The organism is Anaerostipes sp. AF04-45 (assembly GCF_003461725.1).
Classification (GTDB): domain Bacteria; phylum Bacillota; class Clostridia; order Lachnospirales; family Lachnospiraceae; genus Anaerostipes; species Anaerostipes caccae.
In genome coordinates, this window is sequence record NZ_QTXQ01000007.1 from 58036 (window position 1) to 173378 (window position 115343).

At 42.6% G+C, this 115343-nt stretch carries 115 protein-coding genes, 1 tRNA gene and 1 riboswitch (2 of these 117 only partly in view); of the genes, 93 read left to right on the top strand and 23 right to left on the bottom strand.

Features of this window, described 5'->3' with window-relative positions:
- The 5 genes from nifJ to DWV34_RS11615 all read left to right on the top strand — a co-directional run.
- Nucleotides 1-3270, top strand: partial view of a pyruvate:ferredoxin (flavodoxin) oxidoreductase gene (gene nifJ / locus DWV34_RS11595; protein WP_009290946.1) — the 3' portion only. 255 nt of this gene lie to the left of the window's left edge; only the last 3270 of its 3525 coding nucleotides appear in the window; its start codon lies off the left edge, out of view; it ends in the stop codon at nucleotides 3268-3270.
- Between the two features lie 221 nt (nucleotides 3271-3491).
- Nucleotides 3492-5132, top strand: coding sequence for a Na/Pi cotransporter family protein (locus DWV34_RS11600; RefSeq protein ID WP_118476262.1), 1641 nt, complete (start codon nucleotides 3492-3494; stop codon nucleotides 5130-5132).
- A gap of 92 nt (nucleotides 5133-5224) precedes the next feature.
- Nucleotides 5225-5881 (top strand): ribulose-phosphate 3-epimerase, encoded by a 657-nt coding sequence (gene rpe / locus DWV34_RS11605; protein ID WP_006566328.1) that lies wholly within the window; start codon nucleotides 5225-5227, stop codon nucleotides 5879-5881.
- 2 nt (nucleotides 5882-5883) lie between these two features.
- The gene (locus DWV34_RS11610) at nucleotides 5884-6705 is read left to right on the top strand and encodes an Mrp/NBP35 family ATP-binding protein (protein WP_009290949.1); all 822 of its coding nucleotides are present in this window, start codon (nucleotides 5884-5886) and stop codon (nucleotides 6703-6705) included.
- A gap of 318 nt (nucleotides 6706-7023) precedes the next feature.
- Complete coding sequence (locus DWV34_RS11615) at nucleotides 7024-7437, top strand: 3D domain-containing protein (protein WP_009290950.1); 414 nt, start codon at nucleotides 7024-7026, stop codon at nucleotides 7435-7437.
- Between the two features lie 78 nt (nucleotides 7438-7515).
- Here DWV34_RS11615 and DWV34_RS11620 read toward each other — a convergent pair whose 3' ends face one another.
- Nucleotides 7516-8430 carry a nucleotidyltransferase family protein gene (locus DWV34_RS11620; protein WP_009290951.1) on the bottom strand — a complete coding sequence of 305 codons (915 nt, stop codon included), beginning with the start codon at nucleotides 8428-8430 and terminating at the stop codon, nucleotides 7516-7518.
- 1044 nt (nucleotides 8431-9474) lie between these two features.
- Here DWV34_RS11620 and DWV34_RS11630 point away from each other — a divergent pair.
- From DWV34_RS11630 to DWV34_RS18120, 11 genes are all read left to right on the top strand, one after another.
- A complete protein-coding gene (locus DWV34_RS11630) occupies nucleotides 9475-11403 on the top strand; it encodes a BglG family transcription antiterminator (protein ID WP_009290952.1) in 1929 nt (642 codons plus the stop codon).
- 182 nt (nucleotides 11404-11585) lie between these two features.
- The gene (locus DWV34_RS11635; protein WP_006566199.1) at nucleotides 11586-13652 is read left to right on the top strand and encodes a BglG family transcription antiterminator; all 2067 of its coding nucleotides are present in this window, start codon (nucleotides 11586-11588) and stop codon (nucleotides 13650-13652) included.
- A complete protein-coding gene (locus DWV34_RS11640) occupies nucleotides 13633-14097 on the top strand; it encodes a PTS sugar transporter subunit IIA (RefSeq protein WP_022260723.1) in 465 nt (154 codons plus the stop codon). Before DWV34_RS11635 ends, DWV34_RS11640 begins: the two co-directional genes overlap by 20 nt.
- A 49-nt stretch (nucleotides 14098-14146) precedes the next feature.
- Nucleotides 14147-14431, top strand: a complete 285-nt coding sequence (locus tag DWV34_RS11645) for a PTS sugar transporter subunit IIB (RefSeq protein ID WP_009290955.1) — start codon at nucleotides 14147-14149, stop codon at nucleotides 14429-14431.
- Between the two features lie 27 nt (nucleotides 14432-14458).
- Complete coding sequence (locus DWV34_RS11650) at nucleotides 14459-15820, top strand: PTS galactitol transporter subunit IIC (RefSeq protein ID WP_009290956.1); 1362 nt, start codon at nucleotides 14459-14461, stop codon at nucleotides 15818-15820.
- Between the two features lie 12 nt (nucleotides 15821-15832).
- Nucleotides 15833-16339 (top strand): hypothetical protein, encoded by a 507-nt coding sequence (locus DWV34_RS11655; RefSeq protein WP_009290957.1) that lies wholly within the window; start codon nucleotides 15833-15835, stop codon nucleotides 16337-16339.
- Complete coding sequence (locus tag DWV34_RS11660) at nucleotides 16333-17205, top strand: class II fructose-bisphosphate aldolase (protein ID WP_009290958.1); 873 nt, start codon at nucleotides 16333-16335, stop codon at nucleotides 17203-17205. The genes DWV34_RS11655 and DWV34_RS11660 overlap by 7 nt, the downstream gene beginning before the upstream one ends.
- An 18-nt stretch (nucleotides 17206-17223) precedes the next feature.
- Nucleotides 17224-17745, top strand: a complete 522-nt coding sequence (locus tag DWV34_RS11665; protein ID WP_009290959.1) for a YjbQ family protein — start codon at nucleotides 17224-17226, stop codon at nucleotides 17743-17745.
- Between the two features lie 10 nt (nucleotides 17746-17755).
- The gene (locus DWV34_RS11670) at nucleotides 17756-18445 is read left to right on the top strand and encodes a triose-phosphate isomerase (protein ID WP_009290960.1); all 690 of its coding nucleotides are present in this window, start codon (nucleotides 17756-17758) and stop codon (nucleotides 18443-18445) included.
- Between the two features lie 284 nt (nucleotides 18446-18729).
- Nucleotides 18730-19020 carry an ATP-binding protein gene (locus DWV34_RS11680; RefSeq protein WP_118476264.1) on the top strand — a complete coding sequence of 97 codons (291 nt, stop codon included), beginning with the start codon at nucleotides 18730-18732 and terminating at the stop codon, nucleotides 19018-19020.
- A complete protein-coding gene (locus tag DWV34_RS18120) occupies nucleotides 18996-19070 on the top strand; it encodes a hypothetical protein (protein ID WP_225103786.1) in 75 nt (24 codons plus the stop codon). The genes DWV34_RS11680 and DWV34_RS18120 overlap by 25 nt, the downstream gene beginning before the upstream one ends.
- Before the next feature lie 69 nt (nucleotides 19071-19139).
- On the opposite strand, the gene DWV34_RS11685 is transcribed toward DWV34_RS18120, so the two are convergent.
- A complete protein-coding gene (locus tag DWV34_RS11685; protein WP_022260721.1) occupies nucleotides 19140-19979 on the bottom strand; it encodes a class II aldolase in 840 nt (279 codons plus the stop codon).
- 312 nt (nucleotides 19980-20291) lie between these two features.
- On the opposite strand from DWV34_RS11685, the gene DWV34_RS11690 reads away from it, so the two are divergent.
- The 19 genes from DWV34_RS11690 (at nucleotide 20292) to DWV34_RS11780 (ending at nucleotide 38687) form a co-directional block, all read left to right on the top strand.
- Entirely contained in the window at nucleotides 20292-20702 is a 411-nt protein-coding gene (locus DWV34_RS11690; RefSeq protein WP_006566189.1) for a PTS sugar transporter subunit IIA, read from the top strand.
- Nucleotides 20699-21184: a PTS sugar transporter subunit IIB gene (locus DWV34_RS11695; RefSeq protein ID WP_006566188.1), complete on the top strand. Its 486-nt coding sequence runs from the start codon at nucleotides 20699-20701 to the stop codon at nucleotides 21182-21184. Before DWV34_RS11690 ends, DWV34_RS11695 begins: the two co-directional genes overlap by 4 nt.
- A gap of 15 nt (nucleotides 21185-21199) precedes the next feature.
- Nucleotides 21200-21994, top strand: a complete 795-nt coding sequence (locus DWV34_RS11700) for a PTS mannose/fructose/sorbose/N-acetylgalactosamine transporter subunit IIC (RefSeq protein ID WP_006566187.1) — start codon at nucleotides 21200-21202, stop codon at nucleotides 21992-21994.
- Nucleotide 21995: 1 nt separating this feature from the next.
- Nucleotides 21996-22835 (top strand): PTS system mannose/fructose/sorbose family transporter subunit IID, encoded by an 840-nt coding sequence (locus tag DWV34_RS11705; protein WP_039946325.1) that lies wholly within the window; start codon nucleotides 21996-21998, stop codon nucleotides 22833-22835.
- 20 nt (nucleotides 22836-22855) lie between these two features.
- Nucleotides 22856-23902 (top strand): zinc-dependent alcohol dehydrogenase, encoded by a 1047-nt coding sequence (locus DWV34_RS11710; RefSeq protein ID WP_009290963.1) that lies wholly within the window; start codon nucleotides 22856-22858, stop codon nucleotides 23900-23902.
- Nucleotides 23903-23905: 3 nt separating this feature from the next.
- Nucleotides 23906-25393: a xylulokinase gene (gene xylB / locus DWV34_RS11715; protein WP_118476266.1), complete on the top strand. Its 1488-nt coding sequence runs from the start codon at nucleotides 23906-23908 to the stop codon at nucleotides 25391-25393.
- Between the two features lie 7 nt (nucleotides 25394-25400).
- Nucleotides 25401-25964, top strand: a complete 564-nt coding sequence (locus DWV34_RS11720) for a DUF4428 domain-containing protein (protein WP_009290965.1) — start codon at nucleotides 25401-25403, stop codon at nucleotides 25962-25964.
- Between the two features lie 15 nt (nucleotides 25965-25979).
- Nucleotides 25980-26237: an HPr family phosphocarrier protein gene (locus DWV34_RS11725; RefSeq protein ID WP_009290966.1), complete on the top strand. Its 258-nt coding sequence runs from the start codon at nucleotides 25980-25982 to the stop codon at nucleotides 26235-26237.
- A gap of 287 nt (nucleotides 26238-26524) precedes the next feature.
- A complete protein-coding gene (gene nadA, locus DWV34_RS11730; RefSeq protein WP_006566179.1) occupies nucleotides 26525-27433 on the top strand; it encodes a quinolinate synthase NadA in 909 nt (302 codons plus the stop codon).
- 43 nt (nucleotides 27434-27476) lie between these two features.
- On the top strand, nucleotides 27477-28784 hold the full coding sequence (locus DWV34_RS11735) for an L-aspartate oxidase (protein WP_009290967.1): 1308 nt from the start codon (nucleotides 27477-27479) through the stop codon (nucleotides 28782-28784).
- On the top strand, nucleotides 28753-29607 hold the full coding sequence (gene nadC, locus DWV34_RS11740) for a carboxylating nicotinate-nucleotide diphosphorylase (protein ID WP_278566199.1): 855 nt from the start codon (nucleotides 28753-28755) through the stop codon (nucleotides 29605-29607). The genes DWV34_RS11735 and nadC overlap by 32 nt, the downstream gene beginning before the upstream one ends.
- Before the next feature lie 172 nt (nucleotides 29608-29779).
- Nucleotides 29780-31753 carry a BglG family transcription antiterminator gene (locus DWV34_RS11745; protein WP_118476268.1) on the top strand — a complete coding sequence of 658 codons (1974 nt, stop codon included), beginning with the start codon at nucleotides 29780-29782 and terminating at the stop codon, nucleotides 31751-31753.
- A 292-nt stretch (nucleotides 31754-32045) separates the two neighbouring features.
- Nucleotides 32046-32765, top strand: a complete 720-nt coding sequence (locus tag DWV34_RS11750; RefSeq protein ID WP_009290972.1) for a ribulose-phosphate 3-epimerase — start codon at nucleotides 32046-32048, stop codon at nucleotides 32763-32765.
- Nucleotides 32749-33177, top strand: a complete 429-nt coding sequence (locus tag DWV34_RS11755; protein WP_006566174.1) for a PTS sugar transporter subunit IIA — start codon at nucleotides 32749-32751, stop codon at nucleotides 33175-33177. The genes DWV34_RS11750 and DWV34_RS11755 overlap by 17 nt, the downstream gene beginning before the upstream one ends.
- A 14-nt stretch (nucleotides 33178-33191) precedes the next feature.
- Nucleotides 33192-34259: a PTS fructose transporter subunit IIC gene (locus tag DWV34_RS11760; RefSeq protein ID WP_118476270.1), complete on the top strand. Its 1068-nt coding sequence runs from the start codon at nucleotides 33192-33194 to the stop codon at nucleotides 34257-34259.
- Between the two features lie 34 nt (nucleotides 34260-34293).
- Nucleotides 34294-34608, top strand: coding sequence for a PTS fructose-like transporter subunit IIB (locus DWV34_RS11765; protein ID WP_006566172.1), 315 nt, complete (start codon nucleotides 34294-34296; stop codon nucleotides 34606-34608).
- A gap of 115 nt (nucleotides 34609-34723) precedes the next feature.
- Nucleotides 34724-37078: a glycyl radical protein gene (locus DWV34_RS11770; RefSeq protein ID WP_118476272.1), complete on the top strand. Its 2355-nt coding sequence runs from the start codon at nucleotides 34724-34726 to the stop codon at nucleotides 37076-37078.
- Entirely contained in the window at nucleotides 37065-37991 is a 927-nt protein-coding gene (locus DWV34_RS11775) for a glycyl-radical enzyme activating protein (RefSeq protein ID WP_118476275.1), read from the top strand. The genes DWV34_RS11770 and DWV34_RS11775 overlap by 14 nt, the downstream gene beginning before the upstream one ends.
- A gap of 15 nt (nucleotides 37992-38006) precedes the next feature.
- Entirely contained in the window at nucleotides 38007-38687 is a 681-nt protein-coding gene (locus DWV34_RS11780; RefSeq protein WP_009290975.1) for a transaldolase family protein, read from the top strand.
- Between the two features lie 164 nt (nucleotides 38688-38851).
- Here the strand turns inward: DWV34_RS11780 and DWV34_RS11785 are convergent, their stop codons facing one another.
- Nucleotides 38852-41410, bottom strand: a complete 2559-nt coding sequence (locus DWV34_RS11785; RefSeq protein WP_118476277.1) for a hybrid sensor histidine kinase/response regulator — start codon at nucleotides 41408-41410, stop codon at nucleotides 38852-38854.
- Complete coding sequence (locus DWV34_RS11790) at nucleotides 41407-43089, bottom strand: GGDEF/HDGYP domain-containing response regulator (protein ID WP_022260717.1); 1683 nt, start codon at nucleotides 43087-43089, stop codon at nucleotides 41407-41409. The genes DWV34_RS11785 and DWV34_RS11790 overlap by 4 nt, the downstream gene beginning before the upstream one ends.
- A gap of 166 nt (nucleotides 43090-43255) precedes the next feature.
- On the opposite strand from DWV34_RS11790, the gene DWV34_RS11795 reads away from it, so the two are divergent.
- Nucleotides 43256-44743: a GntR family transcriptional regulator gene (locus DWV34_RS11795; RefSeq protein WP_009290978.1), complete on the top strand. Its 1488-nt coding sequence runs from the start codon at nucleotides 43256-43258 to the stop codon at nucleotides 44741-44743.
- Nucleotides 44744-44789: 46 nt separating this feature from the next.
- On the opposite strand, the gene DWV34_RS11800 is transcribed toward DWV34_RS11795, so the two are convergent.
- Nucleotides 44790-46145: a sodium-dependent transporter gene (locus tag DWV34_RS11800; RefSeq protein ID WP_006566164.1), complete on the bottom strand. Its 1356-nt coding sequence runs from the start codon at nucleotides 46143-46145 to the stop codon at nucleotides 44790-44792.
- Nucleotides 46146-46169: 24 nt separating this feature from the next.
- Entirely contained in the window at nucleotides 46170-47471 is a 1302-nt protein-coding gene (gene thiC, locus DWV34_RS11805; RefSeq protein WP_009290979.1) for a phosphomethylpyrimidine synthase ThiC, read from the bottom strand.
- Between the two features lie 92 nt (nucleotides 47472-47563).
- A riboswitch (TPP riboswitch) is annotated at nucleotides 47564-47667 on the bottom strand.
- A gap of 202 nt (nucleotides 47668-47869) precedes the next feature.
- On the opposite strand from thiC, the gene DWV34_RS11810 reads away from it, so the two are divergent.
- The 5 genes from DWV34_RS11810 to DWV34_RS11830 are packed head-to-tail and all read left to right on the top strand — an operon-like array spanning nucleotide 47870 to nucleotide 53236.
- The gene (locus DWV34_RS11810) at nucleotides 47870-48700 is read left to right on the top strand and encodes a patatin-like phospholipase family protein (protein ID WP_006566162.1); all 831 of its coding nucleotides are present in this window, start codon (nucleotides 47870-47872) and stop codon (nucleotides 48698-48700) included.
- 30 nt (nucleotides 48701-48730) lie between these two features.
- A complete protein-coding gene (locus DWV34_RS11815; protein ID WP_006566161.1) occupies nucleotides 48731-49759 on the top strand; it encodes a hypothetical protein in 1029 nt (342 codons plus the stop codon).
- Between the two features lie 9 nt (nucleotides 49760-49768).
- Nucleotides 49769-50470: a VanR-ABDEGLN family response regulator transcription factor gene (vanR, locus tag DWV34_RS11820; RefSeq protein ID WP_006566160.1), complete on the top strand. Its 702-nt coding sequence runs from the start codon at nucleotides 49769-49771 to the stop codon at nucleotides 50468-50470.
- Entirely contained in the window at nucleotides 50460-51605 is a 1146-nt protein-coding gene (locus tag DWV34_RS11825; RefSeq protein ID WP_009290981.1) for a sensor histidine kinase, read from the top strand. Before vanR ends, DWV34_RS11825 begins: the two co-directional genes overlap by 11 nt.
- Nucleotides 51602-53236: a putative manganese-dependent inorganic diphosphatase gene (locus tag DWV34_RS11830; RefSeq protein ID WP_009290982.1), complete on the top strand. Its 1635-nt coding sequence runs from the start codon at nucleotides 51602-51604 to the stop codon at nucleotides 53234-53236. Before DWV34_RS11825 ends, DWV34_RS11830 begins: the two co-directional genes overlap by 4 nt.
- Here the strand turns inward: DWV34_RS11830 and DWV34_RS11835 are convergent.
- Genes DWV34_RS11835 through DWV34_RS11845 form a run of 3 tightly spaced genes read right to left on the bottom strand, consistent with a single transcriptional unit; the run spans nucleotide 53201 to nucleotide 55489 of the window.
- Nucleotides 53201-53797, bottom strand: coding sequence for an NUDIX hydrolase (locus DWV34_RS11835; RefSeq protein ID WP_009290983.1), 597 nt, complete (start codon nucleotides 53795-53797; stop codon nucleotides 53201-53203). The genes DWV34_RS11830 and DWV34_RS11835 overlap by 36 nt on opposite strands.
- A gap of 9 nt (nucleotides 53798-53806) precedes the next feature.
- On the bottom strand, nucleotides 53807-55225 hold the full coding sequence (gene hydG / locus DWV34_RS11840; RefSeq protein ID WP_009290984.1) for a [FeFe] hydrogenase H-cluster radical SAM maturase HydG: 1419 nt from the start codon (nucleotides 55223-55225) through the stop codon (nucleotides 53807-53809).
- A gap of 12 nt (nucleotides 55226-55237) precedes the next feature.
- On the bottom strand, nucleotides 55238-55489 hold the full coding sequence (locus DWV34_RS11845) for a TM1266 family iron-only hydrogenase system putative regulator (protein WP_009290985.1): 252 nt from the start codon (nucleotides 55487-55489) through the stop codon (nucleotides 55238-55240).
- A 331-nt stretch (nucleotides 55490-55820) separates the two neighbouring features.
- Between DWV34_RS11845 and DWV34_RS11850 the strand changes: the two genes are divergently transcribed.
- Together DWV34_RS11850 and DWV34_RS11855 are read left to right on the top strand one after the other, a co-directional pair.
- A complete protein-coding gene (locus tag DWV34_RS11850) occupies nucleotides 55821-56033 on the top strand; it encodes a hypothetical protein (protein ID WP_118476279.1) in 213 nt (70 codons plus the stop codon).
- On the top strand, nucleotides 56023-56982 hold the full coding sequence (locus DWV34_RS11855; RefSeq protein ID WP_118476281.1) for a hypothetical protein: 960 nt from the start codon (nucleotides 56023-56025) through the stop codon (nucleotides 56980-56982). The genes DWV34_RS11850 and DWV34_RS11855 overlap by 11 nt, the downstream gene beginning before the upstream one ends.
- Nucleotides 56983-57029: 47 nt before the next feature.
- Here the strand turns inward: DWV34_RS11855 and DWV34_RS11860 are convergent, their stop codons facing one another.
- Nucleotides 57030-59009: a sensor histidine kinase gene (locus tag DWV34_RS11860; RefSeq protein WP_118476283.1), complete on the bottom strand. Its 1980-nt coding sequence runs from the start codon at nucleotides 59007-59009 to the stop codon at nucleotides 57030-57032.
- A 23-nt stretch (nucleotides 59010-59032) separates the two neighbouring features.
- A complete protein-coding gene (locus DWV34_RS11865) occupies nucleotides 59033-59698 on the bottom strand; it encodes a response regulator transcription factor (RefSeq protein WP_187115100.1) in 666 nt (221 codons plus the stop codon).
- A 258-nt stretch (nucleotides 59699-59956) separates the two neighbouring features.
- Here DWV34_RS11865 and DWV34_RS11870 point away from each other — a divergent pair, with 258 nt between their 5' ends.
- The 13 genes from DWV34_RS11870 to DWV34_RS11925 all read left to right on the top strand — a co-directional run bounded on the left by DWV34_RS11870 (nucleotide 59957) and on the right by DWV34_RS11925 (nucleotide 71702).
- Entirely contained in the window at nucleotides 59957-61789 is a 1833-nt protein-coding gene (locus DWV34_RS11870) for a hypothetical protein (RefSeq protein WP_118476287.1), read from the top strand.
- Between the two features lie 106 nt (nucleotides 61790-61895).
- Complete coding sequence (gene queF / locus DWV34_RS11875; protein ID WP_009290991.1) at nucleotides 61896-62393, top strand: preQ(1) synthase; 498 nt, start codon at nucleotides 61896-61898, stop codon at nucleotides 62391-62393.
- 108 nt (nucleotides 62394-62501) lie between these two features.
- Nucleotides 62502-63236, top strand: a complete 735-nt coding sequence (locus tag DWV34_RS17720; RefSeq protein WP_243000857.1) for a hypothetical protein — start codon at nucleotides 62502-62504, stop codon at nucleotides 63234-63236.
- Nucleotides 63200-63754 carry a pre-peptidase C-terminal domain-containing protein gene (locus DWV34_RS17725; protein WP_243000859.1) on the top strand — a complete coding sequence of 185 codons (555 nt, stop codon included), beginning with the start codon at nucleotides 63200-63202 and terminating at the stop codon, nucleotides 63752-63754. The genes DWV34_RS17720 and DWV34_RS17725 overlap by 37 nt, the downstream gene beginning before the upstream one ends.
- Before the next feature lie 91 nt (nucleotides 63755-63845).
- Complete coding sequence (locus DWV34_RS11885; RefSeq protein WP_118476289.1) at nucleotides 63846-64520, top strand: DUF5105 domain-containing protein; 675 nt, start codon at nucleotides 63846-63848, stop codon at nucleotides 64518-64520.
- A gap of 341 nt (nucleotides 64521-64861) precedes the next feature.
- Nucleotides 64862-66745, top strand: coding sequence for an excinuclease ABC subunit UvrC (gene uvrC / locus DWV34_RS11890; protein ID WP_009290993.1), 1884 nt, complete (start codon nucleotides 64862-64864; stop codon nucleotides 66743-66745).
- A gap of 29 nt (nucleotides 66746-66774) precedes the next feature.
- Entirely contained in the window at nucleotides 66775-67710 is a 936-nt protein-coding gene (hprK, locus tag DWV34_RS11895; RefSeq protein ID WP_006566144.1) for an HPr(Ser) kinase/phosphatase, read from the top strand.
- Between the two features lie 5 nt (nucleotides 67711-67715).
- Complete coding sequence (locus DWV34_RS11900; RefSeq protein WP_118476291.1) at nucleotides 67716-68654, top strand: ROK family glucokinase; 939 nt, start codon at nucleotides 67716-67718, stop codon at nucleotides 68652-68654.
- Nucleotide 68655: 1 nt separating this feature from the next.
- The gene (gene murB / locus DWV34_RS11905) at nucleotides 68656-69564 is read left to right on the top strand and encodes a UDP-N-acetylmuramate dehydrogenase (RefSeq protein ID WP_118476293.1); all 909 of its coding nucleotides are present in this window, start codon (nucleotides 68656-68658) and stop codon (nucleotides 69562-69564) included.
- Nucleotides 69565-69576: 12 nt separating this feature from the next.
- Complete coding sequence (gene rapZ / locus DWV34_RS11910; RefSeq protein WP_006566141.1) at nucleotides 69577-70431, top strand: RNase adapter RapZ; 855 nt, start codon at nucleotides 69577-69579, stop codon at nucleotides 70429-70431.
- Between the two features lie 3 nt (nucleotides 70432-70434).
- The gene (gene whiA / locus DWV34_RS11915) at nucleotides 70435-71361 is read left to right on the top strand and encodes a DNA-binding protein WhiA (protein WP_009290997.1); all 927 of its coding nucleotides are present in this window, start codon (nucleotides 70435-70437) and stop codon (nucleotides 71359-71361) included.
- Nucleotides 71358-71615, top strand: a complete 258-nt coding sequence (locus DWV34_RS11920) for an HPr family phosphocarrier protein (protein ID WP_006566139.1) — start codon at nucleotides 71358-71360, stop codon at nucleotides 71613-71615. Before whiA ends, DWV34_RS11920 begins: the two co-directional genes overlap by 4 nt.
- A 14-nt stretch (nucleotides 71616-71629) precedes the next feature.
- Nucleotides 71630-71702, top strand: a tRNA-Thr gene (locus DWV34_RS11925).
- A gap of 207 nt (nucleotides 71703-71909) precedes the next feature.
- On the opposite strand, the gene DWV34_RS11930 is transcribed toward DWV34_RS11925, so the two are convergent.
- The 3 genes from DWV34_RS11930 to DWV34_RS11940 form a co-directional block, all read right to left on the bottom strand.
- Nucleotides 71910-72485, bottom strand: a complete 576-nt coding sequence (locus DWV34_RS11930; RefSeq protein WP_118476295.1) for a hypothetical protein — start codon at nucleotides 72483-72485, stop codon at nucleotides 71910-71912.
- Nucleotides 72486-72611: 126 nt separating this feature from the next.
- Nucleotides 72612-72932: a pirin family protein gene (locus tag DWV34_RS11935; protein ID WP_118476297.1), complete on the bottom strand. Its 321-nt coding sequence runs from the start codon at nucleotides 72930-72932 to the stop codon at nucleotides 72612-72614.
- Complete coding sequence (locus tag DWV34_RS11940) at nucleotides 72910-73275, bottom strand: MarR family winged helix-turn-helix transcriptional regulator (protein ID WP_227051742.1); 366 nt, start codon at nucleotides 73273-73275, stop codon at nucleotides 72910-72912. The genes DWV34_RS11935 and DWV34_RS11940 overlap by 23 nt, the downstream gene beginning before the upstream one ends.
- A gap of 1312 nt (nucleotides 73276-74587) precedes the next feature.
- Here DWV34_RS11940 and DWV34_RS11945 point away from each other — a divergent pair.
- The 3 genes from DWV34_RS11945 to DWV34_RS11955 all read left to right on the top strand — a co-directional run bounded on the left by DWV34_RS11945 (nucleotide 74588) and on the right by DWV34_RS11955 (nucleotide 79544).
- Nucleotides 74588-75784: a YSIRK-targeted surface antigen transcriptional regulator gene (locus tag DWV34_RS11945; protein WP_118476299.1), complete on the top strand. Its 1197-nt coding sequence runs from the start codon at nucleotides 74588-74590 to the stop codon at nucleotides 75782-75784.
- A gap of 107 nt (nucleotides 75785-75891) precedes the next feature.
- Nucleotides 75892-78384 (top strand): SHIRT domain-containing protein, encoded by a 2493-nt coding sequence (locus DWV34_RS11950; RefSeq protein ID WP_118476301.1) that lies wholly within the window; start codon nucleotides 75892-75894, stop codon nucleotides 78382-78384.
- A 119-nt stretch (nucleotides 78385-78503) separates the two neighbouring features.
- The gene (locus DWV34_RS11955) at nucleotides 78504-79544 is read left to right on the top strand and encodes an Ig-like domain-containing protein (protein ID WP_118476303.1); all 1041 of its coding nucleotides are present in this window, start codon (nucleotides 78504-78506) and stop codon (nucleotides 79542-79544) included.
- A gap of 97 nt (nucleotides 79545-79641) precedes the next feature.
- Here DWV34_RS11955 and DWV34_RS11960 read toward each other — a convergent pair whose 3' ends face one another.
- The gene (locus DWV34_RS11960; RefSeq protein ID WP_118476305.1) at nucleotides 79642-80361 is read right to left on the bottom strand and encodes an ImmA/IrrE family metallo-endopeptidase; all 720 of its coding nucleotides are present in this window, start codon (nucleotides 80359-80361) and stop codon (nucleotides 79642-79644) included.
- A gap of 7 nt (nucleotides 80362-80368) precedes the next feature.
- On the bottom strand, nucleotides 80369-80692 hold the full coding sequence (locus DWV34_RS11965; protein ID WP_006566126.1) for a helix-turn-helix transcriptional regulator: 324 nt from the start codon (nucleotides 80690-80692) through the stop codon (nucleotides 80369-80371).
- A 157-nt stretch (nucleotides 80693-80849) separates the two neighbouring features.
- On the opposite strand from DWV34_RS11965, the gene DWV34_RS11970 reads away from it, so the two are divergent.
- The 21 genes from DWV34_RS11970 (at nucleotide 80850) to DWV34_RS12065 (ending at nucleotide 97023) form a co-directional block, all read left to right on the top strand.
- Nucleotides 80850-81062, top strand: coding sequence for a hypothetical protein (locus DWV34_RS11970; protein ID WP_039946309.1), 213 nt, complete (start codon nucleotides 80850-80852; stop codon nucleotides 81060-81062).
- Between the two features lie 86 nt (nucleotides 81063-81148).
- Complete coding sequence (locus tag DWV34_RS11975) at nucleotides 81149-81421, top strand: hypothetical protein (protein ID WP_022260713.1); 273 nt, start codon at nucleotides 81149-81151, stop codon at nucleotides 81419-81421.
- Nucleotides 81403-81849 carry a sigma-70 family RNA polymerase sigma factor gene (locus tag DWV34_RS11980; RefSeq protein WP_118476309.1) on the top strand — a complete coding sequence of 149 codons (447 nt, stop codon included), beginning with the start codon at nucleotides 81403-81405 and terminating at the stop codon, nucleotides 81847-81849. Before DWV34_RS11975 ends, DWV34_RS11980 begins: the two co-directional genes overlap by 19 nt.
- A 453-nt stretch (nucleotides 81850-82302) precedes the next feature.
- A complete protein-coding gene (locus DWV34_RS11985) occupies nucleotides 82303-82989 on the top strand; it encodes a hypothetical protein (protein ID WP_147342257.1) in 687 nt (228 codons plus the stop codon).
- A gap of 2 nt (nucleotides 82990-82991) precedes the next feature.
- Entirely contained in the window at nucleotides 82992-83162 is a 171-nt protein-coding gene (locus DWV34_RS17200) for a hypothetical protein (RefSeq protein ID WP_158565688.1), read from the top strand.
- Nucleotides 83163-83165: 3 nt separating this feature from the next.
- Nucleotides 83166-84575 (top strand): phage tail sheath subtilisin-like domain-containing protein, encoded by a 1410-nt coding sequence (locus tag DWV34_RS11990; protein ID WP_118476314.1) that lies wholly within the window; start codon nucleotides 83166-83168, stop codon nucleotides 84573-84575.
- A 12-nt stretch (nucleotides 84576-84587) separates the two neighbouring features.
- On the top strand, nucleotides 84588-85058 hold the full coding sequence (locus DWV34_RS11995; protein WP_118476317.1) for a hypothetical protein: 471 nt from the start codon (nucleotides 84588-84590) through the stop codon (nucleotides 85056-85058).
- Nucleotides 85059-85074: 16 nt separating this feature from the next.
- Complete coding sequence (locus DWV34_RS12000; protein ID WP_227051713.1) at nucleotides 85075-85587, top strand: phage tail assembly chaperone; 513 nt, start codon at nucleotides 85075-85077, stop codon at nucleotides 85585-85587.
- Between the two features lie 161 nt (nucleotides 85588-85748).
- Nucleotides 85749-87461 (top strand): hypothetical protein, encoded by a 1713-nt coding sequence (locus tag DWV34_RS12005; protein ID WP_118476320.1) that lies wholly within the window; start codon nucleotides 85749-85751, stop codon nucleotides 87459-87461.
- Between the two features lie 33 nt (nucleotides 87462-87494).
- Nucleotides 87495-89162, top strand: a complete 1668-nt coding sequence (locus DWV34_RS17730; RefSeq protein WP_233444300.1) for a hypothetical protein — start codon at nucleotides 87495-87497, stop codon at nucleotides 89160-89162.
- Nucleotides 89163-89177: 15 nt separating this feature from the next.
- Nucleotides 89178-90146 (top strand): PGRP and LysM peptidoglycan-binding domain-containing protein, encoded by a 969-nt coding sequence (locus DWV34_RS12015; RefSeq protein WP_118476322.1) that lies wholly within the window; start codon nucleotides 89178-89180, stop codon nucleotides 90144-90146.
- 12 nt (nucleotides 90147-90158) lie between these two features.
- Complete coding sequence (locus DWV34_RS12020) at nucleotides 90159-91166, top strand: XkdQ/YqbQ family protein (protein WP_118476324.1); 1008 nt, start codon at nucleotides 90159-90161, stop codon at nucleotides 91164-91166.
- A complete protein-coding gene (locus DWV34_RS12025; RefSeq protein ID WP_147342258.1) occupies nucleotides 91127-91456 on the top strand; it encodes a hypothetical protein in 330 nt (109 codons plus the stop codon). The genes DWV34_RS12020 and DWV34_RS12025 overlap by 40 nt, the downstream gene beginning before the upstream one ends.
- 17 nt (nucleotides 91457-91473) lie before the next feature.
- Nucleotides 91474-91944: a DUF2634 domain-containing protein gene (locus DWV34_RS12030; protein ID WP_118476328.1), complete on the top strand. Its 471-nt coding sequence runs from the start codon at nucleotides 91474-91476 to the stop codon at nucleotides 91942-91944.
- 14 nt (nucleotides 91945-91958) lie between these two features.
- Nucleotides 91959-93152 carry a baseplate J/gp47 family protein gene (locus DWV34_RS12035; protein WP_118476330.1) on the top strand — a complete coding sequence of 398 codons (1194 nt, stop codon included), beginning with the start codon at nucleotides 91959-91961 and terminating at the stop codon, nucleotides 93150-93152.
- Between the two features lie 13 nt (nucleotides 93153-93165).
- Entirely contained in the window at nucleotides 93166-93735 is a 570-nt protein-coding gene (locus DWV34_RS12040; RefSeq protein ID WP_118476332.1) for a putative phage tail protein, read from the top strand.
- A gap of 76 nt (nucleotides 93736-93811) precedes the next feature.
- The gene (locus DWV34_RS17415; protein ID WP_187115099.1) at nucleotides 93812-95023 is read left to right on the top strand and encodes a hypothetical protein; all 1212 of its coding nucleotides are present in this window, start codon (nucleotides 93812-93814) and stop codon (nucleotides 95021-95023) included.
- Nucleotides 95024-95111: 88 nt separating this feature from the next.
- Nucleotides 95112-95396 (top strand): CTP synthase, encoded by a 285-nt coding sequence (locus DWV34_RS12050; RefSeq protein WP_118476334.1) that lies wholly within the window; start codon nucleotides 95112-95114, stop codon nucleotides 95394-95396.
- A gap of 16 nt (nucleotides 95397-95412) precedes the next feature.
- Nucleotides 95413-95730 (top strand): phage holin family protein, encoded by a 318-nt coding sequence (locus DWV34_RS12055; RefSeq protein WP_118476336.1) that lies wholly within the window; start codon nucleotides 95413-95415, stop codon nucleotides 95728-95730.
- Nucleotides 95717-96508, top strand: a complete 792-nt coding sequence (locus DWV34_RS12060) for an N-acetylmuramoyl-L-alanine amidase (protein WP_147510136.1) — start codon at nucleotides 95717-95719, stop codon at nucleotides 96506-96508. The genes DWV34_RS12055 and DWV34_RS12060 overlap by 14 nt, the downstream gene beginning before the upstream one ends.
- 80 nt (nucleotides 96509-96588) lie before the next feature.
- Nucleotides 96589-97023, top strand: a complete 435-nt coding sequence (locus DWV34_RS12065) for a zinc ribbon domain-containing protein (RefSeq protein ID WP_009290573.1) — start codon at nucleotides 96589-96591, stop codon at nucleotides 97021-97023.
- Between the two features lie 54 nt (nucleotides 97024-97077).
- On the opposite strand, the gene DWV34_RS12070 is transcribed toward DWV34_RS12065, so the two are convergent.
- From DWV34_RS12070 to DWV34_RS12085, 4 genes are all read right to left on the bottom strand, one after another.
- Nucleotides 97078-97251: a YdeI/OmpD-associated family protein gene (locus tag DWV34_RS12070; protein WP_022261054.1), complete on the bottom strand. Its 174-nt coding sequence runs from the start codon at nucleotides 97249-97251 to the stop codon at nucleotides 97078-97080.
- A gap of 71 nt (nucleotides 97252-97322) precedes the next feature.
- A complete protein-coding gene (locus tag DWV34_RS12075) occupies nucleotides 97323-97997 on the bottom strand; it encodes an Ig-like domain-containing protein (RefSeq protein ID WP_009290575.1) in 675 nt (224 codons plus the stop codon).
- A gap of 19 nt (nucleotides 97998-98016) precedes the next feature.
- Nucleotides 98017-98667 carry an Ig-like domain-containing protein gene (locus DWV34_RS12080; protein WP_009290576.1) on the bottom strand — a complete coding sequence of 217 codons (651 nt, stop codon included), beginning with the start codon at nucleotides 98665-98667 and terminating at the stop codon, nucleotides 98017-98019.
- A gap of 107 nt (nucleotides 98668-98774) precedes the next feature.
- Complete coding sequence (locus DWV34_RS12085; RefSeq protein ID WP_009290577.1) at nucleotides 98775-99251, bottom strand: entericidin EcnA/B family protein; 477 nt, start codon at nucleotides 99249-99251, stop codon at nucleotides 98775-98777.
- A 121-nt stretch (nucleotides 99252-99372) separates the two neighbouring features.
- Here DWV34_RS12085 and DWV34_RS12090 point away from each other — a divergent pair, with 121 nt between their 5' ends.
- From DWV34_RS12090 to rhaD, 12 genes are all read left to right on the top strand, one after another.
- Nucleotides 99373-100047 (top strand): response regulator transcription factor, encoded by a 675-nt coding sequence (locus tag DWV34_RS12090; RefSeq protein WP_009290578.1) that lies wholly within the window; start codon nucleotides 99373-99375, stop codon nucleotides 100045-100047.
- Nucleotides 100044-101405, top strand: coding sequence for a HAMP domain-containing sensor histidine kinase (locus DWV34_RS12095; RefSeq protein WP_009290579.1), 1362 nt, complete (start codon nucleotides 100044-100046; stop codon nucleotides 101403-101405). Before DWV34_RS12090 ends, DWV34_RS12095 begins: the two co-directional genes overlap by 4 nt.
- A gap of 2 nt (nucleotides 101406-101407) precedes the next feature.
- Nucleotides 101408-102778 (top strand): sodium-dependent transporter, encoded by a 1371-nt coding sequence (locus tag DWV34_RS12100; RefSeq protein ID WP_006566096.1) that lies wholly within the window; start codon nucleotides 101408-101410, stop codon nucleotides 102776-102778.
- Between the two features lie 169 nt (nucleotides 102779-102947).
- The gene (locus DWV34_RS12105) at nucleotides 102948-104996 is read left to right on the top strand and encodes a BglG family transcription antiterminator (protein ID WP_199485889.1); all 2049 of its coding nucleotides are present in this window, start codon (nucleotides 102948-102950) and stop codon (nucleotides 104994-104996) included.
- An 84-nt stretch (nucleotides 104997-105080) separates the two neighbouring features.
- Nucleotides 105081-106097, top strand: coding sequence for an alcohol dehydrogenase catalytic domain-containing protein (locus tag DWV34_RS12110; protein WP_118476340.1), 1017 nt, complete (start codon nucleotides 105081-105083; stop codon nucleotides 106095-106097).
- Between the two features lie 18 nt (nucleotides 106098-106115).
- A complete protein-coding gene (locus DWV34_RS12115; protein ID WP_118476342.1) occupies nucleotides 106116-106577 on the top strand; it encodes a PTS sugar transporter subunit IIA in 462 nt (153 codons plus the stop codon).
- A gap of 16 nt (nucleotides 106578-106593) precedes the next feature.
- Nucleotides 106594-106884 carry a PTS sugar transporter subunit IIB gene (locus DWV34_RS12120; protein WP_009290583.1) on the top strand — a complete coding sequence of 97 codons (291 nt, stop codon included), beginning with the start codon at nucleotides 106594-106596 and terminating at the stop codon, nucleotides 106882-106884.
- 24 nt (nucleotides 106885-106908) lie between these two features.
- Nucleotides 106909-108273, top strand: coding sequence for a PTS galactitol transporter subunit IIC (locus DWV34_RS12125; RefSeq protein ID WP_118476344.1), 1365 nt, complete (start codon nucleotides 106909-106911; stop codon nucleotides 108271-108273).
- A gap of 26 nt (nucleotides 108274-108299) precedes the next feature.
- Entirely contained in the window at nucleotides 108300-108509 is a 210-nt protein-coding gene (locus DWV34_RS12130; protein WP_009290585.1) for a hypothetical protein, read from the top strand.
- Nucleotides 108506-109510, top strand: coding sequence for a dihydroxyacetone kinase subunit DhaK (locus tag DWV34_RS12135; RefSeq protein ID WP_009290586.1), 1005 nt, complete (start codon nucleotides 108506-108508; stop codon nucleotides 109508-109510). Before DWV34_RS12130 ends, DWV34_RS12135 begins: the two co-directional genes overlap by 4 nt.
- Before the next feature lie 4 nt (nucleotides 109511-109514).
- Complete coding sequence (gene dhaL, locus DWV34_RS12140; protein WP_198959568.1) at nucleotides 109515-110159, top strand: dihydroxyacetone kinase subunit DhaL; 645 nt, start codon at nucleotides 109515-109517, stop codon at nucleotides 110157-110159.
- Nucleotides 110156-110944 carry a rhamnulose-1-phosphate aldolase gene (rhaD, locus tag DWV34_RS12145; RefSeq protein WP_009290588.1) on the top strand — a complete coding sequence of 263 codons (789 nt, stop codon included), beginning with the start codon at nucleotides 110156-110158 and terminating at the stop codon, nucleotides 110942-110944. The genes dhaL and rhaD overlap by 4 nt, the downstream gene beginning before the upstream one ends.
- A 49-nt stretch (nucleotides 110945-110993) precedes the next feature.
- On the opposite strand, the gene DWV34_RS12150 is transcribed toward rhaD, so the two are convergent.
- The 3 genes from DWV34_RS12150 to DWV34_RS12160 all read right to left on the bottom strand — a co-directional run bounded on the left by DWV34_RS12150 (nucleotide 110994) and on the right by DWV34_RS12160 (nucleotide 115029).
- A complete protein-coding gene (locus DWV34_RS12150) occupies nucleotides 110994-111836 on the bottom strand; it encodes an MBL fold metallo-hydrolase (protein ID WP_022261057.1) in 843 nt (280 codons plus the stop codon).
- Between the two features lie 24 nt (nucleotides 111837-111860).
- Nucleotides 111861-113249: a uracil-xanthine permease family protein gene (locus DWV34_RS12155; RefSeq protein ID WP_118476346.1), complete on the bottom strand. Its 1389-nt coding sequence runs from the start codon at nucleotides 113247-113249 to the stop codon at nucleotides 111861-111863.
- A 424-nt stretch (nucleotides 113250-113673) separates the two neighbouring features.
- Nucleotides 113674-115029, bottom strand: a complete 1356-nt coding sequence (locus DWV34_RS12160) for a UDP-N-acetylmuramoyl-tripeptide--D-alanyl-D-alanine ligase (RefSeq protein WP_118476348.1) — start codon at nucleotides 115027-115029, stop codon at nucleotides 113674-113676.
- Nucleotides 115030-115146: 117 nt separating this feature from the next.
- Here DWV34_RS12160 and DWV34_RS12165 point away from each other — a divergent pair, with 117 nt between their 5' ends.
- Nucleotides 115147-115343 carry the 5' portion of a GerMN domain-containing protein gene (locus DWV34_RS12165; protein ID WP_227051679.1) on the top strand. The gene runs 370 nt beyond the window's last position, so only the first 197 of its 567 coding nucleotides appear in the window; its start codon is at nucleotides 115147-115149; the stop codon falls past the right edge of the window.

The following is a 115343-nucleotide window of genomic DNA, read 5'->3' on the forward strand; positions in this document are numbered from 1 at the left end:
GCATCTCAGGGATTACTGCTTATGATCCCGAATATGTACAAGATCGCAGGTGAATTAATGCCTTGTGTATTTGATGTATCTGCACGTGCAATCGCATCTCATGCACTGAATATCTTTGGTGATCACTCTGACGTTTACGCTTGTCGCCAGACAGGTTTTGCAATGCTTTGCAGCTCCAGCGTTCAGGAAGTCATGGACTTAGGCGCTGTTGCTCATTTATCTACAATCAAGGGAAGTGTTCCTGTATTACATTTCTTCGATGGATTCAGAACATCACATGAGATCCAGAAGATTGAAATGTGGGACAACGAAGATCTTGCAGATATGGTAGATTACGAAGCACTTGAAAAATTCAGAGCAAACGCATTGAATCCAGAACATCCGGTTCTTCGTGGATCTGCTCAGAACCCAGACATTTTCTTCCAGGCAAGAGAAGCATGCAACAAATACTACGATGCATTCCCGGCGATCGTTGAAGATTACATGAACCAGGTAAATGCTAAGATCGGTACAGATTACAAATTATTCAACTACTACGGAGCTGCTGACGCTGAATCTGTGATCATCGCTATGGGATCTGTATGTGAGACCATCGATGAGACCATCGATTACTTAACAGCAAAAGGCGAAAAAGTCGGTGTCGTTAAAGTAAGACTTTACAGACCGTTCGTAGCTGAAAAATTAGTGGAAGTGATTCCGGAAACTGTTAAGACAATCAACGTTTTAGACAGAACAAAAGAACCGGGATCTCTTGGAGAGCCATTATACTTAGATGTTGTTTCTGCATTAAGAGGAACAAAGTTCGAACAGGTGACAATCAACGGAGGACGTTACGGATTAGGTTCCAAAGATACAACTCCTGCTGATATCATCTCTGTATTCAACAACAAAGACAAGAAAGAATTCACAGTTGCGATCAATGATGATGTGACAAACTTATCTCTTGAAAGAGGAGAAGCTGTTTCTTCTACACCGGAAAGTACAGTAAGCTGTAAGTTCTGGGGACTTGGAGCAGACGGTACTGTTGGTGCCAACAAGAACTCTATCAAGATCATCGGTGATCATACAGATAAATATGCTCAGGCATACTTTGATTATGATTCTAAGAAATCAGGCGGTGTTACAATTTCCCACTTACGTTTCGGTGATGACCCAATCAAAGCAACATACCTGATCAACAAAGCTGACTTTGTAGCTTGTCACTGTGCTCCGTACATGACAAAATACAACATGGTTCAGGACTTAAAAGACGGCGGTACATTCCTGCTTAACTGCAGCTGGCCGGTAGAAGAGATCGGAGATCACCTTCCGGGACAGGTAAAAGCCTACATGGCAAAACATAACATCAAATTCTATGTGATTGATGGTATCAAGATCGGTAAAGAAATCGGACTCGGCGGACGTATCAATACAGTTCTTCAGTCTGCATTCTTCAAGTTATCAGGAATCATTCCGGAAGCAGACGCAATCCAGTACATGAAGGACGCAGCTACCGCTTCATACAGCAAGAAGGGTGACCATATTGTTAAGATGAACCATGATGCGATCGAAGCTGGCGCTAAGAGCGTTGTAGAAGTACCAGTTCCAGCTGAATGGGCTGACTGCGGTGAAGAAAGCTTACTGCACCCAGTATCCGGGGACAGAAAAGATCTTGTTGATTACGTTAACAATATCCAGAATGCTGTCAACGGCCAGATCGGTAACTCCTTAAAGGTAAGCGACTTAGTTCCTTACGCTGACGGACATATGCCTCAGGGATCTGCAGCATACGAAAAACGTGGAGTTGCAGTAGACGTTCCTACATGGAATCCGGACAACTGTATCCAGTGTAACTTCTGTGCTTATGTATGTCCTCATGCAGTCATCCGTCCGGTAGCGATGACAGAAGAAGAACTGGCAGCAGCACCGGAAGCTACAAAATCTCTTCCGATGACCGGAATGCCGGATTATAAATTTGTTATGACAACCACTGTTCTTGACTGTACAGGATGTGGTTCCTGTGCAAATGTCTGCCCAGGAAAGAAAGGCGAAAAAGCCCTTACGATGGTATCCTTAGACAGCATGAGAGATCAGCAGGAAGTTTACAATTACGGACAGTCTTTACCGATCAAAGAAGATATCTTTGACAAGTTCAAACCGGAATCTGTTAAGGGAAGCCAGTTCAAGAAACCTCTCCTTGAGTTCTCCGGAGCTTGTGCGGGATGTGGTGAGACACCATACGCAAAACTGATCACTCAGTTATTCGGTGAAAGAATGTACATTGCCAACGCAACAGGATGTTCTTCTATCTGGGGCGGTTCTTCACCGGCAACACCTTACACAGTAAACAGAGAAGGACAGGGACCAGCTTGGTCAAACTCTCTGTTTGAAGACAATGCTGAGTTCGGTTTAGGTATGTTCACGGGTCAGACTACTTTAAGAGAGCAGACAAAAGAAAAGGTTGCAGCATTAGCTGAAACTGCAGATAATGCAGACGTGAAAGCAGCAGCAGCTGAATACTTAGACACTTACACAGACGGTAAGAAAAACGGAGCAGCTACCAAGAAATTAGTTGCAGCGTTAGAGGCATGCGGATGTGATGAAGGCAAAGAGATCCTTAAGATGAAAGATTACTTATCTAAGAAATCTCAGTGGATCTTCGGCGGTGACGGATGGGCTTACGACATCGGATTCGGTGGTGTTGACCATGTTCTTGCAAGCGGTGAAGATGTAAACATCTTTGTATTTGACACAGAAGTTTACTCTAACACCGGCGGTCAGGCATCTAAATCCACACCGGCAGGAGCAATCGCTCAGTTTGCAGCAGCTGGTAAGGCTGTGAAGAAGAAAGACCTTGCAGCAATCGCAATGAGCTACGGATATGTATATGTTGCTCAGATTTCTATGGGTGCTGACTATAATCAGACAGTCAAAGCAATCGCAGAAGCAGAAGCTTATCCGGGACCTTCACTGATCATCGCTTACGCTCCATGTATCAACCATGGTATCAAGGGCGGAATGAGCATTGCTCAGTCTGAAGAGAAGAAAGCAGTTACATCAGGATACTGGAACTTATTCCGTTTCAACCCTGAATTAGCTGAAGAAGGAAAGAATCCATTCTCCTTAGATTCTAAAGAGCCTACAACAGAGTACAACGACTTCATCATGGGAGAAGTTCGCTACAACGCATTGGCTCGTCAAAACCCTGAGAGAGCAAAAGAATTGTTCAAACAGGCTGAAGAGAATGCAAAAGAAAAATATGCTCGCTTAAAAGAAATGGCAGATAAATAAGAAGCATAAGATTTAAAATAGAAAACGGTGCACTGGACGAATTCAGTGCACCGTTTTTTTTATTCCATAGAATTGGTTCGCGAGGTGTGCGAAACACACTTTTGTTCTGAAGTTTAACCTTGATTTTACAAGGATTTAACATAATTCTCCACGAAAATCATGTAAAATAAAATTGCTGTTAAATTTTATTAAATTGAATGTGAGACAAAGGAGAATAAAATATGAATACAACGATTGTAATGGGCCTGCTGGGGGGACTTGCCCTGTTCCTGTACGGAATGCAGATGATGGGTGCCGGGCTTGAGGCGGCTGCGGGCAACCGTATGAAACGCATTTTAGAAAAATTGACATCCAACCGATTTTTGGGAGTAGCTGTAGGTGCGGGCATCACGGCTGTCATTCAATCATCTTCGGCTACAACGGTCATGGTCGTGGGATTTGTAAACTCCGGACTGATGACGCTCAATCAGGCAGTATGGATCATCATGGGAGCCAATATCGGGACAACCATTACCGGACAGCTGATCGCACTTGATGTAGGAGCTATGGCACCGATCTTCGCATTTGCCGGGGTAGCAATGGTATTGTTTCTGAAAAAACCCAAGATTCAGTACATAGGACAAATCATTGCCGGGCTGGGCGTCCTGTTTATCGGTATGGATATGATGAGTACAGCGATGATGCCGCTTAGAGATGCACCTGCATTTATTAATCTTATGACGAAATTCTCGAATCCGATCGTCGGTATTCTTGCAGGAGCGGGATTTACGGCATTAATCCAGTCATCTTCTGCATCCGTAGGTATTCTTCAGGCCCTGGCAGCCAGCGGGCTGATCGGGTTTAACAGTGCAGTGTTTGTATTATTCGGACAGAATATAGGAACATGCATTACTGCGATTCTTGCGGCTATCGGAACAGGGAGAAGCGCAAAACGGACCACAGTGATTCATCTGCTGTTTAACATTATTGGTACAATCATTTTCACAACAGTGTGTCTGACCCTGCCGCTGAGTGATTTCGTGGCAGCATGGACGCCTGGAAATGCTCCGAGACAAATTGCCAATATGCATACCCTGTTTAATCTTGCCACAAGCTTTCTTCTGATCCCATTTGGAAATCAGCTGGCATCTCTCGCAGTAAAGATTCTGCCGGAAAAGGAGGCAGAAAAACAAAAGCAGAAGCATTTGAAGTATTTAAGAAGCTGGGATGCAGGGCTGGACCCCAGAATTGGAGGCGCTGCCATCCACATGGAGGAAGTGGGAAAGGAAATCCGCAGGATGCTTGAGATGGCGAAGGAAAATGTGGATGAAAGCTTCCAGTCTTTTCTGGTTGGGAACAGCCATAAATTGAAGGAAGTGGAGGAGAGGGAAGAATATATTGATTACCTCAATAAAGAGATCTCAGGGATTATTTCAAAGATGATGGTATCTGAGACGAACGAGAAAACTTCCGAGCTCATCAGTTTGTATTTTAAGATGACAGGAAATATAGAGCGCATCGGGGATCATGCAGTAAATATTTGTGACTATACAAAGATTATCGAAGAAAAAGAGATTAAATTCTCACGTCAGGCAAGAGCAGAGTTAAAAGAGATGAAGCAGATCTGCCACAACATGTTCCGCTATTTTCAGAGAGAGATCGAGGACACAAAGAAATGGCTTGAGGATCTCCATGAGATGGAGCGCTTTGTGGATACGAAAACCCAAGAATTTTACAACAGTCATCTAATGAGGATGAAACGGGGAGAATGTAATGATGAGGCATGTATCATTTATTCCGAAATGCTGGTAGATTTTGAACGTATCGGTGATCACCTGTGGAACATGGCCAAAGCTATGAGGGAAATTGCAGAGGAAGTTTAGTGTTAAGGGGAAGAGCTTTTCTTCCCTTTTTTTGTTTCAGTTATGATATAATACAACTGTTAGTGTATTAGAGGAAAAAAGGAGAAGGTAGCATGGAATACATTTTATCGCCGTCGATTTTATCGGCAGATTTCAAGACACTTGGTGACGATATCAAAAAAGCGGACGCTGCTGGGGCACAGTGGGTTCATATTGATGTGATGGACGGAGACTTTGTTCCGAATATTTCATTTGGAATGCCGGTCATCAAAAGCATCCGCAGTGCAACGGACAAAGTATTCGATGTCCATCTGATGGTAGAGGAGCCGGGCAGATTCATTGATGAATTTGCGGCATGCGGGGCAGACTATATTACAGTACATGCAGAGGCGTGCACCCATCTCGGACGTGTGATCCAGCAGATCAAGCAGAAAGGCTGCAAAGTGGGAGTTTCACTGAATCCTGCAACTTCGCTGAGTGTCCTTGACTATGTGCTGGATGATCTTGATATGGTACTCATCATGTCGGTGAATCCAGGTTTCGGAGGACAGTCTTATATAGAAGCAATGGATCAGAAGATCAGGGATCTGAGAAAAATGATTACAGACAGAGGACTCGATGTGGACATTCAGGTGGACGGAGGAGTAACAGCTGATAATATTGCTCATATCAAAGACTGCGGTGCGAATGTATTCGTAGCCGGATCTGCCGTATTCAACGGAGATATTGAACAAAATATAAAGAATTTATTTAAGGCAATGGAGGTATAGAGATGAGTGAGTGTACTCACGACTGCAGCAGCTGCGGGGAAAGCTGTTCTGACAGAACGCAGTCACAGACAGATTTTATGGAACCATTATATAAAGACAGCAGTGTAAAAAAGGTGATCGGAGTAGTGAGCGGCAAGGGAGGTGTGGGGAAATCTTTGACCACAGCCCTGCTTGCGGTGGCGGCAAACAGAAAAGGCCTGCACACAGGTATTCTGGATGGAGACGTGACAGGACCGTCGATTCCCCAGGCCTTTGGTCTGCATGAAAGACTTTTGGGCAATCAGGAAGGGATTATTCTGCCTGCGCTCACAAACTTGGGTATCGAGGTGGTGTCAGTCAACCTGATGCTGGAAGAGGAGACTCAGCCGGTGATCTGGAGAGGTCCGGTAGTGGCCGATGTGGTCAAGCAGTTTTGGGGCAGGACATTATGGCGTGACATCGACGTGATGTTTGTGGATATGCCGCCGGGAACAGGGGAAGTGCCTCTGACAGTATTCCAGTCCGTGCCTCTGGATGGGATTGTTGTGGTAGCTACCCCTCAGGATTTGGTTGGAATGATTGTTGAAAAAGCGGTCAATATGGCTAAGATGATGAACATTCCAATCCTCGGAATCGTGGAAAATATGAGTTACATCAAATGTCCTGACTGCGGAAAAGAGATTTCTATTTTTGGAGAGAGTCATATCGACGGAATTGCCGAAAAGTATCAGATCCCAGTATTAGGAAAACTTCCGATTGATCCGAAACTTACAAAGGCATGTGATGAAGGTTTGATTGAAGATGTAGAGGAACTTTATTTAGACGGAGTGATCGAAACCCTTTAAATATTGTTTCGCATATAATGTCGAATTTTTTGATATTATCAGATTACAATGAAATATAGAAAAATATTTATGAAAAAAGAGATGAATCCGATGGATTCGTCTCTTTTTTTGTAATGAATTTGTAATATTAATTTGGGAAAACTTGGTTTAAACGTGTTCTTTTTTTCATACAACGGTTGACAAATCGTCAAATGTTAAGTAAACTAGCACTAAGTTATTACAAAAATATTTCAAATATTTAAAAAGTAAGAATAAATTTTAAAAAACTATCATAGGTTATACAGTAACCGAAATGATTTGATTTAGAAAGAGGACATTATGAAATTTTTAAAAATAGCAACAAAGAAAAAACTTTTACTGCTTGCCATGATGGCAGCAGTAGTGACGGGTGCACTGTTCACCGGTTCATCATCCACAGAAGCGAAGGCTAAAAAAGTACAGTACTTAGGAAAATATAAACTGACCGCATACTGCGGATGCAGAAAATGCAGCGGTGGCTATGGAAACAAAACTGCTACGGGAAGAAGAGCCAAACAGGGGCGTACGATTGCCGTGGATAAGAGAAAGATCAAACTGGGAAGCAAGGTTAAAATTAAGGGTAAAACTTATGTTGCCGAGGATGTAGGCGGCGGAGTAAAAGGAAAACACATTGATGTTTACTTTAAATCCCATAAAAAAGTAAAACAGTTCGGACGTAAGAACAACGTCAAAGTATACAAAATTAAAAAATAAGTGAGAAACTGCTGTACATCGTATCCAAATGTACAGCAGTTTTTTTGTTGCTTAGGAATGATTTTGTCCTATTTTTCTTTAAAAATGTTCCGGATACAGCCCTTCAGATCTCATGGTCTTAAGGGCATCCATGACATGCTGTTTATCTTCCTTATAGGTCACACCGTACCATTGGTCTTTGGAGACCAGAACATCCATTGTAGCTTTTCTTTCCTCCATCAGCTGGCTGGCCACGCTTGGAATAAAGTATTCACATTTTAATGGGTTTTCTTTTAGGGAAGCAGAGAGGAATTTTGAAAAACCAGTCTCCAATTCATCCATGATCATAGGGCGGAAGCCAAAAAAGTTCATTGATACGAGAGTGTCAAACGGGAGGGATGTCCATGAGTTTCCGTCATCTTCCGTAAACTCAGCATGATCCCCGCGTTTTTCAATATGTGTCCGCTCTGTGATAGAGACTAACTGATGGTTTTCATCTACCTCACAGATTCCTCTGGAGACATATCCGCTGTCTGTCACGGTATTTCCAAGATGGTATCCGACCATTGCAAATTTTGCTTTGGCGGAAGAAGATTTCTTTGTAAGAAACTGGGCCATAGCCTGATAACCGTGGATACCGTAATAATCATCGGCATTGATAACGGCAAATGGTTCCGCAATAAATGGCTTGGCACAGAGAACCGCATGGGCAGTACCCCATGGTTTTACCCTGCCTTCCGGGACAGAGAAGCCGGCAGGAAGGCTGTCCACTTCCTGAAAAGCATAGCAGACTTCCATTCCGTCCGGTATCCTGGAACCCACTGTCTCCTTAAAATCTTTTTCAATCCCTTTTTTTATCACAAACACGACTTTTCCAAAGCCGGCCCGTTTTGCATCATAAATAGAATAATCAATGATTGCATGTCCCTGGTCATCCATAGGATCCATCTGCTTCAGCCCGCCGTATCGGCTGCCCATGCCGGCGGCAAGAATGACTAACGCTGGTTTTTTCACTTTTGATACCTCCAAATCAATTTCTGAACAACATTATACCTTATCGTGCGAAGCACGTCCACCCGAAGGGTATGAAATACGGTGTGCCCTGTAAGTATGAGTTATTCACCACTATTTCCGTCGCGCTTTTGAAATGCGCTCCTCCAATAGTGGTAAATAACTTTCGAAAAGTGGCACCTTTGGTTTCTAAGCAGCCTGCTTCAGCAGATAATATGTCCATTTTGTACACGATTGGAGTGAGGCATTCTAAGAGCCGCACGGAAATCGTATGGAAAATGTCATGAATTATTCACTACTATTTCCGTCGCGCTTTTGAAATGTGCTCCTCCAATAGTGGTAAATAGCTTTCGAAAAGTGGCACCTTTTTTTGACAGAGGCCCTTCTCCAACAGACATTACGTCCATTTTCCACATGATTGGAGTGAGGCATTCTAAGAGCCGAACGGAAATCATGTGGAAAATGTCATATCTTATCACAGGAAGCAGGTTCATTCGAAGAGTATGAGAAGTGATGTGAAACGTACAGAGAGGCCGTCTGAGTTTCCCAACCCCGGAACAGGCAGAAAACCTGATAAGCGGCGTGAAATGGCGGATTAGAGATAGTTTTCGCTGAGAAGCGAATAAAATTAAAATGGTTGGTACTAAACAAAGGAAACGTTGATTTTATCAGGAAAACTGGCTATAATAAAAATCAGAAATGGCTTAAAAGCGTTGGATAAACAATAACAAGAGTTGTATTGAAATGAGGTTATAGATGATAAAACAGTCGGCTATATTACGATAAACAATAACAAGAGTTGTCCTAAAAGCATTAGTGAAGTTCAATAAAACAATATTCTGCTTAAAATTAACAATCTTTCTTTATCCCAAAGATCCGGTTCCCCGGATCTTTATTACATAGTTACAAGGATACCTGATTTTTGACAGAGATCTTTCTTTGACCAGTCACAGCCACGATGATCACCAGTTGCGGAATAGGATCCCGTTAAGGTATAATGATATATATGACCAGCGGATATAGATGCAATACAAAAGAGGGATTTGAATGTTAAACCAACGACAAATTGAAATTTTATTAGAATTCTGCAATCACTCCGATGAGTTCCTGACTGCGTCTCATTTTGCAAAGAAACTGGACGTGAGTCTCAGGACCGTTCAGGGGGACATGAAAGTGATCCGAAAGGAACTTGCGGATGAGACATGTGCGGAATTGGTTTCCAAGGCTTCCAAGGGAAGCTGTATCCAAGTTAAAAACTATGATGAGTTTTCCGCATTCGTGAATTCTCTGTACCAGCAGTACACAACAGTATCTCTTAATTATCCTACAAGCCGGATCAGCAAGATACTGCTTTTGCTTCTGAACAGACACAGGGCTGTATCTGTTATGGAATTAGAAGACAAGTTTTATATTTCGAGATCCACACTGCAGAATGATTTAAAGAAAGTAGAGGAAGTCCTTGAAAAGTTCCAGCTGGAACTATTAAAAAGCAGCAATAAAGTCATGATTGACGGATATGAGATCAATAAGAGACGATGCCTGGCGGAACAGGATCTCTATCTGGCCCATATCAAAAACGAACAGGGCATGGTATATATTGATGAGAGACAGCTTGCAAAGATTAAAAATATACTGACTGATATTTTTGTAAACTATAAGTATCACATTATGGACACGGACTTCAACAATGCGATCCTGTTTTTAAATATCATGATCTGCCGGATGGGCGAAGGATTTTACATACAGCCGGGCGAACTGGATATTTCGGAACAGCTGGGCAATGAATACGAGATAGCCAAAGCAGTCTTCGGGAAGATCAGCCGGAGATTCTTCATAAAAGTACCGGATGAGGAGATACGGTATTTTTCTCTATACCTGAAGGGACAGGGAAATAACAGAGATTCCGATACGATTACTCAGGAGATGGATAATTTTATTTCTGAAGCTTTTGAAGAAATCCGGCGGAACTTTGGGGTAGATTTTACGGACAACATAAATCTGCGGATCACATTGGCGCTGCACTGTATGTCATTGAGTATCCGAATCAAATATGATATGCAGGTCAAAAATGATATGCTCAACTATATCCGGGAGACTTTCCCGCTTGGCTATGATATTGGGGCTTATTTTGCATTTCTGCTTCATCAGCAGTATGGAAAGAGGGTGTCAGAAGATGAAGTGGCGCTTCTGGCCGTCCATTTTTACAGCAGCCTTCTGGAATTGAACAGCCGCCAGGGGAATAAACGGATTCTCGTGATCTCCGCTTTGAAAAACAGTATGACGCTTTTGATGAAACAGACCCTGCTGAAATGGTTCTCGGAGTATGTCTCTGTTATAGACTTCGTCAATCCTATGGATGTGACGGAAGACATGCTGGACGAATATGATATCTTTCTGACCACAGAAAAAGAAGAATTTTTTGAGAAGGGGCTGGCAATGTATGTGGATACATTCCCCAATCAGCATGATTATATGAATATTAAGCTTAATATTGATGGATTTAAGGATATAGAAGATGTGGCAGATATTTTTCATCCGGAGCTGTTTTCCAGTGTGAAGTCTTCGAATAAGGAAGAAGTGCTCAGTATGCTCTGCGAAAAATCCACTGCTTATTTCCAGGTAGAAAATCTTCATTCCCAGGTTTTACAGAGGGAAGAAATTGGCAGTACCTTTTTCAGCAAGCAGATCGCAGTGCCTCATCCGATGTATGCGGTTTCATCCGATACGTTTGTGGCAGTATGCGTATCGAAAGAACCTATCATTTGGGATGAAGAGAAAAATGAGGTTCACTTGGTGATGCTGATGCACATCGGAAAAAATAATCCGCAGGCATTTCAGCTTTGGGATTATTTCTCCAAAATGTTTGCCGATAAGTCTCTGGTGGAACGTCTGGTAGAAGATCCGTCTTATCCTAATTTTATCCGGCTGGTAAAAGGGGCTTTGGAGACAGGCATCAACAGCACGGAGACAATTTAAGATCGTTTAATAAAATCAGGGCAGAAATTCATTTTTGGGATTTCTGCTCTGATTTTATGTTATAGAGAGAAGGCCGGGCAGTTTTAAATTAACCCAATTTCACGTTTTTCCATTGCAACTGATTGGACTTTTTTGTCGGATAAAATGGATTTAGAATAGAATTAAGCTCAAGGAGGAGAAAAATGAACAGGAGAAGCAATAAGATTCTGAAGGATCTGATCCTCGGTATCCATGCAGACGTTTCCGGATTAGAGGAGAAATATCATATACAGGAGAGAACGATACGGGCAGATATAAAAGAGCTGAATAAAGATCTGGAAGCATATGAGCTGCCGGTCATCGCCTCGGATCTTGACGGAAAGCTGTGGATTGACACAGATAAAAAAGTTGATATCCGGGCCTATGAGAAATTTATATCCGAGTACGACTTTTATACTTATTACCTTTCAAAAAAGGAACGTTCCACCATTCTGGCAATGATTCTTCTGAATGCCAGCGGATATGTGACGGTGGACCAGCTGAAAGAAAAGATTGGCGTCAGCCGCAATACCCTGCTTCAAGATCTTCAGGAATTGAAAATCTGGTTTAAAGAAAATGGAATGACGCTGGTATCCCAGGTAAGGAGGGGATATATTATTGAGGCATCGGAGCTGGATGTACGGAAAGGTATCTTAAAGCTTTTAGAAGTAAACGGCGACGACAATTATTACAAGAACGGATATGATCTGAGTGTTTTTTGGAATCTTCTGTTAAAAGAGGCAGACAGCCTGGAAATTTACGAGAAGATGAAAAACTGTATTCTGGAAGAAGAGGAAGAGACACAGATATTTTTTGCCGACTATTCTTTTTTTGAGGCTGTGACAGAGCTTACGATTGTAGCCAACCGGATCGTACGAAAGCACTTTCTTCCGGGGTATTTCACCAACGAATGGAATTATTTAAAAGAAGGCTCCAAGTACACGTTCAGCAAAGGACTGTTCGGGAAAATTTCTGACATGTTTCAGATGGATGTGCGTGAGGTCGAAATCCTTTACTATACAGAATGCCTGAACGGAAAAAGTTATCTGAAAGATGATGCACAGAAAACAAATGCTCTGGAATTAAGAGTCATGATCGCGGAAACGATCTATCAGATTTCCAGCTGTTTTGGAATTGACTTTTATCTGGACTTTACTCTCTATGACCTGCTGGTGGCCCATATGAGGTCCGCGGTGCACCGTCTGAAAAACAGCGAAGTTTTGGTGAATCCGCTGAAGGATACTTTAATGCAGGATTATCCTGAGATTTTTGAGAGTGTGAAGCAGCATCTCGGCTCCCTGGAGGATTATGTGGGCCAGAAGTTTTCGGAAGATGAAATGTCTTTTATGGTACTGTATTTTGCCTCTGTGATGGAAAAAGAAAAGGCAGAGACAGAAAAGAGCAGAAAAGTAAAAGTGGCTCTTGTATGTGCAACCGGAAGAGGGACTGCACAATTTATGATGGCGAAACTGAAGACGCTGGATGATATGATCGAGATCGTAAGTATCTCTTCTTTCCATAATATGAGGGAGATCGAGAAAAACGGAACCCAGATGATCATATCAACGATCCCGCTGGATGATGTGAACATCCCTTATGTAGAAGTCCGGTCTCCTATGCTCGAGAAGGACGATATCCTGGATATTCAGAGAAAGGTCCTGGAAATACGGGAGGGAGACGGCGGAGAAGGTAAAGAACGGGAGCCGGAAATCACAAGTCCTCCTGATGTCAATATTCAGGGTGCGTTCTATGATCTGCTGAATGAGCAGAGGATTCAGGTGGGATACGAGGCAAAAGATTGGGAAGACGCGGTCCGTCAGTCGGGGAATCTGCTGCATTCCACAGGCGCAGTGGAGCCTGGATACGTAGATGAAATGGTTATGAATATCAAAAGAAACGGTCCTTATATTGTCGTCTGTCCGGAAACGGCGCTGCCGCACGCAAGCGCGGAACAGGGCGTCATTGAGGAGGCGGCATCGATCCTGAGATTAAAAGAACCGATTGATTTTCACAGCGGAAACAATGATCCGGTGCGGTATGTGATCGGAATGAGCATTCAGAGCGCAAAAAGTATCAACAGCGCAATCTATGATCTGATGATGATTTTTGGGAATGAACAGATCCGCAGAATATTAGATTCTCTGCCGGATGCAGAAGCTGTTTTAAATACGATCAAACGATTAAATTCAAAATATAATGAGGAGAAAGACAATGAAAATGATAACCAGTAACACAGACAAACATTACCTTGCAGTTTCTTTGTCAGGTTCAGATGATAAAGAAGTTTTGGGGAAAATGGCTGAGGCCATGTTTCAGGAGGGATATGTAACGGAAGGATTTCATGATGCCATCATCCAACGGGAGGAGAATTTTCCGACCGGACTTCCAACCGGAGAGATCAATGTGGCGATCCCGCATACAGATCCCGAATATGTAAAAAAGCCGGCCATCTGTCTGGGCGTCCTTGATCAGCCGGTGGAATTTTGCGTCATGGGAATGGAGGGTGAGAAAACCAGAGTATCTCTTTTGTTTATGCTGGCAATCAAGAAAAAAGAAGACCAGCTGGGGCTGCTCCAAAAACTCATCGAGGCATGCCAGGATCAGGAGGTTTTAAAAGTTTTAAGATCAGGCAGTGTGGATAAGATCGATGAAGTCCTGGGTGACTTAATAGATTAGCACATAAAAACGAACTTATTAATATTTTTTATATAAAGGAGAATATATCATGAAAAAAATCTTAATCGCATGTGGATCAGGAGTCGCTACATCAACGGTTGCAAACCAGAAAATTTCAGCTTATCTGGATGAGCACGGATTTTCGGGGAAATACAAAATTGAACAGTGCCAGGTTTCCGAAGTCGTTGAGAAATCCGGAAATGTTGACTTCTGTGTTTCTACTACTTTAGTAAGCGGTGATGTCAAATGTCCGGTGCTGGCAGGACTTCCCCTGCTGACCGGGGTAGGGCTGGACAAACTGTACACTTCCATTTTGGAAGAGATGCAAAAGTAAAAACAGGCAGATAAAAGGAGGATTATTATGCAGGCAATTATTGATGTATTCAGCTATATTAACTCACTCGGCGCCAGTGTCATGATGCCGATCATCTTAACGATCATAGGTGTGGTTTTAGGTGCCAAATTTGGCAAGGCCCTTCGTGGAGGCCTGACGGTAGGTATCGGGTTTATCGGATTGAATCTGGTTACAGGACTGATGGGCGAAAACCTGGCTCCCGCGGTACAGCAGATGGCTCAGAGATTTGGATTGGCCCTCTCCACCGTAGATATCGGCTGGCCGGCAGCATCAGCGATCGCTTTTGGTACGACAATCGGGCTGATCATTATTCCAATCGGTCTGATCGTTAATATTGTCATGCTGCTGACCAACACGACACAGACCCTGGACGTGGATATATGGAACTACTGGCATTTTGCCTTTACCGGTTCTCTGATCTATGTTCTGACAGGAAATTTTGCTTATGGAATTATCGCAGCGATTTTAAATATGGTGATCATCATGGTAATCGGTGACTACACGGCGCCGAAAGTAGAGGAAACCCTGGGCATGCCGGGAGTGTCCCTCCCTCATGGGTTTACAGCGGCATTTGTGCCGATTGCTATCGTCGTAGACAAGATCATCGACGTTATTCCGGGAGTGAAAAATATTAACATCGATATTGAAAAGCTTCAGAAACGTTTTGGTGTATTCGGAGAACCGATGCTGGTTGGAACTGTTTTGGGAATCATCATTGCAGCTTTGGCAGGAAACAATGTACAGACGGTACTGCAGATTGGTGTCACCCTCGGTGCTGTCATGGTATTGATCCCCAAAATGGCAGCATTGTTAATGGAAGGCCTCATGCCGATTTCTGATGCGGCCCAGGAATTTGTATCTTCTAAGTTTGCGAACAGAGGAAAAATTTACATCGGACTGGATTCAGCCGTAGGTGTCGGGCATCCGGTATGTTTAACAGTATCCCTGATCCTGGTTCCATTGGCAGTCTTTTTGGCAGTGATCCTTCCTGGAAATACTGTGCTTCCGATGACTGACTTATCTGTACTGCCATATATGTTTGTTCTGATCGTGCCGCTGGTAGGAGGAAACGGCTTCCGGGCACTGATCACAGGAATCGTCTGCCTGGTTGGAGGACTTTATATTTCTACCAACCTGGCGCCGTCTATCACTGCAGTTGCAAAATCCGTAAATTTTGCCATTCCTAAGGGTGCCGCTACGATTTCTTCTATCTGTGACGGGGCAAACCCATTGTCATGGGTACTTGTAAAGGCACATTCTGTGGGAGCAGTCGGACTCATCATTGCGGTAGCAGTTGCAGTTGGATTAGCTCTGATGAACAGAAAACGAATTATCAAAGAAGCAAAAGAATTACATGCTGATGCATAAAGAAAGGTAAAAATGATGAAGAGCTACGTATATCAACCATCTCATTTTTCTATACAAATGACGGCACCCGGGATTTTTACTGCGGCCATCGGAGTGTTCTGCCTTTATCAGTTTTTGGCCGCAGGACATCATCTGCTGTATTTACTGGTTTTTGGACTGTGTCTCTATAATGTCTTTAATGTATTTGTGTCACTCAGCAATCCGTCTGAAGTCCGCATTGACAGCGGGAAGACCGTAGTGTTCTGTGCTTACGGGAGGAGCCATACATATGAGATCAGTCAGATCAGCAAGTACAGCATGAGGCCGCTGGCAGGAGGAACAAAAATGTATATGACCTTTGACGGCGGCGGGATCATGAGGGGAAGATACTGGGTAAGAATTTCCGAATTTTCTGATGAAAAGGAGCTGGAAGAATTCTTTTATGATCTGGATGCACAGATCAACCCGGACTCTCTGGTCTCAAAAGCAAGGACCCAGGGACGGGAACGGTTAAAAAAAACGGGAGGATGTAAATGTTAGTTTCATTAAAAGAATTACTTGACCAGGCAAAAATAGAAAAGAAAGCAGTCGGCGCATTTAACGGAACCACACTGGAAGCAATCCGGGGGATTATTCAGGCGGCAGAGGAGCTGGAATGCCCGGTGATCCTGCAGCATGCCCAGAGTCATGACGAATTGATCGATCTTGACGAGATCGGACCAATCCTTAAATATTATGCAAAACGGGCCAAAGTGCCGGTTGCGCTTCATCTGGATCACGGAAGCAGCTTTGAACGCTGTGTCCAGGCACTTCATCTCGGATTTACTTCCGTCATGTATGATGCTTCTGCAAAAAGTTTTGAAGACAATGTAAAAGAAACAGCAGAGATCGTTAAAATTGCCCATGCAGTCGGCGCCGGCGTGGAAGCTGAATTAGGGCATATCTTTACTTCCCAGGTTGTTCAGGGAGAAGGAGCCGGATCTGACGGCAAAGATGATTATGATGATTTAGATTCCATTTATACAGATCCTGAGGTTGCAGGGGAATTTGTGGAGAAGACCGGTGTGGACTGTCTGGCTGTGGCTTTTGGAACAACCCACGGAGTATATCTGACAGAGCCTAAACTGGATCTTCCCCGGGTTGCAGAAATCCGCGATGCGGCCGGAGTGCCTCTTGTAATGCACGGAGGCTCCGGTGTGTCAGATGAAGATTACAGGGTGGCCATTGAAAATGGTATCTGCAAAGTAAACTATTATACTTACATGAATACGGCTGGAGGAAAGGCTTCAAAAGAATACTGGGAAGATGAATCAAAACCGCTGTTTTATGATTCCATGTCCCTGGCAGCTACAGAGGCAGTCAAAGAGGATGTAAAAAAAGCGCTGAAAGTATTCCAGAAGAAATGATTTGGAGGGAAAGAAAGAATGGCAGTATATAAAGATACGATCAAAGTACAGTCACATGGCAAAACACCTACCTATATTGATGTGACTCCGGAAGTAAAAAGGGTGATTGAAGAAAGCGGGATTAAAAGCGGACTCTGTGCGGTCATTTCTCCGCATACTACCTGTTCTGTGTTTTTTGAGGAATTTGTCCACGACTACAATGAGAATGGGGATGAGTTTTTACAGGAAGACTTAAACAATGCTTTAGCAAAGATCATTCCGGATCATGTGAGCGCGGATCAATACCATTATCCGGGAGAAGAACACTATAAAGAAGTGGAAACCTGGCCGGATTTGGATTTCTGGCTTCCGGGAGGAGACAGAACCGCATTATTCAACGGAGATGCACATTTGAGATCTACGATTCTCGGGTCCAGCGAGATCTTTGATGTGGAGGACGGCAAATTAGGAGTCGGTGTTACAGGATATGTTTATTTTGTAGACTTTGACCGCACGCGTCCCCGGGAAAGAAAATGTAAAATAGTTGTCATTGGAGAGTAAGGAGGAGAACATGGGAAATATGCAGTCACCGTTTTTGATTGTAAATCCAAAGTCATATTTATACGGAAACGAGAGTCTTAAATTGGCGAAGGCCGCAGATCAGGCGGCTAAAGATACCGGACTGCCGATTATCTTTACTTGTCCATATGCAGATGTGAGAATGATCCGTGAGAATACGGAAAACATCATTGTATGCGTACAGTCTATGGACCCGCTCACACCAGGACGGGGAATGGGGCATGTTCTTCCGGAATCTTTAAAGGAAGCAGGAGCGGATGCAGTTTTTCTGAACCATGCCGAAAATCCTAAGACGCTGTCTGACCTATATGCATGTATCCGGCGCGCAGCCGAGCTTGACATGACTTCTATCGTATGTGCGGACTCCATTACGGAAGCAAAAGCCGTGGCGTGTATGAACCCGGATGTTGTCCTGGCGGAACCGACGGATCTGATCGGAACCGGTCAGGTAGCAGACGATGCTTATACAATGGAAGCAATCGATCAGGTACGAAAAGTAAATCCTGATGTACTGGTGGTGGTTGCTTCCGGAGTCAGCACGGCAGAGGACTGTTACAATATGATAAGGCTTGGGGCCGACGGCACGGGCGGAACGTCCGGGATTTTAAATGCTCCTTCTCCGGCTGTCAGGATCAGGGAGATGGCGGAGGCCATTGTGAGGGCAGTAAAAGCTTCTGATTAGATTAAATTAATTTTAGGAAAACCCATAATTTCTGCGGGCAGAAATTATGGGTTTTTTGTGCAAAGGAAAGAATAAATAATGAGAAAATAGAAAAATATAGTATGAGTTATTTACTACTATTTCCGTCGCGCTTTTGAAATGCGCTCCTCCAATAGTGATAAATAACTTTCGAAAAGTGGCACCTTTTTTGGCAGAAACCCTTCTCCAACAGACGTTACGTCCATTTTCCACATGATTGGAATGAGGCATTTTAAGAGCCGAACGGAAATCATGTGGAAAATGTCATGATAGATTCTACAGGAGGAATGCCTGATGGAACGAGGATTCAGGAGCGAAATATTGATACAATACCATCTACACGAAGAAATCCGGTTTTGGCAGATGTATTTCATCGGTTAGGATATATGGAACGGCAGGGAAGCGGACTGAATAAAATAACGAGTGCTTATAAAAGTGCGATAAACTTTCGAGAAGGATTGGAACCAAAATTTTTTTCTCACAGGGTGGAGTTTACTGTTACTCTGCAAAATTTGGATTATCCAGAAGCAAGGTGCAGAGGAGAACCAAAAAATTAATAGACAAAGGATTTATTGTCCGTGAAGGGTCACGGCGAAAAGGAAAGTGAAAAGTATTTTAAACGAAAAGGGACACGATCAGTCTTATGACAATCGTGTCCCTTTTTGTTAATCACTGTTTATTCGTTGATAATCGTTACCAGCTCCGCCGCCTTTTTGCTGACATTTTCTATGGACTGAATGCTAAGCCCAATGACATTCACTTCGTTATGGTTCTGTTCATACGCTTCTCCAAAGGTAGAAATAAAAGCCTTTCTTAAATCAGATCCGTAATTTACTTTCAACAAGTTAAACTCTCTTGCCTTCTGAATCGTTTCAAACGGAATCCCGGAACCGCCATGCATTACGAGCGGTACGGGGGAAACCTTTGAGATTTCATCTAATAACGGAAGATCTACTTTTGGAGTCAGATCCAGACCGTGAACGTTTCCCACGGAAACCGCAAGCAGATCGCAGCCGGTTCTTTCCACAAAGTCAGCGACCATTTCCGGATCTGTTTTGCTGTCCGCTTCATTTACAATATCCTCTTCTTTTCCCTGCAGCGCACCAAGCTCTGCCTCTACCGGAACACCGTAAAAGTGGCAGTATTCTACTGCGCGTTTCACTTCTTTAATATTTTCTTCAAACGGAAGATGGGAGGCATCGATCATAATAGAAGTAAAGCCTGCATCCACACATGCCTTTACGTGTTCATAAGACTTTCCGTGATCCAGATGAAGACCAATCGGCACATCACTGTCTTTCAGTGCATCTTTTGCCAGATAAGTGATCGTGTCCGGGCTTGAGAGCCGCAGATTATTGGAAGATATTTGGATATATCCCGGAAGTCCTGCCTGATTTAATCCTTTGGCGATGGCATAAGTCATTTCCAGGTTGGTTGTATTGAACGCAGGCAGAATATAATGGTTGTCTTTTGCATATTTCATCAGGTCAAAGCCGTTTACAATTTTCATTTTCATATAGCGGCATATACAAAAAGCCGCTTCCTCCTATCTAATCTGAAATTTTCATTTTTACCGTTCACCAGTACGTACTAAGCTTGATTCGATTATAACAATGAAAATACCTTGAATAATTTAATTTATTGCGCAAAGTATCCCGCAAAATAAGTGCAGAATGAAAGGAGTATCTGCGTAATAAATTGCGCAGTCAATCATGCAAAATGCTGTCAGGTACTGCGGTATTGATTGTGCAAACATTTGTGAAAAACAGCAGAGTCAGCATGATATACTTCAATTACATCGAAGGCCAGATGAAAAGGAGGTAAGGGAATGAAGGTCATTGCAGTATCCCACGGAAGCTATTCAAAAGGGCTGGTGGAGAGTACCCAAATGCTTGTCGGAGAACAGGAAAACCTGGTGGCGTATGGACTGTTTCCGGAACAGACGGTGGCAACACTGACAGAAAAACTGGAAGCGGAAATTCAAAATACGAAAGAAGGGGAAGAAATACTCTTCGTATCGGATCTGTTCCACGGAAGCCCGTTTAATGCGATAGTTTCTTTGATGGAACACCATGACATTTACCATGTAACAGGAATTAATCTTCCGTTAATGGTAGAAGTGATGATGGGACGTTATGCTGGGAAAAGCGCAGAAGAGATTTGCGCAGGGCTTCTTGAAGCAGCACCGGGAACAGTAAAAGATGTAAGAAAACTATTTGAGGAGGTAGACGAGGAATGAAAAATGTTGTATTAGCCAGAGTCGATGACCGGCTGATCCATGGGGAAGTTGTCTCAGTGTGGACTCCGAGCTTAAATGTCAACAGGATTATCGTAGTCGATGATGAAGTTGCGGCAGATAAGTTCAACAAACGAGTGATCAAGGCACTTGCTCCAAATGGTGTAAAAGTAAATGTATACGGAACAGAAAAGGGAGCAGAGGTTCTTAAGAAAGACCCGAAAGAAGCGGGAGAGAGAGTCATGATCCTCACGAAAACTCCTATCACTTATGACCGTATGACAGATTTAGGACTCGAACTGACCGATGTGAATCTGGGAGGAATGGGACTTAGAGGAGAGAGGACACCATTTATTAAAAATGTAGCCTGTGATCCGGATGAAATTGCTTCGATTAAAAATTTGATGGCGAAGAATGTTCATGTCTATTATCAGCTGGTACCGGAACAGCAGGTGATTGAAGTTACTGGATACTTGGATAAATAGAAGGAGGAAGTATATATGGAAAAGATGACCATCATACAGGCAGCCTTATGCGGGGTTGTTTACTGGCTGGCAGTTGGAAACCTGCCGTTTGTAGGCCTTTGGTCTTTACAGAGACCGCTGGTCTGCGGTATGATTACCGGTTTGATTCTGGGCCATCCGGTACAGGGAGCCGTGATCGGAGCAACCATCAACTTAGTTTACCTTGGGTTTATGTCTGCAGGAGGAAGTATGCCGGCTGATATGGGACTGGCAGGAGTCTTGGGAACAGCCTATGCGATTGTCGGCGGATTGGACACCGATACTGCTCTGGCACTGGCAGTTCCGATCGGTATTCTCGGAACGATCGTCTGGGCAGGACGTATGACCTTTGACTGCTTCTTTGTACATATTGCAGATAAGTATATAGAAAAAGAACAGTATAACAAAATCTGGCGGGCAAATGTCTTATTTCCACAGATTATGTGCTTTCTTATGACGGCAATCCCGTGTGCTCTTGCTGCATATTTTGGTTCTAACTATATCCAGGGAATCCTGAATATGTTAAGCGGAAAAGTGCTGACCGTCTTCCAGATCATAGGTGGTTTAATGCCTGCACTCGGAATTGCAATCACACTGCAGTACATCTTTAAAGGAGAATCCAAAGTATTTTTGTTTGTAGGATTTTTATTGGCTGTGTATTCAAAACTTCCGCTGCTGACACTGGGTATTATCGCACTGCTTGTGGCAGTTGTGTACGTTCAGGTTACTTCCGCTATGGAACCGGCGAAGGCAGCAGTCATTGACGATGAAGATGATGAGGAGGACGATTAAGATGGAAAATAAAAAGAAAAGTTTGATCCCAAAGGCCGCCTTGATCAAAGCCTGGTTCATTTGGGAGACATTTCCCCAGACGTGTTATAACTACGAAAGAATGATGGGGCAGGTTGTTGCCCATATGTTCTCAGCGATTATTAATTTCTTATATAAAGATAACCCGGCAAAGCGAAAAGAGGTCATGAAACGGGAAATTGAATTCTTCAATGTACATATTGAATTCGGCGCATGTATCCTCGGTATGGCGGTTGCCCTGGAAGAACAGAAGGCCATGGGTGAAGAAATACCCGACGAGTTTATTACGAACTTAAAGACTTCTTTGATGGGACCTTTAGCCGGTATGGGTGATACGATCTGGCAGGGCGTTGTGATTCCGATCCTCTTAGCTGTGTGTATTGACTTAACCCGTTCCGGAAGCGGAAATATATGGGGAGCCATTATTTACGCGGTTGTCATCATTGCAGCGGCATATGGCCTCAGCTACTGGAACTTTATGTTCGGATATAAAGCCGGAAGTGAAGCGATCATGGACTTCCTTGAAAAGGGAATTCTTAATAAGCTGATCAAAGGTGCTTCTATCATGGGCTGCATGGTAATGGGCGGTCTTGTTGTAAATTATGTAAAAGCAAGCTGCGGACTGAAAGTGGTAAGTTCTACATCAACTTATGACATTCAGACAAGCTTCTTAGACGCGATCTGTCCAAGTATCCTTCCGCTTGCAGTGACCATGCTTGTTTACTATCTGATGAACAAGAGAAGATGGTCTTCCCTGAAAATCATCGGGCTGATCGTTGTGATCGGTGTGGTAGGCGGAGTGACAGGAATCCTGGCATATTAAGTTCAGAAAGAGTGAGATAGATGAAAGCAATCGTATTAAATCAACCAAAAAATTTTGCTGTCAAAGAGATTGAATTACCAGAGTTAAAAGAAGACGAGGTGCTGATCCGGATCAAAGATTCCGGAATCTGCACCAACGATGTACGGGACTTCAACGGAGACTGCAGTTACAGCTACCCGAGGATCGGCGGTCATGAGTACTGCGGAGTAATCGAGGAACTGGGAAACGGAGTCAATGAAAAACGTTACTCCAAAGGGCAGAAAGTGGTCCAGTATATCATTGATGACTGTAAGGAATGTTTTTTCTGCAAGCACGGAGAAGAAAATATCTGTGAAGAACATCCAAAGAGTAAGATTTTTACGAATCCCGACGGGCTGTCAGGATATGGGGGATTTGCGGAATTCGTTGTGGCAAAGGCGGAAGATCTGTTTGTATATCCGGACAGTACAACTTTTGAAAAAATGGCATTTACCGAGCCACTGGCATGTGTGGTCAACAGTATCACCCGTACGAATATTCAGTTTGGAGACGATGTGGCGGTCATCGGAGGCGGTACCATGGGGATGCTTCACGTCATGCTTGCCAGATTAAAGGGAGCCAGAGTGATTTTAAGTGAGCCTCTTAGGGAGCGAAGAGACAGGGCGCTGAAACTCGGATGTGACGATGTGATCGATCCGACGAAGGAAGATGCCGTAAAGAGAGTAAAAGAATTAACCGGCGGCAGAGGTGCGCAGGTGGTATTCAATACGACAGCGATCCCGGCCATTGCGGCACAGGCTGTGGAAATGACTTCCCCCGGAGGAATGAGCGTCATGTTCAGCTCCATGCATCCCAATGATCCGGTGCCGATAGATATGGGGGCTGTTCATTCTTACCAGAAAACGGTGACAGGCGCTGTCAGCCCAACGATTACATCTTTTCATCAGGCAGTGCAGCTGATCGGAAAGGGGCTGATTGATCCAACCGTGCTTACAGAACAGATTTTTGATTACAGAGATTTTGACAAAGCCATTGCGGCGGCAATGAAGCCGGATACTTATAAAGTAATCCTCAGATTTGGAGAATAGCGAATGGAACAGTATATTGGAATTGATATAGGGACTTCTTCTGCAAAACTGACCTTGATTAATGACGCAGGAGAGATCAGAAAAGAAAGCAGCAGAGAGTATGAAATTTCACAGCCAAAACCGGGATGGAAGGAAATTGATCCGGAAAGCTGGATGGATGCGGTGGAAGAAGCCATGGCGGAACTTCTTTCAGGAGAAGATCCGGAGCACATCGGAGCTATTGGTGTCACGGGACAGATGCATACCGCAGTATTTCTGGGATGGGACGGAGCGCCTATACGTCCGGCATTGATGTGGAATGACACAAGGACAATGGATCTTGTAAAGGAAACAAAAGAAAAGATCTCTAAGGTCCCGGAAGTTTCCTATATCTCCAATATCATTTCCACCGGAAGTCCGGCGATCAATCTGCTGTGGCTGAAGAAAAATGAACCGGAACAATTTCGGAAGATGAAAACATTTTTGATTGGACCGGACTATATCGTTTTTCGGCTGACGGGGCAGTGCCAGACTGACTACTGCGAGGCATCCACTTCTTCTTTGTTTGATTTAAAGACTGGAACGTGGTCTTCAAAGATCCGGGAAATCTTAGGGTTTCCGAAGAAGATTTATCCAAAGGTAAAAGGAAGCCAGGAGACGGCGGGATATGTGGCCGAAGTATGGAGGCGGAAGTTCGGTTTCAAAAACCAGGTGAAGGTTATCGTGGGTACCGGGGATAACCCGGCGGCAGCCATATCCACAGGGTGTTTTTCAAACAGGTATCCGGTTCTTTCCCTCGGTACATCCGGTGTTCTCATGTTTCCAAAAGAAAAAATGGATTTCGGGACAAAAGGAAAGAATATTATGTTTTCTGCAGACGGAAAGAACATCATGACGCTGGTACAGGGTGTGGTTCAGTCAACGGGAAGCAGCTTTGGCTGGTGGGTCAGACAGATCTTAAAGGCAGATGATTTTTCTGCCGAAACCAGCGAAGTGGACATGGAAAGTCTAGGGGAAAACAATCTGATCTTTTATCCCCATCTTGCAGGTGACAAGACGATCTACGGAGATCCAGCACTGAGGGGAGCTTTGATCGGTATCGGAACTGAAACTACAAGACAGGATATCACGGCTGCGGTCATGGAAGGGATCTGTTTCGGTGTGAGACAGCTTACAGAAGTCATGCACATTGGGAAGACAGCACTTCAAAGTCTTAAAGTGACCGGCGGAGGCTCTAAAAATGAAGTATGGATGCAGATCCTTGCGGATGTGCTGAATACGAAAGTAGAACAGCTGGAAAGCGGGGCAGGAGCGGGATACGGCATTGCGCTCATGGCAGCATCAGTTTCAGGGCGGGATGTAACACTGGAGCAGATGGTTGGCAGAACCGTCCGCACAAAAAAATGTTTTAATCCAAGAAGATATCATGCAGAGCTTTATGAAATAAAATACCAAAAGTATAAAAAAGTTTATAAAGCGCTGACAGATGTGTTTGGTGATCAGAAAGGGTGAATTGGAAATGAAGACATGTGATATCTGTGATGCACCTTTGGGAATGTTTAAGAAATTTCGATATGCGGAAGGATACATCTGCAAAGCGTGCTATGAGAAGGCCAGCAATCATTTTACAGAGACGATTGCAAAGAAAAGTTATGGTGAGATCAGAAAATTGTGTGAAAAGCAGGGCGGGCTCACAGAAGATTTTGAGATTACAGGGCGGATAGGGAATTATATTTTGTTTGATGAGAAAAACAGGAAGATCTGCCTTCTCAACAACCGGATCAACCAAAAACAGGTTTCAGAGCCGGAATTTTATCCGCTGGATAAGATCAGCGAGTGCCGGATCGATTACAGACCTTTCATGCCTTTGGGAGAACTGGAAGATAAAATTAAGTCAAAAGAAGCAGGCACGATTCACTCTCTGAAAGTTCTGATCAAACTGGAGGACGGCCAGGAAAAACAAATTCCTTTGATATCAAACCCTGTCAGGATAAAAAGCTTTGCTATGAAACAGTCCTTTTCATTTGCAAAACGGATTGCGGAAGAAATCGAAAGGCTGAAAGGTGAATCTGTCCAGGTATGATCAGGGAGGAAAAAGATGAAGCAGTTTGATTTTAAAATGCAGTCGCCTGTTGGAATCCATGCGCGTCCGGCTGTGCTTCTGGTAGAAAAAGCGCGGACGTACCAGAGTAAAATAATTCTGGAAAAGGGAACTCAGAGAGCGAACGCCAAAAATATGATTTCTCTTTTGACACTGAGAGCTCGTCAGCATGAAATCGTAACGTTTATGATTGAAGGACCGGATGAAGACAGGGCGGCAGAGGAATTGAAAGAGTTTTGTATTCATAATCTTTAATAATACAGCATCTTTATCAACGGAACCGGCAGCGTTGATAAGGGTGCTGTTTTGTATCCATGAGTATAGAAATGAAGCAGAAAGAATAATAAAAAGTATTCCATGGGGACATAATCAACGGATTATGTGTAAAGGCAGGGAACAGTGACTATCTGCATACTGAGTGACTGGCTGTTTATACCAGAAAACCCCTTTAAATACTTGATAACAGTTGATCAAAGTGGTATATTTAATCTTAGTATGGAATCATATCAGTTGGGAAAATTCCCTTGCTAAGGAGGAAAAGGATGGACAACCTCGCAAAAGAGATTGAAGAGTTAAAGAGAGAACGAAATGCGGTCTTATTGGCCCATTATTATGTAGATGACGCTGTACAGGAGATTGCAGACTATGTTGGGGATTCGTATTACCTCGCAAAGGTAGCGCTTAAGGAGTCGAAAGATGTGATCTGTTTTGCCGGTGTAAGCTTTATGGGAGAAAGCGCGAAGATCCTGAATCCCGACAGAACTGTGATCATGCCGGACCAGCTGGCGGACTGCCCGATGGCCCATATGGTGGATCTGGACAAGATACAGAAGGTAAGGGATGAATATGATGATCTGGCAGTGGTCTGTTATATTAATTCCACAGCAGAGATCAAATCCTATTCCGATGTCTGTGTGACATCGTCCAATGCTATGAAGATTGTAAAATCTCTTCCACAGAAGAATATATTCTTTATTCCGGATGAGAATCTTGGCAGATATATCGGATCAAAACTTCCTGAGAAGAATTTTATTTACAACGACGGATTCTGTCATGTACATACAAGCATTACTGCAGACAACGTAAAAAAAGCCAAAGAAGCGCATCCGGACGCAGAGATCCTTGTACATCCGGAGTGTACGATGGATGTGGTGGAACTGGCCGACTATGTGGGAAGCACGTCCGGTATTATTGATTATGCCACTGCATCCGATGCGGATAAGTTTATTATCTGTACAGAGATGGGTGTTTTATATGAACTGAAACAGAAGAATCCGAACAAGACGTTTTATTCTGTGGGGCACAGACAGTTCTGTCCGAACATGAAGAGGATCACTCTTGAAAATGTCAGAGATACACTGAGAGACATGAAAAACCAGGTGGAACTGGATGAGACACTGCGTCTTGACGCAAAGAAAGCGTTGGATGAGATGCTGCGAATCGCACAGTAGATATTAACAGCCTCTTATCCGGGGGAAAGGATTAATTTTAATTATGAGATCAGCAGATGTAATTGTGGTTGGAACCGGGGCTGCCGGATTGTTTCACGCCTTGTTTCTTCCAAGAGATTACAGAGTCATTATGATTACCAAGACAGAAGTAGAGGAGAGTGATTCCTTCCTGGCTCAGGGAGGAATTTCTGCACTGCGCAATGAAGAAGATTACGACCGTTACTTTGAAGATACCATGAAGGCCGGCCATTATGAGAACGATAAAGCGGCTGTAGACAAGATGATCACCCGTTCCAGGGAAATTATCGATGACCTTATCGGATTCGGTGTTCAGTTTGATCAGAGAGATGGAGAGACAGAATATACCCGGGAAGGGGGACACTCCATATTCCGGATTCTTCATCACGATGATGTGACAGGGAAAGAAATTACCGGCAAGCTCTATGAGGAAGTGAAACGGAGGGATAACATTGAGATCCTGACCCATTCTACAATGATCGATCTGATCGAGGAAAAAGGAGCCTGCCGGGGAGTTGTCTATGTGACACCCGAAGGAGATGTGGACTGTATTTATGCAGGGAAGACTGTACTCGCAACGGGAGGCATGGGAGGTCTGTTTAAACACTCCACCAATTACAGGCATCTCACCGCAGACGGATTGGCTATCTGCCTTCGCCATAACGTGGAGATACAGAATATCAATTACATACAGATACATCCGACGACTTTTTATTCGGACAAGCCGGGAAGGAGTTTTTTGATTTCGGAGTCTGTCAGAGGAGAAGGAGCCTATTTATTCAATAAAGACGGGGAACGGTTTGTAGATGAACTGCTGCCCAGGGATATTGTGACAGCAGCTATACGTGAACAGATGGAGAAAGACGGAACCGATTATGTGCGGCTGTCTGTGACTCATCTGGACGGGGATCGGATCAGAAAAAGATTTCCTAATATTTATAAGCAGTGTCTGGAAGAGGGATATGACATGACGAAGGAATGGATTCCGGTGACTCCCGCACAGCATTATTTTATGGGAGGGATTAAGGTGGATTTAAGCAGTCGTACTTCCATGGAGGATTTATACGCAGTGGGAGAGGCCAGCTGCAACGGAGTTCACGGAAAGAACCGGCTGGCGAGCAATTCTCTGCTGGAATCTCTTGTTTTTGCCCTGGAGTCTGCAGAAGATATTGCAAAGTCGCCGAAAAAACCTTCAGAGTGTCAGGTTGATTTAGCACAGTATCATGATATTTCCGGTATACAGGAGGAGAACAAACACCTTGTACTGGAAGAGATCAAAAGAAAGGATGGGGATTTCTATGATAAATGGTGTAACAATGGCGGTAAACATTGATGAGTATCTGCTGAACGCATTAAAAGAGGACATCACCGGAGAGGATGTCAGCACCAACGCTGTCATGCCGAAGCCGAGACAGGGACAGGTTGAACTGATTTGTAAAGAAGACGGGATTGTCGCGGGTTTGGAAGTGTTCCACCGTGTGTTTACCCTGCTGGATGAAAATGTAACCTTTGAGACAGAGCTGAGCGACGGAGACGAAATCAAAGCCGGACAGCTTATGGGAGTTCTCAGGGGAGATATCCGTGTCCTGCTGTCAGGAGAGAGGACGGCCCTTAACTACCTTCAGAGAATGAGCGGGATCGCAACATTTACCAATTCCCTTGTAAAAGAATTAGAAGGTTCCTCTACACAGCTTCTGGATACGAGAAAGACAACGCCAAATATGCGTCCGTTTGAGAAATATGCGGTAACAGTCGGAGGCGGCAAGAATCACCGTTATAATCTTTCCGACGGGGTTATGCTGAAAGACAACCATATCGGTGCAGCCGGAGGAGTCCGGGAGGCAGTCTATGCGGCAAGAGCCTATGCTCCTTTTGTGCGGAAGATTGAGGTGGAGACTGAAAATCTTGCCATGGTAAATGACGCTCTGGAGGCAGGTGCGGATATTATTATGCTGGATAATATGTCAGATGAAATGATGAAAGAGGCGGTTGAAATTATCGGAAGCCGTGCTCTCACCGAGTGTTCCGGCAACGTGACGAAGGAACGGTTAAAAAAGATCAGGGAGATCGGAGTGGATTTCGTATCTTCCGGGGCTTTGACCCATTCGGCTCCAATCCTGGATATTTCACTGAAAAACCTGAAACCGACAGAATAACAGAAAAGTGATATGGGAAGGCCAGAAAATACAGGATATTTTCTGGCCTTTTTCAGCGCCTTTTACTGATAGTGGAAGGGATGTCTTTAAGTGAGCGTTGACAGAAATCATAGGAAAGTCTAAAATAATAATAAATAATATATATCAATAAATAATAATAAAAGGAGTTCCTATGCTTTCCAAGACTGCATCAAAAATAATGAGAGTGCTGATTCATCAGGATGATGAATTTATCACCTATGAAAGAATTGCAGGGATGCTGGAGATTTCCGAGCGGAGTGTACACAATTATATGAAAGAGGCAGCTGAATTCTGTGAAGAAAATGGATATCGGCTTGTCCGCCGGGGGGGGAAGGGGGGCTGTCTTCAGGCAGGACTGCACAGAAAAGAATTGGAACACTTATTTCCGAAAGACCAGATCCCCTGTGAAACAAGAAAATACCGGATGTGCTATATTATCAGGACTCTGATTGAAAATGGGGAGCCTTACACCGGATCTTTGTTTGCGGAGGAGCTGTTTGTTTCTAAATCCACGATCTGTACAGATATCGAGAAGGCAAATAAGATGTTAGAGCCGGACAGGGTATGCATTCGGCGGATCGTTGGAAAAGGAATTATTATACAGGGCCGGGAATTTGACCTGAGAAAAGTTCTGGTGTGCCAAAACCAGAAAGTTTATCTGGAAGAAGATCCAAAGTCAGCCGCAGTGCCGGATTACAGAATCGATCCGGTGACATATGCAAGATTTTTATCTCAGTACAGAAAGAGCACAGCTGATAAGGTGATTGCCTGTATTCAGCAGCTGGAGAGACAGATCGGCACGCAGTTTAATGATTATACATTTTGTATGCTGGCTGAATATACGAGCAGTCAGATGAACCGGCTGAGAGGAGGGCATTGTCTGGAGGAATCTATGATCAGCAGACTGACACTGGTAGAGGAGATCGCCGACTGGACAGATATATTTACGGGACTTCTAAACAGGCAATTCAGGATGAACATTGATCCGAGGGAGGGATTGTATTTGTATCTTCTGCTTCTTGGAGCGGAAGTACAGAACAGCAGCCGCATAGTAAACAAAAAATTTCTGATCGAAAAGGAGATCGATATCGAGGACGCTGCTCAGAACATGATTCAGTATATTTCTTCCATCGTGGGGAGAGATTTCAGGGAAGATCCTCTGCTGAAGACGAGTACAGCCCTATTTCTGAACAGTTCTTTCATAAGAGTTAAGTTTGGGTTTGAGATTAAAAATCCTTTTTTGGATGAGATAAAGAGGACATACTCAGCCATATTTTCAGCTTGTTTTACGGCAAGCAAAGAGTATGAAAGCCTTGTGGGCGTATTTCCGACAGAAGATGAGATCTCCTATATGGCAATTCTTTTTGGCGGCGCTATGGTTCAGAATAAGAGGGACATTAATACAGTTGTTATCGGCAGCGGCGGTGTGGGGATCGCTCAGATCATTGCCAGAAAGATCGAACATAAGATTATGGACATCAATGTCACATCGGTACTCCCGGCAAATGCAGGAGTCATGATAGATGAGAGCCAGTATGACCTCGTGATCACCACGGTCCCCTCACTGAAGATTAAACACCCTTATGTGGTTTATACGACTCCGCTTGTGGGAGAACAGGATGTCTTCAGGATCAAAAAAGTTTGTCATGAGATGAAAGAAAAGAAGAAGAATCTGGAAAAACGGTGGACCATTAAAAACTTGATGGAGGACGAACTGATCTTTCTGGAGTCAGGGACAATGACGAAAAAGGCCCTGTTACATAAGGTGTGCAGAAAGCTGAAGGACGGTGGCTATGTAAAGGATGGATTTTATGAGGATGTACTGAGGAGAGAAGAGATCAGCGCATCTGTGCTCGGAGGAGGCGTTGCAGTTCCCCATGGCATGGCAAATCTCGTTGAAAAGCCGGCTGTGGCAATTATAAAAACGGACCACAAAGTTGAGTGGGATGAGGGAAGCGTGGATGTAATATTTTTGCTGGCGCTGAATTTTGAAGATATTCAGTCCACCAGAGCCTTTTTTGAAACATTTTACGAAATGACTATGGAAAAGAATGCGGCAAAACTCATAAGGAAAGCAGGCAGCAAAGAAGAGATCAAAAATATTATCATGATGAATTCGGATTAAGAAGGTGTCTTTTGGGCACTTTCTTTTTTTATTTCATTAGGAAAGTTCTGCGGACTTCCCTATGAAATAAAAAACGCTCCGTGGGCTGTACACAGATGTGTGAGGAAATTATTTGACTGCTATGTCATAAACTGCAGTTGTTTACCTGCAATTTTTGGGTTTGAATCGGTGTAGTGCTGCGTTTTTGCAGATATACAACTGCAAAAAGAGAACGAAAGAGACATTGAATAATAAGATAAATAAATATAAAATAATAATAAACAAAGATAAATAATAAAAAGAAAGGAAAGTGATGAAAAAAGCAGCGGAAAAAGAACTCATGGTTTCTGCATCTGTTTCCTGTATGGATCTGTGTCATTTGGCAGATGCCATAGAGGAAGCCGAGGGATCGGGAATCTCGTTTTTTCACTATGATATGGTGGATGGAAGGTTTAATGATTGTTTCATATTATCGGAAACACTCTTAAAACAGATGAGAGGCATAACCAGCCTCCCAATAGAAGCCCATCTGGCCGCTTTTGAGCCGGAGCGCTATATCGGCATGTATGCCGATGCGGGAGCGGATTACATAGCGGTACACTATGAGGCGATGAAAGATCCTCTCAGGGTGTTTGAACAGATCAGGGAAGCGGGTGCCCGGCCGGTATTGGCATATAAATCCACGACACCTCCGGGGGAGGATTTCATCACACTGGCAGGTGAGGCGGCCTGGATCTTAAAACTCACAGTCAACCCCGGATTTTCAGGACAAAAGATGCAGGAGGGGGCGCTCGGCCACATCAGGCAGATGAGGGCGATGCTGAACAGCGCAGGACTGAAGACGAAGATTCAGGCAGACGGAAACATCAATCAGGATACAATTCCGAGGGCGGTGGAAGCCGGAGCGGACATCCTAACCGGGGGAACATCGGGATTGTTTCTTGACGGAAAGACAGTAAAACAGTGCTGTGAAGACATGCTAAAAACAGCAGAAGAAGCAAAAGGAGCAAAGAACCATGGAATTAATGAATGAAGGGCTGGTCGTATTTGACCTGGAAGCGGCATCACCGGAAGAAACAGTCTCTAAGATTGCCGGAGTAATGGAAGAACAGGGTCGTTTGAATGACAGGGCGGCATATGTGGCGGATGTGATAAAGAGAGAGGAGGGAGCACCGACAAGCATAGGATTTCTGATCGCCACGCCCCATGCCAAATCAGTTCATGTAAAGGAACCGTCGCTGGCATTTGCAAGGCTGAAAGACCCGGTGCAGTGGGCGGATGAAAAAGTGCAGATGGTCTTTCAGATCGCAGTTCCGGACCCGGGACAGGGAGATAAGCATCTGGAGATTCTGGCGAAACTGTCAAGAAAGATTATTCATGACGACTTCAGAGAGCAGCTCATGAACGCAGCCAATGAAAAAGAAGTGTTGGAACTGATACAATAAGGAGGAGAGAGAATATGAACGAACTTGCAGGTATTTTCAAAGATACAAGAAAACATCTGATGAACGGAGTGTCCCATATGATCCCGTTTGTAGTGACCGGAGGTATTTTAATGGCAGTTGCCGTCATGGCATATGGGCAGGGTGGTGTTCCGCCGGAAGGGACCTGGATGGCAACGTTATGGAATTTTGGTTCTACCGCGCTGAATTTGATGGTACCGGTTCTGTCGGCATATATTGCGGCATCCATCGCAGACCGTGCGGGTATCTGTCCCGGATTTGTCGGAGGAATGATCTCCATCAGTGTTGGAGCCGGATTCCTGGGAGGAATCGTAACAGGGCTTCTTGGCGGAATTGTATGCTATTATTTGAAAAAGGTCAAAGTGCCGAAAGCATTGAGTTCCATCATGCCAATCATGATCATTCCGATCGTCGGTTCTTTAGTAACCATGGGATTTATGCAGTATGTTCTTGGAGCTCCGATCGCAGGAATTATGGACGGAATGACAAAAGTTATGGAGCATTTGGGAAATGGGAACAAAGTAATTTTAGGCGCAGTATGCGGACTGCTTGCAGGATTTGACTTTGGAGGACCGTTTAACAAGGTAGCATATACATTCGGTGTGGCTACAGTAAGTGCCGGTGTGTATACATATGCAGGGCCTATGGCAGTGACCATGACAGCACCGCCTCTCGGATGTGCTCTGGCAGCATTTTTGTCAAAGAAAAAGTTTACCCAGGAAGAAAGAGAAGCAGCAAAGAGTGCGGTTGCTATGGGGTGTGTAGGGATTACGGAGGGAGCGATTCCGTTTGCAGCCAATGACCCGCTGCGTGTTATTCCATCAACCATGATCGGTGCGGCTGCAGGCGGAGCAGTGGGTTATCTGTTTAATATTACAAATCCTGTTGCCTGGTCCGGCCTGATTATGATTCCTGTCCTTGGAAATCCGATTGGATTTCTTGTGTCCCTTGCCATTGCCGTCGGCGTAACTGCGGGGCTGATGATCCTGCTGAAAAAGGACATCACAGAAGAGGCAGCAGGCACAGACGAAGGGGATTTAGACATTGATCTTTCCTTCGAATAAATAATAGTAGAAAATCAATAGGAGGTATTTTATCATGAAATTTTTAGCGGTTACGGCGTGCCCGTCAGGGGTGGCACATACCTATATGTCAGCGGAGGCGCTGGAAAAGGCAGCAAAAAAGCACGGAATTGAGATTAAAGTAGAGACTCAGGGGTCCATCGGGATAGAGAATCAGATCACACCGGAGGATCTGGCCGGAACGGATGCGGTGATCCTCACAAAAGATATGCCAATAAAAGATGAAGAAAGGTTTCAGAATATCCCGAAAGTTCGGGTGGGAGTCAGCGACGCTGTAAAGAAAGCAGAGGCGATTATTACAAAGTTGGAAAAGATGGTGAAGGAACTTTAAAAGAAAACAGGGGCGGCTTAAAAAAGCCGCTCTTTTCTGATTATGTATTGAAAAACAATAAAAAATAATATATAATAATATAAAACAATAAACAAAAACAGGGAAGGAGCAGTATATGGAGGGTGTTTTTCAGACAGACCGAATAAAATACTTAAAAGATAAAATGTTATCAGAACCAAGGTATGCTTCCATTGAGCAGGCGCTCATTATAACGGACAGCTACAAACAACATGAGGATCAGCCGAGGATCATTCAGAGAGCACTGGCTTTAAAAGCATCATTGGAGAAGATCAAGATCAGTGCAGAACCGGAGGAACTGATTGTGGGCAACCGTACGGCAGGAGTCCGTTATGGGGTTGTCTTTCCGGAAAGCGGAAGCACTTGGGTGGATCAGGAGTTTGAGACTCTTCCCACAAGGCCGCAGGATAAGTTTCATGTCCATCCGGAGGATATTGAAACATTTAGAAAAGAGATTAAACCCTACTGGGAAGGAAAGTCTCTGGAAGATGTCCTCAATGAGAGATATGGAAAAGAAATAAATGAAATATCGAAAGTAGTAAAGATAAACCAAAAGGACCATGCTCAGGGGCATATCTGCCCCAACTGCGTGACATGGCTGAAGCTCGGTCCGACAGGACTGCAGAAACAGGCAAGGGAGAAACTGAACTCCTGCAGTGAGGAACAGAAAAATTTCTATGAAAGTGTCATTCTGGTGATGGAAGGCGTCAGAAGCTTTATGCTGCGCTATCATGACCTTATGATGGGACTCTCGGAAGAACAGGACGATGAAGCCAAGAAGGAATCTATGATCCGTGTGGCAAAAAACTGCAAAAAACTGAGCCAGCATCCGGCAGAGACTTTTCATGAAGCGGTACAGTCTGTATGGTTTTTGTTCGTTGTCCTCCAGATGGAATCCAACGCTTCTTCATTTTCACCGGGTCGTCTGGACCGCCACCTGATCTCTTACTATGAAAATGACATAAAAGAAGAAAGAATTACAAAACAGGATGCATTGGAGATCATCGAATGTATGTGGCTCAAATTCAATGAGATCGTTTATATGAGAAATTCCCACGGTGCGAAATATTTCGCAGGATTTCCGATCGGATTCAATATAGCTGTCGGTGGTCAGGATGAGTATGGAAATGATTATTCCAATGATCTTTCGTTCTTATTTCTGGAGGCCCAGAAACATCTTGGACTTCCTCAGCCGAATCTTTCTGTCAGGCTCCACGAAGGCACAGGGGATGATCTTCTCTTTGAAGCGGTCCGTGTCGTGTCAAAGGGCAGCGGAATGCCACAGTTTTTTAATGACAAAGCAGTGATTCCGTCCGTCATGGAGCTGGGAATTGAAGAAAAAGATGCCATGGATTATGCCATTGTTGGATGCGTGGAGCTGACCACCCAGGGAAACAATCTCGGATGGAGCGATTCTGCTATGTTTAATCTGAATAAGGCACTGGAAGCCGCAATGACCGGCGGAATCTGTCTGCTTACAGGAGAGAAGATTGCCCCTGATTACGGAAGCCTTGAGACTTATGAGACGTTTGAGGAACTGGAAGAGGCATTCCAAAAACAGATTGATTACTTCATGGACAAAATGATTCTGGCCTGTGAGGAAGTAGAGAAGGCACACATTGACCTGCTGCCGTCTCCGTTTCTATCAGCGTCCATAGACGACTGTATGGAAAAAGGAATGGATGTGACGGCGGGGGGAGCAAAATACAACCTATCCGGTATCCAGATGATCCAGGTTGCAAATCTTGCAGACAGCCTGGCGGCAGTAAAACAGATGGTCTATGATGATAAGAAAATTGAGCCGGAGAGACTGCTTCATGCATTAAAGACAAATTTTGAAGAAGATGAGGTCTTGAGGACCATGCTCTTAAATAAAGTGCCTAAGTACGGAAATGACGTGGACTGGGTGGATGCCATGGGTACTAAATGGGCCGAATACTTTAAAAACCGGCTGCGCACATTTAAAAACTACCGCGGAGGACCATACCACACGGGAATGTATACGGTCTCAGCCCATGTACCCATGGGAGAAAATGTTGGGGCATCACCGGACGGACGTTATGCAGGAGAGCCTCTCGCCGACGGGGGAATGTCTCCGGTCTACGGAAGAGATATGAAAGGGCCGACAGCAGTTCTGAAATCCGTTTCAAAATTGGATAAAAATCTTACGACAAACGGCGGGCTGCTGAATATGAAATTTCTGCCGGAATTCTTTAAAAATGAATCCGGTACCCGTAAATTTGCGGGATTTCTGCGAAGCTTTGTAGATCTGGAAATCCCACATATACAGTTTAATGTTGTACGGAGAGAGGATCTAATAGCGGCAAAGAAAAATCCAGAGCAGTACAGAGGTCTTACGGTCCGGGTGGCCGGGTATACCGCATATTTCACAGAACTGGCGGATGAACTGCAGAATGAGATCATCGCCCGTACCAGCTATGGAGATATTTGATATGAAAGGAACGATCTTTGATATTCGCAGATTTTCAACCCATGATGGGGATGGCATCCGAACGACAGTCTTTTTCAAAGGCTGTCCCCTGTCCTGCGTGTGGTGCCAGAACCCGGAGGGAATTTCATTAAGACGGCGCCCACTGTATTTTAAGAATCGGTGTATACACTGTAAAATGTGTGTGGAAGAAAGTGTCAGCGGCGGAATGAAATTCCGGGGAGATAAGCTTTTCATGAATATTGACTCGCCGGAAGACTGGGAACATTTGATAGAACTGTGCCCGTCAGGTGCTCTCGCGATGGATTCCAGAGAGTACAGTGTGAAAGAAGTGATGGAGGAGATCAGAAAAGACATGGTATTTTATAGGCATGACGGCGGAGTTACTCTGTCTGGGGGAGAGCCGCTGCACCAATCGGAATTTGCACTGGAAATACTGAAGCAGTGCAAAAAGGAAGGAATCCATACTGCCATAGAGACTTCTCTGTACGCAGAACAGGAAGTACTTAGAAAACTTCTTCCGTATCTGGATTTGATTTATGCAGATTTTAAAATAGCGGATGTGGAAAGACACAAAAAGTATGTGGGAGTGCCAAACCAAAAGATCAAAGAAAATATAAAGTATCTGCTGGAATCCGAAAAAAGGGACCAGGTTATCATAAGGACTCCGATGATTCCGGGCCTTACCGCTTACAGAGAAAATATTACCGAAATTGCCGTATATATCAGCGGGACAGATCCCGATGTCTCGTATGAAATTTTAAACTATAACCCCCTGGCGGAAGCCAAATATCATTTGATTGGCAAAGAGTTCTGTTTTGCTGAAAATCCGAAGATGTATTCCAAATCACAGATGAAAGAATTCGAGAGCTGGGCAAGGCAGGGCGGTGTAAGTAATGTGATCATGGAAATTTAAATTAAGGAGAATAATATGAAATTTATTATTGATGATGCAAATGTGGAAGCTATTAAAAACTTATATGAGTATTTTCCTGTGGAAGGGGTAACCACCAACCCGTCCATCTTAGCCAAGAGCAAACGGCCTCCATATGAGGTGCTCGGTGAAATTCGTGAGTTTATTGGGAAGGATGCTGATTTACATGTGCAGGTAGTATCAAAATGTGCCGAAGATATGGTCACAGAAGCCGAAGAAATGCTGAAAAGACTTGGAGAGAATACATATATTAAAGTTCCCACTACAAGGGAAGGATTAAAGGCAATGAAACTTCTGTCTTCCAAAGGGGTGAAGATAACGGCTACGGCCATCTATACTCCGATGCAGGCGTTCTTAGCGGCAAAGGCAGGCGCCTCTTATGCAGCGCCGTATGTAAACCGTATCGATAATCTGGGGGCCGATGGAATTGAGACGGTGAAGAAGATTCACGATATTTTTCAAAACAACGGGCTTAAAACCGAAGTGCTGGCTGCAAGTTTTAAGAATTCACAGCAGGTACTGGAACTCTGTGCCTATGGGATCGGTGCTGCAACCATCGCACCGGATGTCATAGAGGGACTGATCAAAAACGATGCTGTAACCGCTGCAGTAGGCGCATTTACAAAGGACTTTGAAGGATTGTGCGGCGAAGGAAAGACTATGAAGGACTGCTGCTAAAACAGCATAGAAAAACAGAGACTGATGGAGGTCTTTTCATTGATTAATAAAAGCGCATGACAGGAACATGCGCTTTTATATAAACCAAAGGGCACACCCCATTTCATACCCTTCGGGAGGCCTTTCCAGAGCCGACTGGAGATAATGGATAAAAACTCATACATCTATTTTAAGTATTTTTTCAGAATTCCCACTAATTCTTTTATGTCAACAGGTTTCGCTATATGGGCGTTCATGCCACACTCTAAGCAATGCTGGATATCCTCAGAAAAGGTATCAGCACTCATAGCAATGATAGGAACAGATGAAGCGTCAGGGTGATCCAGCAACCGGATTTCTTTGGCTGCCTCATATCCTGTCATGTGAGGCATTCTAATGTCCATCAGAACAGCATTGTAGTATCCTTTAGGTGATGTCTGGAACTTCTCCAGACATATCCGTCCATCCTCTGCCCATTCAAGTTCTGCACCCAGATCAGACAGAAGTTCTTTTGCGACCTCCCAGTTCAGTTCGTTATCTTCAGCGAGCAGGATCCGACGGCCTGACAGATCAAAATTCTGATCCGGAATCTGTTCTTTTATCTGTTCATTTTCCATAAACTGACGCAGACTATAGAATAAAGTTGATTTAAAGAGCGGTTTGGAAATAAAACCATTAATACCTGCCTCACGGGCTTCTATTTCAAATTCACTCCAATCATATGCAGAAATCAACAGAATAGGTATTTCATTTCCTACTTTACGGCGGATCTCCTGTGCGATCTGAAGGCCATTCATATCAGGCAGTTTCCAGTCCAATAGGATGATTTGATAGTCAGTTCTTTTTCTGTGATGTTCCATTATCATTTCCATGGCCCTGTTCCCGCTCAGCGTCCAATCAGTTTTTATACCCATGGATCTTAGTGTATTTGCAGCGGTCTGGCATAATGATTTGTCATCATCAACTATGAGCATGTTCCAAGAGGGAAGAACCATATTCACATTCAAGGCAGGGGCTTTTTCAAAATCAAGTTTGATATGAAACTCTGTTCCTTTGTTTGGTTCGCTCTGTACGTCGATTGTTCCGTCCATGGCGTCCACTATGTATTTTGTGATTGCCATTCCCAAACCGGCGCCTTCTGTTTTACGGGTTCTTGTTCCGTCAGCCCGGCTATAGGACTGATAAATCTTTTTCAGAAATTCCGGTGACATACCGATTCCATTGTCCCTAACATTAATATGAAGACGGACGTAATCTTCTCCTCTTGGGGAGTTCTCCTCGGATATGAATAATCGGATAGAACCTTTTTCAGGGGTGTATTTAGTGGCATTAGACAAAAGATTAAGCAGAATCTGGTTTAGGCGGATTCCATCACACCATACATTCTCTGTGAAAATATTTTCGATATGCACATCAAAGCTTTGCTGTTTTGCCTTCGTCTGCGGCTGCATAATGCTTACAATTCCATCGACCACCTCCCTTAAGGAGATTTGTTCTGCAGTTAATGTCAATTTACCGCTTTCGATTTTAGACATATCTAAGACATCGTTTATAAGTCCAAGCAGATGCCTGCTCGACAATGCAATTTTTCTCAGACAGTTCTTTACTTGCTTTGGGTCATCTATATGGGCTGTTGCAATCGCAGTCATACCTGTAATTGCATTCATAGGAGTACGGATATCATGACTCATGTTGGCCAGGAATTCACTCTTTGCCTTACTTGCTTTAAGGGCTTTCTGCTGGGCTTTGTCCAACTCCTGCAGCTGCACGCGGGTTATGAAAAAATAACGGAAAAATATCCATACCAGACTAATTAATATAGAAACACAGGCCAGCAAAGTAATGACCAGACGCTGAAAGCTAAGGCTGTTTATGGTCTCATCTAATATGCTGTATGGCATCACTGTTATCAGATGCCACTCAGAATAAGGTAAAGGCATACTATAAATCTGACGATCTTCTTTACTGCCCTTTATTACTGCAGAGTACTCTTTATTATCTTTCAGGGCGGTATCAAACTCTCTCAGAGAATTATCTGAGGATAATGTTTTCTCTGCAGATTTATGCTGCTTTTGCAGCAGGTCAAAATAGCCCCATAATTCAGTGTTGGGATTGCGTATTACGAAAGTTCCGTCCGGACGAATGATATGATAATACATCAAATCTCCCTCGTTTTCTAAGGAAAGAAAATCAGTGATATAATCCAATGGAACAGCGGCTGTCAGACCGATGCATTTCTCGCCATTCTGCATAGGATAATCAGCCTGGATACCAAACAACACCACATTCTTACCAGCTGAATCAACACCTACAGCAACTCTTCTTTCACCTCGTTTTAATGATTTGACAAAAGGTTTGGGATTAATCGGATGTATCGGGTCTCCATAGAGAGTTTCGAAGTTTCCTTCATTAGAACATATTGCTAAATAGTTAAAATCTCTTACCTTTGCTCTGTAGACAAGTTCTTTATATAAGCTTTTTTTGTTATGATTTTTTGACGAAACTACAGAAACAAGACCATCCATCTGATCAAAGCGCAATTTTATGACACTTTTAAAATGCCTGGACATTTGCTTATTCATTCCGGACATATAGATCTCTCCAATTTCATGGATGGTCTTTCGGCTTTGCCGATTCATATAAATCCCCAGCAGGGTGAACACAGCTATACTGAAAAGCAGAAGCCCTATGAAGCTGCGGATTAAAAATCGTATAGTAGGATTCTTTTTTTTACTTCTGTTCATTGATGCTGTTCCTCCCTGGCTATCCCGTTTTCTTTTTTATTATCTTCTGTTTCGAAGCCGAGAAAGCGTGTTTTCACTTGATTTTTTGTGGTTTTTGCCTGATACATAAGACTGTCTGCAGTTTTAAACAGTTCTTTTGTTCTTCCGGTTCCGTATACTCCTCCTATACTTACGGTCAAATGAATTTCGGGATATTCATCGATAACCAGCATATCAACGGCATGTCTGATGTCTTCCAGTTTTTTCTTAAATACATCTGCCGGAATACGGTAAAATATAATTATAAATTCATCACCGCCATAGCGGATTACAGTATCTGTCTTCCGCACACCCGATGAAATGGTTTCAGCAACATTTTGCAGCACGCTGTCACCTACATAATGTCCGTATTGGTCATTAACATACTTAAAGTTATCAACATCAATAACGACAACAGCTTCGGCATCATCTGAGTCCTCAAAATGTTCGTCATAATATCGGCGGTTGCAGACACCGGTCAGTGAATCAATATACAATAACTGCAGCTGACGCTGTTCTTCATATATTGAAATATATTTTTTACGGGTAAACAGTTTGTAAAAGTCTGTTATATTATTAATTTCCTGTATATTTTCAGCTTTATGATCAAAAGAGGAATCCTTTAACCGGAGTTCAATTTTATCCGAAATTTCAATCAGGCACTGCAGCAGAACTGGATTGAATCTTCCACATTCTTCCGACAAAATCATTTTTAATGCTTTCTTGTGAGAATATGCTTTTTTATAGCACCGTTCACTGGTCAAAGCATCATATACATCAGCTAATCCAACTACCTGAGCAGCAATTGGAATTTGGTCTTTTTTCAGCCCATCAGGATATCCGCTTCCATCATAGCGTTCATGATGCCAACGGCAGATTTGGGAAGAAATTTTAATAAACGGCAGTTCCTGCTGTTCAGCTGGCAATTCCGACAGTATTTCAGCACCGACGGCAGAGTGGGTTTTTATAATCTTGAATTCCTCCCCTGTAAGGCGTCCGGGTTTATTCAAAATTGCATCAGGAATTGAAATCTTCCCAATATCGTGAAGGGATGAGGCAGTGCTAATTAAAGTAATATCAGATTCAGATAAAGGATAACGATCTGTGAGCTGAATCAGATGCCTGAGCAAAAGTTCTGTGATGGTATTTACATGCAGCACATGCAAACCACTCTCTCCATTACGAAATTCAACGATGTGAGACAAAATTGAGATCATCAGCTTATTATGTCTCTCCTGTTCATAAAACTGTTCTGCGATAATCGTTTCGAGACGGCGTTGTCTTGCATATAGAATCATAGTATTGGATATACGGCGGCGGATGATCGTTGAATCAAATGGCCGGCTGATATAATCAAATGCACCCAAGTTGTAAGCGTGTTTAATATTTTCAGGGGAATTATCAGCAGAAATCATGATTACAGCAAGTGTTTCATTCCATTGCTGTTTGTTTATGAAGGATAGTACTTCAAATCCATTCATCTTGGGCATCATGATATCCAAAAGCAGGAGAGAGAAATCTGATCTCCTCCGGGAAAGGATTTTAACTGCCGCTAAACCGTTATCAGCTTCTATAATATCATACTGATCCTTCAATATATCTCTCAGAAGAGCCCGATTCATTTCAGAATCATCCACGATTAAGATTTTTTGTTTTTCCATAGTGCTTTAATCTTTTTCATAAAAATTCTACTATTTTATTATAAATGAATGTTCTGGAGCTATTCAATAAGCATATTGGTAAGGTGAACATATAGCTTCTAACTTTTTTTGATGACAAGGCAGTATAAACGAAGTATAATGAAAAAAAATGGAAAGGAAATAGAATATGAAGCCACAAGAAACAAAGTATTCTTTTATTTATAGGGAAATTAAGCAGAGTATTATAAATGGACGGATACTTCCAGGTGACTGTCTGCCTTCTTCAAGAATGCTCTGCAGTCAATTCCATGTAAGCAGATATACAATCAACCGGGTTTTTGATGCATTGAAAAAAGAGGGACTGATTGACATAAAACCCCGACTTGCTCCGATCGTCCTACCGGGGAAAGTCGTTTCTGAACCAGAGAACATGCTGTTTGATGTTCTGAGCAAAAGGAAAAGTATCATGCAAATATACAAAACTTTTGCTTTCATATCACCTCCACTGCTGGTTTTTGCTGCACAGGACTGTAACTTGGAGATAATGCCTCATTATAAGCAGGCTATGAAAGCATCACGCCTTGGAACTGCAGCCAGCGGCTGGCGGCCTTCTTTTGCCTTTTTAAAAGAAGTATTGGAAATCGGTGGGAATCCCCTGCTTGCTAATCTCTACTCTGCCTTTGAACTTTATCATTTTCTGAATTTTTTTATGGAGAAATGTCCTTATTTTTTAGAGACTTATCTGCAGGGTTCAGACTCGATGACAGCAGATATAATTGATATATTAAAGGGCAGGGACCCAGTTGTGAAACACAGTCAGCTAGACAAATTATTTCAAAGATTTGCAGATTCAATTGCAGTTACCTTAGAGTATTTAGCTGATTCCACACCTGGATGTCCTGTATCGTCTGATGTACCGTTTCTATGGAAACCAACACGCGGTAAAGACTACTTTTACTCAAGAATTATCAGTGATCTGAATCAGAAAATTGGCAGCGGGGAATATCCCTGCGGAACCTATCTCCCATTTGAAAAGCAGCTGGCCGGACAGTACGATGTTTCTGTATCTACGATCAGGAAAGCACTAAATGAATTAGAGCAGAGAGGGCTTGTAAAAACTTTGAATGCAAAGGGAACTATTGTTATAGAGCCAGATGATTCACGGGTGAATCAAATGCTTCCGAATCCAAGGCGTACACAGGAAGCTCTGCAGTATTTTCATGCACTGCAGCTGCTTACATTGATTATTTATCCGGCAGCACTGGCAGCCGGTCCTAAATTTACTGTATCGGAAGTGGCAGAGTTAGAAGAGAAATTTATACTTCCAGATTCCATTTGTATCATAGATATATTTGAAGCTCTCTTAAAACATATTGAATTAGAGCCTCTGCGTGCTATATTAATCGAGGCATTTCGTCTTACCGAATGGGGACATTATATTGCTTATTATGCCAATAAAAAACTAGTAATTCAGAAAATAAATAAACTGATTATTGCCGCAGTTCAGCATTTGCATGGTGGGAAAGTCGACTCTTTTGCAAATGGAATGACAGACTGCTATCGTTTTGTCCTGGAACGGGCCAAGGAGTATATGATTAAAAAATATAACTTTTACAGGGTAGCTTATATACAGGTTCCGGAAAAATATCAGATGTATGAAATGGACAACGTTTAGACACGAAAAAGACACCGCAGAATACGGTGTCTTTTTCGAAAGAATATTATACTGTGATAACACCCATTCCCTGTAGTATGGAGAACAGGAGAATGGCAATGATACAAATCGGTGCAAAAAATTTAATCATTGGAATATATAAATTTTTACGTTTGAAATCTCCTGAACTTTCTACTTCATCAATGATCTCTTTTGGCTTGATCACATAAGCGGCAAACATGCAGGTGCAGAATGCTGCAATCGGCATCAGGACACTGTTGCTCAGGAAGTCAAAGAAATCCAGAAAACTGAAGCCAAGAAGCTTAATATGACTCCATATGCCAAATCCCAGAGATGACGGCACTGCCATGATCATTGCAATGACAAACATAGTAATGCAGGCTCTGATCCGGGATAAATGAAACTTATCCATTACGATGGAGACCAGCGTTTCTAAAAGAGAAATCGCAGAAGTCAGCGCCGCGAAGAAAACTAAAATGAAGAAGACAGCTCCGATAACAGTTCCCAGGGCCATGCTGTTAAAAACTTTTGGAAGCATTTTAAACATCAGGGATGGTCCGGATGCAAGCATATCCGCATTTCCTCCGGAAAATACAAAGACTGCAGGAACAATCATAAGCCCGGACAGGAATGCAACACCCGTATCAAATATCTCTACCTGTGAAACAGACTTCTCAAGGTTAGACTTCTTCGGCATATAGGAACCAAATGTGATCATGATTCCCATAGCAAGGGACATGGAGTAGAACAGCTGTCCCAGAGCAGCCAGGAATGTGGTAGGTGTCAGATCCTTGAGATTTGGCTTGATGTAATACAGTACACCTTCCATGGCTCCCTTTCTGGTAATGCAGTAAACGGAGATTCCGATCAGCAATACAATTAAGACTGGCATCAGGATCGTACTGACTTTCTCAATACCGCCTTCAACCCCGAGAGCTACGACGATCAGTACAAGTCCTGCAAAGATCAGAAGCCATATCATAGGGCTTACAGACTGGCTGATAAAGCCTTCGAAGAATGTATCTCCGGCCGCTTGGCTGATATTTCCGCTTATTGAGACAAACAGATATTTTGTAACCCAACCTCCGATGACGCAGTAATAAGGGAAAATAATAAACGGTATGATACTGGTCAGATAACCGATAAACTTATATTTTTTATTAAAATAGGAAAATGCATGTATGGCACTTTTTCCGGTTCTCCGGCCAATAGCAATCTCGGTGATCATCAGTGTAAACCCAAAGGTCACTGCAAGAATCAGATAAATCAAAAGGAAGCTGCCGCCTCCGTATTTAGCTGCCAAATATGGAAATCTCCATATGTTTCCTAATCCTACCGCTGATCCTGCAGTCGCAAGCACAAAGCCAATTCTGCTGGAAAAGCCGCCTCTTTCTTCATTCATAAATCTGTAAAATCCTCCTTTAGTTTATACTACGTCGACATCTTCACCTGCCAACACAGCATTCATATTTCGAACGGAACACATTTTTCCGCACATGGTACATGTATCTTCTCTTTCAGGTTTTGATTCAGCGCGGTACCTTTTTGCCTTTTCTGGATCTAAAGCCAGGTCAAACTGGGTCTTCCAGTCAAGTTTCTGTCTTGCCTCGGCCATCTGGTTGTCCCAATCGATGGCTCCTTTTATGCCCTTGGCGATATCCGCTGCATGCGCTGCGATCTTTGAAGCCATAATGCCTTCTTTTACATCGTCCACATTTGGAAGACGGAGATGTTCGGCCGGTGTGACATAGCACAGGAAGCTTGCACCGGATGCCGCTGCAATGGCACCTCCGATCGCTGAAGTGATATGGTCATATCCAGGGGCGATATCGGTAACCAGCGGTCCTAACACATAAAAAGGCGCGCCTTTGCATATCGTCTGCTGAATTTTCATATTTGCCTGTATCTGGTCCATTGGCATATGTCCGGGTCCTTCAATCATTACCTGAACATCCTTTTTCCAGGCCCGGGCCGTCAATTCTCCCAAAGTTACCAGCTCCTCGATCTGAGAAATATCGCTGGCGTCTTTCAGGCACCCCGGACGGCAGGCATCCCCGAGGCTTAGAGTAACGTCATATTCATTACAAATGTCCAAAATCTCATCATAGTATTCAAAGAACGGATTTTCACAGCCGGTAGCTTCCATCCAGGCAAAGATCAATGATCCGCCGCGGGAAACAATGTTCATCTGTCTCTTCATAGCCTTAAAACGGTCTGCGGTACTGCGGTTAATCCCGCAGTGAATGGTCATGAAGTCGACTCCGTCCTCTGCATGCATTTTAAATATGTCGATCCATTCTCTGGATGTGATATCCTTGAGAGCCTTGTTGTAGTATACAATGGCATCGTAAATCGGAACAGTGCCCAGAATGGCCGGGCATTCAGCCACAAGCTTTCTTCTGAAGGTCTGCGTGTCCCCGAAAGAAGAAAGATCCATGATCGCTTCCGCACCCATGGAGACAGCCTGATTTACTTTCTTCATTTCTACATCCAAATTCAGACAGTCTCTGGATGTTCCAAGGTTGACGTTGATCTTTGTTTTCAGGGAATTGCCGATGCCGAACGGCTTTAAGCATTTATGATTTTTGTTGGCCGGTATGACGATTGTGCCGGCGGCGACTTCTCTCATAAGCTTCTGAAGATCCATGCCTTCATAGGCAGCGACAGTTTCCATTTCCTTGGTTGCGATGCCGGCTCTGGCGGCATTCATCTGTGTTGTGTAAGTCATCTTACAACCTCCTCGTTTCAATCAGTCGGGAGGGAATCTAAAATGCAGTATTTAGTTTTCGGAACATTACTATTTAATATACATGCTTCCGTTACAATAAGCATCTAAATCCCTACGTTGGCATTACCCAAATCAGGTATGATGGTCGAAGGTTTATCCTTCCTCTCAGCCCGTAAAAGCTCCCATTTTAGTTTCAAAAACGACCTTAAAGGTCATCTTTCGTATTGTATCATTGTTTATTAGAAAGTGCAATGGTTTGAAAACTGCAATACTGGTCAATATAGACCATCCGGTGATAAAAACTCATACAATAAGTTTCCAGTTTTTGTGCTATAATAAAGAAGAAGCATTTCCGCGGATTCCGGGGAGTGCCCAAATGCAGTTAGGAGTGAGAGAAAATGGCAAGTTTAATATTAGAGGGCGGGACATTCCGGCCTATTTTCAGTGCAGGGGTGATGGATGCCCTGTTGGATAACGACATTATGTTTCCATATGTGATTGGAGTGTCAGCCGGCATTTGTGACGGTTTTTCTTACGTATCCAGGCAGAGGGAAAGAAATCTTCAGATTCTTATGAATCATAGAAATGACCCCAGATATATAGGAAGGCAGAATCTGATCAAAGAAAAAAGTCTGTTCGGGCTGAATTTTGTTTACAATGTGATTCCAAACAAATTATATCCCTTTGACTGGGATACCTTTTACAAATACGACGGAAAAATTCTGGTGGGAGTTACTAATGCCCTGACCGGAGAAATCGAGTATAAAGATGGAAAAGACTTGGATGAGGAGTGCATGATGCTGCGGGCAACCTGCGCACTGCCGCTTGTTTTCCCGGCGATCAATCTGGACGGTATTCCCTATTTTGATGGAGGAATTGCAGATCCGATTCCGGTCCGCAAGGCAATACGGGACGGTAATGACAAGCATTTGATCGTACTCACAAGACCAAAGGGATATCAAAAGGAACTCAGCAAAAGCCATAAGGTTACATCCAGGCTGCTGAAAAGGAAGTATCCGAAACTTCCGGATCTTCTCCTGAACCGTCATGTGGAGTACAACCGCACTGTGAGGTACTGCGAGAGACTGGAGAGAGAAGGAAAGGCCGTGATTCTCAGGCCGGATCATCCCATTGACAGTTTTGAAAAGGATATCGATGTACTCAGGGAGACGTATCAGATGGGATACGATATGGCAATAGAAAGAATAGAAGAAATCAAAAAACTGTGATACAATAAATTAGAAAAAGAGGTGGTCAGGATGGCAAGAATATTGTATTCAGAGCGGCCGTATGTAGAAGAACTATCTACCAATAAAACAAGAAATTTAATCGTAATCTGTGAACGCCTCTTTCTGCCGGTGCAGGCAGATGCAGCCAAGCTTGAACTGGCCGGGGAGATCGCCGGCAGACTTATCGATGAGCCCCAGGTTCTTCTCTGGATGCTTCAGTCGGAGGCGATCGACCTTTTGTTTGAACTTTGGGAACAGAAGGATGGGCAGTTTGCACTGGAGCCCAATTTTAACGATCTTCAGCAGCTCAGGTATCTGGGATTCATTCATGTAGAAGAGGACCAGGTGGCTGTTAATATAGAAGCAAAGGATCTGTTTTATTTTACTTTAAAGAGCCACAAGTCCGGAAGGATCATGGAACGGCATACAAGATGGGAGCAGGTTATTTTCGGGATGCTGTTTACTTACGGAATTCTGGATGTATATTACTGCTATGATATTTTTGTGCAGGTGACAGGAGAGAAGATTTCTTATGACGAGATGGAAAGGTTTCTGCTGATCCGGATCGTCTTTTGGCGGAGCGGCATCCTGCTGCGCAATGAGAAAACTAAGCGCCTGTTTATGGTGAGCCGTGAGGTCCTTGACCGGAATGAAGTGTTTGACGAGTGGAATGAGCATCAGGATCTTAATTTCAGGGAATACACGGAAGATGAGTATGTGGCGCTTGCTATGGGCAACGGTGTGACCGGATGGCCGGGGGTTTCCGAGATGTTTACCTATATTCTGGAGGAGATTGAGGACGACCGATACAAGGCTATGGTTATTATGAAGTCCATCATTCTGATGATCCAGAACGGTGCCAGTTATCTGGACACGGTTGTAAAAGTATCCAGACTCCTGGATGCCGAAGAAGAGGACGAAAAGATTTTTTACGATTGTTTGAAAACTGTTTTTTATCACACACCTATTTATGGGAAGAAAGGGCATACGCTCTCGGATATGGCGAAGAAACAGGAAGACGTGCCGTTTCAGGTGATCAACGGCGGCAAGAAGATTTAGGAGGTATCAATGAAGCAGTCAAACGTGCTTGTAGTAGATGATGAAAAAGAAATTGCCGATTTTATAGAACTCTATCTGAAAAATGAAAATTATGAGGTGTTCAAGTACTACAGCGGTGCCGGGGCACTGGAATGTGTGAAACAAGAGCAGATTGATCTGGCAATTCTGGATGTGATGCTCCCGGACATCGATGGTTTTGAAATATTAAAAGAAATACGGAAAGACCATAACTTTCCGGTTATTATGCTGACCGCAAAGACAGCATCTATGGATAAGATCAACGGACTGACCCTGGGAGCGGATGACTATATTGAAAAACCGTTTGAACCGCTGGAGCTGATGGCCAGAGTAAAGGCTCAGCTGCGCCGGTTTATCCGCTATAATGACGGCAGCGGACAGAGCAGCGAAGATACTCTGGAGATTGCCGGACTGGTGCTGAACAGGAATACACACCAATGTCTGTACGGGGAAGAGGAAGTGACACTGACGCCTCTGGAGTTTTCGATTCTCTGGATACTCACTAAGAATAAGGGCAAGGTGATCAGTTCAGAAAATCTTTTTGAGCAGGTATGGAAAGAAAAGTATTTCAAGAACAACAACAATACAGTTATGGTCCACATCCGCCATCTGAGAGAAAAGCTCGGAGAGGTGATGGGACATAAGGAGCTGATCAAGACTGTCTGGGGAGTGGGATATAAAGTTGAGGAGTAAATGGAACAAATACCGGAGCTTAAAGATCAGGATCATGCTCCAGACTCTGGGCATCAGCCTTCTGGTAGGCATCTTTGGTTATCTGTTTATTTTTGTCTTTGTGGATGGAGTGCTTCAGGCGCCGTTTGCAGACAGTATGGTGCACTTTTTTGAGAAGTTCGGATTCGACAATGAGAGTGCTATTCATCTGTACCGTGCGATCTTCTGGGACAATAAGACCATGATTATTTCTACGGGGTTTATCTTTCTGTTTCTCTGCAGTTTTTATCTGGGTATGTCCAGGTTTACAACCTATTTAAGGCAGATTGAATCCGGAATCGATATGATTCTGACAGACTCCAGCGATCTGATCGAGCTGGAGCCGGAACTGCAGCCTATGGAAAACCGTCTCAATGAGATCAAGGCCAATCTGAAGGAACAGCGCAGGCAGACCCAGGAGAGCGAGCAGCGCAAAAACGATCTGGTGGTCTATCTGGCCCATGACCTGAAGACACCTCTGACATCGGTGATTGCATATCTGAGTCTTTTAAGCGAGGCACCGGATATGCCTTTGGAACAGAGGGCAAAATATACACATATTTCTCTGGAGAAAGCCAAACGTCTGGGGGATCTGATCAACGAATTTTTTGAGATTACAAGATATAATCTTCAGAATATTACTCTGGAAAAGAAGACATTCTATCTGTATGTTTTGTTAGAACAGGTACTGGATTCTTTTGAACCGGTCTTTCAAGAACGCGGACTGATCTGCCGCACGGAGATCGAAGACTCAATCCTGATCCACGGGGACCCGGACAAACTGGCCCGTGTCTTTGAAAACCTTTTAAGAAACGGAGTTTCCTACTGTTACCCGAATTCAGCCATCGAGGTCAGCGCGTCGGGAGAAGATAAAGAGGCTGTGATCAGGATCAGGAACCAGGGAAAAGAGATACCGAAGCATAAACTTGAGAATTTATTTGAGAAGTTTTACCGTCTGGATGAAGCGCGGTCTACGGAGACCGGCGGAGCGGGCCTTGGTCTTGCGATTGCCAGAGATATCGTAGAGCTTCATCAGGGAACGATCACTGCGAACAGTAATAAGGATTTCACGGAGTTTATTGTCAGACTTCCAATGGAACAGAAGGAGGAGCCATGAAAAGTACTTATGTAATCGGGCACAGGAATCCGGATACGGACTCCATCTGCTCTGCGATCGCCTACGCGAATCTGAAAAATCAGGTGAACGGAGGGGGATTTGAAGCCCGCAGGGCCGGCAACGTCAATGGAGAGACGAGTTTTGTATTAAAGCAGTTTCAAGTGAAGGCCCCGGAGTTTTTGAGCGATATCAGGCCCCGGATGAGCGATATCACGCTGCATGAAGTGGAAGGTGTCAGGCAGGATATCTCGATCAAAGAGGCAGGGGATCGGATGAAGAAGCTGAAACTGGTGGCTCTTCCGGTCCTGGAAAATAACCGTCTGAAAGGCATGGCAACGATCAGTGATATCGCCCATGCGGACATGGATGTTTATGACAGTGAGATTTTGGCCAAGGCAAAGACTCCATATCAAAATCTGGTCAAAACTCTGGATGGTGTGATGATGGCAGGCAATATTTTAGATGTTATTGATCACGGAAAGGTAACAGTATCTGCTGCCAGCATCGACAAGATGGAACAGTTTGTGACAGAGGGGGACTTGGTGATCCTTGCGGACAGAGATGATGCCCAAAAGCGTGCTATTGAGATCGGCGCCCAGTGTATTATCGTATGTATGGGCAGCAAAGTGAGCAGGGAGATTCAGGAGATGGCAGAGTCAAAAGGATGCCGGATCCTAGTGACGCCCTACGACACTTTTACAGCCGGCAGGCTGGTCTGCCAGTCCATGCCGATTTCCTATGTGATGACCAGAGAAAATATCATCACCTTTTCTTCCAATGACTATGTGGATGATGTGAAAGCACTGATGGCCAAAAAGAGATTCCGTTATTTTCCGGTCCTTGACCCAAAGGGAGAGTTTATTGGTCTGGCATCGAGACGGCGTATGCTGGGATTTGAAAAGAGAAAAATGATCCTTGTAGACCACAATGAACTGTCACAGGCCGTGGAGGGACTGGAAGAGTGTGAGATTCTGGAGATTATTGACCATCACCGTCTGGGCTCTATGGAGACGATGTCGCCTGTCTATTTCAGGAACCAGCCGGTAGGATGTACGGCAACGATCGTGACACAGATGTATGAAGAACATGGTGTGGAGATCACGAAGCCGATGGCAGGTCTGCTCTGTTCCGCGATCCTTTCCGATACGCTCATGTTCCGGTCACCGACCTGTACCCCGGCGGATGAGGCTGCTGCCGGAAAGCTGGCAGAGATTGCAGGGATAGAGATAGAAGAATATGCCAAGCAGATGTTCCGTGCAGGAAGTGACTTGAAAGGCAAAGCTGCCGATGAGATCTTTTATCAGGATTATAAGAAGTTTTCCTCAGGAGATGTCTCCTTCGGAGTGGGACAGATCACGTCTTTGGATCAGGGTGAGTTAGAGGAGATCAAAGATAAGATCATACCGTATGCCGAGACAGTCAGAAATGAACAGGGATTGGATATGATCTATTTTATGCTGACCAATATTCTGGAAGAGACGACTTATCTTATTATGATCGGAGATAAGAGCAGCGGCATCATTTCACAGGGCTTTGGAGCCGAGACAGACGGATGTGTCGCAAAGCTTCCGGGCGTGATGTCCAGAAAGAAACAGTTAATCCCGAATATACTGAATATTATACAGCAGTAATCTGGCAGTCATGCCCCAGATTACATGCTTTTTATAGCGGTATAGACAAACTTCATTTTTCCCTTTTGCCCACGGGTAGTTCTCCCCGTTTGGAATGTCGGCAAAAGGGAAATTTTTTTGCGGTTTTGTCATAAGAACATTGCTGTAATACTCCGGTTCATTTTCAAGGAAGAAATCAAGTGGGACGGTAAAGACGGAATCCACCTCATCCCGGGAAAACTGGCCGTGGTAATCACGGAGTTCCGCAAGGAACGGTTCTATGCGTGTCTGATACGGAGTCAGAAGATAATCCAAAGCCCCATAAACCTGAATGGTCTCTTTTTCTACAAACAATTCTTCCATAGTCTCCCGGACAGCCGCTTCATAGGTCGATTCTCCAGGCTCCACTTTGCCTCCGGGAAAGCAGACTTCTCCCGGCTGTTTGTTCAGGTGTTTGGCGCGCACCTCGAATAAAACGTGGTACCCATCCTCCTTTTTGATCAGGGGGATGAGTACCGCAAAAGACGTTTCCTTTTCTTCACCGATTCGTTTTGGAATATGATGTTTTAAAGATTCAAACATGGGGTTCTCCTAAAATCTGAAATCACGTTTTCCTTCATGGATATTCTCAATATATTCTTTTGCTTTTTGTTTTACCACCGGATTCGTGATCGTTTCCAAAGCTTTTTTGATCACTTTTTCTCCCTTTTGTTTTGTATCCTCAGAAGCATAATCTTCCAGATACTCTTTGAGGGTCATCATGGCGTTTGGACCGCAGCAGTTGGCAATCTGGCCGGATTTTACAAGAGACATGAAGCGGTCTCCGGTCCTTCCTTCACGATAGCAGGCAGTACAGAAGCTCGGGATATGACCCAGGTCGAGGAGCCAGTTCACAACTTCATCCAATGTACGGTCGTCACTCCGCTCAAACTGCGCAGAATTGTCTTCCGGCTTTTCGGGCTCCGCATAACCTCCCACGCTGGTAGAAGATGCACCGCTGATCTGGGAGACACCCACTCGCAGCACCCGCTCTCTGGATTCTTTTGTTTCTCTGGTGGAAATAATAATGCCAGTGTACGGTACTGCCACGCGGAGAATCGCCACGATCTTTTCAAAAATGTCATCATTGATTCCGTTTTCAAATTCATCAGGATCTACATCGTCTGCCGGACGGATTCTTGGAACACTGATCGTATGGGGGCCTACGCCGAACCTGGCCTCCAAATGTTCTGCGTGCATTAAAAGTCCCGCAAAATCATAGCGGTACATGTTCAGGCCGAATAAGACACCGATGCCTACATCGTCAATGCCTGCTTCCATGGCCCGGTCCATAGCTTCCGTGTGGTATGCGTAATTGTGCTTCGGCCCAGTCGGATGCAGAACTTCATAATTATCTTTATGGTATGTTTCCTGGAATAAAATATACGTACCAATCCCTGCATCCCGCAGCCTTTTATAATTTTCTACCGTCGTGGCGGCAATATTTACATTGACGCGGCGGATCGCACCGTTTTTATGTTTGATTCCATATATGGTTTTGATACTTTCTAATACATACTCGATCGGAATATTGACCGGATCTTCCCCGGTTTCCAGTGCAAGGCGCTTGTGCCCCATGTCCTGAAGTGCGATAACTTCTTTTTTTATTTCTTCCTGTGTCAGCTTTTTCCTGCGGATATGTTTGTTTTTATAATGATATGGACAGTACACACAGCCGTTGACACAGTAGTTGGCAAGGTAGAGAGGAGCAAACATGACGATACGGTTTCCGTAAAATTCCTCCTTGATCTTAATGGCCAGGTCAAAGACCTTCTGTATCAGCTCTTTATCCTCACATGCCAGCAGGACAGAGGCCTCCCTGTGGCTTAACCCTTTCAGTTTTTTTGCCTTTTCGATGATGGATATGATCAGCTCTCTGTTATCCTTATTGGCGTCGGCATAGGCAAGGGTATCCTTGATTTCCTGGTCACTGATAAACTCTTCTGCAATTTTTGAATCTGGTTGGTACATGATTTCTCTCCTTTATTTGGTCTTGGCAAACATTGATTTTACGCTGATTCCTTCAATCATTCCGAGCTTGCCGGACAAAGTGCTGATGGTGTTTTCGGGTGCGTCTAAAACAATGGAGATGATATTGATCTCCTTTTCGCGGTAGGGAATGCCCATTCTGCCGACGATATAATCCCGGTATTCATGCAGCAGCTGATTGGTTGGAGTTATGCCTTTTTCTTCCTCAATGATGATACCGATCAGTGCAATCCGTGTTTCCTTCATAATAAAATGAACCTCCTTATACAATAGAAAAGGCATATCCCATCCGGAATATGCCTGATTATCACAGTATAAAATAGAGTTTTGTATACAAAACTCTGCGCAGTTTATAAAGGATCAATCTTGGCATCGGGCAGTACCCTGGCTTCAGAATGATATTTTTCACTGCATTTATAGTAGCTCAAAACAGGGGAAAAGTCAATCAACAACAAATAACAACAAGTGTTCAATACCGTCTGTATGGATAGCTTCTTATGCTAGAATAAAAAGGAACTTTCACAGGATGGCCTGTGAGCGCAGCAGCTGTTGGTCTTAGAGAATAGGAGGAGAGTTTATGATGAAAAAATGGGGGAAGATCGTGACCGGTATTTTTTTGACAGCGGCAATGCTGGCCGGAACTTTGGGGGCAGGAACTGCCCAAGAAGTTGTGAAGGCAGCAGGAAGCACGATCAAGGCTTCCGGCGGTCAGATTAAGCTGAAGGACGTAACGGATGATGGAGTCTTTAATCAATACTCTGTAACCAAAACAAAAAAAAATGAACATTAAAATCGTAGTTCCGAAAGAATCTACAGTGTTTTTAGATTTTTACGGAGTAAGAGGAGATGAAAATGACAATGCCTACCTGAAGAAAAATTGGACCATAAGTTTTCAGGGACAGAAGTGGACGGGGAGAGCTGTCCGGATTGTAAAGCATCTTAAAAAAGGAACTTATACATTAACTGGAAGTATCAGTGAGCCTCAGTTCAGTGTAATCGACGCAGGGTATGTGGATTCCGGCAGCAGCAGGTTCACATCGGCCAAAAATAAGATTAAAGAAGGAACGGGAAAATGGAATTACCAGACGTTTAAAGTAAAGAAGAAAAGCCATATCCAGACCGTTGGCCGGACTTTTAAGTATAAGTCAGGAATCATTAAGGCAGGGAATAACAGCCATTTGTCTGAGGCCTATAAAAAATCAGTTCCCTTCTATATTCAGAAGAAAGGCAAAAAAGGAAAATATACAGCGGTAACAAACAAAATGAGTTATACATCAAAAAAAATAAACAAACACTTTGCATTGAGTCCGGGAACTTACCGTCTGAAGACAAAGATTCCGAAAGGATATGTGTCACAGTTTATGTACGTGGATACGGTATATAAAAATAGTTATGCGGTAACAAAAGCAAAGGCAAAGCTTCTGACTCAGGGCAAAAAAAAGAGCAATTTGTTTACCGATGCGGATAAAGCGAAAAAAACTCATTATTATAAGTTTAAGGTTTCAAAAAACGGAAAGATCTCCATGAAACTTACAACGAAAAACAATTCCGGAAGGATCAAAGCCGCAGTTTACGGAAAAGGCATGAAGACGAAGAAAAAAACAATGGAATATTCAGGAACACATTATTTTAACTGCAAACTAAAGAAAGGTACCTATTACATAAAGGTGACAAAAGATACGAAAAAGTCCACAGGTCTTTACAGTCTGACTTATTCGGATAAGACCGAATCCAGATAAAATAAAAGATACCGCTTTTATAAAGAGTTTGTAAAAGCGGTATCTTTTTATTCCATTTTTTCTTCAGCCAGAGGAAGGGTAACGGTAAAGACCGTATATCGGTTCTTCTTGGATGCTGCCTTTATGGTTCCGCCGTATTCCTCCAGAGAGATCCGCACAAAATATAAACCCAGGCCCCTTGTTCCGGGGCTGTTTTTTGTGCTGAATTTGTAGTCAAAAATGTGCGGGAGGTCATCCGAAGATATTCCTTCGCCGGTATCGGTAAAGGTGATCACAGCCTGCTGCCCGTTATATTCAGCGTCGATTGTCAGGGAGCCTTCCGGCGGAGTATGTTCGGTGGCGTTCAGGATAATATTTTCAAATGCCCGGAAAAGGCGGGCTTTTTGATGCCAAATAAAACAATGATTTTCCGGAAGGTTTAAGTTGTAATAGATGCCGTTGGCATCCGTATACGGTTTTGTCTCCATATAAACATAGGTTAAAAAATCATTGCAGTCTATAAGGCAGGGCGGTTCATGAATCTTATCTTCTGCGTTAAAAATCTGCAGGCTGCTGATATCGCTCTGTATTTGAGAAGATTTTTTGTCAATGATCTCTAAATACTGCTCCAGCTCTTCATCAATATTGATTCCGCCCTCGCGTATAAAATCAATATAAGTTTTGATCGCCGATGCAGGGGCTTTCAGATCGTGTGCGGCAATCGAGAGAAATTCCTTTCGTTCTTCCAGCATCTTCGACAGACGGGCAGTCTTTTTATCCACTTCTTCCTGAAGATGAAGAGTCAGACGTTGATTTTTCAGGATCAGGTTTTGATTATACCGGATGATCAAAATCATAAAAAGCAGAACCATCAGAAAACCGCTGTACTCATCCTGCCATCCAAACCGGAGGGGTTCATAGTCTCCTCCGGTCCACAGATCGGTGAAAAGTCCGAATCCAAACACTGCATTTCCTGCCAGCAGCCATACAGAAGACCGGTCATTCAGGATTCCAAGGAAGGACAGGAGGATCAAATAAAAGCTGATCAGCAGCTTAGAAGTATAGATGATGGTTCCGTAAATGCTGACGATATTATGAAATGCCGGAAAAAGTACATAAGTAAAAATGACGGGAGATACGGACATCAGGACCGTAAACACGTAAACAGCAATGTGCAGTCTGACCGGAAGAATTCCTCTGCACAGCCGGCTGGTGAGCAAAACCATGCAGGCAAGCATTGCAAAATAGGACACATCTTCAATGAGATAGGATGTTCCCCAAAGATCCCATCCAAGCCAGTGAAAAAACGGATAGCTGACATGAATTGAGAAAAACAGGCAGACCAGTCCGTATGCGGCAAAGACCTGGTCCGAATGATTCCGGACCCAGACACCCAGTGATGTGACAGCCGCTCCCAGAGGAAAAAAGCACAGCAGCGCATAGAAGATTATTTTCTGTGTCAGGGCATTTGTAACGGCACTGCTCGTTCCTAGGACCGGAGGATAGGTAAGTCCGCTGTAATAATGGGTATCATTTGCGGCCTGAATGACTAATTCGACGGTTCCGGAGGGAAGAGGAATTAATGTATTCTGTATATGCCGGGAAACGGGAACTGCATCGGGGCTGCCCATTTGCCGGACTAGCGTTTGGTTGACATAGATACGGCAGGAAGAGAAAATTTCCGGCACTTCGAGCATCCAATCGTCTTTAGACGAAGGAAGATTTAAAACTTTACGGTAAGTAGCGGCGCCAAAAGGTGATTGACTTGGCTGATGGGATGAAAAATTTCCAAATTGGCCAATAGTGATGATTTCAGGAGACTCTGCGGATCCTGCAGAAAAATCCTTTGGTGTGTACAGACGGCCGGAATAAAATTCCCACTGCCCGGTCAAAGGAACCAGATCTTTAGAGGGATTAGAATTTGATGAGGTATATTTATTGTCCAGAGAATAGCAAAGAGTAAAAAGCAGGGCAGCGGACAGCAGAGCGGCGGAGAGGATAAAGACGGATAACAGTTTCTTTTTGGATTTTTCTGTTTTTAAGTGCATGGCAGACTCCCTATAGTTTTTGTTTACTCTGTGAAGAGATACCCTTTTCCCCATTGTGTTTTAATATATTCTTTTTCGGGAGACAGTACCTGGATTTTCTTCCGGATCCGCATAATCAGGATCTGAATACTGTGTGTATTATAACAGGACTCACCCCATACCGCGCGGTAAATTTCTTCCTGCCTGTAGGGAATGCCTTTATGATCCATTAAAAATCTCAGAATTTCGAATTCATTGACCGTCAGATTCAGCGGAAGATTCCCAATGTATGCCTGCTTTTCGTCATTATCCACGGACAGTCCGGGCGTCCGGCAGGAAGGAACGGTGCAGCAGGAGTTTCGTATTCTGGCCCTGATCCTCATCTCCAGTTCTTTTAAGAGATAAGGCTTTGTAATATAATCATCCCCGCCGCAGTCAAAACTTTCTATCATGATCTCTTCATCGGTCAGATTAGTCAGAAAGATCACGGGTATGCTGTAATTTGCACGAATCGTCCGGCAGAGACAGAATCCATCCGTTTTTTCCATATGAATGTCCAGGATAACACACTGATACGTGTGTTCTGACAAACAGGAAAGAGCAGTCAGAGCATCAGTGGCAGTATTCACATGATACCCGCATGTTTCAAAATACTTACGGTTAATTTCAAGGATTTCTAAGTCATCATCCACAAACAGCAAACGCTCCATAGTCGGGGCTCCTTTCATGATTTTCTATACTCAGAGTATAGATGTGTTATTTTTATTGTAAACATATTTCAGAGCCTTTGCAATTTTAACAGACAATGTTGTTATTTATTGTGAAACAGAACTCAATTGGGTGGACGTACTTCGTACGATAAGGTATACCCGCAGGGCACACCGCATTTTATACCCTTCGGGTGGACGTACTTCGTACGATAAGGTAATATTTTGTTTAGGATCTATGGGACGAAGAGAGGACTGCAAATGAAAAAGAATTATAAGAAAATGATCTGTTTATTTTTGGGAGTTATCATATTGACCATGGCTCAGCCAGTTTTCTGTTCTGCATGGGGTCCTCCCAAAGCAGAGGATGAAGAGAAATTTTTAGAATGGTATGAGAAGCATAAGAATGACCAGAATGCCGTCTATACTCTGACAGGGGATCTGAAGCTTACAAAAGGGACTAAGGAAGATCCCATCCGGTTTGACGGCAGAGGCAAAGTGAGGATTGACTGCGGAAATCATGGAATTATTGTAAACAGCAGAGTGATCATTGATAATCCTGACCTTACGATAAGCGGAAACTATATGTTTGTACTAATGGAAAACAGTATAGACTCTCATCTTATTTTAAAAAGAGGGACGGTTCTTGACGAGTCCGACGATGCATGTGCGGTTCAGGTTATCCGCGGAACCCTTCAGACTTCATCTGATCCGTCGGACAGGTTTACGATTCAGATGAAAGGAAAGGATATCACCGGAATTTATCATGGCACAGATGAGCCGCTGGTGCTTAGACAGATCGATGTTACAGCAAAAGGCACAGGGCGGGTTGAGGGAGTTAAAAATAATAGAAACCAAACGTTGTCTTTGACAGATTGTAATATAAAAGTGTCCGGAGACCAGGAAGCGTGTGGTGTTTCGAATCTGGGCAGGACAGAAGTGAACCGCTGCCGCATTACTGCTTCTGTCAGTGATGCCTCAGGTACTGCAGTCAGTGTTGCCGGTTCCGAAATATCCAGCAGGGATTCTAAAATAGTTCCGGAAATCACGGGCATGAAAAATACAGTCTACAGCATTTATGATGTTGACAGCTTTACTCCTGTCATCGGCAGAACTGGCACAGACCTTAAATCCCTTCTGCCGCAAAATGCCAGTGTTTACGTGGAAAATGCAGAGACAAAAGAGAAAAGTATTATTTCAATGCCTGTTATATGGGATGCTTCAGGAGCAGATACTTCAAAAGAAGGGATTACGCTTGTGAAAGGGAGACTTCTCACAAAAGATCTGTTTGGGATTTACATCAATTCGTCAGGAATCAGCCCGGAGACAGCCGTCATTGCGGTACCGCCGGAGGGAATGTTTTTAAACAGTTACAGGATTCTGTCGAAGGAAGAGGGACGGATCAGGGGAATGCTGGAACTGCCTTATCCTGCCGGCGCAGACTCCATGATTCTTCAATACAGTGCGGATCAGAAAAACTGGAGGACTTATGAAGAAAAAAACGGCAGTACGAATATCATTCGCGGCCAGGACTTTCCAAAACCGTTCGGAGTCTTCAGCTTTGTCTTTGACATACCTGTAAATACAAAAACGTTTTATATGCGTACAAAGGTTCATGGCAGCAGTATTTTTTCAGGAACCAGCGCCGTGTGGAAAATAGACGTAGACCATGGGGCTCCGGAATCTTCTGTCAGCGGGGAATCCGGTGGAGACAGAGGCGGACAGACTGTAGAACAGGAGGAAAGTACGCAGAAGGATCAGAGGAGTGAAGGCAACCCCGGGTATTCGGAAAATTCCGTTAGGTATAAGGATAAAAATTCTGTCTCAGATCAAAAGTCTAAGAAGAGCCAAAATGTGAATAAAAATGAGTCTTCTCAGAGACAGGAGAAAAAGAAAGAAAAAGTCCAGAGAAAAAAGACAGCCCCGGAGGTACAGGATAATGAAAAACAAACTCCAAAAACGTCTGGATGGGGGAGAAATGCAAAAAGCTATGATAAGGGAGACCTTGTTTTTGCAGCTATAGGGATTCTTCTGATTTTTGGAGCAGCACTGCTCCTCGGCAGGAAATTTTTCCGTAAGAAAAATCTGTCATAGTTCATGTCAATATTTATGACAGCATGTAAAAAATATGGTATACTGATAGGACAATCAATGGAGTAGAAAAGTATCCTTGATTGGAACAAAAACAGGAGGAATTAAGATGAGTGGTAGAACCAATGTGGAATTGGGAGGTATTACACTGCTGGGAAATCAGCAGACAAAATATCCGGATGATTATGCACCGGAAGTGTTGGAGACTTTTCCGAATAAGCATCCCGAAAATGATTATTTTGTAAAGTTTAACGCACCGGAATTTACCAGTCTGTGTCCGATGACCGGACAGCCGGATTTTGCGACTGTTTATATTTCCTATGTTCCGGGAGAGAGGATGGTGGAAAGCAAATCCCTTAAATTGTATCTGTACAGTTTCCGCAATCATGGAGATTTCCACGAGGACTGTATGAATATTATTATGAAGGATCTGATCAAACTGATGGACCCGAAATATATTGAAGTTTGGGGCAAGTTTACGCCGCGCGGCGGGATCTCCATTGATCCATACTGCAACTATGGCAGAAAGGGAACGCCGTGGGAGCAGATTGCCTTTGACCGGCTGGCACATCACGATATGTACCCGGAGAAGGTAGATAACCGCTAATTTTGAGAAAATAAATTAATATGGGAGCAGGCAGCTGCTGTGCTTTTGGATGTTGGGGGACTCAGTCAGAAGTATAGCAAAAAAGACATAATAAAAAGGAGAATGTTTATGAGGAAAGTTTTAAAAGCCGCTGTGTGTCTGGGGCTGTCCCTTACATTGGGATTCAGCACTGTGGCATTCGGCGCAGAGAAGAAGGAAGATATCACAAGTAAAGTAGGTGACAAGAAAGGTCAAGTGTCATCAGAAATAAAAGGAATGGAAGGCATCCAGGATGTTAAGTCAGGCCAGGTTATTAAGGCTGCAAAAAAATCAAAAGGTGCTCGGGCTGTACAAAACACTACTGCTTATAGAATAAACACTCAGGCTAATGTAAACGCAATCAATCAGAGAATTCAAAAAGGTCAGTTCAATGTTGTAAGTCCGATTACAACCAGTAAACAAGTAGTAGCTAATATTTATATGCCTACAAATGGTAAACTCTGTGTGGCTTTTGGAAACTCTTATGTTGATCAGTCAACCGGATTGATTACCTCAACACCTGCAAACTGTTCTGTTACAATAACCGACAGCAGGGGAAATTCTATTGCATCTAGTTATTCCGACGATGATACGGTGATCGCCAATTATGTAAATAAAGGAACGTACAGATTAACAGTGTCTGCACCTTATAATTCAGCTGTTGCTACAGGCTACCTTCCATATTATTACTCAAGTGATAACGGAAATTTATCTGGAACTGCAAAATATATAGCAGGTAATGGGGGAAATAACTATCAGTATTTTTCAGTTTCAAAGAGGAGTCAGGTTTGGACAGATCTGGTTTCAGCCAAAGGTATTCTTTAAAGAGCCATATTGAAAAGAAGAGCGGGAAAAAATGGGTAAGAATTACAGATCAAAAATATAGTTATAATTCAAATATCAGGAGATATCATGCATTAAGCAAGGGTAGTTACCGTCTTGTTATATCTGGTACTTCTAAATATGATTTTTACACTGCAAGATATGGAAAAAAATCTTATACCGGAAAATATGGTACTAAAAAGTCAAAATCAAAAACAATCAAACGCAAGAAATCTAAAACAAATGTTTTAACTGCCTCTGATGCAAAGAAAAAGTCACATTGGTATAAATTCAAAGTAACAAAGAGACGTTCCACACAGTTCAAGATTACTACATATAACAGCTCTGGAAATGTGACTGCAACCTTATACAAAGGGAAAAAGAAGATGAGCTCACGTACCGCTTATAATCCAAGTTACATTACTTTCTCAGGAAAGTTATCAAAAGGCACATACTATGTTAAAATTACAAAAAATACGAAAAATACAAGCGGAAAATACATTGTAAAATATGTAAAATAAGTAAACAGTAATCTTTGCAGCAGAGCCGGCTGTCTCTGCTGCAGTTGAATGAATGTTCAAAATACACAGAAGTTTAAAAGGAGAATAGGTTATGAAAAGACAAATGAAGAAAAAACTGGCGGTTTTATTAAGCCTTGTATTGATCATTTCTCTCGCATTAGCCGGATGTAAAAAGAAAGAGGAAATACCGGAGCCGGACAAGCTTGCAGAGGCTTATTATCTTCTGTTTACCAGAGGAAATACAGAAGAAATGGTCAAATATGGACACACAGAAGCGGAAGCAAAAAAGGCATTAAACACATACAAAACAAGCATGAAATCTTCCTTCATGACATCTGCAAATACTGCCGGAAATATCTTTAAATCCGAAGATGCAGATAAAGTGATTGACGCACTTCTGCATTCCTTATCTAAGCTTAAATATGAAGTGAAGACAGACGAAAAAGATGAGAAAGAAGGAACTGCTACGGTGATTCTGAAATCTCAAAGTGTGAACCTGAGTGAAATACAGTCCAAGCTTATGGCGAATGTCAGAAAAGCCGCAGCATCAGGGAAAATAACAGACCAAAGCCAGATTGGAACGTATGTCCTTACCGAGATGGCAAAATTGATCAAGGAAACAAAGCCTACGAAAGAGATGAAAGAAACTACGTTAAAAATGAAGCTGAAAAAGGTAAAAATCAATAAAAAAGAAGTAGAGCGATGGATGCCTGAAAACAACTATACTTTTGAGATGCAGATTGGAAGACTTCTCATAAGCCAGTAATTTTGGGAGGGAGATAAACTGAATTTCAGATAGTCCTAGTAATCCTAAGAATTCCTTCAGGCTATTTTATTTTTTCTTTAGAATTGTTTATTTTCTATCCATTGTTTACGGAGAGGATTCTGATATACTTAAATCATACCTGCAGGGCACACCACATTTTAAACCCTATGGTTGGACGTGCTTTGCAAGGCAAAGTTTAGTTTTTCATATATATTAATCCTCTCTTTTCATTAAACAGACGGCCCCGCAGCTTTTGCTGCGGGGTTGTTTTGATGTGACATTTTCCGCCCCAGTATGGTATTATGGGTACACACATGTTGGAATGATGGAGGAATACCAGGATGTTTAACATTGAAGAAGAATTAAAAAAGCTTCCGGCCAAGCCCGGAGTTTATATAATGCATAATGACAAGGACGAGATCATATATGTAGGTAAGGCGATCAAACTCTGCAACCGGGTCAGACAGTACTTTCAGGGAAGCAGAAATTTGACGACAAAGATTCAGCATATGGTATCGCACATCGCATATTTTGAGTACATCATTACAGATTCAGAGCTGGAGGCCTTGGTGCTTGAGTGCAATCTGATCAAGGAACATCGTCCAAAGTATAATACCATGCTGAAGGATGATAAGAATTATCCATACATTAAGGTCACCACAAATGAGGAATATCCGCGTATTATGCTGGCCAGAAGGATGAAACAGGACAAGTGCAGATACTTTGGGCCATATACGAGCGCCGGAGCGGTAAAAGATATCATTGAGCTGCTCAGGAAGCTGTTTAAGATCCGGACATGCAGCCGGAAGCTGCCGAAAGATATCGGGAAAGACAGGCCGTGTCTGTATTATCAGATCAAACAGTGTGAGGGGCCCTGCCAGGATTATATTTCCGGGGAAGATTACAGAAAATCCATTGATCAGGTACTGAGTTTTCTGAACGGAAATTATAAGGATGTGTCGGACATGCTGGAGGAAAAGATGAAGCAGGCAGCGGCAGACCTTGAGTTTGAGCAGGCAGCAGAATATAGAAATCTGTTAAAGAGCATCGGCAAAATCGCTGACCGTCAGAAGATCAACAGCTATGGATTTGAAAACAGGGATATTATCGCATTTGCCAAAGAAAAGCAGGACGCAGTGGTCGCCGTATTTTTTATCAGAGACGGCAAACTCCTGGGCAGAGAGCATTTTCATATGACCCAGGATGAGGAGACAACAGATGAAGAACTCATGAGTGCCTTTGTAAAACAGTTTTACGCAGGAACTCCGTATCTGCCGGGAGAGATCTTCCTGGAGTGCGGCATGGACGATATGGAGATTGTGGAAGAGTGGCTTTCCAAGAAGAGGGGCGGAAGGGTGCATATTCGGATTCCGCTTCGGGGAGAAAAGCACCGCCTCGTAGAATTGGCAAAAGAGAATGCGTCCAATGTTTTAAGGCAGGATAAAGAAAAACTCAAGAGAGAAGAAAAAAGGACCATCGGAGCAGTGAAAGAGATAGAGCAGCTCCTTGGGATCAAGGGGCTTCACAGGATGGAGGCCTTCGATATATCCAATATCAGTGGGTTTCAGACCGTTGCTTCTATGGTCGTCTTCGAAGACGGAAAGGCCAGAAAGCGGGATTACCGGAAATTCCGCCTAAAGACAGTGGACGGCCCGGATGATTACAGAAGTATGGAGGAAGTCCTCACGAGGAGACTCCTGCACGGACAAAAAGAGATCGAAGAATTAAAGGCTAAGAATGAGGATCTGGAATTTGGAAGTTTTACCAAGTTTCCGGATCTGCTCCTGATGGATGGAGGAAAAGGCCAGGTAAATGTTGCTCAGAGAGTTTTAAAAGACCTGAAAATGGATATTCCGGTGTGCGGTATGGTAAAAGATGACAATCATAGAACCAGGGGATTGTACTATAATAATGACGAAATCTATTTTCCGAAAAGGAGCGAAGCATTCCAGCTGGTCACAAGGATTCAGGATGAGGCCCACCGGTTTGCTATTGAGTACCATCGCTCGCTGAGGGCAAAAGGCCAGGTCAGCTCTGTACTGGATGAGATCAAAGGAGTAGGGCCGAAGCGCAGAAAAGCGCTGATGAAACATTTTAAGCAGATACAGAACATCAAAGAGGCCACGGAAGATGAGATCATGCAGGTTCCGGGAATGACAAGGAAAGCAGCAAAAGAGATCTATTCGTTTTTCCATTTGTCTAAGGAAGAAAATGTGATAAACTAAGAATAACAATCGGACAAGGAGGATTCATTATGAGCGAGGAATACAAAGTATCGGTGGCAGAACTGGCAAAGAAGCTGGAACTGATCCCGGTGATCCCGGAAATTAACACCAATGACATTTATATCACCCAGGCAGAAGTAAACCGGCCGGCGCTTCAGCTGGCAGGCTTTTTTGACCATTTTTCATCGTCCAGGGTGCAGATTATTGGAAATGTAGAATATATATATATCAATAATATTTTGGAAAAGGATGAAAACTGTAATCAGATTCTGGACCGTCTTTTCAGTGCCCAGATTCCATGTCTGGTATTCTGCCGCGGAAAACAGCCGTGTGATAAGATCGTTGACTTTGGAAGGAAATACGGAGTTCCAGTTTTTATCAGTAAAGATTCAACTTCAGAGTTTACCGCAGAAGTCATCCGCTGGCTGAGTGTGGAACTGGCGCCCCGGATTTCAATTCATGGAGTGTTAGTGGATGTATTCGGCGAAGGAATTCTGATCACAGGGGAAAGCGGCATCGGCAAAAGCGAGGCTGCTTTGGAACTTCTGAAGAGAGGCCATCGGCTTGTTTCGGATGATGTGGTGGAGATTAAGCGTGTGAGCAAAGATACTCTGATCGGTTCCTCACCGGCAGTGACTCGGTTTTTCATTGAACTCAGGGGCATCGGCATCATTGATGTAAAGAACCTGTTCGGTGTGGAGAGCGTCAAAATGACCCAGAGCATTGATCTTGTCATTCAGCTGGAAGACTGGAACAAAGAAACAGATTATGACAGGCTCGGACTGGATGAAAATTATATAGAATACCTGGGGAATAAGGTTGTGGCACACGCGCTGCCGATCCGTCCGGGAAGAAATCTCGCGATTATCGTTGAGGCCGCTGCCATTAATCACCGTCAGAAGAAGATGGGATATAATGCCGCGGAAGAATTATACAAACGAGTGACCGGGAAATTGGAGGAATAAGCAGAATGAATTACATTTATGGAGTCGATGTAGGAGGCACCACCGTAAAACTGGGATTGTTTCAGGAGGACGGAAGTCTGAAAGAAAAGTGGGAGATTCCCATCAGAAAAGAGGACGGCGGGGCATATATTATAGAGGATATCGGAGTGGCGCTGAAAGAAAATATCGCATTCCATGGGATAGAAACCGGACAGCTGATTGGAGCAGGAGTCGGGGTTCCCGGGGCGGTACTTTCTTTTGAAAAGGTCAATGAATGTGTCAATCTGGGCTGGGGGCAGGTCAACGTGGCTCAGGAACTGGGCAAACTGCTGGACTGTCCTGTCAAAGTGACCAACGATGCAAATGTGGCTGCGCTGGGAGAACTTTGGGCTGGTGCTGCGAAAGATTACCGCAGTGCTGTCATGGTTACTCTGGGAACAGGTGTGGGCGGCGGCATGATCGTCGACGGACAGATCATCAACGGAAGCCATGGATATGGCGGTGAGATCGGACACATGACGGTAAACCCGGCGGAGACACGCAAGTGTAACTGCGGAAAGACCGGCTGTCTGGAACTGTACGCTTCAGCGACAGGAATTGTATATGAGACAAAAAAAGCGCTGGAGGAATCTGACATAGAAACGCCGCTGCGCCGAATGGACGGCTTTTCGGCAAAAGATATTTTTGATCTGGCAAAAGAAGGAGACGCCTTTGCCATAGAACAGGTCGACCGGCTGGGAGAGAAGCTGGCAATGGCCTTCGGGAATATCACACTGACAGTAGACCCCGAAGTATTTGTCATCGGGGGAGGTGTGTCGAAAGCAGGAGATATCCTTCTTGACGCCATTAAAAAGCATTATGGGACATACACCTTCGGCGCTGTAAAAGAAGGGAAATTTATTCTTGCAAGTCTCGGAAATGACGCAGGAATTTACGGGGCTGCAAGGCTGATTAAAGGAGAATAGCATGAACACGATTCTTGAAGAATTGAGACAGAAGATCGCACCCGAACGGGTACTTACAAAAGAACCGATGAAAAAACATACGACCTTCCGGATAGGCGGAGAGGCAGAATTGTACATTATTCCTGAAACCATTGAGGAAGTGCAGTGGACCGTGAAGACTGCCAGGAAACACGAAATTCCCATGTTTATTCTGGGAAACGGAAGCAATCTGCTGGTAGGGGACCGGGGAATCGACGGCATTGTCCTCCAGATTTATAAGAACATGAATGAAATCACAGTCAACGGAACTGAGATTACGGCTCAGGCGGGAGCATTGCTAAGCTCTATTGCCCGGGAAGCACAGAACCGGAGCCTGACAGGCTTTGAGTTTGCAGGAGGCATACCTGGAACATTCGGAGGCGCAATCACTATGAATGCGGGAGCCTACGGCGGAGAGATGATCCAGGTATTAAAAGAGGCCACAGTCCTCACGAAAGAAGGAGAGATTCTTACCCTTTCCGCAGAGGAACTGGAGCTTGGATACCGAACCAGCAATGTCATTAAATGCGGATATACGGTGCTCGGCGGTACAATTTCTTTGAAAGAGGGAGAACCCTCTGAGATAAAAAAACAAATGGATGAGTATACATTAGCCAGGAAGACGAAACAGCCTCTGGAACTGCCGAGCGCAGGCAGTACGTTTAAGCGCCCGGAGGGCTACTTTGCCGGAAAACTGATTGATGACGCAGGACTCAGAGGATATCAGGTCGGAGGGGCACGTGTGTCGGATAAACACTGCGGATTTGTAGTAAATCAGGAGAACGCAACGGCGAAAGATGTTCTTCAGCTGATCGAAGACGTTCAGAAAACAGTGAAGGAAAAGTTTGGAGTGGACCTGGAACCGGAAGTGAAGCGGGTCGGAAAGTTTTAGAGGAATTTACGTATGAGGTTTGTAATCGTAACCGGGATGTCTGGGGCAGGAAAGAGCAGTGCTCTTAAAATGCTGGAAGATGTCGGGTATTTTTGTGTGGATAATCTCCCCACCAGACTGCTGTGCAGATTTGCGGAGCTTACCCTTGACAAGACTGCAAATATTTCAAATGTGGCTTTAGGCATTGATATCCGGAGCGGCGCATCGATTGATGAGTTTTTAGAAGAATTAAAAAAAGTCAATGAAATGGGTGTCAAGTTTGAAATTTTGTTTCTCAATGCCAGCAACCGGATTTTGATCAAGCGTTACAAGGAGACCAGAAGGAATCATCCTCTGGCCAGGAACGGCCGGATAGAGGATGGTATTGAAAAGGAGCGGGAAGCAGTCGATGTTTTGAAAAAACATGCGGATTATGTCATAGATACCAGCCAGCTTCTCACAAGGGAGCTGAAGGCTGAAATTGACAGGATATTTGTCAGGGAAGAAGAATATGCTAACTTCAATGTGGCAGTGGTGTCTTTTGGGTTCAAATTCGGTATACCGGCAGACGTAGACCTGGTGTTTGATGTAAGATTCCTTCCCAATCCTTATTATGACCTTTCTCTGCGCCCTCTGACCGGCAATGACAGGCCTATTCAGGAGTTTGTCATGAAACATGAAGAGTCCAGAGTATTTTTAGAGAAATTAGAAGATATGCTCAAATTTCTGATTCCCAACTACATCAAAGAAGGAAAGTATAATCTGGTCATAGGGATCGGCTGCACTGGAGGGAAGCACCGTTCTGTCACCATCACGAATGCACTGGCAGAAAAATTAAAACAGCTGCCATATCCGGTGAAGGTTGAGCATAGAGATATAACGAGGTAGGAAATGTCATTTTCAAGTGAAGTCAAAGAAGAACTTGCAAGGCTTACGAGCGGAGCAAGACACTGTAAAATTGCAGAACTTGCCGGTATTCTCAACTTTTGCGGGGAAGTCCGCGAAGAGAAGGGAAGCTATCTGGTCAAGGTTCATACGGAGAATGTATCGGTGGCGAAACGGTTTTTTACGCTGCTGAAAGACACATTCCATATACATGGAGAACTTCAGGTAAAACGCAACGAATATCTAAAAAGAAGTCGAAATTATTCGGTTTTTGTTGACAAACATGAGGATTGTGTTTTATTATTGAAAGCAGTGAAATATTTCGAGCCGAAAAACTTTGGATTAGTCCTGCAGAACACGTGCTGTAAAAGGGCCTATATCCGGGGAGCATTTCTGGCAGCCGGTTCCATGAGTGATCCAGAGAAGAATTATCACTTTGAAATTGTAACTCTTCATGAACAATTTGCGGTACAATTGCAAGATGTGCTTGATTTTTTTGAATTAGATGCTAAAATAGTTATTCGTAAGAAGTACTATGTAGTGTATATCAAAGAAGGTGCCAAGATCGTTGATGTACTGAACATTATGGAAGCACACATAGCTTTGATGAACCTCGAAAATGTCCGTATCTTGAAAGATATGAGGAACACGGTGAACCGCCGTGTAAACTGTGAGACTGCCAACATTAACAAGACAGTGTCAGCAGCCGTGAAGCAAGCCGAGGATATTCGATTTTTACAAGAGCATAGAGGGCTTAGTGAACTGAACCAGGGACTGCAAGACATCGCCTATCTGCGATTGGAACATCCGGAGGCTACTCTGAAAGAGCTAGGAGAGATGCTGAATCCCCCCGTAGGCAAATCAGGGGTCAATCATCGTCTTAAGAAGCTGAGTAAGATTGCTGAAGATATGAGAATGGGAGGATCATTATGATTTCTAAGAGTATCAATATTCATGTGACCGAGAACAAGGAAGAACGTCCGGTTGCCTTTTTGGTCCAGATGGCCAGCCAGTTTGAGAGCAAGATCCTGATCGAGGCAGGCAACAAAAGGATCAACGGAAAAAGTATCATGGGTATGATGAGTCTTGGGTTGGATGATTTAGACAATATCACTGTTGTTGCTGACGGAGCAGACGAAGAAACTGCCATCACAACAATTGAAAAATATTTGACAAAAGGAGCATAAAAGGCTCCTCATATGCTGAAATAGCTCAGTTGGTAGAGCACTTCACTCGTAATGAAGGGGTCGCCGGTTCAAATCCGGTTTTCAGCTTTGGCGCAAACGCTGTAGATATCAGTGCTTGCGCTGTTTTTTTATATCTTTTTAGAAACATCAAAAACAGTTTTTTCAATGTTTCAGTTTTCGGAAGTATTTTAGAAGCAAACGAATGTCGTCCACCATATAAAGTCATTTCTGGAAGTATGCCAAATGGATGTGATCCATGCTTCTTTATGTAGGAGTCTACCTCCATATTATAATTTAAAAGTAGTTTCTTAAAATTTCTTGATATACATTGAGATTAATTCTTCTTCCATCTTTGTATGTAAACAATAAATCATTTTCTAAAAAATCTGGTTGTAAACGCCAGGTGTTTTTTAGAGCAAGGCGCTTTTGTAATAACACTGCCAACTCATCGGGTATAATAAGCTTTCTGTGCCTTCCAGGGCGTTTCATATCTGATATGCAGTCGTATTTGTCTAATGCCTGGTGCAAAGAAAGAAAAGAGCTTTTAAGATCTGATTCTTGAAATCCGCAAACTTCCTCAGGAGCCATCGCTGTAGAAAAGCTTAAGCATAACATATCATAATAGAAAGATGCCTTAACACTTTGTAAAGACAAGAAATAGTTAATCTGATCTTGAGTCCAAACTAATTGCTGCTTAGGTGGAAGGGTGTACTGTTCTACATCGTGACATGGGTTCTGGGTTATTATATGTAATGGACGTATAGTATATTGCATCATTGAACTAAAAACACTCTTTGCTTTATTAATAGTGCTTGGCTTTAGTTTTTCATTGGGTTTGTTTTTAGGAGACTGTTTAGAAAGTTCTGCCATCCAATTTTCAATATGAATTGGAAGAATTGAACTCACTTCAACATCAAAAAAAGCATCTTTAATATAAGAATTAACACGGGAGTGTAAGATAAAGTGTGTAATTAGTTGGTTACTAATTTACACACTTTATCTTACACTCCCTATAAAATTAAAATTTACATAGTTTGCTTGACAAACCCTCTCCGTCTGAAATTCCGTCTTCATTACCCAAACTATCTTATGAACCATTTTGCCTCTTGACACATAACTGATTGTTTCGATTCCTCTATGCGGATGCATTGGAAATCCTGCTGTATAATCATCAGGATTAACGCTGTCAAAAGAGTCAAGCATTAAAATAGGATAAAACTCCTTTATTGTCTGATTTTCTAAGACTCTTACTAAGTTTACAACTGCTCCATCTGTTGTTCTAAAACCTTTTACTTTAGTCTTCACTGTTCTTTCCATTAAATTTTCCTCCTATTTTCTTCAAAAGATATACCAGTTTTTCTTTTTCTTCTTGATCCAATACTTCCATGCTTTCTGTTATCATCGCTTCATTTTTAGGTGCAATTTTGCTAATAACATCATAGCCTTCTTTCGTCAGATGCAGTATACATACACGCCTGTCTTTCTCGTCAGATAATCTTTCGATATAGTTCATTTTTACCAAGTTGTTCACTATTAGAGGTATGGTTCCCACGCTACTGAGTATTCTTTCCCTTACCTCTCCGACGCTCATATCGCCTTTACTGTAAAGAGCTTCTAAAACCATAAATTGACTAAAGGTTAAATTGTATTCTGCTGCTATTTTGGATGTTTATTTATCTAAAGCATTTACATTTCTGTGAAGTCCGATCAAAATTTTCATTTCTGTTCTGCCCAAAAGTAATTCACCTCCTTTAATTGCATTGTATCTAACTAGATATTATCTATGTAGATATAATTTTGCACCAGATTTTTTTTGTAAATATACATTGTTACTATAAATGAACAAATTAAAAAATGCACAAAACTACATTGCTACTTTCGTAAATAAATCAAAATCGCTACTTGCCTTTGCGCATTGAAACAGATACTTCTCTTGCTGGATCATGTCACAAATCAGGCGGTATCCAGTTTCAAAAGAACTGTATTTCTCCGTTCCTACGAGACAAATATAATGTGCTAGTGACATCAGCAGCCAGTATCTCTGGATTCCCTTTGAGGAACTTATCTGGTATGCAGCCAGTGCCAGTCTGTTTTCACATCACCTGAAACATACCTCGATTGCCCATCCGCATACATAACACGAAAGAATTTCCAGTGTCAATGATTCTGTATTTGTGCTGATAAAGGCACGTAATGCCCTGGGATTTGCAAATGCCTTTTCAGGATAACTCAAAAGGACAACCGCGTTTTCTTTACCGTTGAGATTACCTTCATACCGTACGTTCGGTTTTTGACTGTCACAAGGTCAAAAACCGAATGTGTTGCCGGTAAATCGGCGGCAAATTCACGGATACTTTGATATTTTTTATAGATCAAAATAAAGAATCTTTCTTTTCTAATATTTCACCAATCTTTTCATAAATGACTACTGCGTCTAAAAAACGATATCTTTTTCATAAGGATTTCCCTTTATATATTTTTCCCATAATTTTTTTTGTTGCCATACTTACTTTTAATAAATCTGCCATCTCTTTATACTGATTTACCAAGTTGAGAGTTCCTTTATACTCACTTGTTCTTTCTATCGCTTCTCTTAATGTAAATCACTAAAATCAAGCGTAATTTACACGTTTTGCGCAATTTATACAATTAACTTTTTTTGGTGGTTATTGTATAGTAGAAAATAGTTAAGATTGTTTTTAGATATAGAAAGGGAAAAAATGTGTATTTTCATTCCATTTGTTGTGCAGAGATATTTTATTCCACAAATAAAGACCTCTTTTATCCGTCTTAATTAAATAGCAGGAAAAGGGGTCAATGCTCTTTTTATTTACAACTTTCCATAAAATTAAGGTTTTTTAATATATTTTGTAACAAAAAACAGGTAGTTTTTGACACTACCAAGCACTATGAGAAGGGCAAAGAATGGAAGTCAGAAAGTGAGTGCTTACATAAGAAAGGGGACTTTTTATATGAATTTAAATGAGCAGGATTTGAAAAAAGTCAAATCCTTACATGTCATGTTGAAAATGCCGGTATGGATATTAGAAAAAGAAACAAATAAAGTTTTAAAAAGCTATAAATCAGTTTATAAGCATCCTATTTCTTATGAATTTAAAGAAAGGAATATCTCAGAAGAAGTTGTACAATTTTATAGCGGAATGTTAAATGAAATTTTTTTATGTCTGTGGTATAAGGATGTAAAAATAGTGATTGGAGCTTTTAGGGTTAACAATATTACAAGGGCAGATTTTTCTCATGTTTATAATAATCTAATGAAAGAAAGCAAAAAAATTTTAAAAGAAAACGAGTGTTGGGAATATTATGTATCGCTTCCCGTATATCCTCTGGGAGATATCAGAGATTGTTTGATTCTTCTGGGATTTTTGTTTGATATGGATTTGGAGGATGTTTATTCGAAAGGACTGCATGAGCAAGTGGCGCAAAACCAGTTGGAGTTGGTGAGAAAATCATCTGAAGACACGGTGTATGATACCTTCCGTGTGGAGCGATACACATTTGATTATGAAAATAAAATCATGAATCTTGTAAGTCAGGGCGATATTGAATTATTAAAAAGTGGCCTTGTAGAATTGGGAACAAGTGTTTTGCCAATTTTGACTAGCAGTTCTTTGAAAACAGAAAAGAATTATACGATTATTATTCTGGAAAAACTGGCATCACTGGCAATTCAGGTCGGGAAGGATATTCTTTCAGTAATCAAACTGAGAAATTATTATATTAGAAAGCTAGAGGAACAAACAGAGTTTATAGGGGTTCTGGCAACGCGAGACAGTGCGATCATCCATTTTACAAAAGAACTTCATGGGGTATCGAATCAGGCCAGAACATCCCTGATTCGATGTATCTTACAATATATTAATTTGAAAATTTATGACAATATCAAAGTTGCAGAACTTGCAAAACAGTTCTATTTATCAGAAAGTGCACTTCGTAGCAGATTTAAAGAAGAAATAGGCGTATCCATCAATGAGTATGTCAACCAGAGAAAGATTGAGGAATCAAAGATGATGATTCAGTCAGGGGTTCCGATAGGAGAAATTGCAAGGCGTTTGAGCTTCTATGATCTGTCTCATTATTACCGCACTTTTAAAAAATATACAGGTGTGACACCACAGCAATTCAGGGATACAAATATTGTGGTATAGAAATTCAGACCTGTTTTGATTGGAAAGGGAGTGATTCTTATAGAAGAATCTGAATTAAATGATTAGATAAAAGATAATCAAACACAAGAAAGGAGTAAAAAGAAATTATGATACAAAGAAAGTTAAAAAAGAAATTCTCAATGCTTTTAGCACTGATTTTAACTTTTGGAACAATGTTCTCAGGTACAATGTCTGTACATGCTGAAGAAGCTCCACAGGAAATTTTAAGTTTATCGTTTGATATGGACGAGGTAAAAGAGCCGGTTCTTGGAGATACAGTACCAGATAGTTTTAATGTTCAGCCAAATGATGGGAACAGCCTTACAGATGGTGGTGAAGTATTTGCAAGCTGGAGGGTAAAACAGGCTGACGGAAATTGGGGTTACGCAAAACCCACATCGGAAACAGTGCAGTTTGAGGCTGGAAAAGAGTATCGCTTAAGATTTGATATCCAGAACCTTAAGGCAGCAGATGGAAAAATATTTCATGATAATGTCCCTGATGTTAAAGTGAATGATATGGATGTATCTGTCGTGACGGACGATAATGTTACAGATTCTTACTATACCAAGACAGATGATACAACAGTATCATTTGCGATGTATTCAAAATCCTTTAAAATAGAAAATATACTATCGGAAGTTCCGCCAGCAGAAACACCAGAAAAAACATTTATCGTTACCAAAGACACGGATGGCTCTGAAATTGGCCGATATGACACGCTTCAGGATACACTGGGAGCTATTAACAGTGATAATAAAGATAAGTGGAATGCATATACCGTTATGGTAACCCGTGATTATACAGAAGATGACAAGGCACCAGGCATTCCTATGAATGCGACGGTCACTGTTACCTCATCTCCAGGAAATCAATTTGTGATTACGCGTGTAAACCCGGGTAAGGCGTGGTCATCAAGGCATTTTAATGTTGGCGGTGATTCGTCCCTGACGCTGAAAAATATCATCCTTGATGGAAACAATGCCATGGGAGGTATTTATTCGGATGGAGGTGTTGGAACACATACAAGGGCTACCACGATCATCTTGGATGAGGGAGCAGTTATAAGAAACTGCCTTGGGCGAGGATCTGATCCGTATACTCCGTGGTCAGGCGGAGCAATCGTTACCTTAGGTAACGGCAAAGGCGTAGTAACGACTATTAAGAAAGGTGCCGTAATCGAAAACTGTAAAAGCTCAGAAGGCTATGATGGCGGAGCAGTCTATGTAGATGAAGGTACACAGCTTAACTTAGAAGGTGGTGTTATTGAAGGCTGTGAAGCGATAGGCACTGAAGTTACAGTTGGGGGGAGTATCCGTCACAGTAATGGTGGCGCAATTATGTTACATGGTACAATGAACATGACTGGTGGCATAATTTCTAATAACAAGACAACTGCCAGTGGAGGTGGTATCGCTGTATCTGATACTGGCAGACTTTCTATAACAGGTGGAACGATTAAGGGAAATAATGGAGCGCATGGCGGTGGTATTTTCATTCAAGAAAGTACATCAGAAACTAAGATTGAAAATGTCACATTTATGAGAAATCAAGCTAAATATGGTGGAGGAGTATACCTACACAAGAATGCCGGAATAAATGTAAGTAACAGTACATTTTCCAATAATTTTGCAATACAAGGCGGTGCAATTTATACTGGAAATTCTGATTATGACAATCCGGCGGATACAGGTAAATATCAGACTGTTAAACTTGCAGGTGATGTGAGCTTCGAAAACAACTCTGCTTCATATGGACTTTACACTCCGCCTGAAAATGCAGATGAATTTACGAATCTTAAATTTTCGAAATCATCTGTGACAGGTAAAAATATCTTTCCTGTGGATTCACTTTTGACAAACTATGATATTAACTATATCAATGGGGATAAGATTGATCCAACTGAAAAGTATCAAATTCGTTTTGAGTTTAAAAGCACAACCTCAGAAAGAGATTTACCAAGCGATATATTGGATTTGCTTCCAGACCCAATAATTGGCATTAAAAAAGGCGATAAAGTAACTTTACCTATTTTTGCTGATTCTGAAATCAAGGTAGAAGATGGAAAGTGGGTATTCACAGGCTGGAAAGACAGAACAGAAATAGTAGTTAATGACAATATATTGGTAGTCGGTGAATGGAAGTTTTGCCCAAATATGAGTGTTATCAATAATGTGCCTACGATTTCAGCAAATGATGTTACATTGAATGTAGACGATAATTTCGACCCATTGTTAGACGTTAGTGCAACGGACAAAGAAGATGGCGATATTACGCTGACAAAGGATAATATTATTGCGAATGATGTAGATACTTCTAAAGCTGGTATTTATCATGTGACATATAAAGTAACTGACAAAAACGGAGCTTCTGCTGAAAAAACAATTACTGTTACAGTGGAACAAAAAACTACTAACAAACCACAACAGCCACAGAAGCCAAATAAGCCAAACAATACAACAAAGTCTGATAAACAGTCCAAAAGTCCAAAAACAGGTGATATGTCAAATATAAGTTTATTTGCTTTTATGTTTGCTGGCTCAAGTGGTGCATTAGCTGTTTTATTTGGTAAAAAGCGTAAAAGAAATAAAAATGCTTAAAAAATGTATAACAAGAAAACAAGTAGTTAATTCATGTTAAAGGACACCCAATGAGGTGTCCTTTTCAAATTTATATTATCATATCAAAGCTCATTCAATTGTGGTAAATTTGTGGTAAAATGAATATTTTTTATGTTTCAAAATTTCAGCCGGCGATTCCGGCTCAGGCAGCAAAGAAAAAATTATCTGTAAACAAGGTATATGATTCGGCCTCAGTGGTAAAAGGAAAGACGAAGAAGAAATACCAGGTTCGGATTCAGATTGGAAAGATGACTTATAAGGCAACCGCAAATAAAAAGGGAAACTACAGTGTAAAGATTCCGAAACAGGCGGCGGGCAAAACTTTAACGGTGAAGGCTTATTTTAAGAAAGGGAAGAAGTGGAAAGCCTATACAAAGAAAAAAGTTGATGTTTTGGCAAAAACCATTTCGATTAAAAGGTTCTATAAGTCTTCAAAGTATATAAAAGGATATGTAAGACCAAAGTATAAAGTAAAAGTCGTTATGAACGGAAAGACTCACAGCAAAAGGGCCAGCAGCAAAAAGGGATATTTTTCAGTGAAGATGAAAAAAGCTGCTGGAAAAGCGGCGGCGACAATTAAGGTTTACAATGCGAAAGGAAAGTTCATCAAATCCTATAAGAGAAAAGCCTATGATGCTTCACCAAGGCCCAAGTATTATCAGGACGGAAAGCCTTATACAGGGAAGATGCCCGGCCGGTCTGATCCCATTGATTTAGACGCTTTCAACAAAAAAGTAAACAGCGCCAGAAAATTTGAAGACCATTCTATTTACTCCAGATTCGACATAACAGACAGTTATTCTATTGTGTATTACGGGAATGGGGTAGGTGAAATCGGCTATACTAATTATTACTTAGATAAAAGCAACAATGAAGAGAAGATGTGGTTCTGTGCTAAGCATGGAGTGACGCTCTATTATAAGGTCTATAAGTCTGAAAACTTGAAGAATACTCCGACTCCCGGACCGTCCTATAATACTGGGATAATAATAGAAAAGGGAGAACCAGCAACCTTAATCCCTGAACGGAAAGATCCAAAAAAGAATACCGCTTCTTTACCGATCAAAATTGTCGGTTATAAAAATGGGAAGCCAGTCATGGCATCCTACTATTGTATGAAATTAAATGCGGGACGTTAAAAAGAATAATTAAGATAATAAAAACTCATATCATACGCCCAACAGCCGTATGATATGAGTTTTTTATTGTAAGGCTTTTGCCAAGTCAAATATGTTCTTATAGATTGTTGAGCTGCTGCTGTTCAATCTGCAGAAGCATTCTGTCATTTCTGGATGTGTATAGCGAGGTGTGCTGCCTTCTGATATGCTCCATCCTGCAGTGGAGGCATAAATCTTCTGATGAATTATAAATTGTCTCTCCGCATATCATACAGGGCTTTATACTGTAAATAAATTCTTCCCTCTCATCATGATAAAAATGACGGTACATGGCCTCGTCGACATCACTTACTTCTTTTGCTGCGGATTCTTTCCAAAGTCTGTAATTCTGAAATGCGTAGGACCCGGCCTCTCTGCTGATCTGGAAAACCGAGGAGACATCATCCTCATTCCGGCACTGTGCAAAATGAATGGCCATTCTGGGAGCCAGAATATTGCTTGCAAAAAAATTGGCCTGCTGTTCATTATAGGCACATTCTCTCGAATGGCCCAGCATAATATGTCCCAGTTCGTGCATGATGGAGAACCGAATCCTGAAAGGGGATTTGTTCTCATCATAGGCTATGATCCGTTTGGCTCCGTAACGGAAAGCGTCTTCCGAATAATTCCTGCAGTATTGGTAAAGCCGTTCATTGATATCCCGTATATTTTGATAAGTGAAAATACGGTATCCATAGTGCCTTAAAATGCTGTAACAATCAATCGGAAATGACTGGACTTCACAGTCTCTGTAAACATCGAGTATCTTAACAAGTATATCGTGATAATTCAAATCCACCAGTCCTTTATAATTCAGATAACATCTTTATAAGTTCTAATTTTTCCTCAATAGACATTTCTTTTCCGTTTCTTGCGATCAGTGTTTTCAAATCTTCATATGATGGTTCTTTTCTGCTGTCAGAGGTCAGGAATTCATCGTCGCAGAAATACTCAGTGGTGACACCGAGTTCCTTCGAAATCTTTAATAAAACTTCTATGTCTGCCTTTCTGCTGTCTCTCTTGATCATCGAATAAATAGTCGTAGGTGCCACATTGATTTTCTTGGCCAGTTCATTGGCATTCATGTGATGTTCCTGCAGTAACAGCTCCAACTTTGCTCCAATTCCCATAAAATATACCGCCTTTCTAATAGAAAGAATAGCATAATAAAAACCAGAAGTAAATAAAAAAATATGCAAATGCGTATAATCATCTTGACATATAACTCGTATGCGTATATCATATCAATATAAGATACGCAAACGAGTAATATCAGGAGGTGAGCTGTTGCCATATTTAAATTTAAAAACTGAATTAAAAAAAACAAATATTACAAACGAAGAAATTGCACATGTATTGAGGCTACGGACAGAAGACGTGCTGGACAAACTGGAAGGCTCAGGGAGATTCACCATCGGAGAAGCAATGCTTCTGAAAAAAAGGTATTTCTCCCGGATGCCGCTGGAATATCTGTTTGTACATACAGCATCTAAGCCGTAACAATTTTACTTTTTATATTAATGAGTATAGAACGTTTGTTTGGAAAAGGCAATAGGCATAATAGACAAAATTTAGAGAGGAGTACTATGTTTGACTTTCAGACCGAAAAGGGAAAAACTGACGCAGTTATCAGCATTTTGCTGCATCACTATACAAAGGAGCAGTTATCAGAATTTTATGGAATTTCCATAAGAATAATCAATGAGTGGATCGGGGCATACCGGAGCAGAGCGGCGGCTGAGATCAGAGACAGGCAGATCCGCTTTAACGGAAGAGCCGTAAATAAGATGAGGCCTCTTGTGACCGTTTACAGACCGACATCCGGAGCAATGTATATAGGATGGAAACACATCAGATAAAGAAAAGAGGGATTGATTTGACAGAAAAGGAATTGGGTCAGATGCATTATCTGAACAGGGAAATTGAGAAACTGAATGAGGAACTCAGCTGGATGGAATGTAAGAGTAAGATAAAGTCACCGCTGCTGACGGGGATGCCGTTTGGGACCGAGGTCAGCGACAAGACAGCAGACTATGCGGTGCGAATGGAGGAGATCAGAGAGCTGATCGACCTGTCCCTTAAAAAACTTCTGCACACAAGGGCAGAAATTGAGCGGTTTCTGCAGGAGGTTGAAGATCCGGAACTCAGGCTTATTATACGGCTTCGTTCCATCAATAATCTCGGATGGCAGGAGATTGGGGAAGAACTTGGGATGGACAGAAGAACTGCGTCAAGGAAGTATCAGAGATTTTGTGAGGAGAAACTTGCCCGCAATGTCCCGGCTTAAAGTGATATAGTTATCATAGGAAATAAAAGATAGAAATTCATTTTAGGACAAAGTGATTTTTCTGTCTTTTATTTTTTTCTGAGGATATATGCGGGAAGGAAACTTGCCCACAATGTCCGTAGACAGAATGATATCATTATACTAGAGAAAAAAGGCAGGAGATCCCAACCTATTATTTTGGTCTTCCCGCCTTTTTCTCTATAAAGACAGGAACAGGAATTCCAGCCCCGTCATTTGTTACAGCTGTAATTACAAAAGTATTTTTAGGAGGTGTGAACGATAGAAAAATTAATTTATCAGAGATTGTGTGATTCTGCAGATCTTGTCAATCTTCTGGCAAAGTATAATGGGAAACCGGCAATTTTTCAGAGAAGGGCTCCAGATGATTCAGATGAACTATGGGAAGGAGATCCCTACCCTCAGATCATATATGAAACAGAATTAAAAGAGGGGATGGAAAGAGAATTTACCGGAGGAATCCATTTACATGTGTTCTGCAAGAGCGGACAGCCGGTTAAACCAGAAGACTTTAAAAATCCGATTTTGGAGGCGATGGACTGCTGCTTTTTTTCTAAGGAAAATGTAATCTTGGGTACAAAGTGGAATCATACAGATTCAGGTGTCACAGAAAATCAGACAGCAGTGGAGGAAAGTATTTATGCCTTCGATGGAATGTTATTTACAAAGCAGGAGACGATGGAACCAGATCCTGTGACTGCATTAAACAACTGGATTAAAAAAATGTATGAAAATTCAGTTATTCTAGGCAGAGATCCACTGGAGGATATTTGGAAAGCAGAAAATAGTGAACCAACAGTATATTGCAGATTAGAAAGTCTGGTCCCAGGGCCTTATAAAGATACATGGTACAGTTCCTGGATTACTGCTGGCATCCGGGTACATATTATAGCAGAGCAGAGTAAAAAACTATCTATAATACGTGAGATCAGCGAACAACTGGCGGGGACAGAGAAACTGACGATGAGTGATGGCGGGCCTTTGCTTATTATGAAAGTAAATTATAATGATACACTCAATCCGCTGAAACACCGGCAGTTTTTTATTGAGTGCCAATATGGTGTTACGCCGAAAGAAGAAGAAAAGCAACCGATTCGCAGTATTGATATTCAGGAGGGATAATATTGAAAACACAGATGAAATACAGCGCAGAAGAGTTTGCTTCCAATCCGGAAGTTCTTGCAGCATCTGAAGATCTTATCAGAGCTGCTTTTTCTTTTACCGGAACTGAGGAAGCAACAGAAAAAGAAGCCAAAAAGATAGTCAAAGAGTTTAAAAATAAGGAGGTACATTAGATTATGGGAGGAACATATCAGGCAGGAGAAGAAAAAGTAAGACCTGGAGTTTACAGAAGATATACAACTCAGGATAAAAAACTGGTTGCAGGGGCTATGACAGGAGTTTTTGCAATCCCTGTAAAGGCCGACTTCGGCCCTGTTGGAACTGTGACAATCCATACCAAACAGGACAGTGTGAAAGAAATGTATGGCATGGGAGGAACAGTGAAAGGAGCACTGAACCTTTTTGAAGGAGGAGCAGAGAAAGTCCATGTATATCGTCTTGGAACAGGAGGCACCACTGGCAAGGCAGAGCTTAAGGATACAGAAGACGCAGCGGCAGTTACTCTGGAAACAAAATATCCTTCAAATATTAAATTTGCGGTCTCATTGAAACAGAAATTAGGCAGCGAGACAAAAAAAGAATTTTTTGTTTATCAGGGAGCTGTTTTAAAAGAAAAATTTGAGTATGAAGTACCGGCTGAAGAAGATGAAGGTCAGATTCTTACTGATATTGTAAATGCAAGATCAGCAGTCTTTCATGCCGCAAAAGCAGCAGAAGGAAAAAAACTTGCAGCAGTGTCTCAGCAGGAAATCACTCCGGGAACGAATCCGACGGTCACAAATGAAGATTACAGCGCAGCGCTGGAAGCCTTTGAAGCCTATAAATGGAATATTCTTGTTACGGATACTGTTGATACAGCAGTCCATGAGCTCTTAAAGGCATATATGGAAAGATTAAAAAATAACGGTTCCATCGGCTCCTGTGTTGTAGGTGAGGGAAGCGATGTGGCATTTGAAGACCGCCTGGCACATGCAAAAGCTTTTGACTCTGAATACTTTATCTATGCGGGCAGCGGCTATGTAGATATGGAAGGAAACCGCGCAGACGGCTATGAGGCAGTCACAATGCAGGCAGGGATTATCGGAAGCACTCCATCCAACCGGTCTGTTGTACATACGTTAGTCCCGAACGCAGTGGATACTCTGGAAGTTTTGAAGAATGAGGAGTACATCGAGGCAATTAAAAATGGAATGCTTCTTCTTTCACCTAATGAAGAAGGAGAGGTCTGGTTTGACAGCGGTGTCAACACACTGACAACCTTAAATGAAAATCAGGATGCAGGATGGAAAAAGATCCGCCGTACAATGACAAGATATGAAATGTTTGACCGGATTGACAGGACCATTACGCCGCTGGTCGGCAGAGTTAACTGTGATTCCGATGGCATTTCCAATGTGGTGAAAGTGGCACAGGATGTTTTGATTGCAATGGTGAGCGAAGGAAAACTGATGGACGGTGCTAACTTCTATGAAGATCCGGAACAGCCTCACGGCCCGGATAATGCCCACTTTATTATTGAGGCATCCGATATTGACAGCTTAGAAAAGATTTACTTGAACTATCAGTTCAGTTTTTCAGGAGAATAAGGAGGAAAGAGAATGAGCGAAAAAATTGATGTACGTACAGTAATGACAGGAAATGACGGAAAATTATTTATCTACTATGGTGAAAACAACAGAACTTTTCTGGCAGAAATTAAGGACTATGAGATTAAAGCGAGTTTTGGAAGTATCGATTATCAGCCGTTGGGTGATGTCCAGGAGTACTCAATTCCTAATAAGGTCAAATTTACCTTGACTTTTTCAGGGGCAGTAGTGAGAGACGACGTTTTGATGGCTCCAATTTTGAAAAGTCTGAAAGACGATGGTAAGATACCGTCTTATGATTTCCAAAGTACAGCGACACGTACCTTGGATAACAAAGAACAGAAATTAACACTCAGGGATTGTATTCCAAACGGAGACTTCGACATTATGACTTTAAAGGCAGGCGAAGTGATCACCAGACAGCAGAGCTTTACGATTAATAGTATTCCACAATTTGAAGATATTTTATCAATCAGTAAATAGGAGAGGAGATTACAAGATGGAAAATGTAGCAGAAAGAAACAGTATGCAGAATATCGAGGTAACAAAGGACAATGAGATGGATTTAGTACAGGGGCTTTTGTCTGCCGCTGATTTTAGAACAGATGACGAAATGCAGACGGAAATTCAGATTAAACGAAAAGGAAAGCTGTTCTTCTCTTTTAAAATCCGTCCATTAAGCGAAGAAGAGTTACTGAATGCACGAAGAAAATCAGTGGTAAAGATGGCAAATCCTAATAATCCAAAATTACCTCCGATTGAAAAAGAAGTAAAAATAGAAGAATTTACCGCATGGAAAATCTATCTGGCAACTGTGGATAGAGAAAATGTATGGGAAAATCCGGCGGTGATGAATGGACTTGAAAGAAAAGGTTTTTCTGTACTGCAGGGAATTGATGTCATCAATACTGTGCTGAGAGCCGGAGAAAAAGATGCCATTGATGATCAGATTGATAAACTGAGCGGATTCTATGATTCCGAAGTGACTGTGGAGGACTACGCAAAAAACTAATTGAGGCTAGTCCGCTAGCCTGGAAGCTACATTACATCTGGCAGAAACAGGGAAAACTGCCCTCAGAAATCCTCGGTTTAAGCCGGGGAGAGAGGGCATTTGTCCTTGCCTCCACAGAGATAGAATTGGAAAATCTTATAAAATGGAAGGAGGAAGAGTAAATGTCTGATACAGTTGTAATCGGAATAGATAGTAACTTAATTCCTTCTGATAAAAAAAACAGGTTAAAATATGCTTCTAAATATTATAATGGGTCTTTTAGAAACAGTTCAAAGAAAAATAAGCCAGGTATAAACGCCGGAAATCTTACGTTTTCAGAGGCATTTAATATTATCTTACAAAGTGGCGGAAAAGAGAAGATTAAGTATTCGGATGTTTTTGATTATAAATCTGACCCGGAAAAAACAAATAGAGCATATGCTAAAATATTACAGGAAACAGGCGTTGCACTTGATATAGAAGATATTATTTTTTACAACAAAACTGGAATAACAGAAGCTGAATATGAACAAATGAAAGCTGGCTGGGCAGAGAAACATAAATCAGGTCAAAACCAAATGCAGAGCTTTAATTCATTGATGGAGGAGATATCAATCACTGCAGTTGATGAAATATATACAGAAGCGGCAGATAAAAAATTAGAAAAGATAGTCTTTGAATCACAGATTTATGAAAACTTTTATAAGAAAGCAGCTTATCAATCAATTCTCAAAAAAACTGAAAAAGGCTTGAAAGCAGCTGGGTTATATTCTCTTGCCACAAGCGGTTATGAAGTGCTAAGCAGTGAAGACAAAACAAAGGCTATTTTACAGGAAACCGCAGGAGGTTTCACTTCGGCATTGGTGACAAAAGGTTTATTACATGGTGCTGTAAAATTAGGATTACCTATGACAGGGGTAGGAGGAGTTGCAGTCGGTGTTACTGCTTTGGTAATATCAGCATTTGCAGAGGATTCTGTAAAAGACAAAGTAGGTGAATTATATGATTATGCAAAAGAGAATATATCTATTGAAACGAACAATGATGTCCAAACTTCTATGCCATATGATCCGTATCATATTTTTCCGGGTACAAAAGTAAAGCCTCAAAAGTCAAAAAATACTGCTTCAAGAATACCATATGATATGTATCATTCAGGTTTAAATCAGACAAGGAATAAAAACACTGTGGGAAAAGAGCAGCAAGAGAGATACTGGATAAGAGAAACGAATGACGGTCTGATCGTGGAACTTCCATTTACACAAGAGAAAGTTTTGTTAAAGAAAGAGAAGAAACCTTTATTGAATCTGGTTAAGCCCCCGGGAATGAACAACAGCAATCAATCAGATAAAAATGTTCCTGTATATAGAAGAAATGGGTCCGGTAACAGCAAGGCAAGGAAGGCTACAAAGAGAGAACAAGAAGAAGCTCTAAAGTGGGGCAAATTTGGAATGGCTATGATGATGGGATTTATGCCGGGGCCAAAAGTAAAACGCCACGCTAATGGAGGAGTTGTAAATGGAACCACTCTTAGTTATGTAGGAGAAGACGGACCAGAAGCGATCATTCCTCTCGGAAGCAAACGCAGACAAAGAGGAATGGATCTGTGGAATCAGGTAGGAGCTATGCTTGGAGTACCGGTGGATCGTAATAAACAAAAGATCTATAAGTTATCAAAAAAAGTGAAAAAATCTGCAGACTATGATGAATCCTCAATAAAAATTTCGGTTGGTAATGTTTCTGTGAATTTAAAGGGAAGCTCAGAAAATTCAGGGGAAAATCTGGACTTGCTGAAATTATTAAAAGAGCAGAGGGGGCAGATTTCAGATGAACTTTGTTCTGTAATTGCTGATGCTTTAAAAGGGGCATATAAAAATATTCCAACAGCAGTATAGGGGTTGAAATTATGCAAAGAAAGGAGGTAAAAAATGTCAGATACAATTATAATTTCAGGAGACGAAGAGGACTCTGAGAAAAAGAAAAATTCAGGAAGAAAAAAGAAATATGACATAAAGAAATATTTATCTTTATTGAATTCCTCAAACAAACAATGGATGAGAGAAGATACCTATTTTAAGGCACATAATCAGGAACTATCTAAAGAAGAAGAAAGATGGAGACAAAAAATAAAAAATGTTAGTAAAAAGAATATTATAAACCCCACAATTACTGGATTACAAAATACATTACTAAAATGGCTGAAGTATCCTTTGGTGGGTTCTCAGACATCTCCTTTTCTTAAGGAAAAAATAGAGAAACTAGAAAAAGAAGAAGACACGGGAAAGGCACTGGTAAAAGAAATATTAGGTGGGACTTTTAAAGCTGGATATAAAGGGGTAAAAACGCTCTTTCTAATAGATAGTATACCTATAGTTGATGCCTTTGTGAATGATAGACTCGATAAATTTGCAGATTATTTGGGCGATAATGTCACTGACAATAGTAGAGAGATAATGGGAGTAGAGTTCAAAGACGGAGATGTAAGGAGAAAATCAGATAAGCCAACATCAGCAGATACTGCAACATCTAATGCCTATTCGTTCAAAAAAATAGATAATAAGCCGTTAGAAAATTATGGGGATGATTTCAGTGGAAATAGAATCAGCCATGCGGATATAATTTTAGGAGCTTTATCAAGGCTGCCTACTTCAAATCCTCAGAATATCCCATATGATCAATATCATGTTTTTCCTGGGAAGAAGCAGAAAACTGGGAAATCAACTAGTGCACTTAATCAAATGCCTTATGATATGTATCATACAAATTTAAATTGGAAAAAACCAGAGTTAGATTCAAATACCAATAAAAAAAATAATTCTTCATCTCAAGATAAAGATACCTATTGGATTAAAGAAACTGCGGATGGTTTAGTTATAAGAAAACCTGGACAAAAAGAAAAAATATATAAACCAAAAAAATCACCAATTCTTCCATTGTTCCAGCCGTGGAATCCATTAGGCAATAATTCTATCGTGCCTTCACATTCAAATTATAATGGAAAACATAGTACTGGATCAAATTCGAGTAAAAGAGGTTCCACACGAAGAAAATCTAGAAATTTGTCAAAAAAAGAAAGAGAAAAAATAGCAAGAGATGCAGTACATAAATCAAAGACGGGTGCATACATTCCATTTCCTACTGCAGTAAGCCCATATGCGGATGGCGGTCTTGTAAATAAAACAACCCTTAGTTATGTCGGTGAAGACGGACCAGAGGCAATTATTCCTCTTGGAGCTAAACGCCGGCAGCGAGGTTTGGATTTATGGAATCAGGCAGGTGCTATGCTTGGAGTGCCGGGTTATGCCAACGGTGCGATCGTGGGTGCCAATCCGGGAGAGACAGTCAAGAAACCTAAAAAGAATGCAGTACATAAAGCTGGGGGCAATGGTAAAACCTCTTCAGGAAATAAAAAGTCTGGGGTAAAAGTTTCCGTAGGAAATATTTCTATCAATGTGAAAGGAAGCGGCGATGGGGCAGGAAAAAATGTAAATTTACTGCAGCTATTAAGGGCACAGAAAGGACAGGTATCAGATGAACTATGTTCTATCATAGCAGATGCTGTAGAAGGAGCCTACAAAAACATTCCTGTAGCATAATAAAAGGAGGAAAAAGTGAAGGAAGTTAGTATAAAATTATATGAGCTGGGAAATAAAAAAGAAAATATTACGATTCCCCTTCCTCCGGAAGAGCTGGAATACAAAAGTTCCTCAAGGCTTCAGGAATATGAAATTCTTGACTTAGGGAAGGTAAGTATTCCAAAAGGACGTAATTTGAGCACGATTGGATGGGAAGGAATTTTTCCGGCAATTACGAGAAAGCGTTTTGAGTTTATTCATGATGAGCTGAAACAGCCCGGTGAATATATAGAAAAGATTGAGAACTGGCGAAAAAAGCACAAAAAAGTCCAGGTCCAGATTTCTAAAACGCCTCTGAAATCAAAAACAATGTATGTGGAGGAGTTTAACTATACTATTTCTGCTGCTGGAGATTATAAATATACGATCTTATTTATAGAGGCAGCAGAATTGAAATTGAACCGTACAGTAAGAAAAAGTAAAAAGGGAACAAAGAAATATAAAGTTAAACGAAAATCAGAAACATTGCGGGATATTTCTAAAAAGTTTTATGGTGACGGATCAAAGTATCAAAGAATTTATAAAGCAAATAAGGCTCTGATTGACAAAAAGAATGCGGAGATGAAAAAAAAGGGAGAGAAAGTAAAATCTAAATATACAATTTATAGGGGACAAGTGCTTACGATTCCGCCGGCCACTTCGGCTGAAAAGAAAAAGCTTTCGATTCTTGCACTGCAGAAAGCAATTAATAAAGACAAAAAGTATGGAAAAGTGCCGACAAACGGAAAACTGGATGCTTCTACAAAAACTGTTTTGAAAAAGATATTTATCAAAGTCGGAAGCAGAGGTGAAGTTGTTAAATTTGTACAGGGAAAAGTCGGAGCAACCAAGGATGGAATCTGCGGATCTAAAACAAAAGCAAAAATTAAGAAATATCAGAAAAAACATAATTTAAGTGCGGATGGAATCGCAGGAATTGATACTTTAACCAAGATGGTTAGTTAGGAGGCAAGAATTATGAATGGAACACTTCAGAATCCTATTTACAAATGTACCATCAAAACAAAAAAGGCTGCATATAATGTCACCAATATTTTGACAGAACTTACAGTAACACAAAATCAGGATGATCTGGCTCAGGGAGTTACAATCACAATTCCAAATATTAAAGATAAAAAGAAGTATTTGTATAACAATATTACAGTCAGAGACAGCCTGGTTTTATACTGTAAGACAGGAAAAAAATATAAGGAAATTTTCCGCGGAACAATCTGGGAAAAAGATTACACCAGTGATGTAACAAAAGATTTGACACTGACTGCATATGACAGGCTGATATATCTTCAGAATACGAAAGATAACTTCTTCTTTGCAAAAGGGAAGAGTACGAAAAGTATTCTCCAGACAATCTGTAAACGATGGGGAGTGAAACTGAATTTTCAGTATAAAAACATCAAACATAAACGCACGATCATACGAGATGTAAATGTATCAGATGCGATTATTGCGGTGCTGAATGAAGTGAAAAAGAAAACTGGCACAAAATATGTGATCTCTTTTGAAAAAGGGGCTTTGACAGTTAAAAAACGGGGGACCAATTCTAAGATTTATACAATTAACAGCAAAGAGTCAGCCCTTACGGAAAACACGAAAGTTACTATGGATGGCGTTATCACGAAGGTTGCTATTTACAGAGAACAAGAATCTCAGTCGACAAAGGAACAGCCGCCTAAGAAAGTAACAGTTGTGAAAGGTGATACCAAAAAGTATGGTACTTTACAAGAGATTATTATGCGGGATTCAGATGATAAAAAAGCAGTGCATGCAAAGAAAGAAGCAAAAGAAATCCTGAAGGAACATGGGAAGCCCAAATATGAGCGGACTTTAGAAGCAGTCAATAATCCTTATATCAGAAAAGGACATAAAATTAAGAGCAATGCGGGGGCCCTGGAGGGGTACTATATTGTTGTTGGTGTTGAGCATGATTGTCTGAATGGAAAAATGAAATTGGAGGTAGAAAAATAATGGCTGCAAAAGGAAGTGTCAGACTGGCTGCTATCCTGCAGAAAAGAATGGGGAAAGTTAAAGATTTCGGCTATTCGCCGACAGCAGAACTTGGAACTATAACATCTAAGGGACTAATACTTGACAGTTTTCCTAAAGATGTTATGGGAAAAGATGAGTATGCTGTCTGCAGTTTTGATACTGCTGAGGCAGCAGGAGGGCAGAAAAATATATTAAAGGATAAAGACAGAGTGGTTGTCCTCTGGGCAGATGAAACACCGGTAGTGATTGGGAAAATTTCCAAAGGATAAGAATAAGAGGTGATAAAATGGATAATCTTTTTCCGGAAGATTTTGAAGAGGAAGAATTAGAACTGGATGAAATAGATGACGGACAGGATGAAGAAGCGATTGGATATAAAAAAAGTATTTACTTTGACGAAAACTTGGGTGACTTCAAAAGAGACGGAACAAAAAAACTGGTAGAAGCCGACGGAGTGGATGCATGGATTCAGTGGTGTATGAAAGTACTGAAAACGAAACGATATGTTTGTCAGGCTTACAGTGATGATATTGGAATAGATATCGAGAGTGTTTTTCAGGCAGAGTCTCGAAAAGAGGCAGAAAGCATTTTAGAAAACGAGATTACAGAAGCTTTGGAAGCAGATCCATATCAGAGGACGGATATGGTAAAATCAGTAACATTTCAATGGAAGAATGCCGATTCGCTGGAAGTTACCTGCAATGTACTCGGAATTGATTCAAATGAGATTGAACTAAACACAACGATTGAGAGGTAGGAAGGAGGATACAGATGGACGAAGAACTTTTAGAGACGATAGATGAGGAAGAATTAGAAGAGGATGATTTTGTAGTTCCGTCATTTCTAGATAATTCCAGTGAAGAAGAAATACATAAAAAGATGCTGGATTATCTTCCGGATGATATTGATAAATCAGAAGGCGGATATGTTTACGATCTTACAAAACCAACCGCGATAGAAGTTTCTAGAATGAAGGAATTTGAATTAGTAGAAGCACTGAAGCTAATCTGGCCAAGATATGCAGAAGGTGCTTTTCTTGATTATCACGCAGAGACAAGGGGGATTCAGCGGAAAGAGGCTATGAATGCCGCCGGAATTTTACATATTACAGGAACTTTAGGTACTGTAATCCCAGAGGGAAGTATTTTTACTACGGAGAGCATCAATGATGAACCTGAGAAAGAGTATGAAACGCTGGAAGAAGCCACGATAACCGCAGAAGATGGTGTCGATGTAAAGATTCAATGTACAGAGGCTGGATTAAACGGAAATAGCGCCAAAAATACAGTGAATTTGGAAGAAGATATCATCGAAGGAATTGCAGAGGTTACAAACCCTGAACCGATCATCGGAGGAGCAGAAGAGGAAGACGATGAAAGCCTGAGAGAAAGAATTATGGAATATGACCAGTCTCAGGGAGATTCTTTTGTTGGAAATGTCAGTGATTATAAACGCTGGGCCTTGTCAGTAGAAGGTGTGGATACTGCAATTGTTTTCAGTCCTGAAGACAACAGCGGAAAAGTAAAGATTGTGATTACGCCTGCAAATGATGAATTAAATATACAGGAATTAAAAGATAAAGTGACCAATTACATTATGAGTCCGGACAATCCGGAAAATCGTCTGGCGCCGGTCAATGCCAAAGTGGAAGTAGTTACTCCGGATAATCTGATCATCAACATTAACGCAGCCGTTGAACTGAAAGCGGGGGCAGAACTCACAACCGTAACAGATATATTTAGAAAGGCTGTGAATAATTATCTTAAAGCGACAGTAAATGAAGGAAAGATCAGGTACACTCAAATTTCTAATATACTGGGTGATACAGAGGGCGTCTATGACTATTCTGGTCTTGTAATCAGTAAAGACGGAGATGCGGAAGGAAAGACAGATAATATTGCAGTAGATCCAAATGTTATTCCTGAGGCAGCCGTTACTTTGAGCCTGGCTGAAAGCAGTAATTAGGGGAGGGTCTCGTATGTACAATAAAACGGAATTAATGGATAAAATACTGACCAGCCCGGAAGCACAAAAAATTATGGATTTTGTAAGTCCGGTTTATGGAGAAGCTTACAGTGCACTGCATTTATTTAACTGTATCGGATGTGTATTAGATGAGTTAGATGAATTCCCTGATACTTTTAGGGATCAGCTTTCAGTTAAGACTGCGGATTTATGGTCTCTGGATTATTGGGAAAAACAATATGGAATTGTTCCTGATTTAGATGCCACAGAAGAAGATCGAAGGAGAAATCTTCTGGAAAAAATGGGTCGGAGATTTAATAATCCAAAAAGGATTGAGGACGTTCTCACTTCAATGCTGGGACATAAAGTTGAGGTGAAAGAGAACACGGGGGAGAACCAGTTTAGTGTTCTTGTGAGAGGATATGTACAGGATTTGAAACCTGCAAAATCATTTCTTGACAGAGTGAAACCGGCACATCTTATTTATGAGCTGAAAGTTTCAGAAGTCATTGAGGCAGTAGTAAACATTTACTATGGAATGTGTATTTCGGAACATGAATTTTATAAAGTAGAAGTGTTATAAAGAGACAACATCGGCACATGGCTTCAATGGAAGGCAGTGATCGGTCATTAAAAAGATTTAAAGCAGAGGTGAAGTAATGGATATATGGGAAAATGCGTCTTTGACAGAAAAAGGTGCAGATTTACAAAATAAATTGATAAATGGAGAAACATTAAAAATTACAAAAGTAAAGACAGGTGCGGGAAAGGTTTCTGCAATGTATCTCAGACAGCAAACAGAGGTTGCCAACCCCGTACAAGAGTTAACAATACAGCCGGCTACAATTGCAGATGATAATATCATTATTCCAGTATTGCTTGATAATATTGGTTTGACGGAGAGTTATGAGTTGTGGCAGGTAGGATTTTATGCAGAAGACCCTGACGAAGGAGAAATTTTGTACTGTATTGCTCAGGCAGCAAAGGGAAAAGATATCCCCACAGAACAGGAGAGTCCGGGCTACTCGATTGTATGGAATTTCCATTTTAAAAATTCAGAAGAGAATCCATTTGAGTTAAGTATTACTCCAGCAGGATTAACTTCAATGAGGACATTTCAAGAGCATGCAAATAATGTTGATATACATGTAACTCTGGAAGAAAAAAATATATTTAGTGATAAATATACAAAGGCAGAGATTGACAATAAGTTTTCAGCATTTGAGACAAATATAGATTGGAAAGAAGCGGTAGATACATACACTGATATTCTGGAAATGTATCCGAAACCTCAGGATGGATGGACAGTAAATGTCAAGGATACAGACTATACATATAGATTTAATGGGACAGACTGGGTTGCAATTAGTTCTAATTCGATTCCAAATGCAACCTCAGAACTGAATGGTTTAATGACAAAAGAGCAGGCGGCAGTTTTAAATAAGCTGGATAATGCAGTGGGAAGCTTACAAAATTTAACGACAGGTGAAAAACAGAATCTGGTAGGAGCTGTAAATGAAGTTAAGAGTCAGGTTACACAGCTAAATTCGGATTTGGATAATATAGCAACAGAAGTAAAGACGGTTAATAATACTTTTGGATATGGTACTTTTTCTAATGGCTACGTGTCAATAGGGAAAACAGTTTGCGTGTCGTTTCAGGTGTTACTTGCAACCAATATTGCTGCCGGAAAAGTTTTATGTAGTGGCCTACCGAAACCACTTTCTGAATTAGCAATAATAAATGTATACGATAGTTCAGCATCTACTTATTCACGCGCAAAGGTAACTTATGATGGAGCAGTCTATGTAGAAACTACACATAATTCTGGGGCTTCACTACTGATTAACGGCTCATATGTAGCAAAATAAATCTGAATTTAGCTGTCAAACTGAATATTTTTATTTTAATTCTTTTAAGGCCATACTAAGTGGTCTTTTTTATATAGAAAGGAGCTTTATGTTTGAACAAATTTTAGCAATCTGTGGCGGAATCAGCATTATAGGCGGCGCCGGTGCAGTCATATATAAAATTATACATCCGGCATTTAAATTCAGTAACCGGGTTGAACTTCTAGAAGCACACTCGGAGAATGATTACCGCCGCTTAAAGAAATTGGAAGAAATGCAGCGTCAGCAGTCAAAATGTTTGGCTGCAATGCTGAACCACCAAATTACCGGAAACGGTATTGATAATATGAAAAAAATAAGAGACGAGCTTTTAGAAAGCATTATTGAAAAATAGAAAGGAGTACATAAGTATGAGTTTAGATTTTATATCACAATATTATATTTCTATTGTATTGGCTGCATGCCTGGCTGTTGGTTATGTGATTAAAAAATCTCTGGATTTTATACCAAACAAATATATTCCATTAATCCTTGTGGTTCTGGGAGCAGTTCTTGGATGTATTACAGAAGAAACAGTATCAATGGAGTCCATTGTATATGGTGCAATTACTGGTTTGGCAAGTACTGGTCTGCACCAAACTTTTACGAGAATGATGGAAGGTGTGGATACCGGGGCATCAGAAGAGAATAAAAAGGAAGATGGAGGCGGTCAGAATGGGAAGCTATAATATAAGCGCAGGTCATAACCCACCAGGGAAAGTAGCATGCGGGGCATGTGGGTTGTTAGATGAATCCAGAGAAAATCGGTTAATTACAAAAGAAGTCATCAGACTTTTAAAATCCTATGCACAAAAAGTTTATGACTGCACATGTAATAATGGCAAAAGTCAATCGGATGTTTTAAAAAAGATTGTTGAAAAATGTAATAAAAGAAGCGTAATTCTTGATATTTCCATACATTTGAATTCAGGAAGAAATGATCCTAAGGGAGATCAGAAGGCAGCTGGATGTGAAATATATTGTTCGGCAGATATCGGTATAAAGAAAGAAGTGTCAAAACAAATCCGAAAAAATATGGTTAAACTTGGATTTCTGGATCGGGGGACGAAAACAACAAACAATCTTTATTATCTAAATCATACGGTTAATAAAGCAATTTTAGTAGAAGTATGTTTTGTTGATGACAAAGATGATTACGAGATTTATAAAAAGATTGGATATAAAAAAATTGCAGAGGCTATTGCGAAAGGGATTATTATGGAAGATATTGATAATAAAACATCAAAAAAAGCAAGTAATGAATCTAAAATTAAAATAGGAAAAGTAATTACTAAGAAGGACCCCTTAAGGCTGAGAAACAAAGCATCTTTAATGGGAAAAATTATTTATAGGATGCCGAAAGGGGCTAAGGTAGAAGTTTTAAGTGAAAAAAATAAATGGTATAAGGTCACTTATAATGGACGTACAGGTTACTGCAGTTCAAAATATATAAAAATATTACAATGATCCAGTAAGGGAATTGTTTTGTGGGTAAAATTCTGTGTTATAATTTAGTTACAACAATACGATGATTCGGAGGGAGAGAGATGATTTGTCAGAATTGTGGTAAAGAGAACAGGGAGGATGCTCTGTACTGTGAATGGTGCGGCGTAAAGCTGGAGGTTCTAAATGAAAAGGATCAGCAGTTTCGTTTGTTTCTGAGCAGGAAAGAGCAGAATTCCGGTATCTTTTGGAGTGTTGTAACACTTTTCTATGCATGGTTAGCATTAAGTTATTGGTTTGTCTGGTTTGGAGCCATTTATAATGTAGTCGTTATTATTTTAAGGTTTGTGCAGGCGGAAAAAGTGAAAAATTCATCTGTAGATCTGGTGCAGTCTTATCAGAATAAGAAGAAGCTTCTCATCGTAACGCTCATTGTAAACGTGTTAATCGGATGGTTTCCGGTGGCTCTCGCAGGGTATTGGAACGATAAGACCAAGATAAACTATGTGATGAAAAATCCTGAGTTTGTAAAACAGTGACAGGAAAACAAAAAGAACAGGAAACAAAATCAAATTTTTGCTTCCTGTTCTTTTTTATTTGAATTGGTTTTCAACATAATTCCGCATTTCCTGCCGGGTCTTCATCTGTTTGGCACCGTCGATGACCTGACGCTGTTGGTCAGAAGTCAGCGATGAAAATGCAGACAGGGCATTTTCGTGCTGTGCCAGTTCCATGGTAAATCCGATTGGAATATCTTCATTTCTCATAGTCATCACCTCAGAAATAGTATGACCGGAATCAGACAAAAAATACGGAATTAACATTCTATGCATTGCAGTCAGTCGTAATCGTCATAATCATCGTCGTCGTCCCATTCCACATAAACGTGGACGTAGGCTTTTACCTTCGGATTATCTTTGCAAGTCAGCGTGATGGTTGCTCTGCCAGGTTTTTTGCCATAGATATAACCTTTGGAATTGACAGTCGCAACTTTTTTGTTGCTGGAAGAAAACGTTACCTTCTTGTTTGTGGCAGTCCGGGGATAAACCTTGTATTCGATGTCTTCCCAATCATGAACATCTACATCGGTGTAGCGGTCTTCCACCCAGATTCTGGTTGGCTTTGTATACTTCTTTTTTGCTTTTTTCTTTACCGTGATCGTACAAGTCTTTTTCTTCTTTGTACCACGGATACGGCAGGTGATTTTAACTTTTCCAGTTTTCACTGCTTTTACAGTGATGTCATCATCTCTGCGGTCTCTGCTTACGATCTTCACAATTTTTTTGTTGCTGGTAGACCAGATCAGCTGGTCATCGTCGTAGTCAGAAGGGCGCGCGTAGGCTTCCAGCTCAAATTTTTGTCCTACCCGCAGGGTCTTCTTAGAGTAATTCAGCCTTCTTATAGAGGTCGGTTTTGGATCATCTTCGTCGGCATGGATGCTGAGCGGTGATATAATGACCGTCAGACTTAACAATGCTGCCAGTACAGCAGGCAGTAATTTTTTAATTTTCATATTTTCCTCCCATGAATCTTTAATCGTCATATTCTACAATTACATATACGTAAGCTTTTACCTTTGGATTAGCTTTACATGTCAGTGTAATCTTTGTTCTGCCCGGGCGGATTCCTCTCACATCACCGCGGGAGTTTACGGTTGCTATTCTTTTATTGCCGGAACGGAAGGTTACTTTTTTGTTTGTAGCCTTTTTTGGATATACCTTATAATCAATATCCTCTGTATCATTTACGTCTACATCCATCCGTTTATCTTCCAGTTTGATCTTTGTTGGTTTTATGTATTTCTTTTTCGCTTTTTTCTTTACCGTTATGGTGCAGGTTTTCTTTTTCTTTGTTCCCCGGATGCGGCAGGTAATCTTTACTTTTCCGGTTTTCATGGCTTTTAATGTAATATCATCGTCTCTGCGGTCTTTGCTGACAATTTTTACGATTTTTTTGTTGCCGGTAGACCAGATGAGCTGGTCGTCATCGTAATCATATGGCCTTGCATAAGCCTTCAATTCAAACTTCTGCCCGACTCTGACAGTTCTCTTTTTATAGTTGAGTTTTCGGATAGAAGTGGGTTTCGGGTCGTCGCTGTCTGCATGAATTACTGCAGGAGACAGGGAAAGGGAAAGTCCCATCATGAATCCCATGAACATTAACAAGATTTTTTTGACTTTCATGGCTTACCTCCTTCGTCATTAAATACGTTTGCAGTGACAATATCTTCCGGCCTGCCCCGCATGCTGACAGGAAACAGGCCTGAGATATTGAAAATAAAATTCAGCGGTTAATCATCGATGCCAAATTTGTTTTCTAAAGTATCTTCTGCAAAGTCAAGTTTGTCTTCCAGAGCGTCAATCCTGCGTTCGATTTCTTTATATTTTGCAGCTGAGAGCTTTCCGGTATCATACTGATGCTCATAATCGTCATCCAGAGTATCCAGTTCATGGTCGATGGCATCCAGTTCCTTTTTCAAACTATAAAATTTATCCTGATTTTTGGAAACATCGGAGATGGGTTTTGCTGCCTGGATTTTTTTTGTAATCTGTGAGATTTTTGTCTCATATTTGCTGAAGTCAGGTGTGTCGGAAGCGGTCGCCTGAGTCTCTGTTGAATTTTCTGTGGCATTTTCGGTTCCCTCTGCCGTCGTGGCAATGTCCTGTGTGGTAGTTGCTTCGGCCTGGTCTTTCGGTGTGCTTTGGCATCCTGCAAGTAAGAATACAAATGCTCCGCAGGCTAATATGGCTGTTATTTTATTTTTCATAATAAAATCTCCTTTCTTATATCTTTGATAACTTTATTATAGTTCCCGATTATTAAAATTAAATTAAAACGTTTTCATAAAATTACATTTATATTATAATAGTTCCATATGGAGGTATGACATGCGCCTGTTAATTGTGGAAGACGAAGAGGATTTGAGAAGCATCTTAAAAAAGAAACTGATGAAAGAGCATTACACTGCAGATGACTGCGGAAATGGCCTGGATGCACTGGATTATATCAATATGGCAGATTATGACGGTATCATTCTGGATATTATGCTTCCTGGACTTAACGGACTGGAACTGCTGAAAAAGATCCGGGAGGAGGGCAATGACACACCGGTATTGTTTCTGACTGCAAGAGACGGCATAGAAGACCGCGTGAAGGGTCTGGACCTTGGAGCGGATGACTACCTTGTAAAACCTTTTTCATTTGAAGAACTTATGGCCAGGGTGCGGGTTATGATGCGGAGAAAACCAGCTCTGGTTTCTAACCGGCTGACGATTGGTGATCTGGTTCTGGACTGTGAATCAAAGGAAGTTACCCGTGCAGATAAAAAGATATCTCTTTCCAGCAAGGAATTTATGGTCCTTGAATATATGCTGAGAAATCAAAATATTGTGCTGTCCAGGGAACAGATTGAGCAGCATGCATGGAATTATGATTTTGAGGGCGGATCTAATGTTGTGGATGTCTACATCCGTTATCTGAGGAAAAAGATTGACGAAGGATTTGGGTGTAAGCTGATCCACACGGTGAGAGGCGTTGGATACGTCCTGAGGAAAGAAGAATGAGAAGATTTTCGATTAAAAAAAGAGTTACCCTTTGGTACACAGGTATGATCGCTGTCGTGCTGGCAGCAGTATTTGCAGGGGTTTTCATATTTATCAATCAGCTGGAACTGTCCAAGACAGAGGAAGATCTACAGGGAATGGTGGCCGATTTTGCTGACGAGATAGAGTTCCAGAACGGAACCTATTATCTGGACCCGGAGGTAGACTATTATGACGACGGTGTCATGTTTTGTATCTATGATCAGGAAGGCAGGCTGCTGCACGGCAGTATGCCTGTGGAATTTCCCAAAGAGACGAAGCTTCAGTCTCATGAAGTCCGAAACATAAAGCAGGGAAGCAAGCAGTGGATGATCTATGACGCCGCTTACCAGTACGGGACCGGAAAGGCCATCTGGATCAGAGGAATCGTCTCTATTCACGGCATGGAACAGATCATGCATATGGTTTTGCTGGCCTTTTTAGCTGTATATCCGCTCCTGATTCTGGCCATTGGGCTGATCGGATACATGATGACGAAAAGAGCCCTGAAACCGGTGGATGATATTTGTACTACCGCAGGGGAGATCAGCAGCGGTGCGGATTTGTCAAAGCGCCTCCCGGAACCGAAATCGGAAGATGAAATGCGTCAGCTGACTTGTACGTTCAATGAAATGTTTGACCGTCTGGAGGCATCGTTTGAGGACGAAAAACAGTTTACGTCCGATGTTTCCCATGAACTGAGGACTCCGGTTTCTGTGATTATAGCCCAGTGTGAATATGCCCTGGAGGAAGATACACTCAGTGAAGAACAGAAACATGAGATTCAGATTGTTCTCCGGCAGGCTAAGAAAATGTCGGATCTTATTTCACAGCTTTTGATGATTGCCCGGTGCGAGAGAGGAAAAGAGAATTTCCAGTTTGAGCCTGTGGATATGAGTATGCTGGCAGAAATGACCTTGGAGGAACTGTCACAGAGAGCCGGTGAAAAAGGGATTCATCTGCTGAGTGAGATCGAGCCCGGCCTCACAGCCAGAGGAGACCAGATGCTTCTGACCAGGATGCTGATCAATCTGGTGGAGAACTCCATTGACTATGGAAAGAGAAATGGGATCGTGAAGGTATCTCTGTTCAAAAAAGACGGGAAGATTCGGGGAATCGTGAAGGATGACGGGCAGGGCATTGGAGCGGAACATTTAGACAAGATCTGGAACCGTTTTTACCGTGCAGACAGGAGCAGGAACAGCCAAAACCAAGTCAGGGGTACCGGTCTGGGCCTGTCTATGGTAAGATGGATTGTCAGGATACATGAAGGACAGATTTGGGTAAAAAGCAAGGAAGGAGAAGGTTCAGAATTCATATTTGAATTAAAGGAAATGTAGTTATGGAGAAGAGAGAAAAGTTTTCATCGAGGATTGGATTTATCTTAATATCGGCAGGATGCGCCATAGGGATCGGGAATGTGTGGAGGTTTCCGTTTGTAACCGGGCAGTACGGAGGAGCCGCCTTCGTACTGGTATATTTGTTTTTCTTATTTGCGCTGGGTCTGCCGATCATGGTCATGGAGTTTTCGGTGGGGCGTGCCAGCCAGAAAAGTATTGCAACTTCATTCCAGACATTGGAGCCTGAAGGGACAAAATGGCATTGGTACAGTTACTTCGGAATGGCGGGAAACTATCTTTTGATGATGTTTTATACGACCGTGGCAGGATGGATGATCAGCTATTTCTTCAAGATGCTGAAAGGTGATTTTGTGGGAAAAAATCCGAAACAGGTTGAGGCCGTGTTCGGAGAACTGCTGTCAAAACCGGAAGTGCTGATCTTCTGGATGCTGGTCGTTATTGTTGTCGGATTTTTGATCTGTTCGCTGGGGCTTCAAAACGGGGTGGAAAAGATTACTACGGTCATGATGTCCTGCCTGTTTTTAGTCATCCTTGTGCTGGTCATAAGGTCCGTCACACTTCCGGGAGCATCAAAAGGACTGTCTTTTTATTTAGTGCCGGATTTTCAGGCCATGAAAGAGCAGGGGATTATGAAAGTAGTCTCTGCGGCGATGGGACAGGCGTTCTTCACACTGAGTCTTGGGATTGGAGCCATCGCAATCTTCGGAAGCTATATTGACCGGTCTTACCGTCTGACAGGAGAAGCTGTCAGCGTTGCGGTATTAGATACACTTGTAGCTCTTATGTCAGGACTGATTATCTTTCCGGCCTGCTTTGCTTTCGGAGTGCGGCCGGACAGCGGACCGAACCTGGTATTTATCACACTGCCGAATGTATTTAACGAGATGCCGGGTGCCAGGATATGGGGAGCCCTGTTCTTCCTGTTTATGTCCTTTGCGGCGCTGTCGACCATTATCGCAGTATTCCAGAACATTATTTCTTTCGCACAGGATCTGTGGGGATGGACGATTAAGAAAGCCAGTATTTTTAACGGGATACTGATCACCATATTGTCGCTTCCATGTGCACTGGGCTTTAATGTCTGGAGTCACATCATGCCGTTTGGGGCGAACAGTACGATTCAGGATCTGGAGGATTTTATTGTGAGCAACAATATTCTTCCACTGGGGTCTTTAGTGTATCTTCTGTTCTGTGTGACAAAATACGGCTGGGGATGGAAGAACTTCAGTGAAGAGGCCAATGCGGGAAAAGGAATTAAATATCCGGAATGGACGAGAAAATATGTTACATTTATTCTTCCGCTGATCGTTATTTTTATATTTATACAGGGTTACATTGACAAATTTAAATAAAAAGGCAGAATATCAAAAGGGTCTTGGAATTATCCAAGGCCCTTTATTTTCGTGCTTTTTTGGTATTCATCCCAATTTCATTGTACAAACTGAACAAAAAGTGGGATGAAATGAAATTGAATTCATGTATTACGTACAATACAATGAGTTTGTAAGGAGGGAATGCGATATGTATCTGGACGAGAGAAGCAGTGCAATTCTCAGGGATCTTGCCGCAGGATTTCGAAAAAATTCCGGTGAGATTGAAGAGAAATTTCGTCTGACCAGGCGGCAGATGGATTACAGTCTGAAAAAGATCAACGCGTATTTGGCGGAGCAGAATATACCGCCTGTAAAGAAAAAGCGAAATGGAAATCTGGAAGTCGGAAAAGAGATCAGAGAAGTACTCCGGCAAAAGAAGGATTACTTTTATTCCGAGACAGAGAGGGTACAGATCATAGCATTTATGATCCTGACACAGAGTGATCTCTCACTGCAGCATTTTATTTCTGAACTGAAAGTCAGTAAAAATACGGTGCTGAGTGATTTAAAGGCGGTCCAGCAGCTTTTTGCGGACTATGGATCAAAGTTAAAGTATACAAGGCAGCAGGGGTATATCATAGATGGAAAAGAGTTTGAGAAACGAAAGCTTTTGATCGATATGGCAGGACAGCTGATCTGCCTTCCGGACGGCAGGCAGCTGGTGCGGAAACTCGGGAGACTTAAGGAAGACCAGGTGCAGAAATACCGGGATTGGCTGGAGACCATTGAGAGAAAACTGGACGTAACGTTTACAGACGAGAAAATGGATTCCAGTCCGTACTGTCTGGCTCTGGTATGCCGTAGAATTAAGGACGGAAAATATTTGGATGAGGCAGAAATGCTTTATGAGGAATTGACTGATACGAAGGAATATGCCATGGCCAACGAATTGCTGGCGGAGCTTGGGAAAGTACCCAGGCAGGAACGGTTTTTTATCGCTCTTATGCTGTTGTCCGCAAATATATCTGAACTGGGGATTTTGTCAGAAGAAAAAGTTTCTGTGATCCGGGATGCAATTGAAGAGATGGTACATGACTTTGAGAATAAAGCCTGTGTGGTATTTAAGGAGAGAGAAGAGTTAAAAGAGATGCTTCTCAAACACATGAAGCCCGCTTACTACCGAATGAAATATAACCTGACACTATCAGGAAACCTGCTGGATATTGTCAACATAGAGATGTATCAGGAGGAACTAAAAGAAATACATACGATCATGAGAGGATGTATCGGACCGGTGGAACAGCTGATCGGCAGCAGGGTTCCGGATGCAGAACTTAAATTTTTGACGCTGTTCATGGCCAGCTGGTTTCGGCGGCAGGGTACAAAGATTACCGAAAAACCGAGGGCTCTGGTCGTGTGTCCCAACGGGATCACAGTTTCCAAGATCATGCACAGTGCCCTGAAGGATTTGTTCCCCGAATTTATTTTTCTGGATGCAATATCGGTGAGAGAGTTTGAAGAGTGGGAGGAAAGCAGGTATGAGTTTGTTTTTTCATCGGTTTATCTCAACACAGAAAAGAAGCTCTTTGTGGTGGAACCGGTGCTTTCACAGAAAGAGCGGAGGCAGTTGAGACGGCAGGTAATGGAAGAAGTATATGGAATCGCAGTGGCAGACTATGACTTGGAGGAAGTGCTGAGGATTATAAAACAGCACGGCATGATAAGAAATGAAATGCAGCTGCTAAAAGATCTGAAGAAATATTTTTCTTCCAGAATTTCAGATACAGGATTCGGAGACTCAGAGGATCAGGAAGACCTCAGTCTGATGGATTTTCTGAGTGACGAATATATTATCCAAACAGACCGGGCAGAAGGCTGGAGAGAGGTCATGCAGATGGCTTCCGGACCGCTGATCAGCCACGGGAATGCAGAAGAGAGATATGTAAAAAGAGTTCTTGCCCAGTATCACGACAATTCGGTACATATTATTTTCGGAGGAAGAATTGCAGTGCCCCACGCGATGCCGGATAAAGACACAAAGAGAGTGGGACTTTCACTTGTAACTGTAAAAGAGGGGGTTTTATTCGGCGGTCTCAATATCCATTTGTTTGTTATGCTGTCCCCGGTGGATGAAAAGAAGCATTTAAAAGCTATTTTGCAGCTGTCAAAACTATCGGAGAGTGAAAGAGATGTCAGAAGGATCGCTGAAGCAGGCAGCAAAGAAGAAATCAGAGAGATTATAAAAACGTATTGTTAAATTCGTGTTTCATCTGCAGGCAGATTTCGGGCGACGGCCCGGTATAGAAGCAGCAAATTAATTTCATTATCAGGAGGAAGAAAGATGAAGAGAGTTGTTTATTATGGAATTGAGGATATCAGAGTAGAGGATGCACCGGTGCCGGAACCAGGGCCGGGGGAAGTAGTCGTAAAAAACAAAGTGACCCTGACATGCGGTACCGACTGCAAAATGTTCATGAGAGGATACAGATACCAGCCGCCGCATCTGATCGGGCATGAGGCTTCCGGAGATGTCGTGGCAGTAGGCGAAGGCGTTACGAAATTTAAAGTCGGAGACAGGGTGGTGGCCCATAATACGGCTCCATGCCATAAATGTTACTGGTGTAAAAAGGGCCAGCACTCCATGTGTGTGGATCTGCCGTCCAATCTTGGGGCTTACGGAGAGTATCAGCTGATTCCGAAAAATATCGTGGAAGAGACTATGTTTAAGCTGCCGGATGATATGGACTACAAACAGGCGGCTCTGACAGAACCGCTGTCATGCGCGGTGTATGGGATCTCAAATGTAGAAATTGAACTGGGAGACACGGTAGTAGTCAATGGCTGCGGACCGATTGGGCTGATGTTTATCCGTCTGGCTTATTTAAGAGGGGCCAGGGTGATCGCCTGCGATATGCAGCCGAACCGTCTTTCTCTGGCGGCAAAGCTTGGAGCAGCCGAGACAATCAATATTGAGGAGCAGGATCAGATTCAGGCGGTGAGGGATTTGACAGAAGACTCCAGAGGTGTGGATGTGGCTATCGAGGCGGCAGGTCTTCCGGCTGTCTGGGAGACCGCTTTCCGCCAGGTGAGAGCAGGAGGCCAGGTGCTCTGCTTTGGAGGCACGAAAAAAGATACCACAGTCAATATTGACTGTACAAGAATGCACTATGAGCAGATCACGATCAAAGGCGTTTTCCATACGACACCAATCCATGTAAATGCGGCATTTGAACTACTGAAAATGGGAGCCATAAAGGCAGAGGATTTTGTAGAACATGAGTATGCGATCGAAGAGACAGAGGCAGCCATAAGGGAACATGCGGCAGGAAAGGTCATTAAAAACTGTATTGTTTACTGAGAAGACAGGGGAGAAGCAATGGAGACTTTATTAAGGAAAGATTACATCTATGATCATCTGCGGGCAGAAAGCAGGGATAAGCTTTTTGAGATCATGGGAGGAAGACTTGAGAAGGAAGGTATTACAAAAAACAGCTATGTGGCGGCGTTAAAAGAGCGGGAAGAAAAATATCCTACCGGACTTCACACAGACGGGCTGCTGATCGCAATGCCCCATACGGACAGCGCCCATGTAAATGAGGCCTGCATCAGTATTGCCCGTCTGGAAAACCCGATTCCGTTTCACGAGATGGGAAATAAAAAAAATACATTGGACGTTGAAATGGTCTTTATGCTGGCATTAAAAGATCCGGAGGCTCATTTAAAGATACTTCAGAAGATCATAGGGATGTTCAGCGACAGGGAAGTATTGAAAAAGCTGAGAGAAGCAGAAACTGCAAAGAAAATCTATCAGGTCGTCTATGAGGCGGCAGATCTTTGAGGAAGGAGATATTATTATGAAGACAATCGTTGTAGCATGCGGGGGAGGGGTTGCAACTTCCCAGACTTGTGCGGTAAAACTTGCGGATCTTTTAGAAAAGAACGGGATCAGTCCGTCAGAGTTCCGCATTGAAGCTATCAATATAAATTCTATGCCTCAGTATGAAAAAGTAGCGGACATTTATGTGTCCATCTGCGGAGAAGGAGAAAAAGAATTTGATCTTCCTACCTTTAACGGAGTCCCGTTTATTACAGGGATGGGGGCAGAGGAAGAATTACAGAAGATTTTAGAGGAATTCAGAAAATAGCAAAAGAAAAAGAGGAGGAAAACTATGGATATATTACAGACTGTCTTTCAGGGATTAGTAGACTTAGGAGCCAGTGTATTTTTACCGATCGTCATTACACTGATCGGAATCATATTAGGAATGAAACCTACCAAGGCATTTTCAGCAGGTCTTACTCTGGGTGTGGCTTTAGTAGGAATGAATCATGTGATGTCATTGATGACAGACAGTGTCGGCGCGGCAGCTCAGGCATTCGTGCAAAATACAGGTGTCCAGTTGAAAGCGCTGGATATGGGATGGGCACCGGCACTCGGTCTTTGCTGGACATGGGAGTATGCATTCCTCATGTTCCCGGTGCAGATTGGAATCAATATTCTTCTACTGGCAGTCGGTTTTACAAACTGTCTGAATGTGGATATGTGGAACGTGGGAAATAAGGTATGTACAGCGTTTCTTGTGGCTTATGTAAGCGGAAATCCGGCAATCGGGTTTGCCTGTGCCATTATACAGTGTGTATTTGAACTGAAAAATGCAGACTGCACAAAATACCGGCTTCAGAAACTCACCGGAATACCGGGGATCTCCATGCCGCATCCGATGTTCCTGGCAGGCATTTATTACTATCCGCTTACTCATTTTCTGGACAAAATTATTCCGGACAGCATGAACATCGATGCCCAGAAGATCCGGGACAAGATCGGAATCTTTGGTGAGAATCACATCATGGGATTCATTGTAGGATGTTTTATTGGGATTTTCGGAGGCTATGACTATAAAGAAGTGCTGACTCTTGGCGTACAGGCAGGTACAGCGCTGATGCTGTTCCCTATGGTGGCGAAACTTTTCATGACCGCTCTGACACCGGTGAGCAATGGGGCGACAGAATTTATGAAGAAGAAGTTCCATGGAAGAGATATTTCCATCGGAATGGACTGGCCGGTTATGGCAGGCCGTTCCGAACACTGGCTGATGATGATCCTTGCGATCCCGGTAATCTTCATCTATGCAATCTTTCTGCCGGGAAATATCGTGCTCCCATTCGGAGGACTGATGGATATCTGTCTGATCGTTCCGCTGTTTTATCTTACTATGGGAAATATGCTGAAAATGGCGATCGGTACGTTGATCGGCCTTCCGCTTCATCTGTATGTGGCTTCTTATTTTGCGCCGCATTTTACAAAGCTTGCACAGATCACCGGCGGGGCATCCGTGCCGAAGGGACAGATGCTTGCATGGTTCGGCATCGATATATCAGAACTTCGCTGGGTTTTTGCGGCGGCATCTGAAAAAAACATCATTGCCATTGTCATACTTGTCGTCACCATTCCGCTGGCAGTTTACTATTTTAAATCCATTAAGAGAGAAGATATGGAATTTGCCAAAGAACTCGGCATTAAGACCGAGGCATAGTCCGGAGAAAAAGGAGATTTGTTTTTATGAGTAAGAGGAGCAAGAAAATATTGTTTGCGGTCCTGGCCCTGGTGGATACTTTGTTTCTTGTGGTAAGCGTATTTGCGTGGGATCTGTTTTTGAGCGGCTGCTGTTTTGTGCTGGCTATCCTGTTGACTTATTTTTATGAAGATGCCGGTTTCGGAGAATTTTATGAGGGTAAGAAAATGAGGAAAGAACGGAGGATGAGAAAATGAAGAAAATCATCAACGATCCTCTGAAAGTGGTGGAGGAAAGTTTACAGGGACTGTTATACGCCAATGGAGATTTATATGAAAAAGTGCCGGATGCGTGCGGAATTATTTCAAAAGAGAGGAATGGAAAAACAGCCATTGTATCTGGTGGAGGCAGCGGTCATGAACCAATGCTCTCCGGACTGGTCGGAAAAGGAATGCTTACCGGAGCGGCAGTGGGGAATGTTTTTGCTTCTCCTGATCCATACACGATCAAGGAAACGATCAAGGCGGCAGATCAGGGGAAGGGCGTTTTATGTCTGATCTGGAATTATGCCGGAGATACCATGAACTTTGATGTGGCGGAGGACCTGGCATCGATGGAGGGAGTGAAAGTCTCCCATGTCATTGTCAATGATGATATTGCCTCTGCCCCAAAGGAGGATAAGAAGGGAAGGCGGGGAGTGGCAGGCATTCTGTTTGTTGCCAAGGCAGCAGGGGCCGCGGCAGAACTCGGATATTCTCTTGAAGAGGTGAAAGAAGCAGCAGAGAGAGCCAATGAGCATGTGCGAACCATCGGAATCGCAATAACTCCGTGTTCTATTCCCGGAAACCCACCGAATTTTGAACTGGGAGAAGAGGAATATGAGTACGGCATGGGGATTCATGGCGAACCGGGGATTTCCAGAGAGTCACTCGTATCTGCGGATGAACTGACAGAAAAAATGATTGGCGATCTTAAAGAAGAATTTGGAGATCTGAAAGGCAGGGAGGCAGTGCTTCTTGTAAACGGAATGGCAGCCACAACTGATCTGGAACTTTACATCATTAACAAAAAGGCATGTGAGCTGTTAAAAGAAGCAGGAGTCATCTTATATGACAACATTGTCGGAAAGTACTGTACTTCACTGGAAATGGCCGGTGCGTCTGTCTCCTTATTTATATTGGATGAGGAGCTGAAACGGCTGTATGATCAGCCGGCCTGTACACGGTGTTATACCCAAAAGTATGGAAAGGACGGGTAAGAAGATGAAGGAGATGAACGCCGCCAATGTATCGGAAATGATGAACTATGTGGCGGATCAAATGATAGGGAAAAAAGATCTGCTGTGTGAGATCGACGGAAAAACCGGAGACGGGGATCACGGTATGGGGATCGAGCGGGGATTTACGGCGGTGAAGAAGTTCCTGGCCGAAGAGCAGCCGCAGACAATCCGTGAGATCTTCGGAGGTCTCGGCATGGCGATGATGAATTCCATGGGAGGCGCTTCGGGAGTTATTTTCTCGGCCATTTTTCTAGGTATTTTAAAGCAGCCAGAGCAGGAAAAGCTGGATGCTGAACTGCTGAGGGGAATGTGTGAAAGCGGTCTTAAAAGAATTAAGTCTGCCGGAGGAGCCGATGAAGGCGATAAGACGATGATTGATGCCCTTGCTCCCGCAGTAAGGGCCATGGAGGAATCTGAAGAAAGAGAAATTGAGGAGCTGTTAAAGACTGCATGGAAAGTAGCTGCCGAGGGAGCAGAAAATACAAAAAACTATACTGCCAAATTTGGGAGAGCGAAGTTTTTGGGAGAGCGGTCTCTGGGCTATGAGGATGCGGGAGCGGTTTCTGTTTCTATCATATTTCAGAGTATGTATGAATATACAAGGTCTTTACAGGGAGGTAAACAATGACGGACAGAGTGATGAAGGCACCGTTTATGGAAGAGGCAGTGGAGTCATGCCGATATTTCTGGGAGGCAGGATGGGGAGAAAACCATGCTGGAAATCTTTCGTACCTGCTCTCAGAGGATGAGGTGAATACATGGCTGTCCCAGAGTAACATTTTGAACAGCATACCGATAAAATTTGACACCGGCGGGCTGAGCGGAAAATATTTTCTTGTGACCAGGGCAGGAGCCTTTTTCAGAACAATTCATAAACATCCTAGGAAAGACCTGGGAATTATAAGGATTGATGACGGAAAACTCAGCGTGCTCTGGGGGTTCGACGAGGGAAGAAACCGGCCGACCAGTGAATTTCCGGCTCATATGCTGTGCCACCGGGCAAGATTACAGTCCGATGCAAACAATAAACTGATCATGCACTGTCACCCGACCCACACTATCGCGATGACCTTTGCCCATGAGACAGAAGAGCAGGCATTTACGAAAACCATGTGGAGTCTGAACTCTGAGTGTGTGCTTGTGTTTCCGGAAGGGCTCGGCATGCTCCCGTGGATGGTGTGCGGAGAAGGAGAAATCGGACCAGCCACGGCAAAGAAAATGGAGCAGTACCGGGTGGTGCTCTGGCCATATCATGGAATTTTTGCGGCAGGAAAGTCTTTTGAAGATACAATAGGTCTGATAGAGACGGTGGAAAAAAACGCTCAGGTTTATCTGCTGAACGGGGGAAAGATACAAAGAGGAATCTCGGAAGAACAAGTCAGAAAGCTGGCTGAAGCATTTCAGCTCTGGTAAAGAAAAGGAAGATGCGCAAGAATGCATCTTCCTTTTCTCAAATGTTTACCTATAATCTGATGACGCTGCCTGTTTTCATATAGCGCACTTTTTCTTTCATTGTTTTTTTCAATATGCGGAAAGCGGGAATACCCGTGCAGTGGCCGGTATACACACAGGAGATACCCCGATTGAGAAGATGTCTTCCCAGCGCTTGGATGTCTTCCGGCCGACCGCTCATACTGCCTGGACCCCGGAGTCCCATGGTGTGAAAACCGCCGAATACATAAGAGACTTTCTTACCCGTTGCCTTCAGGGCATGATTGACTTCATCAACGATAGAAACAACACCCGCATGGCAACAGCTGTTGAACAGCACAAGATCATGTTCGCGTTCAAAGACGAGACTCTGTTCGTGGCTGAAATCATCAGGCCTGAAACTGTTTTTTGCCTTAATATACATGTGCCCGCTGCGGCCCCTTTCCGAAAGTCCGGGAATGTTGTGTGAAACTGTCCAGACACCGGGCTCTGTCTCTGTCGTACCTGACACAAATCTAAGGCGGCTTCGATATTTTTCCAGGAGACCCTTCGGTACTCCGATGTATTGCCTGTAGAGCAGGAAGTTAGAATAACAATTTTCTCTGACAGTATTTTGAAGATAAAGCACCGCTTTTGAATTCTCGGAAAAGAATTCACGGTATCCGCCGGAGTGATCATAATGGGCGTGAGAGAGAAAGGCCGCATCCACATCGGAAAGGCGGATGCCAAGCCGGTGCGCATTTTCTACATACTGTCCGGAGGCGCCGGTGTCCAGAAGATAATTTTTTCCTTTGTATTCCATATGTACAGCCAGTCCGTGCTCTCGGCACAGAGAGTCCGGAGCCTGATTCTCAATGAGAGTCGTAATTTTCATATGATCTTCCTCCTGAAACGATGATTAATTGTCTGTTTTTTCCTTTGGTATCGCTACATTTAAGACGATAGCAACCAGAGCCGCGGGAACGATCCCGGAGCCGCCGAAGATCAGCTGAACCGCCTGAGGGAGATTTGCCAGAGCCTGGGAGTTGGCGCCGAGCCCATAGCCGAGTCCTAATGCCACAGATACGATGGTTACAATCCGGTTGCTTACTCCATCCTTGGTGATCAGCTGGATTCCGCTGACTACGATGGAAGCGAACATCATAACCGCAGCTCCGCCGAGCACGGACTGGGGCATGATAGAAACTAAAGCGGCCAGTTTCGGAAACAGTCCGCAGATCACGAGGAAGCCTGCGCCCATGGCGATAGAGTATAAATTGACAACCTTTGTCATTCCCACAAGTCCTACATTTTGGCTGAAGGATGTATTCGGAAGCACTCCGAAGACAGAAGCGAAGGAAGATCCCAGACCGTCACAGATTACACCGCCGGAGAGCTCTTTATCAGTAGCTTCTCTGGACAATCCGCCCTCAGTGATGCCGGAAATGTCCCCTATCGTCTCGACAGAAGTCACGATGAACATAATGGCGATCGGTATGATAGCTTTCAGGTCAAATACGATTTTGACGGGCATGAGTTTCGGAAGAGAAAACCAGCCGGCATCGGCTACTTTATCCCAGTTTAAAACCCAGGAAGCTGTCTGCACGGCACCCTCAGCATTTGTATAAGTGGTGGGCAGGAATAAGCCCATGACAGCGCAGAGAATATATCCCGCGATAACACCGATCAAAATAGAAGAACTGCTGGTTACGCCTTTTGTGAAATGTTTTAACACAACGATCACGATCAGCACCACGGCTCCCACAAAAAGGTTTGGGAGAGAACCGAAATCCCCTGCACCGGATCCGCCTCCGAAAGAGTTGATTCCCACAGAGATCAGGGACAGGCCGATGGCCATGACCACCGTACCGGTGACCACAGACGGAAAGAACCTCCTGAGGGGCTTTAAGAAAAATCCCAGAACTCCTTCAAACAGGCCGCCAATAATGCTTGCTCCCAGAATGGCTCCGTATGCGGCTACTCCGCCGCCCATGGAGGCTGCCACTCCGGAACATACTCCGATAAAGCCGGAGCTGGTGCCCATGACGACTGGAAGGCGTGCGCCCACCGGCCCGATGGTGAACAGCTGTACAAAGGTTACGAGTCCGGCCACCAGCATGGCATTCTGCAAAATAGATACCTGAAGAGGGCTGCCTGCACCGATGCCGCAGGCACCGGCGATCAAGATGATCGGAGTCAGATTGCCTGCAAACATTGCCAGGACATGCTGCAGTCCTAAAAGGACGGCCTGAGGGAGGGGGATTTTTCCCTCCAGATCATGAGGGGACGTAAATGTTTGGTTTTTCATATTAATCTCCTTTTTTTATATTAAATAATGAAGAAAACCGGAGATCAATGTACTCTTCCCTGAGAGAATTTTCTCCGATTTATCTATTTAAAGTAGCACAGCAGACGAAAAATGTCAAAAAAGACGCTGAATAGAAGAAAAAGCTATAAAAAATAAACGGGGAAAATATAAGATAAACGGTAATGAAATAGGGAAAATAAGGATGAGGAAAAGTTTTCATGACAATAAAACAGCCATTTATTACATTGACGCACACAAATCTGAAATATGATGTATAATAAATCTAAATTCAAGGTTCCCTCCCTTGAATTAGAGATAACCCTCTCTCACACATTAAGTGTATTTTGGTATAATGAAAGGCCTTCCATCGCCAGGTGGAAGGCCTTTCATTTTGTATACGCTTATACGCCAAAGTTTTCAATTCTTACTCAAGAGCTTTTGCAACTTCATACAGCTTCATCCCATTAGATGCTTTGATCAGCACTACATCATTTTCTTTTAAATAATCCTTTAAATAAGATATCAGCTCATCATTGGAGGAAAACCATTTCGTTTTTAGTGAGAGATTCTTTTTTTGTGCAGCTTCTGCATATTTTTTGGAAAGGGTTCCGGTGATGTACAGATCCGTAATATCTGCCGTGCCCAAAAATTCGCCGACTTCCCTGTGGTAATCCGGAGAGTCCGGTCCCAGCTCCAGCATATCGGACAGAACCGCGATTTTTCTTCCGCTGTCCTTATAATCGGACAAGATTTTAAGACCTGCTTTCATGGAATCGGGGCTGGCATTGTAGGCGTCATCAATGACCGTGTACCCGTGTATTTTAAGGATATTCTGGCGCTGTCCGGAGAATGTGGCAAGCTGCCGTTTGATCGTTTCCATCGGAACCTCATAGGCAAGGCCCAGGGCGATTGCTGCAAGGGCATTGGACACATTGTGATCCCCCAGAACATTTAAAATGACCGGTTCTTTCATATTTTCATGGACGAAGGTAAAATGGGTCTGACCATGGATTTCTTCTGTTCCTTCCGCGCGATAAGAGCAGTCTTCTGAAAATCCAAAGAATTCATAGGGATGTGTCACATAACCGATGTGTTTACGAATCATATCATTGTCGCCGTTCAAATACAGCACGCTGTTTTCAGGCAGACCGTTCTGGATATCCAGTTTTTCCCGGCAGATATTGTCCCGGCTTCCCATCTGCTCGATGTGGGAGACACCAACATTTGTGACTACCGCAGCGTTTGGGCGGATGATGTCTCCGAGGATTGTAATCTGTCCCGGTTCACTCATGCCCATTTCCAGCACCCCGATCTGATCTCTGGAAGTGAGACGGTCCAGAGTCAGAGGCACGCCCACCTGACTATTCTGGTTTCCGACAGTTTCAAATACCCGGTATTTTCCTTTCAGTACATGGGCGATCATTTCCCGCGTCGTAGTTTTTCCGACACTTCCGGTAATGCCGATGATGGGCAGTGACATCTTGTTTCTATAAAAAGACGCGATCTGCTGCATGGCTTTTAAGGTGTCCGGCACTTTTATAATAGGATGAGGGCCTTCCGCCTGCTCATGTTCCTGGGTCAGAGAAGCTCCCCCGTCCTTTAGGGCACTTTCTACAAACTTATGAGCGTTTACCCGCTCACCGACGATCGGTACGAATAATGTATGAGGCCCTACATCTCTGGAATCAGTGCTGAGACGATTTATTGGCATAGAGGCATCGCCGCATAAGAGAGTGCCGCCGGTTGCTGCTAAAATATCCTGAATGGTCATATGTTCCATAATCTTACTCCTTTAACTTCTTATCTTTTCTTTAGCATTATAGCACAGGATACGGATTTGTGGTAAAATCTAATCTGTATAGAAATGTTGTTCGATAAATTTAAGGAGGACACTGTTATGAGAAAGAAAAAACTGATATTTGCCGGACTTTTGGCTGTGGCAGCAGCTGCGGGACTGGCCGGATGCAGTAAAGATACGAAACAGGCAGAAAAGACCACTGCAGAGGCAGCAGCCGGGAAGGAAAACACAGCCAAAAAGAAAACGGCGGCAGGGGAAAAATCCGATGCCGCAGAGACAGATTCCAAGAAACCGGT

Excerpts from the sequence above, each read along its gene's own strand:
- DWV34_RS11600 (WP_118476262.1), top strand. The coding sequence starts at position 3,492 with ATGAATACAACGATTGTAATGGGCCTGCTGGGGGGACTTGCCCTGTTC.
- rpe (WP_006566328.1), top strand. The coding sequence starts at position 5,225 with ATGGAATACATTTTATCGCCGTCGATTTTATCGGCAGATTTCAAGACA.
- DWV34_RS11610 (WP_009290949.1), top strand. The coding sequence starts at position 5,884 with ATGAGTGAGTGTACTCACGACTGCAGCAGCTGCGGGGAAAGCTGTTCT.
- DWV34_RS11615 (WP_009290950.1), top strand. The coding sequence starts at position 7,024 with ATGAAATTTTTAAAAATAGCAACAAAGAAAAAACTTTTACTGCTTGCC.
- DWV34_RS11630 (WP_009290952.1), top strand. The coding sequence starts at position 9,475 with ATGTTAAACCAACGACAAATTGAAATTTTATTAGAATTCTGCAATCAC.
- DWV34_RS11635 (WP_006566199.1), top strand. The coding sequence starts at position 11,586 with ATGAACAGGAGAAGCAATAAGATTCTGAAGGATCTGATCCTCGGTATC.
- DWV34_RS11640 (WP_022260723.1), top strand. The coding sequence starts at position 13,633 with ATGAAAATGATAACCAGTAACACAGACAAACATTACCTTGCAGTTTCT.
- DWV34_RS11645 (WP_009290955.1), top strand. The coding sequence starts at position 14,147 with ATGAAAAAAATCTTAATCGCATGTGGATCAGGAGTCGCTACATCAACG.
- DWV34_RS11650 (WP_009290956.1), top strand. The coding sequence starts at position 14,459 with ATGCAGGCAATTATTGATGTATTCAGCTATATTAACTCACTCGGCGCC.
- DWV34_RS11655 (WP_009290957.1), top strand. The coding sequence starts at position 15,833 with ATGATGAAGAGCTACGTATATCAACCATCTCATTTTTCTATACAAATG.
- DWV34_RS11660 (WP_009290958.1), top strand. The coding sequence starts at position 16,333 with ATGTTAGTTTCATTAAAAGAATTACTTGACCAGGCAAAAATAGAAAAG.
- DWV34_RS11665 (WP_009290959.1), top strand. The coding sequence starts at position 17,224 with ATGGCAGTATATAAAGATACGATCAAAGTACAGTCACATGGCAAAACA.
- DWV34_RS11670 (WP_009290960.1), top strand. The coding sequence starts at position 17,756 with ATGGGAAATATGCAGTCACCGTTTTTGATTGTAAATCCAAAGTCATAT.
- DWV34_RS11680 (WP_118476264.1), top strand. The coding sequence starts at position 18,730 with ATGATAGATTCTACAGGAGGAATGCCTGATGGAACGAGGATTCAGGAG.
- DWV34_RS11685 (WP_022260721.1), bottom strand. The coding sequence starts at position 19,979 with ATGAAAATGAAAATTGTAAACGGCTTTGACCTGATGAAATATGCAAAA.
- DWV34_RS11690 (WP_006566189.1), top strand. The coding sequence starts at position 20,292 with ATGAAGGTCATTGCAGTATCCCACGGAAGCTATTCAAAAGGGCTGGTG.
- DWV34_RS11695 (WP_006566188.1), top strand. The coding sequence starts at position 20,699 with ATGAAAAATGTTGTATTAGCCAGAGTCGATGACCGGCTGATCCATGGG.
- DWV34_RS11700 (WP_006566187.1), top strand. The coding sequence starts at position 21,200 with ATGGAAAAGATGACCATCATACAGGCAGCCTTATGCGGGGTTGTTTAC.
- DWV34_RS11705 (WP_039946325.1), top strand. The coding sequence starts at position 21,996 with ATGGAAAATAAAAAGAAAAGTTTGATCCCAAAGGCCGCCTTGATCAAA.
- DWV34_RS11710 (WP_009290963.1), top strand. The coding sequence starts at position 22,856 with ATGAAAGCAATCGTATTAAATCAACCAAAAAATTTTGCTGTCAAAGAG.
- xylB (WP_118476266.1), top strand. The coding sequence starts at position 23,906 with ATGGAACAGTATATTGGAATTGATATAGGGACTTCTTCTGCAAAACTG.
- DWV34_RS11720 (WP_009290965.1), top strand. The coding sequence starts at position 25,401 with ATGAAGACATGTGATATCTGTGATGCACCTTTGGGAATGTTTAAGAAA.
- DWV34_RS11725 (WP_009290966.1), top strand. The coding sequence starts at position 25,980 with ATGAAGCAGTTTGATTTTAAAATGCAGTCGCCTGTTGGAATCCATGCG.
- nadA (WP_006566179.1), top strand. The coding sequence starts at position 26,525 with ATGGACAACCTCGCAAAAGAGATTGAAGAGTTAAAGAGAGAACGAAAT.
- DWV34_RS11735 (WP_009290967.1), top strand. The coding sequence starts at position 27,477 with ATGAGATCAGCAGATGTAATTGTGGTTGGAACCGGGGCTGCCGGATTG.
- DWV34_RS11745 (WP_118476268.1), top strand. The coding sequence starts at position 29,780 with ATGCTTTCCAAGACTGCATCAAAAATAATGAGAGTGCTGATTCATCAG.
- DWV34_RS11750 (WP_009290972.1), top strand. The coding sequence starts at position 32,046 with ATGAAAAAAGCAGCGGAAAAAGAACTCATGGTTTCTGCATCTGTTTCC.
- DWV34_RS11755 (WP_006566174.1), top strand. The coding sequence starts at position 32,749 with ATGGAATTAATGAATGAAGGGCTGGTCGTATTTGACCTGGAAGCGGCA.
- DWV34_RS11760 (WP_118476270.1), top strand. The coding sequence starts at position 33,192 with ATGAACGAACTTGCAGGTATTTTCAAAGATACAAGAAAACATCTGATG.
- DWV34_RS11765 (WP_006566172.1), top strand. The coding sequence starts at position 34,294 with ATGAAATTTTTAGCGGTTACGGCGTGCCCGTCAGGGGTGGCACATACC.
- DWV34_RS11770 (WP_118476272.1), top strand. The coding sequence starts at position 34,724 with ATGGAGGGTGTTTTTCAGACAGACCGAATAAAATACTTAAAAGATAAA.
- DWV34_RS11775 (WP_118476275.1), top strand. The coding sequence starts at position 37,065 with ATGGAGATATTTGATATGAAAGGAACGATCTTTGATATTCGCAGATTT.
- DWV34_RS11780 (WP_009290975.1), top strand. The coding sequence starts at position 38,007 with ATGAAATTTATTATTGATGATGCAAATGTGGAAGCTATTAAAAACTTA.
- DWV34_RS11785 (WP_118476277.1), bottom strand. The coding sequence starts at position 41,410 with ATGAACAGAAGTAAAAAAAAGAATCCTACTATACGATTTTTAATCCGC.
- DWV34_RS11790 (WP_022260717.1), bottom strand. The coding sequence starts at position 43,089 with ATGGAAAAACAAAAAATCTTAATCGTGGATGATTCTGAAATGAATCGG.
- DWV34_RS11795 (WP_009290978.1), top strand. The coding sequence starts at position 43,256 with ATGAAGCCACAAGAAACAAAGTATTCTTTTATTTATAGGGAAATTAAG.
- DWV34_RS11800 (WP_006566164.1), bottom strand. The coding sequence starts at position 46,145 with ATGAATGAAGAAAGAGGCGGCTTTTCCAGCAGAATTGGCTTTGTGCTT.
- thiC (WP_009290979.1), bottom strand. The coding sequence starts at position 47,471 with ATGACTTACACAACACAGATGAATGCCGCCAGAGCCGGCATCGCAACC.
- DWV34_RS11810 (WP_006566162.1), top strand. The coding sequence starts at position 47,870 with ATGGCAAGTTTAATATTAGAGGGCGGGACATTCCGGCCTATTTTCAGT.
- DWV34_RS11815 (WP_006566161.1), top strand. The coding sequence starts at position 48,731 with ATGGCAAGAATATTGTATTCAGAGCGGCCGTATGTAGAAGAACTATCT.
- vanR (WP_006566160.1), top strand. The coding sequence starts at position 49,769 with ATGAAGCAGTCAAACGTGCTTGTAGTAGATGATGAAAAAGAAATTGCC.
- DWV34_RS11830 (WP_009290982.1), top strand. The coding sequence starts at position 51,602 with ATGAAAAGTACTTATGTAATCGGGCACAGGAATCCGGATACGGACTCC.
- DWV34_RS11835 (WP_009290983.1), bottom strand. The coding sequence starts at position 53,797 with ATGTTTGAATCTTTAAAACATCATATTCCAAAACGAATCGGTGAAGAA.
- hydG (WP_009290984.1), bottom strand. The coding sequence starts at position 55,225 with ATGTACCAACCAGATTCAAAAATTGCAGAAGAGTTTATCAGTGACCAG.
- DWV34_RS11845 (WP_009290985.1), bottom strand. The coding sequence starts at position 55,489 with ATGAAGGAAACACGGATTGCACTGATCGGTATCATCATTGAGGAAGAA.
- DWV34_RS11850 (WP_118476279.1), top strand. The coding sequence starts at position 55,821 with ATGATGAAAAAATGGGGGAAGATCGTGACCGGTATTTTTTTGACAGCG.
- DWV34_RS11855 (WP_118476281.1), top strand. The coding sequence starts at position 56,023 with ATGAACATTAAAATCGTAGTTCCGAAAGAATCTACAGTGTTTTTAGAT.
- DWV34_RS11860 (WP_118476283.1), bottom strand. The coding sequence starts at position 59,009 with ATGCACTTAAAAACAGAAAAATCCAAAAAGAAACTGTTATCCGTCTTT.
- DWV34_RS11865 (WP_187115100.1), bottom strand. The coding sequence starts at position 59,698 with ATGGAGCGTTTGCTGTTTGTGGATGATGACTTAGAAATCCTTGAAATT.
- DWV34_RS11870 (WP_118476287.1), top strand. The coding sequence starts at position 59,957 with ATGAAAAAGAATTATAAGAAAATGATCTGTTTATTTTTGGGAGTTATC.
- queF (WP_009290991.1), top strand. The coding sequence starts at position 61,896 with ATGAGTGGTAGAACCAATGTGGAATTGGGAGGTATTACACTGCTGGGA.
- DWV34_RS17720 (WP_243000857.1), top strand. The coding sequence starts at position 62,502 with ATGAGGAAAGTTTTAAAAGCCGCTGTGTGTCTGGGGCTGTCCCTTACA.
- DWV34_RS11885 (WP_118476289.1), top strand. The coding sequence starts at position 63,846 with ATGAAAAGACAAATGAAGAAAAAACTGGCGGTTTTATTAAGCCTTGTA.
- uvrC (WP_009290993.1), top strand. The coding sequence starts at position 64,862 with ATGTTTAACATTGAAGAAGAATTAAAAAAGCTTCCGGCCAAGCCCGGA.
- hprK (WP_006566144.1), top strand. The coding sequence starts at position 66,775 with ATGAGCGAGGAATACAAAGTATCGGTGGCAGAACTGGCAAAGAAGCTG.
- DWV34_RS11900 (WP_118476291.1), top strand. The coding sequence starts at position 67,716 with ATGAATTACATTTATGGAGTCGATGTAGGAGGCACCACCGTAAAACTG.
- murB (WP_118476293.1), top strand. The coding sequence starts at position 68,656 with ATGAACACGATTCTTGAAGAATTGAGACAGAAGATCGCACCCGAACGG.
- rapZ (WP_006566141.1), top strand. The coding sequence starts at position 69,577 with ATGAGGTTTGTAATCGTAACCGGGATGTCTGGGGCAGGAAAGAGCAGT.
- whiA (WP_009290997.1), top strand. The coding sequence starts at position 70,435 with ATGTCATTTTCAAGTGAAGTCAAAGAAGAACTTGCAAGGCTTACGAGC.
- DWV34_RS11920 (WP_006566139.1), top strand. The coding sequence starts at position 71,358 with ATGATTTCTAAGAGTATCAATATTCATGTGACCGAGAACAAGGAAGAA.
- DWV34_RS11930 (WP_118476295.1), bottom strand. The coding sequence starts at position 72,485 with ATGGCAGAACTTTCTAAACAGTCTCCTAAAAACAAACCCAATGAAAAA.
- DWV34_RS11935 (WP_118476297.1), bottom strand. The coding sequence starts at position 72,932 with ATGGAAAGAACAGTGAAGACTAAAGTAAAAGGTTTTAGAACAACAGAT.
- DWV34_RS11945 (WP_118476299.1), top strand. The coding sequence starts at position 74,588 with ATGAATTTAAATGAGCAGGATTTGAAAAAAGTCAAATCCTTACATGTC.
- DWV34_RS11950 (WP_118476301.1), top strand. The coding sequence starts at position 75,892 with ATGATACAAAGAAAGTTAAAAAAGAAATTCTCAATGCTTTTAGCACTG.
- DWV34_RS11955 (WP_118476303.1), top strand. The coding sequence starts at position 78,504 with ATGAATATTTTTTATGTTTCAAAATTTCAGCCGGCGATTCCGGCTCAG.
- DWV34_RS11965 (WP_006566126.1), bottom strand. The coding sequence starts at position 80,692 with ATGGGAATTGGAGCAAAGTTGGAGCTGTTACTGCAGGAACATCACATG.
- DWV34_RS11975 (WP_022260713.1), top strand. The coding sequence starts at position 81,149 with ATGTTTGACTTTCAGACCGAAAAGGGAAAAACTGACGCAGTTATCAGC.
- DWV34_RS11980 (WP_118476309.1), top strand. The coding sequence starts at position 81,403 with ATGGAAACACATCAGATAAAGAAAAGAGGGATTGATTTGACAGAAAAG.
- DWV34_RS11985 (WP_147342257.1), top strand. The coding sequence starts at position 82,303 with ATGGAAAGAGAATTTACCGGAGGAATCCATTTACATGTGTTCTGCAAG.
- DWV34_RS11990 (WP_118476314.1), top strand. The coding sequence starts at position 83,166 with ATGGGAGGAACATATCAGGCAGGAGAAGAAAAAGTAAGACCTGGAGTT.
- DWV34_RS11995 (WP_118476317.1), top strand. The coding sequence starts at position 84,588 with ATGAGCGAAAAAATTGATGTACGTACAGTAATGACAGGAAATGACGGA.
- DWV34_RS12000 (WP_227051713.1), top strand. The coding sequence starts at position 85,075 with ATGGAAAATGTAGCAGAAAGAAACAGTATGCAGAATATCGAGGTAACA.
- DWV34_RS12005 (WP_118476320.1), top strand. The coding sequence starts at position 85,749 with ATGTCTGATACAGTTGTAATCGGAATAGATAGTAACTTAATTCCTTCT.
- DWV34_RS17730 (WP_233444300.1), top strand. The coding sequence starts at position 87,495 with ATGTCAGATACAATTATAATTTCAGGAGACGAAGAGGACTCTGAGAAA.
- DWV34_RS12020 (WP_118476324.1), top strand. The coding sequence starts at position 90,159 with ATGAATGGAACACTTCAGAATCCTATTTACAAATGTACCATCAAAACA.
- DWV34_RS12030 (WP_118476328.1), top strand. The coding sequence starts at position 91,474 with ATGGATAATCTTTTTCCGGAAGATTTTGAAGAGGAAGAATTAGAACTG.
- DWV34_RS12035 (WP_118476330.1), top strand. The coding sequence starts at position 91,959 with ATGGACGAAGAACTTTTAGAGACGATAGATGAGGAAGAATTAGAAGAG.
- DWV34_RS12040 (WP_118476332.1), top strand. The coding sequence starts at position 93,166 with ATGTACAATAAAACGGAATTAATGGATAAAATACTGACCAGCCCGGAA.
- DWV34_RS17415 (WP_187115099.1), top strand. The coding sequence starts at position 93,812 with ATGGATATATGGGAAAATGCGTCTTTGACAGAAAAAGGTGCAGATTTA.
- DWV34_RS12050 (WP_118476334.1), top strand. The coding sequence starts at position 95,112 with ATGTTTGAACAAATTTTAGCAATCTGTGGCGGAATCAGCATTATAGGC.
- DWV34_RS12055 (WP_118476336.1), top strand. The coding sequence starts at position 95,413 with ATGAGTTTAGATTTTATATCACAATATTATATTTCTATTGTATTGGCT.
- DWV34_RS12060 (WP_147510136.1), top strand. The coding sequence starts at position 95,717 with ATGGGAAGCTATAATATAAGCGCAGGTCATAACCCACCAGGGAAAGTA.
- DWV34_RS12065 (WP_009290573.1), top strand. The coding sequence starts at position 96,589 with ATGATTTGTCAGAATTGTGGTAAAGAGAACAGGGAGGATGCTCTGTAC.
- DWV34_RS12070 (WP_022261054.1), bottom strand. The coding sequence starts at position 97,251 with ATGAGAAATGAAGATATTCCAATCGGATTTACCATGGAACTGGCACAG.
- DWV34_RS12075 (WP_009290575.1), bottom strand. The coding sequence starts at position 97,997 with ATGAAAATTAAAAAATTACTGCCTGCTGTACTGGCAGCATTGTTAAGT.
- DWV34_RS12080 (WP_009290576.1), bottom strand. The coding sequence starts at position 98,667 with ATGAAAGTCAAAAAAATCTTGTTAATGTTCATGGGATTCATGATGGGA.
- DWV34_RS12085 (WP_009290577.1), bottom strand. The coding sequence starts at position 99,251 with ATGAAAAATAAAATAACAGCCATATTAGCCTGCGGAGCATTTGTATTC.
- DWV34_RS12090 (WP_009290578.1), top strand. The coding sequence starts at position 99,373 with ATGCGCCTGTTAATTGTGGAAGACGAAGAGGATTTGAGAAGCATCTTA.
- DWV34_RS12095 (WP_009290579.1), top strand. The coding sequence starts at position 100,044 with ATGAGAAGATTTTCGATTAAAAAAAGAGTTACCCTTTGGTACACAGGT.
- DWV34_RS12100 (WP_006566096.1), top strand. The coding sequence starts at position 101,408 with ATGGAGAAGAGAGAAAAGTTTTCATCGAGGATTGGATTTATCTTAATA.
- DWV34_RS12105 (WP_199485889.1), top strand. The coding sequence starts at position 102,948 with ATGTATCTGGACGAGAGAAGCAGTGCAATTCTCAGGGATCTTGCCGCA.
- DWV34_RS12110 (WP_118476340.1), top strand. The coding sequence starts at position 105,081 with ATGAAGAGAGTTGTTTATTATGGAATTGAGGATATCAGAGTAGAGGAT.
- DWV34_RS12115 (WP_118476342.1), top strand. The coding sequence starts at position 106,116 with ATGGAGACTTTATTAAGGAAAGATTACATCTATGATCATCTGCGGGCA.
- DWV34_RS12120 (WP_009290583.1), top strand. The coding sequence starts at position 106,594 with ATGAAGACAATCGTTGTAGCATGCGGGGGAGGGGTTGCAACTTCCCAG.
- DWV34_RS12125 (WP_118476344.1), top strand. The coding sequence starts at position 106,909 with ATGGATATATTACAGACTGTCTTTCAGGGATTAGTAGACTTAGGAGCC.
- DWV34_RS12130 (WP_009290585.1), top strand. The coding sequence starts at position 108,300 with ATGAGTAAGAGGAGCAAGAAAATATTGTTTGCGGTCCTGGCCCTGGTG.
- DWV34_RS12135 (WP_009290586.1), top strand. The coding sequence starts at position 108,506 with ATGAAGAAAATCATCAACGATCCTCTGAAAGTGGTGGAGGAAAGTTTA.
- dhaL (WP_198959568.1), top strand. The coding sequence starts at position 109,515 with ATGAAGGAGATGAACGCCGCCAATGTATCGGAAATGATGAACTATGTG.
- rhaD (WP_009290588.1), top strand. The coding sequence starts at position 110,156 with ATGACGGACAGAGTGATGAAGGCACCGTTTATGGAAGAGGCAGTGGAG.
- DWV34_RS12150 (WP_022261057.1), bottom strand. The coding sequence starts at position 111,836 with ATGAAAATTACGACTCTCATTGAGAATCAGGCTCCGGACTCTCTGTGC.
- DWV34_RS12155 (WP_118476346.1), bottom strand. The coding sequence starts at position 113,249 with ATGAAAAACCAAACATTTACGTCCCCTCATGATCTGGAGGGAAAAATC.
- DWV34_RS12160 (WP_118476348.1), bottom strand. The coding sequence starts at position 115,029 with ATGGAACATATGACCATTCAGGATATTTTAGCAGCAACCGGCGGCACT.